The organism is Methylobacterium brachythecii (genome assembly GCF_014196345.1).
In the GTDB taxonomy this organism is placed as follows: Bacteria; Pseudomonadota; Alphaproteobacteria; order Rhizobiales; family Beijerinckiaceae; genus Methylobacterium; species Methylobacterium brachythecii.
Map to the genome: position 1 here is coordinate 279,842 of NZ_JACIDN010000003.1, position 115,343 is coordinate 395,184.

The following is a 115,343-nucleotide window of genomic DNA, read 5'->3' on the forward strand; positions in this document are numbered from 1 at the left end:
TCAACCGCGGGTCGCGGGCGACGATGTGCGTCAGCAGCGTGCGCACGACGAGGGAATCCTCGACGAGCATGACCCTGACTGGACCGCCGACTCCCGTACTCAAAGCAGCTGACCGACCGTTTCCAGAAGTTCGCGCTGATCGAACTTCTGCTTCGTGAGATAGGCGTCGGCCCCGAGTTCGAGTCCGCGGGCGACGTCTTCCGAAGCGCCCCGCGAGGTCATCAGGATGACCGGCAGCGTCGCGAAACCGGCTTCCGCGCGCAGCGCCTTGAGCAGTCCGAAGCCGTCGAGGCGCGGCATCTCTACGTCGGCCACGACGAGATCGACGGGCTCGATCTCCGCGCGCAGGCGATCGAGCGCGTCCTGTCCGTCGACACAGACGACCACGCGGTACCCGGCCGCTTCCAAGATGCTCTTCTCCAAAGTGCGCGTGGTGATGGAGTCGTCAACGACCAGAATCGTCGAACGTCGCCGCTCCGGCATCGTTCCGTGGTCGGCAACGTATGCTTTCATACCAGATACGCTTGGCCGCAACCCCGGCTGCTCGGCCCTGTCGATCAAGCCTTCGGGATTGAGGACGAGAACTGGCGTTTCGCTGCCGAGAACGACCGTCCCGACGATCAAACCGGGATCGGCGCCGATGGCCGGAGGCGGCAGGACGAGGAGTGTCCGCACGTCCTGGAGCGCGTCGACTTGCAGCAGGCAGCGCCGGCCGCCGCAGCGGAGCAGGATGACCTGTGCCGACGCCTGATGATCGTCCTGCGACGAGGCGGAGTTCATGAGATCGCCGAGGCTGGCGATCGGCAGCGTGAGCACGCTTGCCTTGCCGCCGTCTTCGACCCGGACGCGGCCGACCGGCCGTCCGGCGATGGTGTCGACGTCGCTGCTGCGATCCAGGCGGATCAAGCGCTCTGCCGACGCGCTCGGCAGGGCGTAGGTGGCGCCGCCACCCTCGACCAGCAAAAGCGGCCGGCGCGCGGCGGAAAGCGGCAGATTGACGACGAGCGACGCGCCGTAGGGATCGCGACCCGACAGCCGAACACCGCCGTGAAGTCGCCGCACGGCTTCTGCCACCACCGCGAGGCCGATCCCGCGGCCCGAGAGCGTGTCGACGCCCGGGGCCGTCGAGAAACCGGGCTCGAACACGAAGGCGAGCAGGCGCTCCGAATCGGCGGCCGCACCGGGTCCGAGCAGGCCGCGTTCGCGAGCACGCGCTTCGATCGCCGGCAGGTCGGGGCCGCGCCCGTCATCGTGCACGCCGATGACTAGCCGGCTGCCGCGCGCCTCGACCTCGAACAGGATCGACAGCGCGTCCGGCTTGCCCGCCGCGCGGCGCTGATGCGGTGCCTCGGCACCATGCCCAATGGCGTTCCGCAGGATATGCAGCACCGGGTCGCGCAGGGCCTGCAGCATGCCGCGATCCACGGGCAGGTCGAGACCACGTACAGTCACCTCGACCTCGCGGCCTTCCTCGCGGGCCATCTCGCGCAGAGACCGCGCGAAGCCGCCGAAGGCCGTCTCGGCCGGAACCAGGGCAAGCCGCTCCGTCTCTTCGCGGACGCGGGCCGAGGCCGCGTCGACCGCCGCGGCGCCCGATCGCTGCCGGCGAGCGAGGTCGGAGGCGTCGCGCATGATGGCGCTCAACGCCGATTCCAGCTCGCCGAGATCGGCGCGGCTGCGTTCGGGACTGGGCCCTGCCCCAGCCGAGCGCATCGCTTCGACGCGCTTGCGCAAGCCCGCGGCATTCGCCGCGAGGGCGGCGAGGCCTTCGCCGATGGCGGCCTGCCCGGACAGGGCATTGGCGAGCCCGTGCGTCGCCGCGGTCAACGCCTCGACGGCCGCCGACGGCACGCGCAACACCGTCTGGCGTCCGGGATCGGGATTGGGCTCGGGTGCGGCCTCGCTCGATGGGATGGGAGGGCGTGCGATCGCTTGACGCGGCACGTCAGGTGCGAGATCCGGCGAGGCCGACGCCAGACAGCGGTCGAGAGTTGCGAGCGCATCCGGCGGCATGGCCGAAGCGCCGTCCTTCATGCCGGCGACGAAGGCCTCGATGCGATCGAGCGCGAGATGGATCGCCGCAAGCGCATCGCGATCGAGGCCGCGCTCACCACCTTTGATCTGCTCGAACAGGGTTTCGAGACGATGCGCCACAGCCTCGACCGGCGGCAGGTCGACGGCGCGCGAGGCGCCCTTCAAGCTATGGGCGCGCCGGAAGATATCGTTCCAGTCGACCGGCCTGTCCTCGGCCGCGGCCGCGAGTCCCGAGCGGATCGCGTCGAGATGCTCGCGATGCTCGGCCTCGAAGGCGGCGAGAAGTTGCTGGCGAATGTCCATTCTTCGAATACGCGCCCGGTCTCAGAGCCGATACCGTTCGGCGAGGGTCATCAGACCCTGCGCGAGTTCGGTGAGGTTGGCCGAGGCCATCTCGACCTCGCGGGTCCCCGCGGCCGTCTGCTGGCTGGCCTGGCGGATGTTCTGGAGCGCGCCCATCACCTGCTCGATGCCGAGCTGCTGCTGGTTGGTCGAGGCCACGATCTGCTGGAAGGTCTGCACGCCCTCGTCCACGCGAGCCGCCATCTCCTCGATGGTGCGCACCGTAGCGTCGGTGCGGGTCTTGCCGGTGGCGGCGCGCTTGACCGCCTCTTCCGTCAGCATCACCGAGGAATTGATGCCGCGCTGGATCTCCGAGAGGATCGAGCGGACCTGCACGGTCGCCGCCTTGGCCTGGTCGGCCAGCAGCTTCATCTCGGCCGCGACGATCGCGAAGCTGCGCCCGCTCTCGCCGGCCGCCGCCGCCTCGATGGCGGCGTTGAGCGACAGGAGATGCGTGCGCTCCGAGATGTCGTTGACCGTGGTGATGATCTCGCCGATCGCCTGGGTCTTCTCGCTCAAGGCGACGATGTTGCCGGCGACCGCCTCGCCCTGCTCGCGGATCAGATCCATGGCCTTGGCCGTATCCGAGGCCGCGCGCAGGCCCGCCCTGGCGGTCTGCGCGGAGGCCTGGGCGGTGGCGATCACGTCGGTGGCGCGCTTGGAGATCTGCGCGCCGGAATGGGTGATCTCGTCGACGGTGGCGGCGGTCTCCTGCACGGCGGCGAACTGCTCCTCGACGCTCGCCGCCTGCTCCTGGGCGGAGGCCCGGATCTCGGCGGCGGCGGCGTTGAGGTCGGCGGTGGCCGAGCGGTTGGTCCGGGCGAGATCGGAAAGGCCACCGACCATCGCGTTCAGCGTCGTGCCGAGGCGGCCGATCTCGTCCTGGCCGGTGACCGCGATGCGCCCCGTCAGGTCTCCAGTTCCGACGCGTTCCACGAAGGCTGCCACCTCGTTGACGGGTCGCACCACGGCACGGCTGATCGCCCAGGTGACGATGACGCTCAACAGGACGCCCGCGGCGAGCGTCAGCAAGATCGAGAAGCGGCTGAACTCGTAGACCTCTGCAACTCCGCGCTGGCCGGCAACGACGCTGCCATCCAGCGCCGAGCGCGTCCGCTCAATCCCTGCGATCGTCGCCTCGTAGAGGCGACTGACCTCCTCGTTGCTCGCCTCGACCTTCTCGAAATCCTTGGCGACGACCGCCTTGAGCTGGGCGTCGCTGCTGTCACGGTAGGCGTTGTAGACCTGCAGCGTCTGCTTGAGCGTCGCGTTGAGCCGGTCCCACGCAGCCATCCGATCCACCGAGATCGCATCCTGCCGGAACTCGGCGCTCTCGCGTACTAGATCCGCGAAAAGGCCATCGGTCGCCGCGGCCATCCGGCTCCAAACGACGTAGCTGTCCTCGTCCGGAACGCTGCGCCCGTGTTCGCGCATGAGCACGGAGATGACGGCGTTGCGGCGCTGGACGCCGAGGTCACGTGCCTTATTCCCGAGATCGTCGAGTTGACGCATGACCATCAGATCGCGCGAGACGATCCGGTCAATCGTGTCGCGCACCGTGCCGATCTGTCCAGTCGCGTAGAGCCCGAGCGCGATGAGCACCGCTGTGACGACGGCGAAGCCGAGGAGGATGCGGTTGGCGATCGAGATCGACACGGGACGTCAGGCTCCGGGCGTCGCGCGCGAGCGCATCAGGGCAGGAAGGGACGCAAGAGGCGCGGAAGGTCGACGATGGCGAAGCCGCCGGCTACGCCATCATTCTCCGATCCGGCGGGTGCATAGCCGGAAACCGCTTCGGCGCCCAATCCGGGATGTGGACCGGCCGCCGGCGAGGCCGTGATCGCATCGGCCTCGATGCTGGCGAGGCGGATGACGCGGTCGACCGCGAGAGCCAGTGCAGGCCCGTCGGTGCGCAGCCGCAATAGATGGCCGGACTGGCCGGCGCCGCCGCCACGGGTACCACCGAGGGCGAGCCCGAGATCGATCACACTAACGATGATCCCGGCGTGAGAGATGATCCCGCGAAGCGCTGCCGGAGCGCCTGGCAGCACCGTGCATGGTCGCTCCGGCAGCACCGTCGCGATCGCGCCGAGCGCGATGCCGTAGCGCTCGGTACTGAGCGCGCAGACCAAGTAATCCCGATGCTCGGCAACCTCTCGCGCGACTCGCCCACGTGCTGCCAGCGCCGCGGAGCGCTCATCGAGCAGGGAGCGATAAAGCTCGGTCTCGTTCATGGCGCCCCCCGCCCGAGCTTGCCGAACGCGAGGCGCACCGTCGCCGTGAGCTCGCCCGCCGTCACGCCGTCTCCTTCGGGAAGGGCCTCATCAGGAGGCAGTCCTTGCGCGAGGCGCAGGGCGTTGTCGAGGGCGCGGATTGCGGGCGCACGGCGCCCCTGCTTCGACAGCAGCAGGCCGAGATGAAGATGGGCCATCGCGAAATCGCGGTCGAGAAACAGCGCGCCGCGGAACGCCCGCTCGGCCTCGGCTTCGCGTCCGAGATCGCGGGCGAGGAGTGCCTCGTAATAGCGAAGAGCGGCTACAGTCGGGTCGGCTTTCAGAGCTTCGACGAGCAGGCGCCAGGCTTCTCCTGTCTCGCCGGCATCGGCCAACGCGCGGATTTGCGGCAGCAGATCCACCGGTGAGGAGACCCGTGGCTTCGGAGTGATCTCCGGAATCGTGATGTGAGCGGCAGCCGCGATCGACGGTGGCGTCGTCTCGGCATCGGCGAGCGTCGGCACGGTCTGCACCTCGGTGAAGATGAAGGCGTCGTTCCAGGCCGGACGCCGTTGTGGATCATCGCCGAGGAGCGGCTCGTCCTTGCGGCGATAAGCGGCGGTACCAGGCAGCGCCATCGGCGTCAGCCACGCGTCGAAGGTCGGATTGGGCTCGGCATGGCCGATGAGCAGCCAGCCGCCCTGGCGCAGACGGTCCGCGAAGCCGCGCATCATGCCGATCACATGATCGGCGCTGAAATAAATCAGGACGTTGCGGCAGAGGATGAGGTCGAAGCCGGCGAAGGTCGCGGGTAGGCTGCCGTCGATGAGTCCCATCAGATTGCCGCGCTCGAACCGGACCATCTCGCGGAACTTGGCCCGCAGACGATAGCCGCCCTCGCGGGTCGCGCCGGATTTCGCGGCGATCGGCTGAAACCAACGGGTCCGGTCCTCGGCCGGCATGGTGCGCAAGGCCCAGCGCCCGAATTCACCAGCTCGGGCCGTGGCGAGGGCGGCCGCGCTGATATCGGTGCCAACGATGGCGATGTCCCAGTCGGCGAGATCGGCCCCGAGCAACTCGTGCAGCAGGATCGCAACGGAATAGGGCTCGGCGCCCGTCGAGCAGCCGGCACTCCAGATCCGCAGCGTGCGCCCGTCCCCGCGAGCCTCGATCAGGGCGGGCAAGATCCGCTCCCTGAGCGCCACGAACTGCTCCGCATAGCGGAAGAAGAAGGTCTCGCCGATGGTGATCTCGGCCTCGAGCGCGGTCCATTCCTCGCGTCCGCCGGCGCCGTCGAGGTGATCGAGATAGGCAGAGCAATCGGCGAGGTTCAGCGCTCTGAAGCGCTTCACGAGCCGATCAAAGAGCAGAGCATCCTTGTCGGCGTAGTAGTGGTGGCCGGTCCTGGCGATGACCCGCGCCTTCAGAGCCGGGAAAGCCGCGTCGCCCGCAAATCCGAAACCGCGCCTGCGGCGGCTGTCGAAAGGCATCCGCGGCGGCCTCAACCCATCGCGGCCGCGTCGAACGATCCGAGCCGCTCGGCGGCACGTCGGGCGAGGGCGGCGACCCGGTCCCTTTCCTCGGCTGTCAGGATGCGCTCCATCGACAGCACGTGCACGAGACGCCCGCCGAGCGCGATCTCGGCCTCGACGCAGCCGTTCAGCGTCTGCGTGTCGGCCACGGCGCTCGATTGGGCCTCCACGACATCCGTTACGCGGTCGACGAGAAGGGCGAGACTGCCGTCGGCGGCGAGCAGCACGTGCCGGTATGGATTGGGGGGTGCCGGGTAATCGCGCCGTCCGAGGAGCTGAGCCAGATCCAGCACCGGCAGCGGGGCGCCGCCGAGATTGAGGAAGCCCGCAAGCGGACCACCTGTCGCAGGGGGGGCGTGCAGGTGCGGCAGTGGCAGGATCTCGCGAACGGTTTCCCGGCGCAGGGCGCAGGGCGTGCCCGCAACGTCGAGGACGAGATGCGTCGTAGTCGAGGACGGCGCCACCGAGGCTCCTTGTGGCCGAAGCGTCCGATCGAGATAGGCCCGATGAAGCAGCGCTGCAATCTCGGCTTTCGAGAAGGCGCGCCGCGTCTGATCGAAGCCGTCCGACGCCGCGTATCCGCGATGCGGATGATCCCGTTGACGGGTCACAGGGCTTGGACTACACGGTCCGCTGGTTTCGAGGACGGTTCGAGCTTTTTAGACATGCGTGCGAATCTTATCGTAGCGGAAGCGCCACGGACGGGGCGGGCTTAAAGGAGCCCGCGGACCCGGTCGGTGGCGCATGCAGGGTCCCTCGGGGCCCTTTTTTGTTGCCGAATTCCAGGGTCGTCGCACGAACAGGGATGATGGAGGACACGATGAGCGGCGAGGTCATGACCGGGGCCCAGATGGTCATCAGGGCGTTTCAGGATCAGGGTGTCGACACCCTTTTCGGCTATCCCGGCGGCGCCGTACTCCCGATCTACGACGCGCTTTTCGGCGAGGAGAAGATCAAGCACGTTCTCGTCCGCCACGAGCAGGGCGCGGTCCATGCCGCCGAAGGCTATGCCCGATCCTCGGGCAAGGTCGGCGTCGTCCTCGTCACCTCCGGCCCCGGCGCGACCAACATCGTCACCGGCTTGACCGACGCGATGATGGATTCGATCCCGCTCGTCGCGATCACGGGACAGGTTCCGAGCCACCTGATCGGCTCGGACGCCTTCCAGGAATGCGACACGGTCGGCATCACGCGCCACTGCACCAAGCACAACTACCTGGTCCGCTCGATCGAAGACCTGCCGCGCATCCTGCACGAGGCGTTCTACATCGCCTCGCATGGACGCCCCGGCCCGGTCGTCGTCGACCTGCCCAAGGACATTCAGTTCGCGAGCGGGCTCTACCAGCGTCCGGCCGACAATGCCCACAAGACTTATCACCCGGCGGTCAAGGGTGATCAGGACCGTATCCGCGCGGCCGTCGAACTGATGGCGACGGCGCGCCGGCCGATCTTCTATACGGGCGGCGGCGTCATCAATTCGGGTCCCCAGGCCTCTGCGCTGCTGCGTCAACTCGTCGAGGCGACCGGCTTCCCGGTGACCTCGACCCTGATGGGCCTCGGTGCCTTCCCGGCCGCCGACGACAAGTTCCTCGGCATGCTCGGCATGCACGGGACTTACGAGGCCAACCTCGCGATGCACGATTGCGACGTGATGATCTGCGTCGGCGCGCGCTTCGACGATCGCATCACGGGCCGCCTCGACGCCTTTGCGCCGTATTCGAAGAAGATCCACATCGACGTCGACGCCTCCTCGATCAACAAGGTCGTGAAGGTCGATGTCGGTATCGTCGGCGATTGCGCCTCGGTGCTCGAGGACGTGCTCGCCCTTTGGCGTGCGCAGTCGACGAAGCCGTCGGCGAAGGATCTGGAGCCGTGGTTCGCCAAGATCGCCACCTGGCGAGCGCGCGACTGCCTCGCCTATTGGCCGTCGGGCACGATCATCAAGCCGCAATACGCAGTCCAGAGGCTCTACGAGGCCTGCAAGGACCGCAAGACCTTCGTCACGACGGAGGTTGGCCAGCATCAGATGTGGGCGGCCCAGTACTTCAAGTTCGAGGAGCCGAACCGCTGGATGACCTCCGGCGGCCTGGGCACCATGGGCTACGGCCTGCCCGCAGCGATCGGCGCGCAGCTCGCCAACCCGGACGGGCTCGTCATCGACATCGCCGGCGAGGCCTCGATCCTGATGAACATGCAGGAGATGTCGACGGCGGTTCAGTACCGGCTGCCGGTGAAGATCTTCATCCTGAACAACGAGTATATGGGCATGGTCCGACAGTGGCAGGAGTTGCTGCACGGCTCACGCTACTCGCAGAGCTACTCGGAGAGTCTGCCGGACTTCGTGAAGCTCGCCGAGGCCTACGGCGCCAAGGGAATCCGTTGCGAGAAGCCGGGTGAGCTCGACGCCGCGATCCAGGAGATGCTCGACTACGACGGTCCGGTGATCTTCGACTGCGTCGTCGACAAGACCGAGAACTGCTTCCCGATGATCCCCTCGGGCAAGGCGCATAACGAGATGCTGCTCTCCGACTATCTCGGCGAGACCGGCGTCGAGCTCGGCGACGTGATCTCCGAAGAAGGCAAGATGCTGGTCTGACCATGCGGACCGGCGATCTCGTCATGACGTGCAGGGAGATCGTGCCCGGGTCGGAAGGCTCGGGTGCGAGGAGAGGGGCAGCATGCGCTTTCTGAGCAAGCTCGGCCTTGCCCGGGTCGCGCCGCCACGTCGCTATGCCGAGGATCTGTCGAGCACGGCTCCGATGGACCGGTTCCTGGCTACGGCGCAGCATTTGCCCGCGAGCGCTCGCGTGGTCGAATTCGGCACTCGGCAGTCGAAGTCCGGGCACTCGACGCACATGCACCACGCGCTTCCGAACATCCCGCGCGCGAACTACCTGATGACCGATGTCCAGGACGGCGAGGATGTCGACGTCACCGCCGATCTGCACGCGCTGCCGCGCGATTGGGCCGGTCGGTTCGATGCCGTCATCGCGCTGGCCGTCTTCGAGCATCTGGAGCGCCCGTGGATCGCGGCGGCCGAGGTCTCGCGTATCCTGGCGCCGGGCGGCGTCGGCTACATTCAGACCCACCAGACGTTCCCACTTCACGGATACCCGTCCGACTTCTTCCGCTTTAGTCGCGAAGCGCTCTCGCTGATCTTCGCGGATGCCAAGCTGCGCGTGGTGGAGGCAGCCTATCTGCACCGCGCCGACATTGTACCGCCGACCGCCATCGTTCCGACGACGGATGTCCTCGCATGGAACGACCTGTTCCCCTCCTACCTGAGCGTCCACGTCTTCGTGGAGAAGGCCCCGGCGACGCCAGGAGACACCTAGGCCGGACCATCGACCGCCAGTGGCCGCAACTGGCTTCACGGCGCACGACGCCAGAGACGACGACCAACCCGAAGGCTTGCCCGCCATGAACGCCATGAACACCCACTACCCCGAGCCGGTGAAGTTCGAGCCGGTCAACCGGCACACGCTGGCCGTCATCGCAGACAACGAGCCGGGCGTTCTGGCGCGCATCTCCGGGATGTTCTCCGGCCGTGGCTACAACATCGAGAGCCTGACGGTGTCGGAGACCGAGGAGGCGCGTCACATCTCGCGCTTCACCATCGTGACCACAGGCACGAATGCGGTGATCGAGCAGATCAAGGCGCAGTTGAACCGCCTCGTCCCGGTTCACCGGGTCGTCGACTTGACGCTCCAGGGCAAGGCGCTTGAGCGCGAACTCTGCCTCGTCAAGGTCGTCGGCAAGGGCGAACACCGCAGTGAGGCCCTGCGCCTTGCCGCCGCCTTCGGTGCCGAGACACTCGACGCGACACTGAACTCCTTCGTGTTCGAACTCACCGGTGCCACCGAGGAGATCGATCGGTTCATTCGCCTGATGACGGTGATCGGCCTCGTCGAGATCTCGCGTACCGGGATCGCCGCGATGGAGCGGGGCGCCGAAGCCCTCTAACGATCGCCGGTCCGGCGCACGTGCGGCGCGACCTCGCGGGCGAAGCGCCGCATCTCGCGCTCGAACGGCTGGAACTGCAGCATGAACAGCTCGACGCCCGCATCGTGGAAGGCGCGGACGCGATCGGCGACCGTGTCGTAGCTGCCCACAAGGCCGGCCGCCGTGCCACCGTTGGTGCCGACGTGACGGGAAGCGGCGGCATCGGTCTTGGCGAACATCACGCTCGCGGTGTCCGTGCGGGCGCGGGTCTCGGCGCGCAACGCGTCGTCGCGACGGCTGAGTTCGAGAAGGCGGGCGTGCTCGTCCTCCGCTTCCGCGTCGGTCTCGCGAGCGATGACGAAGGCCGAGAGGCCGTAGCGCAGCCGGCCGTTTGCAGCCGGGCGACGCGCGACGTCGGCGATGAGCGCGGCAACGTCGTCATGAGGCTGACCGTTGATGAACCAGACGTCGCCGTGATCGGCGACGAGGGCGCGCGCCGGCTCGGACTCGCCGCCGACATAGATCGCGGGGCGCGGCCTGAACGTGCCGGCCGGCTTGAGTTGATAATCCTCGACCCGGAAATGCCGGCCTTCGAAGTCGACGCGCTCGCCGCGCATCAGCCGATCGACCAGACCGATCCATTCGCGGCCATAAGCGTAGCGCTCGTCATGGTCCGGAAAGGGCAGTCCCGCGCGCTCGAATTCCGCGCGGTTCCAGGCGTTGACGAGGTTGATGCCGAAGCGGCCCTCGCTGACATGCTCGATCTGCAGGGCCATCTTGGCCAACACCACCGGGTGGTAGAGCCCCGGCTTGACCGCCGTGATGATCTCGATGCGGCGGGTCAACGCTGCGAGCGCGGCCGACGCCGTCCAGGCCTCCAGTTGGTCGCGGCCCTCGTCATAGGGGTTCACGGTGTGCTGGGCGACGAGCACGGCGTCGAAGCCGAGCGCCTCGGCTTCCAGGACGAGGTCGCGGTTACGCCACCAGGTCGCGTCGTCGGGCTCGCCGGGATCATGATGGGCGGCGCGCGAGCCGTGGACGGCGGCCCAGATGCCGAAACGGAGGGGATGGACCACGGCGTCAGCCCCGTCCTGCCGCCGGCTGCCAAATCCGCACGTCGGTCGCATCGAGCCGGCGCGGGATCAGGCCGGCCTCGTGGAAGGTGTCGGCGATACTCTGCTGCTCGACGAGCGCGGCGCGGTCCACCGGCTTCACGGCGTAGCTGCGCCGCTGGTTGACGGTGGCGACGACCTCCGGCGGGAGGTCGCCCCAGATCGGGGCCAGCAGCGCCACGGCCTCCTTAGGATTTGCCTTCACCCACAGCCCAGCCTCGACCAGCGCGGCGTAAACGATCTCGACGATCTCGGGATGCGCCGCGGCGAAGCTGTCGTTGACCGTGTAGTAGCGGTTGTAGCTCGACAGGCCGCCGGCATCGGCGAGTACGCGTATCGGACGCTTGGCCTGCACGATGGCAAGGAACGGATCCCAGATCGCCCAGGCGTCGAGGCTGCCCTGCCCGAAGGCGGCGACGCCGTCCGGTGCCTCCAGATAGGCCGGCCTGATGTCCGAGAAGCTCAAGCCCGCTCGCTTCAGTGCGGCAGCGAGGATGAAATGGCAGCCCGAGCCCTTCGAGACGCCGACCGTGCGGCCCTTGAGGTCGGCGATCGAGCGGATCGGAGACTCTTCGGGCACGATGATTGCCTCAGCAGCGGGCGAGCCGGCCTCCAACGCGTAGAACGTCAGCGGCGCCTTGGCCGATTGCGTGAAGATCGGCACGGCGTCGGCGACGTCTGCATGCAGGTCGACGGCGCCAGTGTTCATCGGCTCCAGGACCTTGGTGAAGAGGTGCCAACTCACGCCGAACCCCTTGGCGGCGAGGCGTTTCTCCAGTGTGCCGTTGGTCTTGAGCACGGTGAGCAGAGTGGAGGATCGCTGATAGCTCAGGCGCACCGTCGCGTCGGCACGGGCCGGGGTCCTGCCCGCGAGCGCCAGCGAGGCACCGAGCGCGGCGCTGAAATGACGGCGTGTCAAGGACATGGCGCGGATCTCGGACCCTCGTGGAGTGATCAATGGAGCGCGCTGCCGGCGATGGTGATGCGGTGCATCAGCCGACGCTCGCCGTGATAGTCGTTGAGGGCAAGGTGCCAGGTCGCGCGATTGTCCCAGAAGGCAATCGACCCGGGCTGCCAGCGGAAGCGGAAGGCGAATTCCGGCTTGCGGGCGTGCTCGTACAGGTATCCGAGCAGCGCGGCCGATTCCGCCTCTGTCCAGCCCTCGATCCGCAGCGTGAAATTCGGGTTCACGTAAAGAGCCTTACGGCCGGAATCGGGATGTGTGATCACGACGGGATGCACCGCATCCTGTGTCGCCGCTTCCGGGTTGATGATGCGGCCCTTCAGGTCGTTGCTCGCGAGCGATCGGCTCTCGGAGCCGAACACGTGCCGGCTCGAGTGCAGGGACTTCAGCGGTGCCAGCGTCGCCTTGAGGCCGTCTGAGAGCGCGTCGTAGGCGGCGTACATGCTGGCGAACAGCGTATCGCCCCCGAGGCTCGGCACCTCTCGGGCGAGCAGAATGGAGCCCTTGGCCGGGTGCTGGTCGTAGCTGTGGTCGGTATGCCAGTTGCTGCCGATATTTGCCGCTTGATGCGCCTCCTTGCGCACCTCCGCGATCTGCGGATGGCCCTCGACCGGCCTGAAGAAGCGGTTGACATCGATCCGCCCGAAACGCTCGGCGAAGGCGATTTGCTCTTCCGGAGTCAGATGCTGATCGCGGAAGAAAACCACGCCATGCTCGGCCAGCGCCTCAGCGATGGCATCCCGGGTCGCATCGTCGAGCGGCCGCGCGAGGTCGATGCCGCCGATCTCGGCTCCAACGAAGCTACCGAGCCGCGTGATCGACAGAGAAGAGCCAGCCCGTCCCGCAACGGACGAAGGCTCCGTTCGGGGCGAGACGATCTGAAGGCGGCTCATCGTCGGGTCCTTGTCGGTGTCGGGGAACGTCCGCGGAGCGGCTCTGCCAAGTCCGAAACTGCAGCCGCGGCCCCTCGAATGGCGCCAGTGAGCTTATGGGCGCAGCCTCGACCAGCAAAGGGAACGATTTTTCGATTATAGATCCAATTTCAGAAACATCATTCGAGTAAATAAACCAAAACAGTATCAATTTCTAAACCGCTACAAAGAACAAACAAGTGATGCGATTGATCTTGAGCTTGCGAGGAGAATTACCGATGCGTTTCGCTGCAGATCCGTCGTCGTGCGGCGCTGCGGGACGAGTGTCGAACGGGATGATCGAGCGATGTCGCAGACGGATGCAGGGTGGGGTGCAGGCCCGAGCCGGCGCTACGAAGGGCTTGCCGATCGGTTCCGGCCGGTCTTCTCGGAGATCCGCGCCACCGCGGTCGCGCGCGATGCCGAGCGCGTGCTTCCTCGCGCCGAGATCGGCTGGCTCAAGGAAGCGGGCTTCACCGCGCTGCGTATCGATCCGGCAGACGGCGGGCATGGCGCGAGCCTGCCCGAACTGTTCAACCTGCTGATCGAGCTGTCGCAGGCCGATTCCAACGTCACCAATGCGTTGCGCGCGCATTTCGGATTCACGGAGGACGTGCTGTCGTCTCCTTCGCCGGATTGGCGCGCGCGCTGGATCGCCCGGGTCGGCGCGGGCGAGACCGTCGGCAGCGGCGTCTCCGAGACCGGCCCTGCCAAGGTCGGGCAATTCGATACCGTGGTCCGCCGCCGAGCCGGCGAGTGGGTAGTCGACGGCAAAAAGTTCTACACGACCGGCTCGCTTTTCGCAGACTGGATCCACCTCTCGGCGCAGGACGAGGATGGCACGCCGGTCATCGCCGCCGTCCCGACCCGCGCGCCCGGCGTCGAGATCGTCGACGACTGGGACGGGTTCGGGCAGGCGCTCACCGCGAGTGGCACGGCGCGGTTCACGAGCGTCGTGCTGGGTCCTGAACTGATCAAGCCGGAGACGGTACGGTTTCCCTATGCCATGGCCTTCTTCCAGCTAGTGCATCTCGCGACGCTGGCAGGGATCGGCCGTGCCGCCGCCGAGGACGCGGCACGGCTCGTCGCAGCCCGCACTCGCGTCTACAGCCACGGCAACGGTATCCGCACGGCGGACGATCCGCAGATCCAGGCGGTCGTCGGCCGCGTTCGCGGCAACGCCTACGCGTCGGGCGCGATCGTGCTGAAGGCCGCCGAGGCCGTGCAGCGCGCAGCCGATGCGCTTCAGGAGGTCGGGCGGGATGCCGCCGAGTCCGCAGCCGCGATCGCCGACGTCGAAGTCAACCAAGCGGTCACCGTGGTGACGAACCTGGTGCTGGACGCCACCACCATCCTGTTCGACGCCCTCGGCGCCTCGGCGGTGAAGGAGGAGCACGGCCTCGACCGGTACTGGCGCAACGCCCGCACCCTGGCCTCGCACAATCCGCGGATCTATCGCGAGCGCAGCGTCGGCGAATTTGCGGTCAACGGCACGCGCCCGCCGCGAGAGTACCGGGTCGGCACCGGGGCTCCGAGGTGATCGACTGAAACTTCTCTAACGGCGTCCGTGCGGCATCGCTTGAACTGACCGTCGTTTCCCACTAATACGAACCGTAACGTACGGTTCGCATTAGCAACACGATGATCCAGGCGGCGGAGCACGGCAGCGAGACCCCCTCGGCGCGACAGCAGGTCGTGCTCGACGCCGTGCTCGATCTCATCGTTGAGGGCGGCGATCAGCTGACCATGGATGCCGTCGCGCGCCGCGCCAGCTGCTCGAAGGAGACGCTGTACAAGTGGTATCGCGACCGTGACGGACTGTTGCGGGCGACCGTCCAGTGGCAAGCCTCGCGCGTCCGGGCCGGACGCTATGACGGCCAGCCGCTCGACGTCGCGACCTTGCGCGACAGCCTGAAGGGCTTCGCCGCGAACTGGCTGCAGGTCATCGTCGGCCCGACCTCGATCGCACTGAACCGCATCGCCATCGGCCATGCCGCCTCCGGCCGGAGCAATCTCGGCGGAATCGTGCTGGCCAATGGCCGCTTCACGATCGGCGAGCGTCTGAAGCCGTTGCTCGAAGCGGGACGCGCGGCTGGGCTGCTCGGTTTCGACGACAGCGAGACGGCGTTCCGCACCTTCTTCGGCCTCGTCGGCCGAGACATCCAGATCCGCCTCCTTCTCGGTGATGCGCTGGCACTCAGCGCCGCCGAGATCGACCACGACGCCGAAACGGCCGTCGACCAGTTCCTGGCCCTCTACGGCCAGGCTCGAAGCCACCCGAACAGCTAGAAGAGGACCAGAGACATGCGGGTTTATTACGATCGCGACGCCGACCTGAACCTGATCAAGGGCAAGAAGGTCGTCATCGTCGGCTACGGCAGTCAGGGCCATGCCCACGCGCTCAACCTGCGCGATTCCGGCGTGAAGGACATCGTCATCGCGCTCCGCGAAGGCTCCGCCACCGCCAAGAAGGCCGAGCACGAGGGCTTCAAGGTGATGAACGTCGCCGACGCCGCCAAGTGGGGCGACGTGGTCATGATGCTCACCCCCGACGAGCTGCAGGGCGACATTTACAAGGAGTCGCTCGAGGCCAACATGAAGGACGGCGCCGCCCTCTTGTTCGCCCACGGCCTCAACGTCCACTTCAACCTCATCGAGCCCCGCAAGGACCTCGACGTGCTCATGGTCGCCCCTAAGGGCCCCGGCCACACCGTGCGCGGCGAGTACCTCAAGGGCGGCGGCGTGCCGACGCTGATCGCGATCGCCCAGGACGCCTCGGGCAACGCCCATGACCTCGGCCTGTCCTACGCCTCGGCCAATGGCGGCGGCCGCGCCGGCATCATCGAGACGACCTTCAAGGAAGAGTGCGAGACCGATCTGTTCGGCGAGCAGGCCGTGCTGTGCGGCGGCCTCGTCGAGCTGATCAAGGCTGGCTTCGAGACGCTCGTCGAGGCGGGCTACGCCCCCGAGATGGCCTATTTCGAGTGCCTGCACGAGGTGAAGCTGATCGTCGACCTCATCTACGAGGGCGGCATCGCCAACATGAACTACTCGATCTCCAACACCGCCGAATACGGCGAGTACGTCACCGGCCCGCGCATCGTCACCAGCGAGACCAAGGCCGAGATGAAGCGCGTCCTCGACGACATCCAGTCGGGCATCTTCACCCGCAACTGGATGCTGGAGAACAAGGTCGGCCAGACCTCGTTCAAGGCGACCCGCGCCAAGCTCGCCCGTCACCCGATCGAGGAAGTCGGCGCCAAGCTCCGCGGCATGATGCCGTGGATCTCGGAGAAGGCTCTGGTGGACAAGAGCCGCAACTAACATTGCAAGGGAAGGCCGGGCGCAGCTCGGCCTTCCTACTACTCTCGAACGCGATCTCTAACGGCAGCCGTCACAGACACCGTTCTCGATCCGCTGGTCGCGCTGCTCGATCTTCTGAAGCTCGCGCCGTTCTTGCGGAGTTGCCGGCCCTTCCTCGACGCCCGGCGGCTTCGTCACGCCGAGGGCGTTCGTGTTCGGCGCGGTGATCGTCGAAGCAGGCCCACCACCGCTGCCGGTCCGATCGGGACCAGCCTCCGCGAAGGCTTCGGCCGGAACGAGAAGCGCAAAGGCAACCAACAACGAAGACGGATGGCAAAGCACGGACATCGTGTGAGTCCTCAAGGCTGCTCGACCGCCCTCGATCGACGATCCGGCGGCATTTTCGCGCTACCTACGAAACCGAAGCAAGGCCCTTCCGAACATCCACGTCCTCTGCCACGGTGCATTCCAAAAATCGGCACCGGGAGGATCGACGTTTGAGCACACTCTACAGCCTGGAGCACCGCGCGCTTCAGGACGAGTTCGGTACGCGCAAGCTCGCCGACTTTCTCGACAAGCACCATGTCCAACACGCCATCGGCGAACAGGAGCGCGGCTTCATCGAGAGCCGCGACATGTTCTTCCTCTCGACCGTCGATCCCGACGGAAACCCGACCGTCTCCTATAAGGGCGGCCCGACTGGCTTCGTGCGTGTGACAGGCCCGAACGCGTTCGCCTTCCCCGGCTACGACGGCAACGGGATGTTTCTGTCGATGGGCAACATCGCCGGCCAGGGGAAGGTCGGCATACTGTTTATCGATTTCGAGACGCCGCATCGCCTGCGCGTTCAGGGGACGGCCCGCGTCCTGCGTGACGACCCTCTGCTCGCCGAATTCGAGGAGGCGCAGTACATCGTGCGCGTCGACGTCGCCCAAGTCTGGGTGAACTGCCCGCGTTACATCCACCCCCACAAGAAGCTCGATCAGAGCCGCTACGTGCCGAAGGCCGAATGCGAGACCCCGCTCGCCCAGTGGAAGCGGCTCGACATGGTGCAGGAGGTCATCGCCGACGAGGACCGTGCGCGCGCCGAGAGAGAGGGCGTGCTTGACCTCGATCGATACGTTGAGAAGCTCGCACGCGGCGAGGCGTGAGCCTCACACTTCGAGCTGACGCGCGAGATCGGCGAGATCGGCGGCCGCGAAGGTGGCGGGTACGGACGGGGCCGTCTCGCCGCCGCCCGGCCCATATTCGCGCGGCCGGGCGATATGCGCGGTCGCAAGGCCATGGCTCGCGGCCGCCGCGAGATCGTTTGAATGGGCGGCGACCATCAGCGTCTCCTGCGGCGTGAAGCCGAGGGCCCTGACCGCATCGAGATAGAGCGCCGGCTTCGGCTTGTAATCGCGCGAGAACTCGGCGCCGAGGATGGCATCGAAGCGCAGGCGGTTGCGCCGTGCGAGGTCGATCATCAGGCGCACATGGCCGTTGGAGAGCGGGGCGAGCAGATGGTGCTTGCGCAGGCTGCGGACCGCCTCGCGGACTTCCGGCCACGCGTCGAGCTTATGCCAGCCCTGGACCAGCTTCGCCTTCGTCTCGTCCGAGACATCCTCGATGCCGAACTTGGTCAGAACGCCGTCGAGGCTCTCTCGCTGCAGCGTATCGAGATCGACCCAGGGCGTTTCGCCGGAACGGACTCTCTCCATCGACGGCTGATACTGATCGCGCCAGGCATCGGAGAAGGCGCCCCAATCGACGCCGGGCTTCCGCTTTTGCAGGCGCCGTTCGGCCTCGCGCGCGACGCCCGAGCGCCAGTCGACCAGCGTGCCGAAGACATTGAAGATGAGTGCGCGGATCGCCATCACACGGCCTTCAGCGCGGGCCCCCGTCGTACGAAGCCGACGATGTCCTTCACCGCATCGAGCGTCGGCGCGGCGATAGCCTCGGCCCGCTCCGAACCGTCGGCGAGGACAGCGTCGATATGGCTCGGATCTGCCATGAGCCGCTGCATCTCGGCGCCGATCGGCGCGAGCGTCGCCACCGCCAGGTCGACGAGCGCAGGCTTGAAGGTCGAGAACTGAGCGCCACCGAAATCGCGGAGCACCTCCTCGCGGCTGATCCCGCGAAGAGCTGCAAAAATGCCGACGAGGTTGTCCGCCTCCGGCCTGCTCTTCAGGCCTTCGACCTCGGAGGGCAGGGCATCGGGATCGGTCTTTGCGCGGCGCACCTTCTGCGCGATGGTGTCGACATCGTCCTTGAGGTTGATGCGCGAATTGTCCGAGGCATCCGACTTCGACATTTTCTTGGTGCCGTCGCGCAAGCTCATCACCCGCGCGGCCGGCCCGCCGATCAGCGGCTCGGTGATCGGAAAGAACCCCTCGCCGTGCCCGTGCGCGAGGATCGAGCCTGCGAAGTCGTTGTTGAACTTCTGGGCGATGTCGCGGGTCAGTTCGAGATGCTGCTTCTGGTCCTCGCCGACCGGTACGTGGGTCGCACGATAGGCCAGGATGTCGGCCGCCATCAGCACGGGATAATCGTAGAGCCCGATGGAGGCGTTCTCGCGATCCTTGCCGGCCTTGTCCTTGAACTGCGTCATACGGTTCAGCCAGCCGAGGCGGGCCACGCAGTTGAAGATCCAGGTCAGCTCCGCGTGCTGCGGGACCTGGCTCTGGTTGAAGACGATGGAGCGCTTCGGATCGATGCCGGCGGCGAGGAACGCGGCGGTGACCTCGCGGATCTGGCCCTTGAGCGCCTCGGGGTCCTGCCAAAGCGTGATTGCGTGCAGATCGACGACGCAATAGAGGCACTGCGCGTCCCGCTCCTGCATCTCGACGAAGCGCTTCACCGCGCCGAGATAGTTGCCGAGATGCAGGTTTCCCGTCGGCTGGACGCCGGAAAACACCAGTTCCGCGAACGCCGTCATCGGCGCGATCCTTCAAGCCATGGCCGGAGCGGCCCACCGCCCGAACGAAGGGCCGGGTTCTGGCACCGGGCCCGTCGCATGGTCAAGGATGCTGCCGGTCGAAGATGCTACTTGGGCAGCGCGTAGATGTTGATGTCGAGCTTCACGTCTGCGGCATCGCTCAGATCCGTGACGTATTCTTCGATGAATCGGTCCTGCACGGCGATGTCCTTGGCGTCGAAATAGGCGATCAAGGTGTCGTAGGTGCCGCTAATCTCGTCGTAGGTGCCGGCGTGACGGAAGCGCAGGGCCTTGCCGCTCGGGGTCGATCCGAAATGCAGGCCTTCGCCGGTTGTGGGTCCGGATGACGGTGCGGCTTCGATCGGGATCATCGCCTCGTACTGGAAGCCATTGTCCTCCGTCTTGGTGAAGACCGAGATCGGCCGTCCGGTGGGGCGGATGCCGGCCTTGGCCAGCTCGTCCTCGATGCGCGCGAAGGTGGCTCGCAGGCTGGCCACGGCCTCCTCCCAGGTCGCCTTGCCCGAGATGATCGCGGCGGGTTTGGCCGGCAACGTGACCTCCTCGACGTCGTTGGGCTCGGCCGGCGAGGGCACCAGCGTCTGGCGCGCGGGCGCAGCGGAGGATTGGCCCGGAGGGCCGCCAGGAGCGGAGGGCGGCGTCAGCGCCTTGTCGGGAAGCGGCATCGCCGTGCCCGGCGGCTTCGAGGAGGTGTCGGGCGCGGTCGTGGTCGAAAGCGGGTTGGTCTCGGCGGGCGAAGGCGTCTTCGAAGGCGGCGTCTCCTCGCCGGAGACGGGCGCGACGGCGACACCGAGCACGAGCATCGCGGCGAGGCCTGCGATCGCGGAACGAGGGCGGATCAAGGGGACGCTCCGGTGTCAGGCCCAGGCGAATCGTGAAGGGCGCAGCAATCTCGCCAAGCTAACGGTGAAGCGTGTCCTTCGCGAGAGGGTTGCACCGAGACCGATACGCGCGGCGCATGCCGGCTCGGCTCTCGCGTCGCGCGGCCCGGTTTGCCATATACGCGGTCATTCCCCGATCCCGACCCTGGCTCCCTCGCCCACACGTCTCCGGCCGCAGCAATCGCTCGACAGCTCCGTATGAACGCACTCGCCAACCACCGCTTTCTGAAGATGCACGGCGCCGGCAACGCCATCGTCGTTCTCGACCTGCGCGGCAGCCGGATCACCGTGAGCGGGCCGGAAGCCCGCGCCATCGCGGCGGATCCGCGCTCGCGGTTCGACCAGCTCATGGTGATTCATGACGCCGTCACGCCGGGGACCGATGCGCGTCTGCGCATCTACAACACGGACGGATCGCGCGCCGGTGCCTGCGGCAACGGTACGCGCTGCGTCGCCTTCGCCATGCTCGACGATCCCGCCATGGCACGGCCGGCCGATGGCGGATCGCTGACGCTCGAGACCGACGCAGGGCTCGTCGCAGTCCGGCGCGTGGCGGACCGTAGTTTCACCGTCGACATGGGCAAGCCACGGCTGAAGTGGGACGAGATCCCGCTGCGCGACCCATTTCCCGATACCCGGCGCATCGAGCTGCAGATCGGACCGATCGACGACCCCATCCTGCATTCGCCGGCCGCCGTCAGCATGGGCAATCCCCACGCGATCTTCTTCGTCGACCGTGACCCCGACGAATACGATCTCGCACGAATCGGTCCGATGCTCGAAGGCCACCCGATCTTCCCGGAGCGTGCCAACATCTCGCTGGCGCAGGTGCTCGGCCGAGACCTGATCAAGCTGCGCGTCTGGGAGCGTGGCGCCGGGTTGACGCTGGCCTGCGGCACGGCCGCCTGCGCGACGGTGGTGGCGGCCTCGCGGCTGCGCATGATCGGGCGGCAAGCCATGGTCGCGCTGCCTGGCGGTCAGCTCTCCATCGAATGGCGTGCCGACGATCACGTGCTGATGACCGGCCCGGTCTTCCTGGAAGGGGAGGGCACCTTCGCGCCCGAGATTTTCGCCGGGATCGACGGGTGAGCGTCGAGACGCTCACGTTCGGCTGCCGCCTCAACACGGTCGAGTCGGAAGTGATGCGCGGGCATGCGCTCGGGCACGCCGACGGGCGGGACCTCGTCCTGGTCAATACCTGCGCGGTGACGAGCGAGGCCGGACGACAGGCCCGCAAGGCGATCCGCAAGCTCGCCCGGGAGCGTCCCGGCGCCGAGATCGTCGTCACAGGTTGCGGGGCCGAGATCGAACGGACCGCCTACGCAGCGATGCCCGAAGTCGCGCGCCTCGTCGGCAACGCCGACAAGCTGCGCGCGGAAGCATGGAGCGGCAATAGGCAGGCCGGCGCCCGCGCCATTATGGACGAGCGCGAAGCGGTGCCGACGCGCATCTCCGCCGTTGCCGGGCATACGCGCGCCTTCGTGCCGGTCCAGAACGGCTGTGATCACCGCTGCACCTTCTGCGTGATCCCGTTCGGCCGGGGAAACTCGCGCTCCGTTCCCGTCGAGGACGCCGTGGCGCAGGTTCGCCGCATCGTCGCGCATGGCGGCCGCGAGGTCGTGCTCACCGGCGTCGACGTCACCGCCTATGGCCGCGACCTCGATCCCGATCTCGGCCTCGGGCGGCTGGTCAAGGCGCTGCTGGCGGCCGTGCCGGAGCTGGCTCGGCTGCGGCTCTCCTCCATCGACTCGGTGGAGGCGGATGACGATCTCCTCGACGCTTTCGCGAACGAGGAGCGGCTGATGCCGCATCTTCATCTGTCGCTGCAGGCCGGCGACGACATGATCCTCAAGCGGATGAAGCGCCGGCATACACGTGCGGATGCGATCCGTTTCTGCGAACAAATCCGGCGATTGCGGCCGGGCACGGTGTTCGGCGCTGACCTGATCGCGGGGTTTCCCACCGAGACGGAGGCGCAGTTCGCCCGCTCGCTCGATCTCGTCGAGGAATGCGGCCTGACGCATCTGCACGTGTTTCCGTACTCGCCCCGGCCCGGCACGCCGGCAGAGCGGATGCCGCAGGTTGCCGGCGACGTCGTGAAGAGCCGCGCGGCGCGTCTGCGGGAGGCTGGTGCAACGGCCCTGATCCGCCACCTCGATGGCGAAGTCGGCCGAAGCCGCCAGATTCTGGTCGAGCGCGGCGGAGTCGGACGGACGGTGGCATTTACGCCGGTGCGACTGGGTCCAGACGTCGCGGACCGCGCCGAGCCCGGTGATCTCGTCACCGTCGCGATCACGGATCATGACGGACAGAAGCTGTCGGCCTCCGCGATCGGCTGAGGCCGAACTGGCCCGATCCACCGCCCCCTGTCATCCCGGGGCCGCGCAGCGGAACCCGGGATCCAGCCGACACCCTGTGGCCAGTCGTGGATTCCGGGTTCTGCTTCGCAGCCTCGGAATGACGACTGTGGACGCGCGAGTTGCGAAGACTTCGTCTCTCCGGTAATGACTCGCCCGATTCTCCTGTCGGATTCATGAGTTGCGGGTCACCCCGCCTCCTGTCCGCCCGGAAATCGGCCCTCGACCATCGCTTCGAGCATGCGTCGGCCCTTTCTTGATCGAAGGGTGAGCCTGGACCGTCAGCGGTCTCCGGGCGGCGAGGAAGAGGGTCTTCCGCAACACGAGCCGCCGACGCCGGCCTCCGAGAGGGGCCATTCAGGAGAGAGAATGTCTGCAGGTCTGAACGCGCGCGATACCGCGCCGAGCCGTGACGATTTCGCCGCGCTGCTCGAAGAGAGCTTCCTCGAGCACGAGATCACCGAGGGCTCGGTCGTCAAGGGCACCGTCGTCGGCATCGAGAAGGATGTCGCCGTCATCGATATCGGCGCCAAGACGGAGGGCCGCGTCGCCCTCAAGGAATTCCAGGGCCCCGGCCGCGAAGGCGAGCTGAAGGTCGGCGATGTCGTCGAGGTCTATGTCGACCGCATCGAGAACGCGCTGGGCGAAGCCGTCATCTCGCGCGACAAGGCGCGCCGCGAGGAGAGCTGGGTCAAGCTCGAGAAGTCGTTCGAAGCCAACGAGCGCGTCACCGGCACGATCTTCAACCAGGTCAAGGGCGGCTACACCGTCGACCTCGACGGCGCCGTGGCCTTCCTGCCGCGCTCGCAGGTCGACATCCGCCCTGTGCGCGACGTGACCCCGCTGCTCGGCACGCCGCAGCCCTTCCAGATCCTCAAGATGGATCGCCGCCGCGGCAATATCGTCGTCTCGCGCCGGACCGTGCTCGAAGAGAGCCGCGCCGAGCAGCGTAGCGAGCTGGTGGCCAACCTCGAAGAGGGTCAGGTCATCGACGGCGTCGTCAAGAACATCACCGAGTACGGCGCCTTCGTCGATCTCGGCGGCATCGACGGCCTGCTGCACGTCACCGACATGGCGTGGCGCCGCGTGAACCACCCGTCCGAGGTCGTACAGATCGGCGCGACGGTGAAGGTCAAGATCATCAAGATCAACCACGAGACCCACCGCATCTCGCTCGGCATCAAGCAGCTGCTCGCCGATCCGTGGGAGGGCATCGCCCAGCGCTACCCGGTCGACGCCAAGCTCAAGGGCCGCGTGACCAACATCACCGACTACGGCGCCTTCGTGGAGCTGGAGCCGGGGATAGAGGGCCTGATCCACGTCTCCGAGATGAGCTGGACCAAGAAGAACGTCCACCCCGGCAAGATCGTCTCCACCTCGCAGGAAGTGGAAGTGCAGATCCTCGAGGTCGATCCGGTCAAGCGCCGCATCTCGCTCGGTCTCAAGCAGACCCTGCAGAACCCGTGGGAGGCTTTCTCCGAGAAGCACCCGGTCGGTTCCGAGGTCGAGGGCGAGGTCAAGAACAAGACCGAGTTCGGCTTGTTCATCGGCCTCGAGGGCGACGTCGACGGCATGGTCCACCTCTCGGACCTCGATTGGCAGCGTCCCGGCGAGCAGGTCATCGAGGAGTTCAAGAAGGGCGACATCGTCAAGGCGCAGGTTCTCGACGTCGACGTCGAGAAGGAGCGCATCTCGCTCGGCATCAAGCAGGTCGGCGGTGATCCGCTGGCCGAAGCCGGCGACCTCAAGAAGGGTCAGATCGTCACCTGCGAGGTTCTCGAGGTGAAGGATTCCGGCCTCGAGGTGAAGATCGCCGACTCCGAGCTGACCACCTTCATCCGCCGCGCCGAGCTCGCTCGCGACCGTGGCGACCAGCGCCCCGAGCGTTTCGCCGCCGGCGAGAAGTTCGATGCACGGGTGATCCAGTTCGACCGCAAGGCCCGCCGCGTCCAGGTCTCCATCAAGGCGCTCGAAGTCGCCGAGGAGAAGGAGGCGATGGCCCAGTTCGGCTCCGCCGATTCCGGTGCCTCGCTCGGCGACATCCTCGGCGCCGCCTTCAACAAGAAGAAGGGCGACGACGAGTAAAATCGTCTCGCTCTGAAAAGGCCCCGGGAGCGCTTCGCCGCTTCCGGGGCTTTTTTCGTTTCAGGGACCTGCTCGGCCGGCATGCCTTCCCTAGCGGCCCGCGCCCCATTCTCACGAAGACGTGCCGCCCCCCGGCAGCCCCTTGCTCACGCGGCGTCGCCAGGTCTAGAACACGGCGCAGTCGCGCGCCGACGGCCGTGAGCCCATGCCGATCAAGGACTTGCCCCTTGCGGCCGGTGTGAGCGTCCGGCACAAAAGACCGAGTGCAAAGCGCGGCTTCCCATGGAATCCTCGCGGTCGACGAGTCGATAATTCACCGGCTTCGGATGCTTGGCGGTCCGCCCCATTCGGCGGCGCGAGGACACGGAGCGAGAACCGGCCCGACGAGGCCGGCGGGCGAGGGAGTGAGCCGCCGCATGGCCGCAGATGCCGAAGTTCTCATTGACCGCCGGCGCCTGCGCCGCAAGCTGAGCCTCTGGCGCGTGCTCGGCATCGGCGGTTTGATCGTCGCCGTCGGTGCCATCGGCTACCGCGCACGGGCCGGCTCGGAGCTGTTCGGCCTCAGTGCCGCGCCGAGCCAGATCGCCCGCATCTCCATCGGCGGCTTCATCGCCGGCAGCGAATCCACGTCCAACCTGATCAAGCGCGTCGGCGAAGCGAGCGCGGTGAAGGGTGTCGTCGTCTCGATCTCGTCTCCCGGCGGCACCACCACCGGCTCGGAAGAGCTGTACCGGAACCTGCGCACGCTCGCAGAGAAGAAGCCGATCGTGGCCTTCGTGGACGGCACCGCGGCGTCGGGCGCCTACATCACCGCCATCGCCGCCGACCATATCGTCGCCCGCGAGACCTCGCTCGTCGGGTCGATCGGCGTACTGTTCCAGTATCCCGAGGTCTCGGGTTTGCTCGACAAGGTCGGCGTCAAGATGGAGTCGATCAAGTCGTCGCCGTTGAAGGCCGAGCCGTCCGGTTTCACGCCGACGTCGCCCGAGGCGAAGGCCGCGCTCGCGGCAGTGGTGTCCGACACCTACGGGTGGTTCAAGGAACTGGTCGCCGAGCGGCGGCATATGAGCGCCGACGAACTCGCCAAAGTTGCGGACGGACGAGTCTTCTCCGGGCGCCAGAGCGTGCCACTCAAGCTCGTGGACGAGCTCGGCGCCGAGCGGCAGGCGGTCGCCTGGCTCGAGAAGGAGAAGGGGGTCGCCAAGGATCTCCCCGTGAAGGACTGGAAGCCAACCTCGGCAAGCGGCTTCAAGCTGTGGTCCGCCCTCGGCTCCAGCGCCGCCCTGGTCGGCCTCGACGACCTCGCCGGACGGCTTCGTGCGATCGGCTCGGAGGCGGAGAGCTATGTCGGCGGAGGCCTGCTCGTCCTCTGGCGCCCGGCGCCCTGACCGCGACCTCCCGCTCCCATTCGGACTTCGGAAGACCGACGCATGATCAAATCGGAACTCGTGCTCAAGATCGCCGAGCAGAACCCGCATCTCTATCAGCGCGACGTCGAGACGCTCGTGAACGCGATCCTCGACACCATCGCCGACGCATTGGCCCGTGGTGACAGGGTCGAGCTGCGCGGCTTCGGCGCCTTCTCCGTAAAGCGCCGCGAAGCCCGGCGCGGACGCAACCCGCGCACCGGCGAGCCCGTTGCCGTGTCCGAGAAGGCGATCCCCGTGTTCAAGACGGGCAAGGAGATGCGCCTCCGCCTCAACCAGGCGGGGATCGGCGAGGAGACCGGAGCGGCAGCGGCCGGCTGATCCCGCCCCCGCCGAGACACTCCGCCGGAGACCCGAGATGATCCGCTTCCTGAAAGCCCTGGTTCTGCTGCCCGTCGCCATCGTCGTGGTGCTGCTCGCCGTCGCCAACCGCGAGAGCGTCACGCTGTCCTTCGACCCGTTCTCGCTGGAGCCGGCGTTCAGTCTCGTGCTGCCGCTCTACGCGATCGTCTTTGGTGCGGTGGCGCTCGGCATCATCGTCGGCGGGATCGGCTCCTGGCTCAGCCAAGGCAAGACCCGCGCGAGCGCCCGCCATCATCGCAGGGAGCGCGAGAAGCTGGAGCGCGAGACCGCGCAGCTCCGGACCTTCCCGCCGGAGACGGCCGGTCCCGCCTACGGCGGCGCCACCGCTCTGCCGGCCCCGCGCTGATCCGACTACAATGCCCTCGGTATCGGTCAAGATCTGCGGGCTGAGCACCGAGCCGACCCTCGACGGTGCCCTGGACGCCGGGGCCGATCTCGTCGGCTTCGTGCATTTCCCAAAGAGCCCGCGCCACGTCTCGCTCGATCGCGCAGGTGTCCTCTCGCGCCGAGCGAGCGGCCGGGCGCAGCGTGTCGTCCTGCTCGTCGATCCCGACGATACCCTCGTCACGGCGGCGGTCGAAGCGATCGCACCGGACCTGATCCAACTCCACGGCTACGAGAGCCCCGAGCGGGTCGCGGCGATCCGCAGGCTGGCTGGCCGGCCGGTGATGAAGGCCGTGGGCGTCGCAACCCGGGCGGATCTGGCTGCGGTGGCGGCCTATGTCGCGGTCGCCGACAGGATCCTGCTCGACGCCAAGCCGCCGAAGGATGCCGTGCTGCCGGGAGGAAACGGGCTCGTCTTCGACTGGGACCTGATCGCGCATGCCACGCTGCCGGCCGATTGGATGCTTTCAGGCGGCCTCACGCCGGCCAATGTCAGGGATGCCATCAGCCGGACCGGGGCACGTGCCGTCGACGTCTCCTCGGGTGTCGAAAGCACACCGGGTATCAAAGATCCGGCCGCCATCGCGGCCTTTATCGAGGCCGTCCGCGGGCGATGAATTCCGCGTGAGCGGACCATCTGGGCTCCCTTCCGATCCCATGAGCCGTGCTATGGGATTCTGAATACAATAAAGGGAGGTCGCCATGACGGATCGTCGGGATTTTCTCAAATTGGCAGGTGGGCTTGCGATGGCGACAGGAGCTGGGGCCGCGCAGGCGACCGAGACCGAGCCGGCGGCGCCCGCGCATTTCGCGATGCCGCGCAACCTGACACTACTGAACCTGCGCCGCGAGGGCGGCTACGGCCTCGGCGTGAAGACGCAAGAGGGCGTGCTCGACGTCACCGCGGCCGGGCGCGCCCTCGGGCTCCCCTATCCCGCGGACATGGACGACCTGCTGCAGAACGGGAAGGGCGAGGTGCTGTCGGCACTGGTCAAGGCGTCGGTGGAAAAAGCGCCCAAGGCGCATCTCCTCGACGACGCGAGTATCGCCTACGCGCCGCTCGTCACGCGGCCCGAGAAGATCATCATGATGGGCTTCAACTACAAGCACCATGCCGAGGAGACCGGCACGCCGATCCCGAAGAATCCGCCGCTCTTCAACAAGTACAACAACGCGCTGAACCATCACGGGGGCACGATCAAGCTGCCGACGGCCGCCGCGAAGGAGTTCGACTACGAGACCGAGCTCGTCATCCTGTTCGGCCGCGAATGCCGCGACGTCTCGGAGGCCGATGCCCTCGATTACGTGGCGGGCTATGCCACCGGCAACGACTTCTCGGCGCGCGACCTGCAGACGCTGACCTCGCAATTCATGATCGGCAAGACCTCGGACGGCTTCGCGCCGCTCGGCCCCTACCTCGTCACCGCAGACCTGGTGAAGGACCCGAACAACCTGAGGCTCGAGACCCGCGTCAACGGCGTCCAGCGGCAGGACTGGAACACCAACGACATGATCTTCAACTGCCGGCAGCTGATCAGCTTCGCCTCGAAGATCATGACCCTCAAGCCCGGCGACATCTTCTACACCGGCACCCCGCAGGGCGTGATCTTCGGCGAGAAGAAGCCGCGCAACGAGCGCCAATGGCTCAAGGCCGGCGACGAGATCGCCTGCAGCCTGGAAGGCTTGGGCGAGCTGAAGTTCAAGCTCGTTTGAACTCACAACACCAGCGTCATTCCGGGCCGCCGCAGGCAGACCCGGAATGACGAACCTGGGTCATCGCGACCTCAAAAGGCGGGTTGCAACGGCCACCCGCTTCGCCGCATGGTCCGCGCGACTTCGCCCGGCTCGCGAGAGGCCCGGGCCATCATGCGTTTCGAGATCGACAGAGACATCCCGTGACCGTCGCCCCTGAACCCAACAGCTTCCGCACCGGCCCGGACGAGCGGGGCCGCTTCGGCATCTTCGGTGGACGCTTCGTCGCCGAGACGCTGATGCCGCTGATCCTCGACCTGGAAAAGGCCTACGAGGCGGCGAAGGCCGATCCGTTCTTCAAGGCGGACATGGAGAGTTTCGGCACGCATTATATCGGCCGGCCGAGCCCGCTCTACTACGCCGAGCGCCTGACCGAGCACCTGCGCGCCGCAGCGCCGGCAGGGCAGGGGGCGAAGGTCTATTTCAAGCGCGAGGAGCTGAACCACACCGGCTCGCACAAGGTGAACAACGTGCTCGGGCAGATCCTGCTCGCACGCCGCATGGGCAAGCCTCGGGTCATCGCCGAAACCGGCGCCGGCCAACACGGCGTGGCGACGGCGACGCTCTGCGCGCGCTTCGGCCTGAAATGCGTGGTCTACATGGGCGCCGTCGACGTGGAGCGGCAGGCACCGAACGTCTTCCGCATGAAGATGCTCGGCGCCGAGGTGATCCCGGTCCAGTCCGGCACGCGGACGCTCAAGGACGCGATGAACGAGGCCCTGCGTGACTGGGTCACCAACGTCGCCGATACCTTCTACTGCATCGGCACCGTGGCCGGGCCGCACCCGTATCCCGCCATGGTCCGCGACTTCCAATCGGTGATCGGCCACGAGACCAAGCAGCAGATGCTCGCGCTGGAAGGGCGGCTGCCGAATTCGCTGATCGCCTGCATCGGTGGCGGCTCGAACGCCATGGGGCTGTTCCATCCGTTCCTCGACGACCGCGAGGTCGAGATTTTCGGGGTCGAGGCTGCGGGCTATGGCATCCCCAGCGGCCAGCATGCAGCCTCGCTCTCGGGCGGCAAGCCGGGGGTGCTTCACGGCAACCGCACCTACCTATTGATGAACGAGGACGGCCAGATCGCCGACGCGCACTCGATCTCCGCGGGTCTGGACTATCCCGGCATCGGCCCGGAACATGCCTTCCTGCACGAGGCCGGCCGCGTCACCTACCTCTCGGCGACCGATGCCGAGACGCTGGATGCGTTCAAGCTGTGTTCGTCGCTCGAAGGCATCATCCCGGCCCTGGAGCCGGCCCATGCCCTGGCGCGGGTCATCGAACTCGCCCCGCAACGGCCGGCGGATCACCTAATGGTGCTCAACCTCTCGGGTCGCGGGGACAAGGACATTCCGCAGGTGTCGGAGATCTTCGCGAGGACTGCGGGCGCATAGAGCTTACATCCTTTCGATAACGTGTCGAGCAAGCGGCTGGCACCGGCCGCGCTTGTCGTGCTGGGTGATGGCACCACGACGGTCCTGGGGAGGCGGAAACGAGCATCGAAGCAATAGACAGGCGAAGCACAAAAAAGCGGCGATATCTGCTTAAACTTCGAGCAAATATCTATTCTCATAGGTTAATGGCGACCACTTAGCGGAAATCCTTTCTTCACCGCCACAAGTCAACTTCGAGCAACTTCCGAAAGCTCAGGTTTACCCATGCCCGGCGGCCTTTTCTCGTCTTTGCGCAGCCGCATCGTTGCGGTCGCGCTGATACCGTGTCTCGCCTTCGCGACGGTCGCATTGCTGGCAGTGCTGGACCGGATGGCGCAAGGCCGCGAGATGAGCCGGCTCGAAAGTCTCGTGACCCTGTCTGGCACGATCAGCGCCTTCGTCCACGAAGCGCAGAAGGAGCGCGGCGCCTCCAGCCTCTTCCTCGGCTCCAAAGGTACCCAGTTCGCGCCGGAACTCGCCGCCCAGCGCAAGCTCCTCGACACCACGCGTGAACCGATGAGCCGCGGCCTCGACGCCGCCGACGCACAGCGCATCGGTGACGGCTTCGCGAGCAAGGTCGCGGCTTTGCGCGCATCGCTCAGCAAGATCGAACCGCACCGGAAGGCGGTCGATGGGCTCGGCCTGACCGCGCCGCAGAACAACGCGCTCTATACCGGGGTCATCACCGACGCACTGAACGTCGTGCGCGAGGTCTCGCGGGTCGCCTCCGAGCCGGCGATCGGCGCGCGGGTCTCCGCCTATTTCGCCTTCCTGTCGCTGAAGGAATTCGCAGGCCAGGAGCGCGCCGCTGCCTCCGCTATCTTCGCGGCCGGCTCGCTCGATCTCGCTGGACTGAAGCGGTTGAACGGGCTCGCCTCCAACCAAGCGACGTTCGAAAGTCTGTTCCGCATCGGAAGCCCCCCGGAGCACGGCGCCGCGCTCGATGCCGCCAACGCCGCCGAGGCGGCGGCAGAGGTTTTCCGCCTCCGGGCCGTCTTGCTCGATGCCACCCCCGGCCAGCCGCTTGCCTTCACCGATGCGAAGGGCTGGTTCAAACTGGCGACCCAACGCGTCGATGGTCTCAAGGTGATCGAGGATCGGTTGACCGGAGAACTCGCGAACGCCGTCGGATCGGTGCGAAGCAGGGCCGAGAATGCGGTCTGGATGTGGAGCGTGGCGGGTTTCGCGACCCTTGCGCTCTCCGCCCTCCTCGCGTTCGGGCTCGGTTCGGCAATTGCCCGGCCGCTCGCCCGTATGGCCGAGGTGCTGACGGCGATCGGCCGCGGCCAGACCGATGTCGAGATCGCAACGCACGGGGCGACCGAGGTGCGTGCCATCGCCGCCGCCGCATCGGAGTTTCGCGACAGCGTGATCGAGCGTCAGCGCAGCCGCGAGGCGCAGCAGCGCATGACCGCCGAACAGGCCGCTCGTCAGCGCGCGGCGATGATGGGCGTCGCCGATAGTTTCGAGGCGAGCGTCGGCGGTATCGTCGAAGCGGTCTCGGCCGCTTCGCACCAGCTCGAGGCCGCGGCCCGCGCCATGAGCACGAATGCCGGGGAGACCTCCCATCGCAGCACTGCCGTGGCCGAGGCCTCGGAGCAGGCCGCCCAGCACTCCGATACCGTGGCGGCCGCCACCGAGGAGCTTTCCGCCTCGATCCGCGAGATCGCGACGCAAGTCAGCGCTTCCGCGGACGCCGCCGGCATCGCCGAGCAGGACGCCGCGCGGATGTCGGCGGAGGTCGACCGCCTCGCCACCGCCGCCGGCAGCATCGGCCGTATCGTCGGATTGATCTCGGAGATTGCAGGTCAAACCAACCTCCTCGCCCTCAATGCCACCATCGAAGCGGCGCGGGCCGGCGAGGCCGGCCGCGGATTCTCGGTCGTGGCCGCCGAGGTGAAGAACCTTGCCAGCCAGACCGCCAAGGCCACCGAGGAGATCGCAGCCCGCGTCGGTGAGATCACGTCGTCGACCGAAGCGTCCGTGAGCGGCATTACCGGCATCACCATGAGGATCCAGAGCTTGTCGCGGATCTCCGCCGACATCGCCTCGGCCGTCGAAGAGCAGGGCGCAGCCACCGGCGAGATCGCACGCACGACGGCGGACACCTCGCGCGGCGCCCGCCTCGTGTCCGAGAATATCGCGGGACTGGCGCAGGCCGCAGATTCGACCAGCACAGGCTCCGAGCAGGTGCTCAGCGCCGCGAGCGACCTCGCTCGGCAGGCCCAGGCGCTCCGTTCCGAGATCGGAGGCTTCCTGGCAACGGTGCGGGCCGCTTAAGGCCCCATCATCTCAATGCGCTCCTCCCCCTTGCAGGGAAGGAGTTGCAGATAGGAGCGGTCAACAATTGACAGTCCGCTCGGTCCCGAGCCGCTCCATCTGATCAGGGGTGAGGGGACGCTCTGCGGAGCTGGTCGGACCAATCCGACGCTACTGGTCGAGACCCTCGGCCGCAGTGACGATTGAGCTCCTGCGCGGCCGCTTGGGCGCCGGCGGCGGCTCGAACGCGACGAAGCGGCCGGTCGGCCCGTAGACGGCGCCGAGCACTGCATCGAAATGGCGCCTGACGCTGTCATGGCATTCGCAGGCCGCCTTCTCAATCGCCGGCCGGGCGACGATGGTGATACGGCCGCGCCCGACCTCGATCAGGCCGTTCATCTGGAGCGTGCGCAGGATCCGGGTGAGGTAGGTGCGCTGAACGCCGAGCATCGCGGCGAGCACCTCCTGCGTCACCGGCAGGACGTCGGAGCCGAGCCGGTCCTGCAGCGTCATCAGCCAGCGCAGGCAGCGTGACTCGATCGGGTGAAGGGCGTTGCAGGCCACGGACTGCAGGACCTGCGCCAGCAGGCAGTCCGCATAGCGGCTGAACAGGTTGCGCACCGGCTCCGAAACACGCTTCGCCTCCTGGAGGCGGGTGGAGTCGATGCGCAGGGCCGGGCCGCCGAGCTGGGTAACAGCATGGGTCGAGGCCGGCAGGCCGCCGTTGCTGACGATGCCGCCGACGGCACCTTCCCGTCCGATCGTCGCTGTCTCGGCGCTGCGGCCGTCCAACATCGTGATGAGCAGGGTGACGACCGTCCGCTCGCAGGGAAAGGTGATGTAGGAAATATTGCCGCCTGCCGCGAAGACGGTGTCGCCGCGGTTGAACTCGGTCGGTTCGAAATACGGCTCGAGCAGAGCGCGGTCCGGCTTGCGCAGCGCCTTGAGCAGCAGGTTGCCTTCGATGAGCTCGGCCGTTGCAGACATTCGCCACACTATGTTCACGGTTCGTCTGCGCCGACACGTAGCGCATTCAAGCCGCGAGCGTCTGTACGGTAGTATACGTTGCGGCGGGTCGCGGGTTGGAGCTCGGACCGTCTGACGGGAAGAGTTGCCGGAAGGCTACGGCGCGATGGGCCGGCGATGCCGAGGCGTCGTCACTTGTCGGTACAGAGGCCCTGACGCGCCAACCGAGGATGCTCGCGCGGGTCGCAATCCGTCGAGAGGAACGAGGCCCACTCGGCCGGCGTCCCGTAAAAGGCATTGCGGTCGACGTTACCCTGAACGCCCGGGACGCGGCCGGTCGAGGTGAACTGCCAGAGCATCCACTTGCGGTTGGCGAAGCGCTGCTCGGGCTCGGCCGCCGTGGAGCGCAGCCAGTGCGGGTAATCGGGCAACTCGTCCTCGAGCACGTCCTTATGGAAGGTGATGTCGGTATAGATGATCGGCCGCTTGCCGGTGTATCGCTCCATCTCGGTGAGCATGTAGCGGATCATCGAGAGCGCCTCGGCTTTGGGCAGCTTCTTGGGGCAGCTCTGCGAATGGCCGTTCCACTCCACGTCGAGTACCGGGGGCAGGGCGGTCGGATCGTTCGGGACGTTGCGCTTGAACCAGGCCATCTGCTCCTCGGGGGAGCGGCACCAGTAGACGAAATGGTAGGCTCCGCGCGGCACGCCGGCCGAGCCGGCGCCGTCCCAATTCGTGCGGAAACGGTCGTCGACGTGGTCGCCGCCCTCGGTCGCCTTGATGAAGACGAACTGGGTGCCGGCGCCCTTGACCGAGGCCCAGTCTACCGGACCCTGCCACTTCGAGATGTCGATGCCCTGGATTGGGTGCTGCTTGGCCTTTGCCACGCCCGGATGAGGCTTCGCATCGCCCTTGGTCGGATAATAGTTGAAGGTGTCGCCGGCGCAGGCTGCGAGCCCCGTCAGGAGCGCCGCGGCGGCCGCACGACCGATCCAGCAGCGGAGCACGCCGTTGCGCGACGCAGACGCGAGGAAGGACCCGCATTCGAAAGACATCGACGCCCCCGCTCGACCTTGGCCGCGCAACCACTATGGGTAATCGATGCCCTAGACGCGGTTAACGGAGTTTTGACGGCAAGCATACGGTTTCTCGACATGGGTGGCAGAACAGCCACATACCGGCGGCATCACGCGGCGGCGGCACGATCAACATCTTGAGACATCTGACGTTTCGTTGAGGGCGGCATGGCCAAGATCCTGTTTACCATCGGCTACGAAGGCCTCGATCTCGAGAGGCTGACCGGTGCCCTGAAGGACGCAGGCGTCGCCCGGCTCGTGGACGTGCGAGCCGTCGCCAACTCGCGAAAACGGGGATTTTCCAAAGGTGCGCTGAAGACGGGGCTGGAGGAGGCCGGCCTCGGCTACGATCACCTGCGCAGCCTGGGCACGCCGAAAGCCGGGCGCCAGGCGGCCCGCGCGCACGACGCGGCGCTGATGCGCAAGATCTATTGCGAAGTGGTGCTCGACACCGCCGAGGGCGGCCTTGCCCTCGACGGGCTCTCGGAGCTGGCGCGGGCCGTGCCGATCTGCCTGCTTTGCTTCGAACGCGATCCCGCTCTCTGCCACCGCAGGGTGCTCGCCGAGCGGCTGGCGGCGAACGGCTTCACGACGGTGGACCTGCTCGGCTGAGCCAGTGTTGCCGGCTGCCTACCAGTAACCGCCGCATTGGCGGTCGGCGTCGCTGATCGCGACGCACTGCGCTCCGCAGGCCAGGGCGAGACCCAGCATCAGCAGACCAGCGAGGGCGGCAAGCGCGACCATGCCTCAATCTCGCAGATTCATGCTGAATGAAGAGTTAAGCGCCGCACCGGCCCGAGGCGTAGAGGAAAATCGGGAGGGGAGAAGCGGCGATTGCGAGCGTGTAAATTCTTTTTAACGAACGCCCACCGCGTAGAAGATCCAACCCATTGCAAGCGGTAACAGAAGAACATTTGCTCTGTTATAGTGTCGGCGAATGCTTTGCGGGGGCAAGAACTATATCGATAAATGCTGCGCCACACTCGAAATTGGCATCACTAGACTTGACAGCGTTCGTTTTATGGAACGACAAGTGGCCTCTCGGACGCCGATGGGCGCCGAACTGCTGTTGTAGATCCTGAGGCTGCCGATGCCGATTTCCGAAAACCGCCGACACACCCCGTTCCTCGGTTTGAAGGGATCGGCACTGATCGTTGCCGCCGCCGTCGCGATGAGCCTGGCGCCGGTCTCCTCGGTTCTCGCCCAGACCGAACTCCTCAATGTCTCGTACGATCCGACGCGCGAACTCTACAAAGACATCAACGCCGCCTTCGCCGAGCAGTGGAAGGCCAAGACCGGCGAGACTGTCACCGTACGCGCCTCTCATGGCGGTTCGGGCGCCCAGGCCCGCACGGTGATCGACGGCATCCCGGCCGACGTCGTGACACTCGGCATCCCCTCGGACATCGACTCGATCTCCAAGCTCACCAAGAAGATCGATCCCGACTGGCGCAACAAGCAGCCGAACGGCGCGCTGCCCTACACCTCGACCGTCGTGTTCCTGGTCCGCAAGGGCAACCCGAAGGGCATCAAGGACTGGGGCGACCTGGTGAAGCCCGACATCAAGGTCATCACGCCGAACCCCAAAACCTCGGCGGGCGGGCGCTGGAACTTCCTCGCCGCCTGGGGCTACGCCTACGAGCAGAACGCCAAGGATGCCGAGAAGGCCAACGCCTTCGTCGGTCAGGTCTACAAGAACGTGCCGGTGCTCGACACCGGCGCCCGCGGCTCGACCGTGACCTTCGCCCAGCGCGGCCTCGGCGACGTGCTGCCGACCTGGGAGAACGAGGCCTTCCTCGTGTTCGACGAGTTCGGGCGTGACAAGTTCGACGTCGTCGTCCCGCCGAGCTCGATTTATGCCGAGCCGCCGGTCGCCATCGTCGACGCCAATGTCGACAAGAAAGGCACCCGCAAGCAGGCCGAGGCCTATCTGCAGTTCCTCTACTCGGACAAGGCGCAGGCGATCTTCGCCAAGCACCATTACCGCCCGATCAAGCGGGAGGCCGCCAAGAAGGAGGACCTCGCGCTGCTGCCCGAGATCAAGCTCTTCAAGATCGAGGACTTCCAGGGCAGCTGGGACGACATCCAGAAGAAGAACTTCGACAATGGCGGCCTGTTCGACCAGCTCGGCAAGCAGGGTCACTGAGGCAGCCATGGCCGTCTCATCCCCTCGTCCGAGGCGGCGGTTTCGTCAGCCCAGCGTGATCCCGGGTTTCGGGCTCACGTTGGGCTACACCCTCACCGTGCTCTCTCTGATCGTCCTGCTACCACTCACGGCGCTGGTGGCACGGGCCTCCGGCCTCGGCTTCTCCGGTATCTGGGGCGTCGCCACCGATCCGCGCGTGTTCAGCGCGCTGCGCGTCAGCTTCGGCGTCTCGCTGCTCGCTGCGCTGACGGCCTCCGTCTTCGGCAGCGTCGTCGCCTGGGTGCTGACCCGCTACGACTTCCCCGGCCGCCGTGTCATCGACGCGGTCGTCGACCTGCCTTTCGCCCTGCCGACCGCCGTGGCCGGTATCGCGCTCGCCTCGCTCTACGCGCCGAACGGCCTGATCGGCGAGCAACTGGCGAAGGTCGGCATCGAGGCGGCCTACACGCCGGTCGGCATCTACATCGCGATGGTATTCATCGGCCTGCCCTTTGCCGTGCGCACCGTGCAGCCGCTGATCGCCGAGATCGACAAGGAGGTCGAGGAGGCCTCCGCCATCCTCGGCTCGACCCGGCTCGGCACCCTGACCAAGGTCGTGCTGCCGCCGCTGATCCCGGCCGTGCTGACCGGCTTCGCGCTCGCCTTCGCCCGCGGCGTCGGGGAGTACGGCTCGATCATCTTCATCGCCGGCAACCTGCCCTACGTCTCCGAGATCGCGCCGCTCCTGATCGTGATCAAGCTCTCGGAGTTCGACTATGCGGGCGCCTGCGCCATCGCGACCATCATGCTCGCGATCTCGTTCGCGGTCCTGCTTCTCATCAACCTGATCCAGGCCTGGAGCCGGCGGAGGTTCGGCTATGTCTGAGGCGATCACTCCGTCCGATTTCCCGGTTGCGGAATCCGGGCTGCGTCCTCCGGCGAGCGTCGTCACCGAGACGGGCTGGGTGCGCGCCCTCCTGATCGCGGTGGCCATCGCCTTCCTGGCGCTGTTTCTGGTCCTGCCGCTGGTGACGGTCTTCGTTCAGGCCTTCGCCAAGGGGTGGGACGCCTATCTCGCCGCGTTCAAGGAGACGGATGCGCACGCGGCGATCAAGCTGACCCTGATCACGGCGGCCATCGCGGTGCCGTTCAACGTGGTCTTCGGCGTCGCCGCGGCCTGGGCGATCGCGAAGTTCCAGTTCTGGGGCCGCGACCTGCTCGTCACCCTGATCGACCTGCCGTTCTCGGTCTCGCCGGTGGTCTCAGGCCTGATCTACGTACTGGTCTTCGGGTCACAGGGGCTCATCGGCCCCTGGCTGATCGAGCACGACGTGCAGATCATCTTCGCGGTGCCCGGAATCGTGCTCGCCACGATCTTCGTGACCTTCCCGTTCGTCGCCCGCCAGCTGATCCCGCTGATGCAGGAGCAGGGCACGGTGGAAGAGGAAGCGGCGCTGACGCTCGGCGCCTCGGGCTGGCACGCCTTCCGGACAGTGACGCTGCCCAACATCCGCTGGGGCCTGCTCTACGCGGTGCTGCTCTGTAACGCCCGCGCCATGGGCGAGTTCGGCGCCGTCTCCGTCGTTTCCGGCCATATCCGCGGCCTGACCAACACACTCCCGCTGCACGTGGAGATTCTCTACAATGAGTACAACTTCGTTGCCTCTTTCGCCGTCGCCTCCCTCCTTGCCGGCCTCGCTCTTGTCACCCTCGTCATCAAGTCTCTCCTCGAGTGGCGCTACGCCGACGACATCGCGGCGGGTGCACGGCGTCACTAGCGGCTCCACGGCGATCCGCGTCGAAGCGATCTCCAAGACCTTCGACACAGCCGCCGTCCTGCACGACCTCTCGCTCGACGTGAGGGGAGGGGAGCTGCTCGGCCTGCTCGGCCCCTCCGGCTCGGGCAAGACGACGCTGCTGCGCATCATCGCCGGTCTCGACCGGCCGGATACGGGACGCATCATCTTCGGCGGGGACGACGCCACGCGGCTGCCCGTGCAGGAGCGCGCGGTCGGCTTCGTGTTCCAGCACTACGCCCTGTTCAAGCACCTGACGGTGGCCGACAACATCGCCTACGGCCTCAACGCCCGGAAGCGCTCCGAGCGGCCGGCCAAGGCCGAAATCAAGAAGCGGGTCGGCGACCTGCTCGACCTGATCAAGCTGTCGAATTTCGGCGATCGCTACCCCTCGCAGCTCTCCGGCGGCCAGCGCCAGCGCATCGCGCTCGCCCGTGCCCTCGCCGTCGAGCCGCGGGTGCTGCTGCTCGACGAACCCTTCGGCGCCCTCGACGCCCAGGTCCGCAAGGACCTGCGCCGGTGGCTGCGCGAGATCCACGACCGCACCGGCCAGACCACCATCTTCGTGACGCACGACCAGGACGAGGCGTTGGAACTGTCCGACCGTGTCGCCGTGCTCGACAAGGGCCGCCTCGAGCAGATCGGCACACCCGACGAGGTGCAGGAGCACCCGGCCTCGCCGACCGTGCTAAAGTTCCTCGGCGACACCATCGAGGTCGAGGCGATCGCCCATAACGGGCGCGTCCTCGTCAACGGCCGCGAAACCCCCGTCTCTGCACCGGCCTCGGCCGTTGGCCCGGTCAAGCTCTACGTGCGGCCCTGGCAGCTCCAGTTCGCCGACGAGGAGCACGCGCATCTCAACGGCTTCGTCCGCTCGTCCTACCGAGCGCAGGGCCGCCAGCGCATCGAGATCGACCGCCCCGGCGGCAAGCTCCTTGTGGTGGAAGCCTCCGACAACGCCCGGCTCGATGCGGGCCGCCCCGTCGGGCTGAAGATCAACAGCGGCTACGTCTTCGCGGATTGATCAGCGCGAGGAGCCGGGTCGAGCCCGGCTCCTTGCCGACGATGACGCGCGAAAACAGGATGACGCGCGCAGTCCCAATCGCTAGGACATGCGCTGCTGGGCCTGTAGCTCAATGGTTAGAGCCGACCGCTCATAACGGTCTGGTTGTAGGTTCGAGTCCTACCGGGCCCACCACGCATCTACCTGCAACCAGAGCAGGGAAGAACGGGCTAGACGAGCTACTGTCGTGCGCGACGACTTGCTGAAGCTCTCGCAAGTAAACGGCACGCCTCTTGGTGACGTGAGAATCGTTGGCTCGTCGAGCTCGGCGGGGGAGATCTATTTTGGGAACCGCCATCGCATCGATGCAGCGGGCCGCCCATCCGCTTGCCCAGTCTTAAGGGTGAACTCGCCCTTCTGGATTTGCGGGTGTCCACGGCGAATGGCCTCGTGATTGATCTCGCATTCACGGATCGCCCAAACGCTTTTCCGCCGCTCGATACACCGAGAAGCCTGCGCGCGGAGCGCGACAACGACGCTTCGAGCGGACCACGTCGTGATCGGCCAACCGGGGCACTTGCTCGTTCGGTCTGTTTTTGCGCAATGTTTGGTATGGTCGGATTGATGCGCGAGTGACTGGCGATGGTCCGGGGTCGGCTCCTCACTGTAGCTGCAGCCGTCTGCGCTTTCGTCGGCGTGGTCGCCATCGGAGCCTTCGCGATCGTCAGCGTCGCGCCGCGGGAAAAGCCGATCGCCGTCGCGAAGGACGCGCTGCTCATGGAGAGCGCTCCCAGCCCGCGCAGAGACGAGCCGATTTCCGCTTACCCTCAGGCGCCCATCTCGGAGCCGGCGCCCTTGCCGCGCCTCGAAGAGGTCGATCGGGGCGCGGCGTCTCTTGAATCCGCCGGTCGCACGCAGGGCGCCCCTGAGAAGCCGGCCGGCATCCCTTCGGCGGCCGAGCCCGCGCCGCCGGCGCAGCGAAAACCAGCCCGCCAGACGCTCGCTGCCCTTCCGCCCAATACTACGCGCGTGCCCGACCTGGCCCCACCGCCGGTTCGCGTGCCCGCACCTCCGCAGGAACGTCGGATCGAGGGTGTCATGTCGGCGAGCGACATCCGCCGTCTGCGGCTGTCACTTCGCCTGACCCGGGAGCAGATGCCGTATTGGCCGCCCGTCGAGCAGGCGCTTCTCGAGATCGGCGTTCAACAGGCGGCGCTGGCTCGCGCTGGGCAGGATCCGAAGAATGCCTTCGGCTTCGGCTCCGCGATGCACATCTTTTCGGTGGCACGCCCGCTCCTCGACGTGCTGCGTGAAGACCAGAAGGCCATGATCCGCGAACGTGCGCGCACCATGGGTTTCGGTTCGATCGCTTCGTCGATCTGAGCCTTTACCGCCCGACCGATGCCGGCACGACGGGGGCGTCCGGCGTGGTGGAAGCGCCGACGGTGCGGACGTTGCGGTAGCGGTCGAGGCGCATGGAGATCATCGTCTCGAATTTTCCGCGAACCTCCGAGACGGAGAGGCTCTTGCCGCCGCCATAGAAGATCGGCTTGTTGGCCGCGGCCGGCTTCGGCAATAGGTTGGCGGCGACGGTGTCGGGCCTGCGCGACACCTCGGAAATCATGCGCTCGGCCCCATCCGGCCCGAGGAAGTGGACGAGATAGACCTCGCCACCCGTGAGGTTGCGACCGATCCTCGCCGCAATCCGCAAACTGTCGCGCTTCAGCATTTCGGCCGCGAAGACCGCGGACAGATAGGGGTCTCGACGCATGTCGAGGATGGCGGTGCGCTGCGCGCGTGTGGCGCCGCCGGCCAGCGTGGCCGCTTCTTGCGCCAGACCGTAGCGCGGACCGAAGTCGCGGACCACGCCGATCCAAGTCGATTCGATGAATTGGTAGAGTCCAGAGGCCGAAGAGGTCTGAGCCTGGACTTCCGTCTTGAAGCTCGATTCCTTGTCGGCGATCGCCATCAGGAGCACGGGATCGACGTTCGTGGCGCGCGATGCGCGAATGATCTTCTCGATCAGATAGCGGCGGATCTTCATCGGGCCGAAAATCAGCAGCTCGTCCGGGTTGCGTGGTCCCTTGCCTTCCAACTCCGTCGCCAGCGCCGAGTAGACGGCGAGTTCCGGGCGGTTCGCCGCATTGGCTTTGACCGCACTGATGTCGCCGTCGACCAATTGCTTGCCTACGCCCGCCGAGAGCTTCACGGACGGGGGTGCAGCCGGTTCGGGTCCAGGCAAAGAGCCAGGGGCGCCCCCTTTATCGGGTTTGCGCTCGACCCGAATGGAGGACGCCAACGGCGAATTCGGATCCGCATCCACATCCGTCACGTCGTAGAGTTGCGAAGCGACCTCGGGACTGACCAGGATCACCGGCCTTCCCTCGCCGAGGCTGAGGGTCGCCGTCGCCTGTGCGACCTCCTCGTCGGGCTCCGGCGGGCTCGGTACGAACAGCCAGCCGATCCCTGCGCCGGCGAGCATGAAGATCCCGATTCCGACGAGCCCGGCCGTCGATCGATGCCCGATCTGCGGCACGCTGACGAGGGAAGACAAGGTCTGCCAGAGGGTTTCGTGGCCGGAACCAGGTGGTGCAGGCAGGGACTCGGGACCCGGCTCAGCCCGGCGGCTCGCCACGAAGTCGGCAATCTCGGTGAACCATCGGGCCGAGATCGCCGGGTCGGTCGCCGCTTTCAGCCGCCTGATGCCGGCATCGAGTTCGGACGCCGTCGACCGGTCAACACCGAGACGTTTGCCCAGCGCACGGGGGCTCGCCTCGCCGCGCGACACGACGTCGATGGCCTGGAACCATTGAGACAACGGCGGTCTCGGCTTGGCGAAAGGCGTGTCCTGGCACGGAAACACTTTCATGCCGCAGGCCCGGCAGGAGAAGGCGCGATTGCGGCTCTCGCGCTGAAAGCCTTGTCGGCTGTCGCAGGCCTTGCAGGGAGCGTCGGCGAAGCGCAGCCGCATCACCAGATCGAGGCATTCCGCCTCGTCGAGCTCCGGGGCGGCGCGCGGCGCCACGACCTAGCCTCCGACCTTGAGGAAGCGCACGGCGACGCCGAACGGAGCATTCCGTGCCGCGGCCTGTTTCGCCAGCGCGGCGAAGACGGACTCGCTCGAACCCCGCGCTCCGGCCCCGAGGCCCGAAACGGGATCAGCGCTCGCGACGGCGACGAGGAGCTGAGGTTTCGATTTGCCGAGCGCGGGCTTCTCGAGCCGAACGGCGAAGCTCGATTTGCCGCCCGAGCGCTTCAGCGATGGTTCGAGATCGTGCACGGTGCCGTCGCCTTCGACGAGCAGCAATTTGAGATTGGAAGTCTGCGCCATGTCGACGCTGCCGCGCAGTTCTTCGCCGCTGCGGATCTGATCGGAATCGACGGTGAGCAGCGGAACGTTGGCCGGCTTGGCCTTCGCCTGGGCCGAAAGCAGGTCGACCACGGGGCATTGCCCGCTTTCGATCAGGCGAAGCTGGATATGTGCCTCGAATCCGAAGGCGTTGCGGAAAGCCTCGTCGAAAGCCTTGAAGGCCTGCTGATTGACGCCGAAGCCCTCGATGTCGGTTTCCTTGGCGCTCGATGTGGTCGGGTTGAGATAGAAGCACGAGCCCCCGCGATAGTCGCGCGTATAGGCGGCAACCCGCTCCATGCCGGTCACGGCCGGCGGCGGCTCGGTCTTCGCTGGCGGGTTGGACACGGGCGGAAGGGCCGCCAGCTGCGGATTGCGCTCCCTGGTCGTCTTACCCGGCTCCCTCTCCATCTTGCCGGTCTCTTCGGCAGGCGGAGCGAGCACGGCTTCGTTGTTGGTCGACGACGGCGGTGGTTCGATGGAGGCGGCTCCGGATTGCCGATTGTTCGGAGCGACGTCCGGCTCGCCGGCATCGTGAGCCGGCCCTTCCCGTACCGATTTCGGGATCGAGCGCTCAGTCAGGGAAGGGCCGGTATTCGGTATCGGCGCCTCCGGCTTGGGAGACAGCGCCAGCCATCCCGCCGCGGAGAGCGCGACGACGCCAGCAACGCCGCCAGCCGCGATGAGCAAGCGGTTCCGCTTAGCGGGAGCCCCGGTGCCGACGTCCTTGCGCTGGGGTGGTTGCCACGTCTCGATCGCAGCCATGCTTTCCGGCCGCCGCTCGGGATCCGGTTGCAGCATCGCCTGGATCAGCGGCAGAAGACGTCCGTCGAGGCCGCCCAAATCGGGCACGCTCGACCTGCGTGCGATGAACTCGGCGGGACTGTCTCCCATATCTACCGGACGCCCGCGGCTCGCTTGAGCGAGCACGAGACCGAGACTGTAGATGTCGGAACGCGGCGTCACGGCCCCGCCGTAGAGGCCAAGTTGCTCCGGCGAGACGTAGTTGTACTTACCGGCGAAGCCCTCACCGATGACCGTCGCGCCGGTCGGCGTGCGGGCGATTCCGAAATCGATGATCTTGGCCCGTGCCGGATCGCCCGCCGGCAAGATGATGTTGTCGGGCGAGACGTCCCGGTGAATGATGCCGGCCTCGTGAGCGGCCTGGAAGCCTCCGGCAAGCCTGCGCCGCAAGATCTCGACATCCCTGAAGTCAAGTGCGCCGGCCTGAAGCCGCTCGGCGAGCGACTGACCGGTGACGAACTCCATGGCGAGATAGGGAAGGTTCAGGCGGCGATCGATCGAGAAGACGTAGTAGCGCACCACCGCGCCGTGATGGACGTCGCGCAGCGCGGCAGCTTCCTTTCGGAAGAGGGCGAGTGCATGGGCTTGCTCGGCGAATTCAGGGCGGATCGTCTTGATCGCCACGGCATCGCCCGTCTCGATCACGTGACCGCGAAAGACCTCGCCCATCCCGCCGACGGCGAGCAGCTCGTCGATCTCGTAGAGATCGTTGAGCCGCGTTCCGGGTCCGGACCGCGTCGGGTTGCGGCCTCCGATGACGGTTCGCTCGTTCATCACGACCTCCCTTTCGCGGAGGGGCCGGGCTGCGCCACGGTCGCGTTCGTGACGTCGATATTCCGGTCCGGTCGGACGGGCGGCCTTGGCCTGCCGCCGGCTGCGGCCTGACCGCAACGGACGATCACGACGGTCACGTTATCCGGCGCTCCCCGATCGAGGGCGAGCGACAGCAGCGCGTCGCAGGCCCATTGGGGAGCGGAGGTGCCGGCAGCGAGAAGGATGTCCTCGTCCGACAGCGGACCCGTCAGCCCGTCCGAACAGATCACGAAGACGTCGCCGGCCTGCACCGCACCCTGTTCGAGTTCGACCTCGGGCAGTTCGCGCGCGCCGACGGCGCGCGTGATCACGTGGCGGCGCGGCCAGTTCACCGACTGCTCCTTGGTGAGCAGCCCCTGCTCGAAGAGATCGCGTCCCTCGGTGTGATCGCGCGTCAGTTGCACGATGGAACCGGCACGGACGCGATAGATCCGGCTGTCGCCGGACCAGACACAGGCATAGTCGGCCCCGAAGATCAGCAGGACCGCGACGGTCGACCCGACCGGAGTTCCGCGCTTCTCGCCGGCTGACCACAGCACCGAGTTTGCCCTGAGAATGCGGTCCTCGAGCCGCGCCATCAGGTCCGCGGCAGAGACGGCGGTCCCGATCGAGGCAAGCGCTTCGACCACGGTCTCGCTGGCGAAGGCGCCGTCGGCGTGGCCGCCCATGCCGTCTGCAACCGTGAAAACGCCGATTTCCGGAGCGGCGAAGCACCGGTCCTCGTTCTCGGTCCGCACTCGGCCCCGATGGCTGACGAACCCGGTCTCAAACCGGAAGACCGGGCCGCCTCCATCGAGAGCCGCGCCGTCGCCTGCTGGCGCTCCGGGGGCGTCAAGCGGCGAGGTCATCGAACCGCCCCGTCAGCAACCCCGTGAAGAAATCCGGCGGCGGCATTCTGCGGCAAGACGCGACACGCGGGGCGAACTCATCGCCACCAGCCGTCCACCAGTAGCTCATCCCGCCGTGGACGGACTCTGCGGAGTGCGCTCTCAAACGGTCGATCGCCGCCGCGAAGTCGCCCGATCCCGCCTCCGACACCAGAGCTCCGCTTTTCAGTTGTGTCACCCCATCTCGCGACGACGGAAGCCGCGACGGCATCGGCTCCGACAACCGAGCGAGAGAGCCCGTGATTCCATCGAAGTCCGCTCCTTCGTCGAGGGCGGACAGCAGCAGGTCTTCGGCGCCCTCGAACCATCCATCGAACGGTTCGAATTCGGGCGGTGGCAGCTCCGCTCCGGATGCGCCCTGCGCCACGAGCGTCAGCGGAAAATATCGTCCGACGCCGTCGATGGATGGCATGAGAGCGCCTACACTCGTGGTACCGGCGACGTCGGCGCCGAGCCAGAATCGCCAGATCGGCGCATGCAGGAAAGCCGCGGTCCAGTTTTCGCCCAAGGCGAGTCGACTCGCCGCGATGCCACCTTGAAGCCAGGGTTCCCAGGTCTTCAGAAAGCCGCCGGGGATCGCCATCGCGATGAAATCGCGTTTCGCCGGGAGCTTGCCGTAGAGTCCGCAGGGCATCTCAGATCCCCGTTGGACAGCGGAATTCGCGCAGGGCCGGCAGGACCAGGGGATTCTGCACGGTGCTGGTCGTGAAACGCAGGGAGAGCTGGCGCGAGCCCGCCGTGATCGTCGCGACGACGGCGTCGCCCTGTTTCAAGATGGATCCGCCGTCGAGGAGCCGGAAGAGGGACCAGGTTCCGGTTTTCTCCAGGAGCACGCTTCCCCCGCTCGACGTGCCGAAGAAGCTCGGGGTACCCTCGATCTGAAGCGCCGTCCTCGCGGGCGTCGCGGGCCCGGGCCATTGCACGGTCACCGGCGTGTTCACGCCGCCTTGGGCGACCACGGCCGTTCCATTCATGTCCAGGGTCGCCTTGCCGGCGTCGCCGTTCAGAGACATCGGCGTCACCGAGAACGCGACCGCAGGCATGTTCCCACCGGTCGAGAAGAACGTATCGCGGATTTCAGCGGCGCGCTGAAACTCACGCAAGGTTGCCGCCGAGAGTCCCCGGGCGACCTGGTCGTCGACCCGCCAGGTCCATTGCGGACGGGAACGATCGGCGTGGCTCGCGAGATGCTGCGTAAAGAACTTGTCGAAGACCCCGTTCGGCGCGAACAGCTTCGCGAAGTCGGCGAGGGGCACCTCACGGTCGCTGTTGCGGGCGAAGGGGTAGCGGTTCACTGCGATCTGCTGGCAATCGCGCAGAACCTCGTCGGCAAGCGCCTTGCCGAGCTGGCTCACGGCAGCCCCTGCGGCATTGCCCTCGAATTCGTTGGCGACCTGCCGGATCATCGCCTCGAAAGGCTGCGGAAAGCGCGACGCCAGCGAGCGTAGGGCGGCGGTCTGCGTGACCAGGGCGTTGTTGGCAGGCGCCGACTGGTTGGGGTTGGTGGCTTCGAGCGCCGCGTTCTTGATCTCGTTGAGATTATTCACGAGGGCGTCCGTCGCACGCCGGCCGGCATCGCCCTCCATCAGCACGTGGAACGGGCGGAACGTCGCCTCGATGGACGCGCCGGGGGCCTGGTTTGCCGGGAGAGCGAAGCGGTCCGGAGCGCCCGCGCCGCCACCCGGCCGTCCCTCCATCGCCACGCGGCCGAGGGAGGTCGCCGTATCCGCGATGTTCGAGGGCAGCACGGAGCTGAGCGCCTTCTCCGCTTCTTTTCCGGCAGCGGCACCGAGCACGGCCTTGGCCTTGCCCGCCCGCGGATCGGCCGATCCGCGGGACGCGTCGGGACGCGTGGGACGCTCGCGCGTCAATCGCGTCTCGTCGATGATCGACTCGATGACGAGTTTGAGCGGCGAGGTCGGTGCCGCGATCGCCTGCAACGCGAGATAGCGCGGCTTGTCGGCGGTCAGCGAGCGGATCTTGAGCTTCTTCAGGTTCTGCGCCCAAGTCTGCTGAAATTCTCGCGAATAGACCCTCAAGAGGTCTGTGAAGAGCGAGCCGTACTGCGCCTTGTAGGCCTGCTGCTCGCCGGCGGAACCGAGCACCCAGCGATCACGCTCGGCAATGTCGGCGGCCTCTCCAAAGCGGTCGATGAAGGCTTCGAAGAATCCGTCGTAGGTGAAGAAGAACGGCACACGCACGGTCTCGAGATCGCCGCCGCCGACGGCTTCGAAGACGAGGCCGGCATCCGCCCCGGCAGCGCGCTGGACCGTCCAATCCCGGGAGAGGGCGCCGCGGGCATCGGATTTCAGGAGTTCGTAGGTGCGCTCGGCGATGCTGAGCCGCGCGAGCGTGCGCTGGCTGTCTTCGATCAGCGCCTGATTGAGGGAAACGAGCGGCGCGCTGCCGTCGTCGAGTTCGAGCATCGCCTGAAGGTGGTCTTCGAGGAGCTGCCGCCCCCTGGCGAAGCCGGCGCCCGGATAGAGGTTCTCGGTCCAGTCCCGACGGAACCAGCTCACGACGAGACCCCGGTCGAGAGGTCCCTCGGCCCGGGCGCCGAGCATCAGATAGACCTTGAGAGCTTCATAGACGAAGCCGGGATTGTTGCGGTTGGCTTCGAGCTGCTCCTCGAGCCGGAAGATCAGCCTTGGCCGAAACAGACGCTCCAGGCCGGCGCGGTAGCTCGTCTCTGCGGCCGAGCGCAGTCGCGGCCGTTGGCTGAGTCCGAAGGTCGCAAGGATCGGTTCGCCCTCGTCTCGACCGGCATAACCTGCCGGCAGGTAACGCAAGGAGTTGAGGAGCGGCAGCACCTTGGAGAAGTTGCGGTCGGCGATGACCGGCTCGCGCAACGTCTCCGCCGCGTCCGCACGATACTTGTTCGTGAGGGAGTTGGTGAGCGCGACGAGCTGCCCGTTATGCAGGTAGCTCGTCCACCACAGCCCGACGAGAACGGCGGAGGCGAGCGCCAGGGCTCCGTAAGCCCCGAGGCGCACGAGGTTGGTGCGCCGCATCGCCGCGCGGTTCGTCGAGACCCATCCCGCTTCGCCGATCACGACCTTCCGCATCAGGTCGGTCAGGAAGTAGCTCTTGCCCCGGCCGGAATACGAGGCCGCGGCGATGTCCTGCGAGCCGAAACTGCGCGACAGCGCGCCGATGATCTGGTCGATCGGCGTGCCTTCCTGGGTGCCTGAGGTGAAATAGAAGCCGCGAAGCGTCGCGTTGACATGGAAGCGGCTCGGTTCGAATACGCGGCCGAGGAAGTCGACGATGCGGGCGCGAGCCGCCGCGACCTGACTCGGGAAGCCGAACAGCACCACGCGCGACGTTGGGGCAACCTCGTCCTGGAGCCTGTCGGGCATCCACTCGTTCAGCCGCTCGACCAGCGCGTCGAACTCCGCCGGGACCTCGCCGATCATGTTGCGGGTCTTCTCGGCTGTCTGGAACGTATGTCCCCAGACCATCTGCCGATCGGTTTCCGAAAGCTGCCCGAAGAACTCCGTGAAACCCGAAACGAGGTCCGCCTTCGTGAAAACGGCGTAGACCGGGAAATCCACCTTCAGCCGATCGTGCAGCTCGACCAAGCGCTTGCGGATCGCGGTGGCGTGCTGCTCGATTTCCGTTTCATTGCCGGTCAGCACGTCTTCGAGGCTGATGGCGATGAGAACGCCGTTGATCGGCTGCTTGGGCCGCGTCCGGTGGAGCAGATCCAGGAAGGACAGCCAACTCGCCCGGTCGCCCTTGGGATCGGAATCCTGGGTGGTGTAGCGACCGGCCGTATCGATCAGGACGGCCTCTTCCGTGAACCACCAGTCGCAGTAACGGGTACCGCCGAGCCCGGCGACGGCCTCCGGCGTACGGCCCTTGGCGAGAGGAAATTTCAGTCCCGAGCGCACGAGCGCGGTCGTCTTCCCCGCTCCGGGCGGACCGATGATGACATACCAGGGCAGATCGTAAAGCGGGCTGCCCTTGCCGCCATGCGACTTCTTCAGCGTGGCGAGGGCATCGGCCATGCGCTCCTTGAGGACGTCGGCGTCACCCGTCGCGTCGGCTTGGTCGCCGGCAAGCTCGGCCTGCAGCGCGCGCGTCGCCTTCCGGCGACGATAGATCTCCCATCCGATCGTGCCGGCTACGCCGAGCCAGATCAGCACGCAGATGAGGACACGGACCCAGATGGGTTCGAGTGGCCGCACGTCGGCGATCGCGACGAGCGGCCCAGCCCACCAGAACAGGGCCGACAGCGCGAGCGCGCCGAGCAGGAGCGCCGCGAGGCGCAGCCAGGCCCGTAACGTCATCGGGTCCGCCTCGCGATGCCCCTGGCCATTCCCGTCACCCTCAGCGTTCGCGCGGAACGACGATGTCGACGCGCCGGTTGCGGGCGCGTCCCTCGGCCGTCTTGTTCGGGGCGATCGGCACGTCCGCGCCCTTGCCCTCGATCGTGATGCGATCGGGTTTGGAGAGGCCCGCCTTCAGGATGGTGGCGACGGCCTGCGCACGCGCCTCCGACAGGACGAAATTCGACGGGAACAGCACCGTCTTGATCGGGAAGATGTCGGTGTGGCCGACGACCTTGATCGGGCCGCTGCTCTTGTCGAGCAGGCCGGCGAGGCGCTGCAGGAGAGCCGTGAAAGCCGGTTTGACGCGTGCATCGGCGGGCGGGAACAACGCGGCCGCGATCCGGATCACGAGCTGATTGCCGTTCTCGACGACGGCGATGGAGTTGTCAGCGATCTCGGCCTTCAGGGCGTCCTGGAACCGGCCTGCCTGGCTCTCCGGCGGCGGAGGAGGGGGAGGCGGCGGAGGCGCGTAGATCCGGCGCTGGAGGCCGATTTCCGTATTCGGATGAAGGGAGACCAGCTCCGTCGCGACAGCTTCGGTGTTGCCGGTCAGAAGCGTCCTCAGCAGCAGGAACAACCCCAGGAGGACGGCGCCAACCACGGCCGCCGTCGCCCAGAGGGGAACCTGGACCCGAAACGCCTCCGAGGCGATCGCCTGTCCCTGCCAGCGCGGGGAGACCTCGCGGCCCACTGCGCGTGTGCGGCGCAGCAACTCATAGAGGTTGCGCTGGATCTGCTGGAGCGCGGCCGCTCCGCCACCGCTGGTGCGGTGCATGCCCTGGAAGCCGACGCCGAGGCAGGCATGGATCAGTTCGAGGAGATGAAAGTTGCTGCTCGGATCGACCTTGGCCTTCTCCAACTCCTCGAAGAAACGCACGCCGCCGACCCGCTCTCCGAAGAAGCGGCTCAGCATGCTGTATTGGGTCCAGACGTGACGCTCGTCGGTGGGAATGTTTTGGACGATGTCGTCCGCGGTCGCACAGACGATGTACTTGGCCGAACGCACCTGCTCAGGCGTGGCACCGGAGCCGCGGGTATCTTTCTCGAAATCGTCGATGCTCGCCGCGACCTGCTCCATCAGGTTCGAGAACGAGGCCGTCGACAACTGAACGCGCAGGCGGCCGAGCAGGAGGAGGAGGGGAGTCGCCGCGCGCAGGAACGGGTTGCTGTTCGGCGCGGTGACCACGTCCCGCTTGAGCACCAGCGCGCGGCTGCGATCGCCGGCTTCGGCAGAGGGTGGCGCAGGACGGTTCCGCGCGGACAGATCAGACAGCGCCCAATCGTCCGAGTCGGCTTGCGGCGGGGTCGGCTGCGGCAGCGGCTGGCGTTGCGGCGGGGGTTGAACAGGCACCTGCTCGGCCGGCCGCCGTCGGCCGCCCGGATCCGGCCGGATGATCGTACGGTCGCCGCGGCCGAAGGGATCGCTCACGGCAAGCCCTCTCCGCGCCGGGGCAGCCAGAGGCAGGTCTCACGCAGCCCGCGCGTTCTCACCGCCGCCCCTCCAGCACGGCCCAGAGCTCGAGCTCGAGCTGCGGCCAGTCTCCGGAGAAATGCATGCCGATCGAGCTCGCCACCGAGAACTCGGGCCATAGGGGCGATTGCCGGTCGAGCAAGAAATACAGGTGATCGGTGATCGCTCTGATCTGGGGAGGAGGCGCCGGCAGATGAACAATCGGCACGCCCGGCAGATGGGCATGGACGATCTCGTTCATCTTCGTGTTGGGCCCGATCTTGAACAGATGCGGAAACTGGCTCTGGATCTCCGTCAGCGGACGCCGGGCGGAGACTTCGAGGATCAGGCTGGCGTTCCGGAACAAGTTCCGATCGCGAATCATCGAGACGAAGGCGTTCGGCGCGCGCTCGATGATCTCCAGTCTGATCGCGCGACGGCCGAGCTGTGCCGACAGGAAGTCTTGGATATCGCGCAGCAAAGGCGCGAAAACGTTCTCGAGGTCGTCCTGGTCGTAGGCTGGATAGTCGCGCGCTCGCCGCTCCGCCGTCGTGAACGTTGCAAGTTCTCCGGCGATACGAAGAAACTCTTCGTAGAGACGCTCGGGGTGGACGTAGCGCGACTGCTCGAAATGGCGCAGCACGGGGATGTGCCGGTTGAGGAGTTGCAGGATGAAGTAGTCCGCGCTCTGGAGACCACCCCCTGCCGTTGGATCAGCAGCGTAGCGCGCGAGTTCTTCGAGCTTGTTGTCGATCCAGCCGATGACGCGCTCGATCCAGCCATGCACGACGGGATGGCTGCCGCAGGTCAGGACCGGCGGCGCGAAGGTTTCGTCGAAGACGATCGCTCGGTCGCGGACTTCGACGACCCGCGCGATCGGCAGGCCGACATAACCCGGCTTGGAGGTCTTGCGCAGCTCGTAGGCGAGGCGGGGATGGGCGACCTCGATGTCTTCCTCGACACGCAGGGCCGAGGTCGTGTCGATCAGCCTCGTGTTCGCCGGAACGAAACGGCTCGCGCTGTCGGCCTCTGCGCCCTCGACTTCTCGCGTGTTGGGTGAACCAATGGGCAGCGTCAGCCAGAGCACCTGCCGTCCAGCCGTTTCCGGAACGTCGATTGGGGGTGGTGAGGGCGACTCGGCCGGGATGTCGAAGGGCGTGCCGTCCGGCATGACCCCCGTGGCACGCCTCAGGGCGAATTTGCTCTGCTGAGCGAGATCCCGGTCGATCTCAAGTGTCGAGAAGCCCCACGGATACGGCGTCACGTGCCGTGTGCGGCTTTCGACCAGCCCCTCGACGTAACGGTCACTCTGCTGGAGATGATGGGGCCGCAGGAAAAGCCCCTCGGACCACACGACCTTGCTCTTCCAAGACATTGCCGCGCGCTCTCCGGGCGCTGAGTGGAAGGGTTACCGCTGGCTGCTCCGCGACGTCTGTCGCGAGGCCGGCTGCAGCGCGGCCGTCACTGGATGCATACCGGCTTTTTTTGGTCTGTCCAATGGCGCGAGACGTTTCTCGATCGCTTGCGACGGTGCCCCCTGTGCAAACCGTCCGCTATCGGCCCCGATCGTAGCAATCGGCGAAGAACATCATGAAGGCGTCGACCATTCCGTCCTCGTGCGGCGAGGAGAGGGCGGCCCATCGAGTCGCGTAGATGTCCCAGAGCCGTGCCTTGCGAGAGCCAAGCAAAGCGCCCAATCCCTTGTCCTTCTCGTCGGACGCCTCGACGCCCTCGGGGCTCAACTCGTCCAGCAGAAGCCGCAGGGCGTTCTGCATGGCCGCATAGGTCTTGATCTGATGGGTCTTCAGATCGCGGAACCCAGTATCCATGGCGCGGCGCGCTTCGAGATAACCACTCGACGGCCGGCCGAGCATGATGCGCAGGGCATCGTCCACGGTCGGAGCGAACTTGAGCGGATTGTTTTCGAGAGCCTGAATCGTGGTCTGGTTCGCCGCCTTGGCCGTCCGCTTGGACTCCGCGCGCGCAGCCAGCAATTGCTTGAGGCTCTCAGCGCTCAGGCGCAGCAAGACGCCGGCCTCTTCAGCAAGATCTCCGGAATCCTGCCAAGATAGGATTTCAGGTGCGATGCCGAGACCCGCGGCGAAGCGACGAACGAATTCCCCGTCATCGTTCGAGGACGAGGAAGGCCGTGGGTCCGGCCGCTTTCGAGGGGCGGCGTCGTCGTCGCCGAACGGGGAGGCCTCCCTCACCGGCTGCAGAGGAGGAACCGGCCGCTCCGCGGCTGCGCGAACGGGAGCGTCTTCGAAATCTGCGCTCCGGTCGGGCGATGCTCGCGGAGCCGAGGGCAGATCGGCCGCCCAAACCGACTCCGCCGCGGGTTCGGAGGCGGGACGCCGGGGACTCGGCATCTGCGGCCGGGGGGGAGGCGGTGGCTCCGGCGTGGTCCGTGCCCAATCCATCGCGTCGTCGCGTGGCCTCGGATTCGATCTCGGCTCGGACGGCAGGTCGACGGCCCAGTCGACGAAATCGGGTCGCACCGGTCGCGACGACGCAGCGGACCTGAGTTGGCTGCTTGGGATCGGTGCGGCGACCTCTCCGGACGGCTCCCAGAAATCTCCCGGCGCGACTGGATCGGCGACCATCGGCGACGCCGCCGGCTGATCCTCGTCGTCGACTTTCACGCGAATGATGTACCGGCCGATCTCCAGCCGGTCGCCGTTTTTCAGCCGATGGTTCTCCTGAAGACGTTGACCGCTCTGGTTGAGGAAGGTCCCGTTGCTCGAGACGTCCCGGATCCAATATCCGCCATCGCGATAGCGGACCTCGGCATGCTTGCCCGAGATCTCGCGATCCGGATCGGGCAAGGTCCAATCGAGATATTGGTCACGACCGATATCGATCCCCCGTCGGCCGGAAAGATCGATGCTCAACGGGCCGCCATCGGGGAGAACATCGAAGTTCTCGATCGTGAGGGTCAGGGTCATCGGCGGCCCTCCGACACCGAAGGGTGACCCGCGGCCGATCGCTCGGTCTCGTGGTGCCTCATGACGTGCGTCCCTCACGCGGTCGCATCAGCGGGATGCCCAGATCGACGCTGGCCTGCAGCTTGCTCGATCGATCGTGTGCCGTCACCGTCGCGAGCGCCACGAGAATGCCGGTTCGCACCGCTTTTGGCGTCATTTCGGGCGTTGCCGGCACCACGGCATGATTGTTGGGGCCGACATTTCCGCCGGACCAGCCTGCGGCGAGGGCGACCCAAGGCGTCGCCAGTCGATGGTTGCCTCCCATGCCGAGGCGCAAGGCGTCACGGCGCTTCAGGTCGTCGGGATCGCGCACCCATGACTCCGCGGCCTGGAGCGGCGCGTCCTCCTGGCCCATCCCGATGCCGAGCATGAGCCGGACGCTTTGTGCGGCCCACCAGACCGCTTCACGCCGTCCCAACGCGTAGGCCAACAGGCTGACTGCGTCCTCAGGCGTATCGCCGCGACGCAGCCTCTCCAGGAAGACGAGAGGAGGCTCGTCGCTCGGCGGCGCGCTGATGTCGCGCTCTGCACTCGGGAAGGCGGCAAAGATGTCTCGTGCGCTGCTGAAGCGGGAGCCGGTCATGCACGAGCCCGTTAGTTGAGAGTGATGAGGGGCGCCTTCTCCTCGATCTGCGCCGTGCCTTGCACGCTGATCTTCCCCCCTTCGATCGTGATGGAAGCCGGATCCATGGTGATCTTGCTGGCTCCGACTTCGAGGACGATCTTCGTTCCCGCCTTGATATGCACTTCCTGGGCGACGTCGGCCTTCCAGTTGCCGGTCTCGACCTTGAGCTTCTCGTCGCCCTTCTTCAGCGTCGTCTCGCGGGAAGGCTTGCCGCTCGGCGTATCGAAGGCGACGCCGATCTCACGTGTTTCCGAATTGCGAACCACCGATTCCAAGTCCTTTTCCGCCCGCATGGCAATTTTTTCCGACGATTTCTTATCGTCGAAGGTCAGCTGGTTGAAGCCGCCATGGCCCTTGGTCGAGTCAGACTTCATGCCCGAGACCGTCTTCTGGTCCGGCAGCTTGTATGGGTACGCGTAATCTTTGTTGTAGACCGTGCCGACGACGAGCGGCTGATCGGGATCGCCTTCCAGGAACTGAACGACGACTTCCTGGCCGACGCGCGGTATCACCTGAAATCCCCAGGATTTGCCTGACCACATCTGCGCGACGCGCACCGGGCGCGAAATCTTGTCCTTGTCTCGGTTCCAGTGGAACTGGATGAAAATCCGCCCTTCGTCATCGACGTCGATTTCTTCGCTTTCCTTGCCCTTCCGGGTCGTCACGACCGCGGTCTGAGGCCCCTGAATGCGCGGGCGCGGCGTGATCTGAGGGGCACGGAACGGGCGATCGACCGGCATGATCTCGTAGCTGCCACCGTAGAGTTCGCCCAGAGCGGCACCCTCGCCACTGCGATAGGTCTCCGGCGCGATGACGTGCCGGGCCGCGACGACGAGATATTGGCCGTCATCGGTCGGATGCTGGCGGATCGTCACCAGACCTCCGGGAAAGAGGCTCGCCGCATCCCCGGAAACGCTCCTGCGATGATCGACGGCCTGCTCGGCCTCGAGCCGCACCTTCATGCGCTTGTTGCCGAGATCCCGCTCGGTATACCGGCCCGGATAGTCGTAGGCCTCGAGCTTCGACTTCTCGTACTGCTCGGAACCCTCCGCGTCGGCCTTCAGATTCGCCGTGGGCTTCATGTAGTCGTAGTCCAGGGTCGCGAACTTGCCGGTTCGAAAGCTGCGTCCCGAACGCCAGTTCGATAGGTGCTCGCGCTCGCGCCGATCCATGCCGTCGAGCGCGATGAAGGGAATGGATCCGCCGCCCGCCGCTACAGGCTCATGGCAAGATCGCGAGTCGGCCAGGATGAGCTGATGCTTGCTCTCGCTGTGCTCGTAGAAGGTATAGATTCCCCACTCTTCCATGAGCCGCGTCACGAACTGCAAATCCGTTTCACGGTATTGGACGCAATATTCGATCTGGTCGTAATCGCCCTTTTGGGCCTTGATATCGAAATCCTTGAAGCCGGCATCCTTGAACACGGCCTCGATGATGGTCAGGACGCACTTGTCCTTGAAGATCCGGCAATCCGCCCGGCGCCCGAGGAGCCAGAGCCAGGGACGCAGCGTCAGGCGATAAGCATTCGATGCCTGCCTGATACCAGTCCATTCCGTATCCACGACGATGCCGTTGAAAAACCGGTCGACGCCGTCATAGGAACGAAATCTTACATGTGCATTTTTACCGAGCACCTTGTCGAAATTGTAGTTCGGGTCATCGCAGAGGGCGTCGATCTTGTATTCGAATAGTCGGCTCAGTCCTTCTTCACCTTCGAAGTGCATCAACACGAACTTATCGCGCCCTGCCGCCGTCACCAGTTCGGCGACCCGCTCTTTCTGGGAGAAGTTGCTTGAAGTACCAACACTCACAGCCATATCCGCGCTAGATTTTTGGAAGTAGCAGCGTTAAATCGTTCCGAGCAGCACGCAAGGATAGCGTGAATGTGTCCTCTGATTCGGATCTGCGCAATGACGAATGAGATTCGATCTTCATCGAAGGTTTTACTGCTCGCAACTATTGGATTAGTTACCATGGGCGCGCCAGTGCGAGCCGATCCAGCCTATAAGGCTTCGGATATCGTGGCCCATTTTTCCCCAACGAAAGCGCTTGGCGGGTCGCGCTCACTCTGCATCGGAACCGAGACCGAGTGTGCCAAAGCCATACCAGAGCAGTCTAAGCCTGTCGACGGCTTCGACCTGAAGGTCAACTTCGATTATAATTCCGATCGGCTGACCTCGGCGGCACGTTCAAACCTCGATGAGTTCGCGCGCGCGCTGAAGGACCCCAACCTCTCCGCATCGCACTTCCTCGTCGAGGGCCATACGGACGGCATGGGCAGCGACGCCTTCAATCTCGACCTGTCGATGCGCCGAGCCGCCGCGGTCGTGAAGTATCTGACGGTGCACGGCGTCGGGGACGATCGCCTCGAGGCGAAGGGTTACGGGAAGCAGAAGCCGCTCGTCTCCGATCTGATGTCTAGCGAGAACCGGCGGGTCGAGACCCGCCTGCGCAACCAGTAGGCGCACGACGGAGGTGGCGCTCGAACTCGATTACACGAAGCTCGTCGAACCCTTATCGTCCGACGCACCATGCGGCGAGGATCTCGACGAAGTCGGCGACCTCGACTTCCTGAATCAGACCTCCCATGTCGAGAGCCTGCTCCCGGCAAGCTTCTTCACGAGAGACGACGAAGGGCGCCAGCAGCCCTTCGACCGTGCCAGCATCGACTTCAACCGGGAGAACAAGGCGCTTCTCGCCCTGCTCGACCGGACGCGCGACCTGCGGGTGCTGACCCTGCTTGCGCGACTGGCGATGCTCAATCGCGACCTCGCTGGCTTCGCCAAGGCCCTGGCGGCGATCGTCTCGCTGCTCGATGCGCACTGGGATGCCGTTCATCCGCGCGGTGAGGGCGGCGACTACGAGCTTCGCGGAGCAGTCCTGCAAGGGCTCGACGATACGGCGACCGTGATCCTGCCCCTGCAGCACGTCGTGCTGGCCCAAAGCCGGCGCCATGGTGCGATCAGTTTCCGCACCATGATGGTGGCGAATGGCGAGATCCCGCCACGTGAGGGTGAGCCGGCGCTCGATCGGAGCGCGATCGAGCACGCGATCGATGAGGGCGAGCCGGAATCGAGGCAAGCTCAGGCTGACGCGCTCCAGCGCATATCGGACGAGGTCGCCCGTTTGTCGGCGGTGACGATCGCGCGGGGCGGCTATGAAAGTGCCGTCAAGCTCGATCGTCTGGGCTCTCTCGTCGGGCGCATCTGGAGCCTCGTCGGCAAGACCGGCGGCCCAGCACCGGGAGAGGAGGCCGCGCCAGCGGGCGACGGCGAAGTGGCCGCGGTTGCAGACACCAAGCCCTCGGTTCCTCGCGCCTCCGGCAAGATCGCGACCGCGGCCGATGCCGCCGCCGCCTTGGCCGCGGCAGCGGGATATCTCCGGAGCAGAGAGCCTTCGAGCCCAGCCGAGATCCTGGTGCGGCAGGCGCAGATGCTCGTCGGCAAATCGTTCATCGAGGTGATGCGTATCCTGATGCCCAATCGCGCGGACGAGGCGGTCTTCGCGATCGGGAGCAATCGCGGATTGCGATTGACGTTCGATCAGCTCGCCTCCGTGCCCGATGATCCAGGCGGCTCTTCTGCGGATGCGTGGACCGAGACCGGCCAGGACGAGGGGGAAGACGCCACGGTGGCACCCGCCGTCTCATTCTCAGCCGGAAGCCGGGCCGAGGCCGTGGCGCTGCTGAAGGAAGCCGGCACCTATTTTCGCAGCAACGAGCCCGCCAGCCCGATCCCGCTCCTCATCGACAAGGCGATCGGCGTCGCCGACCGGGACTTCCTGGCCATTCTGCGCGACGTGCTCCCTGAAGAATAATGCCGATTCCGGTGACGCCGACATGGCGTCGGGAGCCTGGATTGGCCTGCATATGGACGCAACTTGGCTCTTGCGTCGGGCGCCAGAATCTGTTGGACTGTTTTTGGAATTCCGCGAGGACATTCTCCAGTCTAGAACAAGGTCTAGCTCGACCATCGATTGGCTTTGTCCCCTTTCTGCGGGCGGCCATCACTGGGAATATCTTGATGTCCGACAGCAGCCATAAGTTCATCAAGCGGAATCGTCCGCCGCGCGTTCACATCACGTACGAGGATCCATACGACGCGGAGCGGAAGATCGAGCTGCCCTTCGTCATGGGCGTCATGTCGGATCTTTCCGGCAATGCCTCGTCGGTCGAGAAGCCGGATGTCGCCGAGCGTAAGTTCGTCGATATCGACATGGACAACTTCGACCAGCGCATGGCCGCGATCGACCCCGGCGTTCGCTTCAACGTCGACGACCGTCTCTCCGAGAGCGGCTCCAAGATGTCGGTCGAGCTGCATTTCAAGACGATGAACGATTTCGGCCCCGCTGCGGTCGCACGTCAGGTGCCGTCGCTGAACAAGCTCCTGGAGGCTCGCGAGCAGCTTGCGAACCTGTTGCGCTACATGGATGGCAAGGTCGCCGCGAGTGACCAGATCAAGGCGCTTCTGAAGGATCCTGCCCTTATGCAGGCGCTGAAGGATCGTCTCGCCGCGCCGGAACAGCAGCCCGAGGCTCCGACGCCGCCGGCTTCCTGATCGTCCCCGATCGATCTTTTCCCCCTGAATGCTTTCATCTTCCGCGAGATGTCTAGATGGCTGCCGCTTCAACTGAGCTCGCCAAGGAATCCGTGTCGGCTGGTGTCGCGACCGGCGATACCAACGAATTCACGGATCTGCTCAAGCAGAGTTTCAAGCCACGCACCGAGCGCGCTGCGACCGAAGTCGAGAACGCCGTCGGCACCTTGATCCGAGAGGCGCTCGCCGACTCCACGCTCATCAAGGACGACGTTCTCGACACGATCGAGGAGATGATCGCCCGGATCGATCAGAAGCTGACCGCGCAGGTCAACGAGATCATCCACACCCCGGACTTTCAGAAAATCGAGAGCGCCTGGCGGGGCCTCAACTATCTCGTCTTCAATTCGGAGACGGACACGACCTTGAAGATCAAGGTCCTGAACGTTTCGAAGCAGGAGATTCACAAGAACCTCCGCCTCTTCCCGGGTGCACGCTGGGATCAGAGCCCGCTGTTCAAGCGGGTCTACGAAGCCGAATTCGGTCAGCTCGGCGGCGAGCCTTTCGGCTGTCTAGTCGCCGATTACTATTTCAGCCATCTCTCGCAGGACGTCCAATTGCTCCGCGAGTTGGCGAAGGTGGCGAGCGCGGCCCATGCGCCCTTCTTTGCGGCGGCCGATCCGACGCTGATGGGCATGGACAGCTTCACGGAGCTCGCCAATCCGCGCGATCTCTCGAAGATCTTCGACACGCCCGATTACGTCCAATGGAAGGGCCTGCGCGACTCTGCCGACGCCCGCTATGTCGGCCTCTGCATGCCCCGGGTCCTGGCCCGGGTGCCCTACGGCGCCAAGACCGAGCCGGTCGAGGAATTCGCCTTCGAGGAGCAGACCGACGGGCATGCCGGCGAGAAATACGCCTGGATGAACGCGGCCTACGCCATGGCCGTGAACATCAACCGTGCCTACAAGGATTGCGGCTGGACGGTTCGGATCCGCGGCGTTCAATCCGGCGGCGAAGTGGTCAACCTGCCGAGCCACACCTTCCCGACCGACGACGGCGGCATCGACCTGAAATGCCCGACGGAAATCGCGATCAGCGATCGTCGTGAAGCTGAGCTTGCGAAGTCCGGCTTGATCCCGCTGATCCACCGCAAGAACTCCGACAAGGCTGCCTTCATCGGAGCTCAGTCGGTCTACAAGCCGAAGCAGTTTTATGGCGAGAAGGGGGTCGAAGCGACGGCCTCCGACAACCTGTCCGCGCGGCTTCCCTACATGTTCGCCGTGTCGCGATTTGCGCATTACTTGAAGTGCATGGTGCGTGATAAGATCGGCTCGACTAAAGAGAAGGATCAGCTCACCCGCTGGCTTCAGGAATGGATCAACGAGTACGTCGACGGCGATCCGATCAACTCCAGTGAGCAGACCAAGGCTCGTAAGCCTCTCGCGGCCGCGCGTGTCGATATTTTCGAGAACGAAGAAAATCCCGGCTACTACTCGGCCAACTTCTATCTGCGTCCTCACTATCAACTCGAGGGCATGGATATCGGAATGAGTCTCGTCTCGCGACTCCCGGCACCCAAGCAGTAATCGGCACTCACCAAAATCACGGCAGACAACCCCCGAGCTTTGGTCGGGGGTTTTCTCGACGCGTATCCAACCATCTCCGATCGGCGCTCATGCTGCACGATCAAGGTCAATTGAGGGGAGTTCGCTATGGCAGTTGATATCTTTTTGAAGCTGGATGGGATCAAGGGTGAGGCCCAGGACGACAAGTACAAGGACGAGATCGACGTGCTTGCCTGGTCGTGGGGTGCGAGCCAGTCGGGCACGACCCATGGCGGATCGGGCTCGGGCTCGGGTAAGGTCAGCGTCCAGGATTTGAGCATCACCAAGCATCTCGACAAGTCGAGCCCAGTCCTTTTTCAGCATTGTGCCAATGGCAAACACATCGCGAAGGGCAAGCTCATCGTCCGGAAGGCCGGTGAGAAGCCGCTTGAATACCTCACCATCGAGCTCGAAGACATCATTGTGACGCACGTCTCGATGGGCGGTTCGGGCAGCGAGGATCGTCTCACAGAGAATATCACGCTCAACTTCGGCACCTACCACGTGAAGTATGCCGTTCAGAACAAGGACGGGTCGAAGGGCGCCGAAGTCGAGCACAAGTGGCACGTCTCCAAGAATATCGCCGGCTGAGATCGGTCTTCGTGGCGCCCTGAGGCGCGCACGCGCTCGGCCCGCACCACGTGGTCCGCTTCGAAGCGGGTCTTCAGACGAGCCGCCCGTTTTGCAGGGCGGCTTGTTCTTCGCAGATCTCCGGCGATGGCCTGAGGGAGCATCGGGAGGGAAGGCATGGCCGCGCGTGCCGACGCGAAGCGCATCCGCATTCCAGTCATGGAAGCCTTCCGCGCTGCCCATGCGCAGAAGGACGCCCGCCTTCACGTAGATGTCAGGGACGAGAGCGGCGAGCGCGTCCTGGCTGGACGACGCTCCGGTGCGCGTGCAGCCGTCACCGCGAACGACCTTCAGCGCAGCGTGGCGCGGGACCTGGAGCGGCTGATGAATGCCGTACAGTTCGCAGCCGATACCGACATCAGCGACTTTCCTCAGGTTCAACGCTCCATCCTCAATCACGGCTTCGTCGACATTTCACGACTGTCGATCGACGATATCGGCGTCGACGAGGTCGGGCGCGAGATCGTGTCCGCCCTGCGCATCTTCGAGCCGCGCCTCGCACCCGCATCGATCACCTCTCAGCGCGACAGCACGATCGATCCGGCGGAACTCAAGCTGCGTTTCGTGGTGCGTGCCGAGATTGAAGCCGACCCGCTCAACGTTCCCGTCGAGTTCGTTGCGGAGCTGGAGCGGGATACCGGCCGCATCAAGGTCGCCCAGCGATGAGCGCGCGAGTGCCGACGAGGCTCCGAACGAAGCGGGGGCTGCCGTGAACCGGGAGTTTCTTGACCTCTACAACCGCGAACTCGGCTTCCTGCGCGATCACGCTCGGGAGTTCGCGGAGGAGTATCCGGGTATCGCCGAGCGGCTCGGGGGCCTCGTCGAAGGCCAGAGCGACCCGATGGTGACCGGGCTGCTCGAAGGAGCGGCCTTCCTCGCCGCTCGGGTTCAGCTCAAACTCAAGCACGAGTTCCCCGAGTTCACGCAGAACCTTCTCGAGCAGCTCGTCCCCAACTATCTCGCTCCGACCCCGGCCGTCATTCTGGCACGTGTCGAGCCGACTTACGGCGATGCTGCCCTGAGGGATGGTCCGCGGATCGCGCCGGGGGCGCATCTCGAGGCCACTTACCGCGAACGCGACCGCCAGGTCGCCTGCCGCTTCCGAACCACGGCGCCCCTGCGGCTCTGGCCCTTCGATATCATGGCCGCCGAGTACTTTTCGCATCCGGGGCCCTTGCAGGCGCTCGGCATCGAGAGGCGCGATGCCGTCGCCGGGATGCGCCTGACCCTCCGCCACCGCGTGGCGGCTCGCCTCGAGGACGAAACCGCGGACAGGGGGGACGATCCGCAGACCTTGTTCGCCGGCTGCGCCATCGACAATCTCCCCATCCACCTCGTCGGACCCGAGGCCGATGCGGTCGCGATCTACGAGCAGCTCTTCGCGGACCGCACCGGCATTTTCCTTCGGTATCTCGACGCGTTCGGTGATCCGATCGTCGTGCCGCTCGATCGCGACTGCATCGAGCCCATGGGTTTCGATACCGACGAGTTGTTGTTCCCGAAGGACAATCGGATCTTCGACGGGTTCGATCTCCTGCGCGAATATTTCGCTTTCCCGCGCAAGTTTCTCGGCTTCCGCCTGACCCGGCTCGGAGGTCCGCTCAAGCAGGTCCGCAGCCGCCTGCTCGATGTGATCTTCACCTTCGACGAAGCGAGCCCCCGCCTTGGAACGACGATGCGGCCGGATGCATTTGCGCTCTACGCGGTGCCGGCCGTCAACCTGTTCGAGATGAGCCTCGATCGCGTGCCGGTCGAGGCGAGCCGGCACGAATATCACCTCGTCGCGGACCGCAGCCGGCCCCTCGACTTCGAGCCGCACCGGATCTTGCAGGTCTTCGCGCATCAGCCCGGCCGGCAAGGCAAGGTTCCCGTGCCTCCGCTCTATGCGCCAGGCAGCAGTGTCGCGGGCGGCTCCGCCGGCCTCAGCTATACCGTGCGCCGGATGCCTCGCAGACGCACCGGCAGGGAGCGGCTGCAGGGGGCGGCTTCCGACTACACCGGCACCGACATCTTCCTGTCCTTGGTCGAACCCGCGGGGATAGATGCAGAAACGAGCGTGGCGGAAGTCAGCGTGCGGGCGCTGTGCTCGAACCGGCACCTGCCGGAGCTGCTGCCGATCGGGGCCTCGGGCGCCGATTTCCGGTTCGCCGACGATGGTGCCCTGCGCGTGGTCTGTGCGGCGGGGCCGACGCGGCCGCGCGAACCGGTGGTGGCTCAGTTGCGGGGCAGGTCCGAGCACCTGTTCACCGGCGCCGTCTCCTGGCGCCTCATCAGCCTGCTCCGGTTGAACCCGCTTGGCCTAGTCGAACGAGGCGGCGGCCGGGGCGCCGAATCCCTGCGTGAAGCCCTGATGCTCTTCGCCGATCTGTCCGACAGCGCGGTCGAGCGGCGCATCCGCGGCGTCCGCAGCGTCGACAGCCGGCCCGTCGTGCGACGCCTTCGCCAGCGGATCGGTACCGGAACCGCTCGCGGCACCGAGGTCACGGTGACGCTCGACGACAAGGCTTTCGAGGGAACGGGGCCGTTCCTGCTTGGAGCGATCCTCGAGCGGTTCTTCGCGGAATACGCCTCGCTCAATCACTTCACCCAGACGGTGATCCGCACGGTCGAGCGCGGCGAGATCATGCGCTGGGCACCGCGCGTCGGCGGACGGAGGCTCCTATGAGCTTCCGCGAACGGCTCGAGGCCGCTCCCTGGGCGCATGATTTTTTTGCGACGTTGCGCCGGATCGAGCGCAGCTATCCCGATCGACCCCGCGTCGGCGACAGCGCGGCCCGCGACGCGGATGCCGTCACGCTCGGGCAAGACCCGTATCTGGACTTTCCGTCCTGCAACATCGCCTCCGCGACGCGCGACGAACAGGGCGACTTGCGTCTCATCGTGAAGTTTCTCGGCCTCCTCGGGCCTCAGGGGGCGCTCCCGCTCGGAACGACCGACGAGGTGTATGGCTGGCTGATCGAGCGCGACGACGCCTTTCCGCGCTTCCTCGATCTGTTCAACAACCGTTTTCTGCAACTCTTCTTCCGGGCCTGGGCCGACGCCCGGCCCATCGCCCAGGCGGACAGGCCGGAGGCCGACCGCTTCGAGGCCTATATCGGCGCGTCCGTCGGTCTCGGCCTGCCGAGCCTGCGCGATCGCGATGCGCTCTCCGATCGCAGCAAGATCGCCTTCGCCGGCCTGTTGGGACCGGCCACCCGCTCCGCCTCTCGCCTTCGCGGAGCGATTGCCGGCCTCCTCGGCGTCGCTGTCGAGGTGGACGAGTTCATGGGGGCTTTCCTCCAGTTCGACGCGACGGATCTGTCGCGCCTCGGCGGCCCGAACGGCCGCCTCGGTCACGATCTCGTTCTGGGCCGCAGCGTGTTCTCGATTGAGGACCGCATTCGCCTGCGCATCCATGCCGCGGACCTCAAGGAGTACGAGCGGTTCCTGCCGGGTGGCGCGAGCTGTGAGCCGCTGGCGGATCTCGTTTTCTTCTACCTGGGCGACGAGTTCGACTGGGATGTCGAACTGGCGCTTCCCGTCACCTGCGTGCAGCCGGTGCATCTCGGGATCAGCGGCAGGATCGGTTATACGAGCTGGATCGGGCAAACGACGTCGGCCGACGGATACCGACGTGATGCCCGCTTCCAGCCTGCCGAGCGCGTCGACCGCGCCGGCCAGCAGGGCGGGAAGTTTGCAGCATGAGCGAGATCAGCCTCGAAACCGTCACCGGTAAGCTCAACCGCGTCGGCTACGACGCCTTCATCCAGGCCCTGCGCCAGGCGCGCGGTGCCGGGAACCGCAACGTCGAGCTCGCCCATTGGATCGGGCGGCTGCACGAGGTTCAGGGCAGCGACCTTGCCGCCACGGCCGACCACTACAAGCTGGATCGCGGCCGTATCGCCGCCGACCTCGCCAAGGCGGTGGACAGCCTCAAGCGAAACGAGACCGAGATGCCGGGCATCGCCAACGGCATCGTCGACCTGCTCGATCGCGGATGGCACTACGCGACGCTGCTCTTCGGAGAGACGCAGATCCGCTCCGGGCATCTCCTGGTCGGCGCCCTGAAGTCGAACGACTTGCGGCGGGTGCTGCTCGGCCTGTCGCCGGAATTCGGCAAGATCCCGGTCGATACGCTGATCGGCGAACATCGCTCGGTCTGGGCGAAGACCGACGAAGAGAACCTTCGCCCCATGGATGGCGCCGGTCCCGTTGCCGCGGGAGCCACCGCCACGGCCCCGGGAGCGAAGGGTCAGACGGCCCTCGACCGCTTCTCGCAGGACCTCACCGCCAAAGCGGAGGCGGGCGAGATGGATCCGATCCGCGGCCGTGACGAAGAGATCCGCCAACTCATCGACGTCCTGATGCGGCGGCGGCAGAACAATCCGATCCTCACCGGCGAGGCGGGCGTCGGCAAGACTGCCGTGGTCGAAGGCTTCGCGCAGGCCATCGCCTCCGGTGACGTGCCGCCGCCCCTGCGCGAGGTGCGGCTTCACGTGCTCGATATCGGCCTGATGCAGGCCGGCGCCTCGATGAAAGGGGAATTCGAACAGCGGCTGCGCTCCGTCATCGACGAGGTCCAGTCCTCGCCGAAACCGATCATCCTGTTCATCGACGAGGCCCATACGCTGATCGGTGCCGGAGGGCAGGCCGGCACCGGCGACGCAGCCAATCTCCTGAAGCCGGCGCTCGCGCGCGGAACGCTGAAGACGATCGCAGCGACGACCTGGGCCGAATACAGGCAGTATTTCGAGAAGGACCCGGCTCTGACGCGCCGCTTCCAGCCGATCCAGGTCGGCGAACCCGGCGTGGCGCAGTGTTGCGACATGCTGCGCGGTCTGCTCGCTCCAATGGAGAAGCACCATCGCGTGCGCATCTCGGATGCGGCCATCGTCGCGGCGGTGCAGTTGTCCCATCGCTACATTCCAGCCCGGCAATTGCCCGACAAGGCTGTGAGCCTGCTCGACACAGCGAGCGCCCGCGTCTCGATCAGCCAGACCGCCGTGCCGGCCGCGATCGCAGACACCCGCGCGGCGATCCGGGCCAAGGACAGCGAGCGCGCAGCGCTCGTGGCGGACGGCGATCTCGGAATCGACGGTGAGGCGCGGATCACTGAGATCGATACCGAGACCGGCGCTCTGAAGGACAAGCTCTCCGGCCTCGAAGCTGCCTGGGAACAGGAGACGGCCCTCGTCGAAGAGATCCAGGCGCTTCGGGCCGCGCTCTCGGAAGCAGGCAGCAGTGCCGCAGCAGAGGAAGCCGCGGTCGAGGCGACCGGTCCGGTGGGAGCCAGCCTCGAGAGCGAGGAGCATCCCGTCGTGGAGGTGCCCGCAACGCCGGAAGATCGGCGAGCGGCGTTACGCGAGGCCGCAGGGCGACTGGAGGCGATCGAGCCCGAGTTAAGGATGATTTACGCCCACGTCGACGAGCAGGCGGTGGCCTCCGTGGTTGCGGACTGGACCGGCATTCCGGTCGGCCGGATGGTTCGCGACGAGATCGAGACCGTGCTGCGCCTGCCCGAGACCCTGAACCGGCGCGTCGTCGGTCAGTCCCACGGGATCGCGATGATCGCCAAGCGCATCGAGACCAACCGGGCCAAGCTGGACAACCCGAACAAGCCGATCGGCGTGTTCATGCTCTGCGGCCCCTCCGGCGTCGGCAAGACGGAGACCGCGCTCGCCCTCGCCGAGGCGCTCTACGGCGGCGAGCAGAACATGATCACCATCAACATGAGCGAGTTCCAGGAGGCGCATACGGTCTCGACGCTCAAGGGCGCACCTCCCGGCTACGTCGGCTACGGAGAAGGCGGCCGCCTGACGGAGGCGGTGCGCCGCCGACCGTACAGCGTGATCCTTCTCGACGAGGTCGAGAAGGCTCACCCGGACGTTCACGAGATCTTCTTCCAGGTCTTCGACAAGGGCGTGATGGAGGATGGGACGGGCCGGCGGATCGATTTCCGCAACACGCTCATCATCCTGACGTCGAATGTCGGCACCGACTTGATCATGCAGCTCTCGCGCGATCCGGGCTATCGCTCGGATGCGGAGGCGCTCGCCCAGGCCTTGCGGCCCGAACTGCTCAAGGCGTTTCCGCCGGCGCTACTCGGTCGCATCGTCACGATCCCCTACTTCCCGCTTTCGCCGGAGATGCTGTCGGGCATCGCGCGCCTGCAACTGGACAGGATCGGCAAGCGCGTACGCGAGAACCACGAGGTGGCTTTCACCTACGACGACACCGTGGTCGAGCACATCGTCTCCCGCTGCAACGATCCGGATTCGGGCGGCCGGATGATCGACAACATCATCACCAACACGCTGCTGCCGGAACTGTCGCGGGAATTCCTGAACCGGTCTCTCGAAGGAGAGACGCTCACAAGCGTTCGTGTGGGGATCGGGGACGGCCGTTTCGCCTACGAATTCGGCGACACGGCAAGGAAAACCGGAGGCCCGGAAGTGCCCGGTATTCGAGAGCCCATCGTTCCGAGCTCGCATGGGAGCACAGGCGAAGCCTCAGAGAACGCACTTGCCGCCGAGCCCTAGCGCGAAGCCGACACCAATGCGGCGGAACGTGAGTGTTGCCAGCGCGCAGACGCCCAAGAAACGCGCGTCATCTGGGCGCGCGTCCGAATTTCGTAACTGATCGATCGCCGCAGTCCCCGGAGACGCTGACATGTCCGTTATCAACGTCGTGATGGCCCCATCCGATCTCGTCACCTTCGTAGCCGACACGGGCTTGTGTGGCTGGTGGGGCGACCAGCCGATCAAGTTGAACCGCTATATGAGCGGCAATGCTGCCTATGGCGGTTCGGCGACTTCGAATGACCTCCTCGGTGCGATCTCCAAGATGAGAAGCACAGGCGGCCTCACGATTGGCACACGACCACAAGACAGCACGATCATGTGGGCGAATATCGGCAAGGGCCAAGCATATCCCAGCGATCTCATTCTGACCTGGGGCTGGTGCTACGATAACTTCGATCAAGTGCAGCCCATAAAGGTTCAACTGTTCAACTATGTGTCGAACGGTCACGGCGGCTCAAAGACCGTGAAGGATGGTCCGCCGGTGGAGATGGGTACGTTTCTGACAAGCAGAAGCCGCTTCGCTGAGGGAATGCAGGCTTTCATCGACAGAAAAGGGTTCGGCTGGGACTGCATCGGCTTCGTCCAGCAGTACCTCCTAGCGATCGAATTCTATACAGCCTATCCGGGATTGCTGCCCACGCAGTACATCGGCGGCCGCAGTGGTTTCACCGAGGTCACCCGCCTCGATCAGATCGGACCTCTTAACGTCATCGCCTATCCTTGGCACGTGCAGATCATCGACAGTGTTCAGTCAATCTCGTCCAATCAGGTGAAATGCACGATCTGTCAGAGCTCAGGATGGGCGGCTCGCAGCGGGCCGATGACGAACGACAATATCACCATTACTGGACCTATCGACATGAAGAAAGAAGACGAGACGGGAAAAGAAAAGACTGAGTACTATTTCAAAATCTCGGGCCCATCACCGGTCACGGGAATAGCAAGAATTGGCCGTTCCGCACGATTGAAACCGGCCTATGCGTTCGGCGCCTGACAATACGGGTACCGATTTTCCGCCTCGCGCGATCATCTGACTGGTCGATACAGTACCCGAGCCCGCCTGAGATGGAGAGATTGTCTTGTCCAAGAACCGTTTCGAGCAAGTAAGCGAGCCAGCCGACGATGCGATGACGCTCTGCCTCAAGCGTGACGGCGAGAAGAACTATGGCATTATCTCTTGCCCTCGGAGCGCCACGGAAGGGCGGTTACCGAAGGACTATACCTCCGACGAATTGCCGCTCAAGGAAGCGATCTCGTCAGCCATTAAGCTCGCCAACGACTTCAAGGCTCCGCTCGTCGTCATGGACCCGGACGGTCTCTGGCAGACGGAATGGGGCGAACTCTACCGCGACGATGAAAGCTGATCCAAGCGCGGATCGTCGAATTCTTACGAGTACTCGATAACACGCGTGCGGGCTCGCTTGTGGCCCAACCCAGTCCGAACACACCAATCTGCCAGCATCGTCCTAAAAAAACACGAACAACGGCGCTTGATATTTGGTCTATTAAAACAAGGAACGGAAGATGGCAGGCAATATGCTGATCCATGACAACAGATTGTCTGGGAAAATGCCGAGCGGTCTTGCGAACAACAATTATCAGGTTGGCGCAACCACCGACACGAGGCACATTTTCGATTGGGCAGCATACTATGCGTCGACGCAAAGCGGCCTCGATAATCTTTTCATCATGTGCCATGGCTACACCGCCCCTGCTTACGCAGAGCAAAAATCCCAATACGTTCTCGGCAATGGCCTACAGCTTGGAAAAGACAACCTGAGCTTCAACAACATTTCTGTGGTCAGCGCCCTGAGTAATCAAGTCAAAACTATCACGTTGTTTGCTTGCGGCCCAGCCAATACAACGAAAGGCCTTCAAAACACAGCCGTCGATGGCATGAGATTCTGCGGAGAGTTTGCCCTGTATAGCGGCGCGGCAGTTATTGCCGCCACAGCCTCTCAATCCTACCAATATAAGAAATGCGTCGCCAAAATCTGCTATCACAGCAATACGGATGCCACTGGCGAGATCGATTTCGGTCAGTGGGAGGGGCCGGTCTATCAATTCAGTCCCGTCGACGGATCGCCGTCTCGTATTTCCTGAGGACCGAGAAACGGTCATGCCCAAAGGTCCCGCCGCCCGCATTCTCGACCCGGTCGCCCATCCCCTGCCGCCCATTCTGCAGCCAGGACCCGGCAGTCCGAATGTTTTGATCGGAAGCCTGCCAGCCTGGCGCGGGGTTCCGGCCGCGGCGGCGGCTGCGATCCAAGCGGCAAAAGCGATCTCGGATGCCACGATCCAGGTTGCGGAAGCCGCGACGATCGCCGCCGCCGGCACTCCGGGCGCGCCGGCGGCGCTCGCGGCCGAGCAGACCGCCAAGTCGACGGCAGCCTCCACCATGGGCTCGATGATCTCCGGGGGAGCCGGCGGCGCCGACATCCATATCTGCGCGACTCCATTGCCGATCCCGCCTCACGGACCTGGCGTCGTGGTGAACGGCTCCCAGACCGTACTGATCAACGGCCTGCCCGCCTGCCGGCAGGGCGACACCATCGTGGAAGCCGTCGGGCCACCGAATACGATCGTCATGGGACTGCTGACCGTCGTCATCGGGGGGTGAGCGGACGTTCCGCTCGCCGAGCGTTCACGCCGTCCGCTGCAGTCCATCCGAACCGCGACGACCTGCGCAGGTTGATCTGGTCGCATCCTACCCTGCGCGAGATTCGTAGGGTGGCCGGATTGCACCGAATGGCTTCAGCACGGCGCAGATTCGTGTTGTCGGAGTGCGGTTCTGTTTCCTGATTTCTTGTGCAGACAGGCTGTCACCACCCGTCGCGACTCGGATCAGCAGGCAAGACGTTTCCGCAAAGCGATGAAGTCTCGCCAAGTCTTTCCGCTATCGATCGTGCACCTGCTCGGCTTCACCGAGCTTCGAGCGGACTACGGCCTCTTCGCCCGTCTGACATCATCTGGATAGCGTCAGCGAAATCACTTGTAGCCAAAATCATACACCGAGCCCCGAAAGGATGCAGCCATCCGCGATAATGGCAAAGCTTGATTGACGCCGCCAAGCGGACCGCGGAGAGTCCGAAACCGGACCAGGCTTGATTGCCGCTTAAACAGCGATGATTCGGCTTGTTTCGGTCGATGGTGGGGGGTCGCCATGCGCGCCGATAACGGCTCAGCCAGTCGCTGGGCATCGGAATGCTCGAAGATCGTCCCGCTGCCAGCGGACCGTTGCCGTGGCTTTCAAGATCACTCGAGCAGCCTCGTGGGCTTTCGCATGAACGTCGGTACGACCCGATCGAGGATGATACCGGCATGACGCCGCTTGTGCCTGCATTGAGGGCCAGCGCGGTGTCGCAGCGTCGCAGCATCGGCGCCGCCTGCCGTCTCTCGGGACTCGCCCTGGCTGCGTTGACCGCAATGGCGGGGCTGTCCCGGGTAGAGGCGCAAACCGCCAGCCAGGTCACGCCGCAGAGCTTTGCTCCGCCGGCCGTCCGACCGGGCGGAACGCTCGCCTTTTCGGGCCAAGCCGGACTCGCGGCTCCCGCTGGATCCGATCGGCTGAGCATCCGCGTTGGGACGATCGTCGTCGAGAACGCGCCGCCCGGCTTCGCCCCGGAAATTGCAGAGCTTCAGGCGAAGCTGGTGGGACGGCGCGTCCCGGTCAGCGAGATTTTCTCTGCTGCACAAGAACTCGAGGCGGTGCTGGTTCGTCGGGGATCGCTGCTGATCCGCGTCGTGCTGCCGGCTCAGAAGCTCAATGACGGCGGCCGCCTGCGCCTCGTCGTGGTCAACGGCTTCATCCAGAACGTCGAACTTCGGAACGTGCCCGAGCCGGCCCGCAGCCGCATCGCGGCCGTTCTCGACGGGCTCGTCGGCCGACGCGATCTTCAGACGTCGGAGATCGAACGTCGCCTACTTCTGGCCGGCGACACACCCGGCGTCTCGCTGCGCTCCACCCTGGTGCCGAGCACCTCCCAAGGCGGCGCGACCCTCGTCATCGACGGGACCTATCGGGCAGTCACCGGCTTCGTTGGCGGCGACAACACCGTCGGCAAGGCGCTTGGCGGCTACTCGATCGGCACCGGTCTCGACATAAACACGGCCTTCGGCCTGGGCGAAACGCTCTACGTGCGCGCCCTCGGCTATCCAGGGCGCAACGACGCGCTCGGCACTGGAAGCCCGTTCGGCGACGATCCGCGTCTTCGCACCCTGTCCGGCGGCCTCGTGATGCCGCTCGGAACGGACGGCATGACCTTCAACGTCGAGTATACGGACAGCCGCACGGCGCCGAAGGTCTCGAACGTCATCCAGACAACGAGCGACTACGAGCGCCTGTCGTTCCGCCTGCGCTATCCGTGGCTTCGCAGCCGCACCGCCAACTTCTTCAGCGAAGTCGCCTTCGACGCGACGCGCGAAGAGCTCGGCCTCGTCCTCCCGGCGATGACGGTGCCGCTCAGCCTCGATCGCCTGCGCATCGTGCGCCTGAGCGGCGAAGGCGACGTCAAACTCGACAGCGGCGGCATCATCTCGGGCCGGAGCACGCTCTCGCTCGGCATCGACGGGCTCGGGGCGCGCGGCATCGCCGATGCGACGCCGATCCTGCCGCTGTCGCGACTCGGCGCCAATGCCGAGTTCCAGAAGCTCGATACCTGGATCACGCTGACGCAGCCCCTACCGGAAGGCTTCGTCTTCGGCTTCTACGCCCGCGGCCAGACATCGTTCGGCCAGCCGCTCGTGCGCAGCGAGCAGATGGCGATCGCCTCGTTCCAGGAGCTCTCGACCTTCGATGCAGGAAGCCTCGGCGGCGATAGCGGCTGGCTGGTGCGAAGCGAGGTTGCCCATCCGTTCAGCGTGAACCTCGAAGGCCGACCGGCCACGGTCAGCCCCTACGTCTTCGGCGCGACCGGGCAGCTCTTCCTCGAGCGGCCGACGATCCTCGAAGCGTCCAAGCTGGACGTCTCCTCGGTCGGTCTCGGCTTGAGGCTGGCGGCGCTGCTCGATCCGACGAGCGCCACCGAGGCCAACCTGACGCTCGAGTTCGGCCGGCGCTTCCGCAGCGATGCGCTGCCGGACGCCAACCGTTTCACCGTGCTCGGCTCTATCCGGTTCTGAGGACGGCCCGCCATGACCAGCCAGCCCATCCTCATGCAGACTGCCGGTGAGACCCCGAACCGTCGGGTCGCGGGGCGATTTCTCCGCCGGTCGCTGTCTCTGCTGCTCGCAGGCACGGCGCTGAGCAGCCCCACGCTGCCAGGTGCAGCCGAGTTGCCGCGCGGCGGCAGCGTCACCTACGGCACCGTCGGCATCACGCAGCCTTCCGCCAATCAGCTTACGATCCAGCAATCGTCCCAGACGGCGATCGTGAACTGGCAGGGTTTCTCGATCGGGCAGGGCGCCCGGGTCGACATCAATCAGCCTTCGTCGAGTTCGGCCATCCTGAACCGGGTCACTGGATCGACGCCCTCGACCATTGCCGGCCAACTCAACGCGAACGGCCAAGTCTACCTCGTCAACCCGAACGGCATCGCCATCACCCCGACCGGCACCGTCCAGGCCGGCGCCTTCGTCGGTTCGAGCCTCGACATCGCCGACGAGGACTTCAAGGCGGGCCGCCGGGTCTTCCGCGGACACGGGCGCTCGGCCACCGTCTCGAATGCCGGCACGATCGACATCGCACGCGGGGGCTATGCTGCGCTGTTGGGCGGCCAAGTCGACAACAGCGGCACCATCAACGTGCCCCTCGGCCGTGTCGGGCTGGGTGCCGGTGAACAGGCGACGCTCGATCTATCTGGCGATGGCTTCCTGCAGGTCGCCATCCCGAGCCATGACGACGGGACCGGCAAGGCGCTTATCAACCATTCCGGCCGGATCAGCGCCGCGGGCGGCCGTGTCGTGATCCAGGCGGCGACGGCCCGCGATGCCGCTCGCAATGCGATCAACCTGTCCGGCGTCGTCGAGGCGCGGACGGTGAGCGGGCATTCCGGCGCGATCGTGCTGGGAGGCGGCGAGGGCGGCAAAGTCACCGTGACCGGGCGCCTCGACGCCTCTGCACGCGCCCCCCGAGCCCGGACCGCACGTGCGGCCCGAGGCGGACAGGGCGGCGACATCACGGTCACCGGACAGGACATCCGGCTCGCTGGCGCGCAGATCAAGGCCGATGGGACCACCGGGGGCGGCCGGATCCGCATCGGCGGCGACTACCAGGGCGGCGGGACGCTTCAGCGAGCCGCGACCACCACGGTCGACGCCGCGACCACGATCAGCGCCGATGCGGGTCGCACGGGCAATGGCGGCAACGTGGTCCTCTGGTCCGACCAGATGACGAGTTTCACCGGGCGCATTTCCGCGCGTGGCGGAACCGAGTCCGGCAATGGCGGCAACGCAGAGGTCTCGGGCAAGGCCCTGCTCGCCTATGACGGAACCGCCGACCTGACCGCGGCCAAAGGCAGCTTCGGCACCCTGCTGCTCGATCCGTACAACGTGACCATCTCGAACGGCGCCGATGCGAACCAGACCGGCTTCGCGGCGACCGGCAACGACTCCGTGATCAACGCGACGACGCTCTCCAACGCGCTCGCCACCGCCAACGTCACGGTGACCACCGGCGGAGCGGGCAGCGCGGGAACGCAGGCCGGCGACATCACCGTCGCCGCGCCGGTGGCCTGGAGCGCGCCGACCATCCTGACCTTGCAGGCCTTTCATTCGATCGCGGTCAATTCGGATCTGCAGGTCAACGGGGCCGGCGGCCTCGCCTTCGTCACGAACAACGGCGGAGCCGGCGGGACGCTCACCTTCGGCAACGGCGGACGCGCGACCTATGCCACGAGCGGCGGCGCAGGCATTACGGGTCAGTCCCTCTCGATCAACGGCCAAGCCTATGGGCTGATCTATTCGATGGCCGGCTTGCAGAACATGGCCGGCAATCTCGCCGGCAACTACGCCCTCGCCCAGAGCCTGAACGGGACCGGCACGGCCTTCACGCCCATTGGTGATACGACCACCGCGTTCACCGGACAATTCAACGGCCTCGGCCAGACCGTGACCAATCTGACCATCAACACGCCGGCACGGGACAGCACCGGCCTGTTCGGCGCGGCGACCGGGGCGACGATCGGCAACATCAACCTCGTTGCCGCCAACGTCACCGGGGGCGACAACACCGGCGCGCTCGTCGGCCTCGCCACCAACAGCGCGATCTATGGCACCACCGTCTCCGGCAGCGTCACGGGCGGCGACACGACCGGCGGCTTGGTCGGCGGCCTCGTCGGGACTTCAACCACGACCGTTGGCGGCAGCACGGTGATCGGCTCTTCGAGCGCGGCGACGGTGGTCGGAACGGTCAACACCGGCGGCTTGATCGGTGCTGTAGACGCTGCCTCCGTGACTGGCTCCTCCGCCACCGGAGCTGTGCGTGGTGGTGATTTCACGGGCGGCCTCATCGGCAATGCGCAAAGCACCAACATCAGCACCTCTTACGCCACAGGCGCGGTCTCTGGCGGTGATCTCGTCGGCGGCTTGATCGGCGGCCTCGGCGGGGAAGGTGTCAACGCGGCTCAGGCCACGACGCTTACGCTGTCCTACGCCAACGGGGCGGTCACCGGGCCGGGGCGTGTCGGCGGCCTCGTGGGTCTAGTCAGCAACAACTCCACCATCGCAAACACCTACGCCACCGGACTCACGCGCGGCGGCACGGCTGCGGGCGGCCTTATTGGCGAGATCAACAGTATACCGGGAACGTCCGCTGCGCCGATCGCCGTCGGCACGAGTTACGCGACCGGCTTGGTGACCGGCGGTGGCACGCTCGGCGGCCTCGTTGGAACCTCAGTCGTAGGGTCAGCGCAGACGGTGACCAATTCCTACTGGGACACTCAGACGACGGGCCAGACGACGAGCGCCTTCGGAACCGGGCAGACGACGGCGCAGCTCCAGGGAGCGCTTCCGGCGGGGTTCTCCGACGCGATTTGGGGCACGCAGGCCAATGCCTATGCCTTCCTGAACTGGCGCTTCCCGACGGGCGTGCTCGCCGTGTCCGGCTTCGCACGTGACGCCGCCGCCAATCCCATCGCGGGCGAGGCGGTTCGCGTGGCGACCGGCGGCAACATCTCCTACCAGACCAATGCCGGCGCCAACGGCTATTACTACGTTGCCCGCGACCCGCTCGCCGGCGCGCTTCCGCAGGGCGCCACCGCGTTCCTCGACGGCACCAATCGTGGGTCACGGACCGTCGATGCGCCGCTCGGCGCAGGCGCGCTGACCAATGTCGATGCGCGCATCGGGCGCGTCGTCGTCGCGACGGCACAGCCCACCGCGTCGGGCCTGGCGGCGGTGCTCGCCTCGGCCGGCGACAGCGCGCTGTCGGCCAACATCCCCTACACCGTGACTGCGACCGGCGGCGTCCCGACCTTCGCCAGCGGATTGCCGACCTTCATCGAGGCGCTCGGAACCGCCGGCTTCACGGTCGATCGCTCGCTGATCTCAAACGGCTCGCTCCAGCTTGCCGGAGCCGGATCCGGCGCGGGCACGACGACATCGGCAGGTCCCGTGGCCATCTCGGCGGGCCAGACCGTCCAGAGCCAGACCGGCGACGTCGTCATCGCGACCTCGCAATTCACGAACAACGCCGGTGCGACCGGAGTCCAGGCCGGCGGACGCTACCTCATTTACAGCCAGGACTACGCCAACGATCAGCGCGGCGGCCTGGCAGGCGGGAACCTGTACAACCGCAGCTTCGCAGCGAACGGCCCCGGCACCGTCACCCAAACCGGAAGCCAGTTCGTCTATACCCGCCAGCCGATCCTGACCGTGACTGCAACGGACGCGACGCGCACCTACGGGCCGACGGCACTCGGCTTTACGCGCTCCGTCACCGGCCTCGTCAACGGCGACACCGCCGCCCAGGCCTTCACCGGCCAATCGGCCGTCGCGGACACGACGAGCCCCCTGTCGGGCGTCGGGACGTATGCCAACGGTGCCCAGGTGACCCAGGGCACGCTCGCCTCGTCGATCGGCTACGCCTTCGCCTTCGTCAACGCGCCGGTCACCATCACTCCGGCGGCGCTCACGATCCAGGCCAACAACGCGTTCAAGCCCGTTGGGACGACGCTGACCTTCGCTGGAACCGAGTTCACCACGACCGGCCTCGTCAACGGCGACACCGTGACCGGCGTCACTCTGACGAGCACCGGCGCTCCGGCGGCGGCCGCACCCGGCATCTACGCGATCCTCGCGAGCAACGCACAGGGCACTGGCGTGGCGGCGAACTATGCGATCACCTACCTCCCCGGCACCCTGGCCGTTCAGAACACGACGATCGACCCGCTGACCGTGGCGGTCGCGCTCCCGACCCTCGACAGGCAGTACCCGCCGCCGTTCTCACCCGTCGTGGACACACCCGACGTCATCGTGGTTGCCGGCGAAAGCGAGGTCTTCACCGGTCACGACGTCAGCGTCGGGAGCGGGATCGGCCGGACGAGCACGACCCAGCCGCTCTCTCTCGGCGGCGGCCAGCCCCTGCAGCCTCGCCAGGAGGCTTCGGTCGACGATCTCGACGCCCTCGGCCGCGAACTCGATGCAGCCGTGGCCGCATGCGAGCAGCGTGATCCGCGCCGCGTGAAGGTCTATACCGACTGCGTCGCGCGCGCGCTGGAAACCTACGCCGATGCTCTCGAAGCCAGGATCGCGCAGCTGCCGCCGGCGTTCCGTAACATCCCGGCTGCGGTCCGCATCCCGGCGATCCTGCGAGATACGGGCGCGCGCTCGGCGCCGCTCCGTAGCGTCCCGGACGTCATCCGGGCCGCGGCGCGGAAGGTTCGGGCGTCGCGTACGGTGGCTCAGGCTCGCAGCGTCGTCCGCGCTGCGGTGACGGTGGTCCGCAAGGCGATCGGCCTGATCCGCGCCGACGAGCCCGCGGTGGCGGCCCGACAGGTGAGGCAGGGCAATGCAGTTGCCGGTGCTCTTCAGATGGTTGAGAACCGACTCGCCAAGGCGACGGGGCTCTGAACCCTCGACGGGTCTGAGGGGCGAACGGGCGGCTCCCAGCGGGTCGCCTCGTTCGCGCATTCGCGACCTTCGTCAGATGCGATCGGCCGCATCGGTGGCGTTTTTCGCCATGCTGATCGCGGTGTCGTTTGCGGGATCCGTGCGCGCGGAGACGCGGATCGCCCTCGTCATCGGCAATACCGCCTACCGCGGCCTCACGGCGCTGATCAACCCGAGTAACGACGCCCACGACATCGCGGCCGCACTGAAGGCGCGCGACTTCGAGGTCGTGGAAGGCACCGACCTCGACAAGGAGGGTATGAACCGGCTGATCTCGGCCTTCGCAGCGAAGGCGCGCACTGCCGACGTGTCGCTCTTCTATTATGCGGGACACGGATTTCAGGTCGACTATCAGAACTATCTGGTCCCGGTCGACGCCGTGATCCGCTCTCGCGACGACGTCGAGAGCCAGACCATCCGCCTTCAGACCATCACGGCCGGCCTACAGGGCGGACGCGGCAACCACCTGATCTTTCTCGATGCCTGCCGCAACAATCCGCTCCGGGGCAAGAGCGGCGCCACGGCGGAATCCGAGGCCGTCCTGCGCGACGGCCTCGCCAAGGTCGAAGACACGGCAGGCTTTCTCTTCGCCTTCGCGACGCGCCAGGATCAGGTTGCCTTCGACGGCGGCGGCCGCAACAGCCCCTTCGCGCAGGCCTTCCTGAGCCATGTGGCCACCCGTGGACAGGATCTCGGCACCATGATGATCGCCGTGCGCAAGGACGTGATCGCAGCGACCGGTGGATTCCAGGTTCCCCTCGAAGTCTCCTCGCTCACCCAGCAGATCTTTCTCGTCCCGGGGCGCCCGGAGACGATTTCCCCGGAGACCCAGCTCTGGCAGCTCGCCGCCTCCAGCCGCGATCCCGCGTTGCTGCGGGCCTATCTCTCTCGCTTCGGCGAAGGTGCTCATGCCGGCGAGGTGAAGGGCATGCTGAAAGTCGCGTCCAACGACACGTCGATCGGCGTGCCCCGCAGCACTCCGGACGAGCGGCTGAGCGACGATCGGCTCTGGGATTTCGCGCTGCGCTCGCGCTTGAGGCCGCTGGTGGAGTTCTACATCGCCCGGCGCCCGGACGGGCGCCACGTCGACGAGGCGCAGACGCTGCTGCAGAGCCTGCCCACCGCCGACGACAGGGAGGCCAAGCCCGAGCTGGTTTGCGAGCGATCGACCACCCATCCCCGCGATGCGACGGCAAGCATGCCGGGCGTCCCCCTGGCGGAATTGGCCGCCAATGCCGAGCCTGCGATCCAGGCCTGCCGCCAGGCGCGCGCGGCCCATCCGGAGATGCCGCACTTCACCGCTCTCCTGGCACGAGCTCTCGCGGCTGGTGGCCATCGCGAAGAGGCGGTGTCGCTGTATCGAGAGGCCGCCGAGCGCGGCAACCTGCGCGCGCAAGTGAGCCTCGGCCTTCTTCTCGACACCGGCGACGGCGTGCGCCGTGATCCCAAGGCAGCGGTCGCGCTTTATGAGAAGGCCGCCGATGGCGGAAGCCCCGACGGCGCCATCAACCTCGCCGTCGCTCTCATGGAAGGGACCGGCGCACCGAAGGACCCCAGGCGCGCGGTCAAGCTCCTGAAGCAGGCGGCCGAGGCGGGCTCAGCCATCGCGACCTACAATCTGGGTGTGCTCTCGCAGGATGGGACGATCCCAGAGGCCGGACAGGCGCTCGGCTATTTCGAGAAGGCGACCGAACTCGGTGACCCCCGAGGCTTCGTACCGGCCGCCATCCTGCTCGACGAGGGCCGCGGCATCCAGAAGGACCCGGTGCGCGCGGCGGAGATGCTGCTGCGCGGCGTCGCATCCGATTCCGGCGATGCCGCGAATCAGATCGTGACGCGCGCCTCGGCCTGGTCGAAGACCACGATCAAGGCGGTGCAGGAGCGTCTCAAGACCGTCGGCTATTACCGCGGTCCGATCGACGGGATCGGGGGAGCCAAGATGAAGGCGCCCCTGCAGGAATGGCGTCGCATCGGCAGCGTCGATTTGCATTGAACGGCTTTCGGCGGATGGCCGCGACGAGGCCGCCTTTGACTGGGCAGGGTGGCGATGGCGGAAGAGACAGAACTGACCCTCGACGAAGCGCTCGAGGTGGCCGTGCGCGCGCACCGCGCCGGCGATGACGCGGTCGCCGAGGCGCTGTACCAGCGCATCCTCGCGGTTGCGCCCGATCACGGCAGCGCCTTGACCCTCTACGGGCTCTTTCAACACGGCCGCGGCCGGCACCGCGAAGCTTTGGGCCTGATGCGGCGCGCCGTGGAGATCGAGCCCGAAGATTCCGGATTGCACTTGAATATCGGGAACGTCCTGTTCGAGATCGACCGGCCCGACCTCGCTGTCCAGGCCTACGAGGAGGCCATCCGCCTCGATCCCCGCTCCGTCGCCGCACGCAACAATCTCGGCGTCACCCTGCGCGCCGTGAAGCTGCCCGATGCTGCCGAGGCCGAATATCGGGAAGCGATCGCTATCGACCCCGCCTACCGGGACACCTGGGACAACCTCGGCCGGCTTCTGGCGAGCCGCGGTCGCATCACCGAGGCGATCGCCTGCCATGCGAAGGCGTTGGAACTCGAGCCCGCCAATGCCGGCACGCGTCGGGTCCTGGTGGCCGCCTACGCTGCCACGGGCGAGAAGACGAAGGCCATCGCGATCTTGAGGGATTGGCTGCGCGACGAGCCTGCAAGCCCGGCCGCCAGGCATCTGATGGCGGCGATGTCGGGCGACAACGTTCCCGACCGCGCGAGCGACCAATACGTCGCGAGCCTGTTCGACGGATTCGCCGGATCGTTCGACCACAAGCTGGCGCGCCTCGACTATCGGGCGCCCGCACTCATCGCCGAGGCCGTCGCCGCCTCCCATCCGCCTCAGGCCAAGGATCTCGACATATTGGACATCGGATGCGGCACCGGACTGTGCGGCCCCGCATTGCGCCCTTATGCGAGGCATCTCGTCGGCATAGACCTGTCGCCCAAGATGCTGGAGCGCGCGGCTCAGCGCAGCTGCTACGACCATTTGGAAACGGCCGAACTCACGGCGTTTCTCCAGCGTCAGGCGCAGGCCTTCGACCTCGTCGTGTCCGCAGATACGCTGTGTTATTTCGGCCGCCTCGACGCCGTCTTCTCAGCAGCAGCGGCAGCCCTGCGGCCCGGTGGCCGCTTCATCTTCAGCGTCGAGAAGTCGGCCGACCTCGACGATTTCACGCTGCATGGCCACGGTCGCTACAGCCACAAGCAGGCCTACGTCGTGCGCGCCTTGGAAGAAGCGGGCCTGCGAACGGACACGCTGCACGACGCAGCCCTTCGGATGGAACGTGGCGCTCCGGTCGAAGGCCTCATCATCGAAGCGGCCCTGAGCGGAGGTGCGAGGAAATCCTCCTCTACCGGTTGAGCATCAGTCGACCGCCTCCCTCGAGAGACGGCCGGAAAACGGGCGTCTGCGCGGGCCGCGCAAACCGTCCCGCCCGATCGCCTCAGGCTCGATCCAACCGACCAGATGGCGGGGCCGTGACCGCGAGGCAGAGTGGCATCACTCCGCCAGCATCGCGATGCAGGAGAAGGCGCCGGCGATGAGCAGGTTGCCGGCAACGAGGAACGTGATCAAAGTCATCATGACCTCCGAGATAAAGCCAAGCTAAGCTCGACAGTAAACGCCTGCCTTCGACGTTGGTTGCGATCCCACCCGGCTTGGACGTCTCAGCCGTCGTAAACGACAGATCCGTCTGCTATTCGGGCTCGCTCCACCGCGACATGGCTAGGCCTGGGCGCCTGACGGGACCGTGAATGCCGCAGATAGACGGCCGTTCATCTTCGCAAGACCTTGCCGACCTGTTCGGGTCGCACGAAGGAGACCTTGCGATCGGCGGCATTCCGCTCACGAATCTCGCCGAGCAATTCGGCACGCCTCTCTACGTCTACGACGCGGAGCGGATTCGCGGTGCTTACCGGCACCTCAGTGAGACCGTCGCCGGCTTGGCCGGCATCTATTATTCCATCAAGGCGAACCCGAACCCGGCCATCGCGCATGTCCTGGTGGAGGAGGGGGCCGGGCTCGAGATCGCCTCGGCGGCAGAATACATCGCCGCCCGCGCGGCCGGCGCACAGCCCAAGCGGATTCTGTTTGCCGGCCCTGGCAAGCGCCCAGACGAACTCGCCTACGTGATCGAGCGCGGGATCGGCGAGATCCATCTGGAGAGCCACGAAGAAATCGCGCGCGTCGCCGCGATCGGGCAGGGGCTCGGCGTCGAGGTGCCGGTCGCTTTGCGGATCAACCCTTCAGCCACGGCCCAGGGCGGCGCGATGCGGATGGGGGGCAAGCCCTCGCCCTTCGGCTTCGACGAGGAGGGGTTGGAGGCGGTCATCGACGTGGTCTCGGCACATCCGTCCCTGCGCCTCGCCGGCATCCATCTCTTCGTAGGAACCCAGATCCTCGATGCAGACGTGCTCGCCGGCCAGTGGGCGCATGGCCTGCGGCTCGCGGTTCGGGCCGCGCAGCATCTCGGGCGGCCGCTGGACACGATCGATCTCGGCGGCGGCCTCGGCATTCCGTATTTCCAGGGCGAGACCGCTCTCGACCTCCAGCGGCTCGGAGAGCGCATCCAGGATCTCCGAACCTTCGTCCGCAACCAGCCGCTGATCCGTGACGCCGCCGTGGTCATCGAGCCGGGCCGCTTTCTCGTCGGCCCCGCGGGGCTCTATGCGGGGCAGGTGCTGGCCTCGAAGATCTCACGCGGCACGCGCTTCCTCGTCATCGACGGCGGCATGCACCATCACCTCGCCGCCTCAGGCAATCTCGGGCAGGTGATCAAGCGGGATTATCCGGTCGTCGCCGCCACGTCGCGTGGCCGCGAGACTTCGCCTTGCATCGTGGTCGGGCCGCTCTGCACGCCTCTCGACACCCTGGCCCGCCAAGCGATGCTGCCGGACCTGCGCGCGGGTGAACTCGTCGCGATCCTGCAATCCGGCGCTTATGGCCTCACCGCCAGCCCGATCGGCTTTCTCAGCCATCCGAGCCCAGCGGAGGTGCTGGTGGATGGGGGCCGCATCTCGCTCATCCGGGCGCGCGGGAGTTTCGAGGCGCCGATCACGCTGCCGGGCGGTGGCGGCCAGGGCAGTCACGTGGGTTGAAGCCGAGGTTTGGTACCATCAGCCCAAGGGATTCAAGGCGCCTCGTCGTCAGCGGAAGAGGTTCGGGGGTACCGCCGGGCTCGCATTGAGCAGAGTGATCGCCACCCGTCGGTTCGGCGCGATGTAGGGATTGTCGGGGAAAGCCGGATTGGTGTCGGCGCGTCCCACCACGGAATCGAAGTTGTCGCTGGGAACCCCGGCACCCGACAGGATCTGGCGCACGGCGAGCGCACGCCCGGCGGTGAGGTTCCAGGGTTCGACGGCCGGCGCTGAGCCGGGACGGGCAGCGGCCGTATGGCCGGTGATGGACAGGCGGTTGGGCAGCCGGCGCAGGGTCGGCGCGAGCGCCTCCAGCACGCGACGGGTGCGGTCGTAGGGGTCGACGGAGCCCTCTCGGAACATGGAGCGGCCGTCCTGATCCACGAGGGAGACGTTCACACCCTCCTTGGTCGGCTCGATCACGATGTTGCGCGACAGCTCGGCATAGTCAGGCATCTTCTGGAGCGCCTGCCGGAGGCTGGCTGCGGCGCTCTCGTTGGCCTGCTCGCTGGCAGCCGGGCGATTTGCATCGAGATCGCTGGCGCGGCCCGGGCTGGTCGTCGGGCGCGCTCTGTCCTTCTGCTCAGCAGAGCCCGTCTCTGGGTCGCGGGGCGTCGCCGACTTGTTGCCTACGCTGTCCAGGGCGGTGCCGTGCAGCATTCCGCCAGCGCCACTGGTCGTAGGGCTCAAAGACGCCGGCGCGAAGTATTCCGCCAAACCGATCTTCTGCTCCTGCGTCGTCATGCTGATCAGCCACATCAGCAGAAAGAACGCCATCATGGCGGTCACGAAGTCCGCATAGGCGATCTTCCAGGCCCCGCCATGGTGGGCATGACCGTGCTTTTTGACCTTCTTGACGATGATCGGCTGGATGGCCACGGCCGTCGAGTCCCTGCTGGAGATCGGATCGGATCTCGCGCGCTTTCCGCCGAAGCGGTTACCGGTTCGGCGATCAGAAAGCGCGCAACATCAAAAGTTTGGAGCGTTTTCGGTGATCCGGGGATCACCGAAAACGCTCTAGGCGGCCAGAGCGGCGGTTGCGGCTTCGACTTCGTTGAAGGTCGGACGGACGTCGCTCATCAGAGTCTTGCGGGCAAATTCCACCGCCATCACCGGCGGCTGGCCGCCGATATGGGCGAGGAGACCCGCCTTGAGTGAGATGTAGTATTTGGATTCGGCCTCGAAGAGGCTCTTGAGCGACTGCGCCATGGGCCCGAAGAAGCCATAGGCGACGAAGACGCCGAAGAAGGTGCCGACGAGCGCGCCGCCAATCAGATGGCCCAGCACCTCCGGCGGCTCTTTGATCGCGCCCATCGTCTTGATCACACCGAGCACGGCGGCGACGATGCCGAGCGCCGGTGTTCCGTCGGCGAGCGACTGCATGGCCGACACGACACGCTCCCGCTCCTGGTGGTGCGTCTCGAGTTCCTCATCCATGAGAGCCTCGATCTCGTAGGCGTTGTTGACGCCAAGCGTCACCATACGCATGTAGTCGCAGACGAACTCGACCGCGTGATGGTTCGCTGCAAACGTCGGGAAGGCTTCGAACAGCGTCGACTCGCTCGGATTTTCAATGTGCGGCTCGAGCGCCATCAAACCTTTCTGCTTCACAAGTTTGTACAGCGAATACTGCATCCCCAGCAGTTCGACATAGCATTGCTGCGTGTATTTGGGGCCCTTTACCAGCGTGCCCAGCATTGCAGGCACGGCCTTGAGCACTGGCCCGATGTTGCCGATGACGAAGGCACCGATCGCCGCGCCGAGGATGATGACGAACTCGTACGGCTGCCAAAGGACTTCCAGGTGGCCGCCCATCTGCGCGTAGCTGCCGAAGACGCAGCCGAAGACGATCAGTGTGCCGACGATCAGCCGCATAGTTTGCCATCCTTGCGTGGCAGCAGGTACAGCCCGCACGCAGCTACCAATGATCTGACAAATCGCTGGTCATGGTTAAGGTCGAGTTTAGAGCCGTGGAGAGAGCGCTGCGGCGATGATGATGCTCATCAGGAGCGCAGCCACGCCGTGATCCCATATTCTCCCTCATTCCGAGGTGAGTGGGTGGGATCCGAACGACCGGATGCGTGGGAATTCGGTGGGACGGCTGTGGCGAAAGCGCTAGATCACGCTGCGTTTTGACGGAATCTGTCAAAACGCAGAAAGCGTGATCAATTCAATAGTTTAGAGCATGCTTTCCGCGAAAAACCGTTGCCACTTTTTCACAGCATGCTCTATGAGCGCGCCGACACGACAGGCGGAGCAGGCAGCGAGTCATGATCCTCGAAATCGCACAGATCGACGTGAAGGCCGGGTCCGAATCCCAGTTCGAGGCGGGGATCGAGAAGGCGGCTGCGATCTTCAAGGCCGCGAAAGGATGCCGCAGCTTCCAGGTACGGCGCTCTGTGGAGAAGCCGCAGCGCTACCGCCTGCTGATCGAGTGGGACACGCTGGAGGCGCACACCAAGGACTTCACCGGCTCGCAGCCGTGGCAGGACTATCGCGCAATGGTCTCGACGTATTTCGAGAGCCCGCCCCAGGTCGAGCATACCGAGCTGACGCTTCAGGCGTTCTGAGTGCGCAACCGCGGGGGTGGGCGTGACACTCCGAGGCCGCCTCGGCTACGACGGTTGCCATGAGCCTGTCACGCCCCCTCCGAATCGGCACCCGCGGCAGCCCGATGGCGCTCGCCCAGACCGGCATGGTCCGCGACCGGATCGTGGCCGCCAATCCGGGGATCGAGACCGAGATCGTCGTGGTCTCCACCGTCGCGGACCGCATCCTCGACCGGCCGCTCTCCGAGATCGGCGGCAAGGGGCTCTTCACGAAGGAGCTGGAGCAGGCGCTGTTCGCCGAGGAGGTCGACGTCGCCGTGCACTCGATGAAGGACGTCGAGACCTGGCTGCCGCACGGCCTCGTGATCGCCTGCATCCTGGAGCGTGACGATCCACGCGACGCCTTCCTCTCCGCCAACGGCGCCAATGGATTTTCGGACCTGCCTGCGGGCGCCAGGGTCGGCACTTCGTCGCTCAGGCGCGGTGCGCAGGTCCTGATGAAGCGGCCGGATCTGAAGATCGTGCCGCTACGCGGGAACGCCAATACCCGGATGCGCAAGCTCGAATCGGGCGAGTGCGACGCCACGCTCCTCGCCTTGGCCGGCCTGCAGCGGCTGGGCATGGAAAACGTCGCCCGCAGCGTGCTCTCCGTCGAGGAGATGCTGCCCGCGGTGGCGCAGGGAGCGCTCGGCATCGAGACGCGCGCCGGCGACGACGCCATCCGGGCGCTGCTCCAACCTATCGCCTGCGCGAGAACCACCACCGCGCTCGATGCGGAACGAGGGTTGCTAGCCGAGCTCGACGGCTCCTGCCGTACGCCGATCGCGGCGCTCGCCCGGATCGAGGGCGACCGCCTCAGCCTCGATGGCCTGCTTTTCCTGCCCGACGGCAGCCGGCACTGGGCGGTGACCCGAGAGGGTTCCGTCAGCGATGCCGCCGCGATCGGCCGTGATGCTGGGGCCGAGCTGAAGCGCGCAGCGGGCGACACCTACGCACGGCACCTGCAGTAAAGGAGCGGCGAGGGCCTCAAGCCACGCTGCGCTCGATCTCCTCCTCGTCGCAGATCACGCCCGAGACACCGGCGAATTCGGCCTTCGTGGCATAGCTCGCGGCAACGGCGGATGCCCCGGCGCGGTCGGGCGCGAAAGCGCCGAGAAACGAGCGCATGACGTGGCCGACGCCGGCATCGGTGATGGTGCGCAGGTCGTCGTTGAAATAGCGCCCGGCCGGGCCACTACCTGTGATGATCTCGTAGGACGGAAAGTAGACCGTGGCCGGATCGGAGCCGTCGCAGACTTCGCCGGCCGCAGCCCGCAGCACCGCCTTCGAGTAACCGTTCGATTCGAGCACGTGCCGGTCCCGATAGGTCGCGATCATCGGCACGGGCGAGACCGTGACGATGACCCGCGAGACCGGATTGACGGAACGCAGCCGGGCCAGGAATCCTCTCAGGTCCCCGGCGATTTCACCCGCGCCCGCGGTGACGCAGGCATATGCGGCGGGATCGAAGATGCCACCCGCGACGCCTGGCGCGATCGGCAGGGCAGCGCCGTCGGAGAGGTAGCGCCACCCCTCGTTGAGGCCGAGCGTGAGAACGAAGACGTCGAGGGTTTCGAACAGGGCGCGAACCTGTGCGAGATGCGCATCGCGCGCCGCAAGCACGTCTGCCTCGCTCGCGAAGCCTGCAGGCTCGATGGTCGGGCGGAACGGATCGACCCAGCGGCCGTCCTGCCTCTGCCAAGCCGTCAGCTCGGGCTGGAAGGTGCCGTAAGCCCTGTCGAAGAGCTGAACGAGTTGGCGGGTATAGTAGATGTTGCCGTAGCGGGCCGAATAGGTGCCGAACTGGCGTGACTCGGCCTCGGCGTTCGGCGTGCCCTCGGGCGCAGTCTCGGTGACGTAGTAATTGAAGCCCGCATCGCGCAGGGCCTCGGCGACGCGCTGGGCGAAGCAGGACCCAGCGGTCGCGACCCGATCCTCGCGCCGGATCGCGAAGGCCGCCCTCGGCCGCGGATCGACCGCGAAGGGCGGCACGCCAGCCACGGCCTTGCGCCAGAATCGCTCGGCCGGTAGATCGCTGTAAGGGTTCGTCGCCACGATCGACCCGTCTCCATCATCCGGAACGCCGGCAGTCTCGCCCGTGACCGGACCAGCCCGGCGCGTTCACCGCCCTGACCTTCTCGATACCATCCTGGGCAACACCGTGGCGCTCACCTGCACCTGCGCCCGAACGGCGCGGGCCGAAGATCGCCGTCATCGGTAATTGCCAGGCGGAGGGCGTCGCGCAGGTGCTGCAGCTTCTGATGCCCGATGCGCAGGTCGAGCTCCAGCTCATCGCCCATTTGCAGCGGCGCTTCGGCGATCACGACGGGCTGGCGCAGCACCTGCGCGATAGCGACTTCGTCTTCTCGCACTTTTTTTGGCTCGCCTCGTTTCCCGGCGGCAATACGATCGATCTGCAACGCAAGCTTCCGCGCCTGCGGATGTTTCCCGTCGTGGTCTTCCCGGCTTTCCACCCGGACATGATCTATGTCGGCGACATCGCCAGCCTGAGGCTGTCGGCGCTGGTCCATGGCCCGCTCGGGCCGTCGCACTCGGCGATCGCGCTATTCGGCTTCCTCGAAGGCCTCAGCGTCGAGGCGACGCTCGGCCTCTATACCGGCGCCGTCTTCGAGCGCCTCGGCTACCATCGCGCCTGGGACGAGGGGGCGGCGCATCTACTCGGTGCCGCGCGGGAGGTCGGGTTCGGTCTGGAGGCGGAGTTCGTGCGCTGGCAGCGCCGCGGCTGCTTCATGCACGACAGCAACCATCCGAAGCTGCACGTGCTCGCTGACATCGCAACCCGGCTCGCCGTGGAGGCTGGCCTCCAGCCGCTCGATCTGGCCGCGGAGGAGTATCTGCCCGACTTGCTCGTCGAGGAGGCTTTGTGGCCGGTCTATCCCGCCATCGCGAGCCATTACGGCGTGAGCGCGCAGGACATGTTCCGGGCGAAGACCGCGAAGGGCCGACCGCCGAGGCTCTATGATCTGAAGAGTTTCGTCGCCGAGAGCTTCGCGCGTTACGCGCAAGTGCCGCGTGAGCAGTTGAGAGCGGACCGCATCGAGGCCTGGCGTGGGGATCCCGGGATCCGGGCGCTGTTCCGTTCAGCCGGTGGCGCTTAGCAGCGAGTCCTCGCCGGAGGCCTGCACCATCATCCGGGCCAGCGAGATGATCTCGCGCACTTGGAAGGGCTTGTGAACGAAGATGCTCCCCGGGACCGTACGCCGCGCGATATGAGGGGCGGTCGACGCGTAGATCACCGGACGCCGGGGATGCCGCTCGCGATAGGCCGCCGCGACCTCCCAGCCATCGATGATGCCCGGCAGCGAGATGTCGGTGAACAGCCAGTCGATCTCGGAGGCGCGCTGCCGCAGCATCGTCAGCGCGTCCTCTCCGCTGGATGTGGCGAAGACGCGGATGCCCTGCTGCTCGCAGAGGCTCGTGAGCATCTCGAGCAGGAGATAGTTGTCTTCGACGATGAGGACGCTGGCGGACTGCGTCATGGCTCTCGACCCGGTCTCGGAACAGGCGCGGCCAAGCCGTGCCATGCTCTCGGTTCAATCTTGGTTCCGAGACACGCGCTGACCGAGGAGTCGCATCATGCTCTCATCATTCAAGAAGCATCCGAAATGGTTAATCTCCGATAAACGCTCTCCGGATAACCTAGCGAAATCAGGAGAACTGACAGAATGATGAACCCTGCTGGTGGGCCATCCGGCGACGTCGATCCGGCCATCTGCGATCCGGAGACGCTGGCCGACCTCGCGGACCTGTTCGGGAAAGAGCGCCTTGCGCATCTGCTCGCCGGTCTCGACGAGGAGATCGCCCGGCGCCTGGGTCAGGCCACCACGACGAGCACCGATCTCGGCGCCAATGCCCACGCCCTGGTCTCGGTCAGCGGCACGCTCGGCTTCATGAGCCTGTCGCAGGCCTGCATGGCGCTCGAGCAGGCCTGTCTCGACGGCGCGAGCCTCGATGCCTCCCTCCAGGCCGTGCAGGCCGAGGCGGCGCGGGCAAGGCCGGAGATCGCGAAGCTGCGCGGCAGCCTCTGACCCGGCTGTTGTCTCGGCGCCACAGACGCCCGCCATCTCGCACCGCAACCCATCGCGCCGCCGCGACGCCGCAATCGGGGCGCGAAGAAAGCTGCGCCGTTCCGGTGGATCGGCCGAGGCGAGAGCACCAGACGACGCGTGCGATCACGCACCGCATCAGGGATTAAACCAGCACACGGAAAGCTCTCGTCAAGGTTGATCGAACCTTCGCTTAACCGCATGGGCCTACAAGGGCCTGGACGAAGCATTCACGGCGCGGCCCAACACGAATTCAGGCCGCGCGAGGAGACCAGACCATGTTCACATCCGCTCGCTTCCGCGTGCTCCCCCTGGCCGTCGCGCTCTGCGCCGCGCTCAGCGTCGGCGCCTGCTCCAACGACAAGGACCTCGCGGACGCCTCGGCCTTCGGCGCCGGAGCGGCCACGCCGGGCAGCGCGCAGGACTTCGTGGTCAATGTTGGCGACCGCGTGTTCTTCGAATCCGACTCGACGGATCTGACCCCCACCGCCACCGCCACCCTCGACAAGCAGGCCTCCTGGCTGCAGCGCTACCCGCGCTACACCTTCCTGATCGAGGGCCATGCCGACGAGCGTGGCACCCGCGAGTACAACTTCTCCCTCGGCGCCCGCCGCGCCCAGGCGGTGCAGGACTACCTCTCTTCGCGCGGCATCGCAGGCTCGCGCATGCGCACCGTCTCCTACGGCAAGGAGCGCCCGGTGGCCGTGTGCAACGACATCTCCTGCTGGTCGCAGAACCGCCGCGCCGTCAGCGTTCTCGACGGCGGCCGCGCCGGTTCCTGATCACGTCCGAGTTCACCCGTGCCCAGCGGTCCTCATTTTGCCGCGAGCCGGGCCTTCTGATACGGCGCGCAGGCGGTTGACCCGCGCGCACGTCTCTCGACCGGTGCCTTAAGCCATGCTCCGTCGCCTGCTTCTCGCCTCGTCCTTCGCCGGCAGCCTCGTCTTCTTCGGAAGCCCGCAGGCGTTGGCGCAGGATGCCGCCGACGTAATCGTCCGTCTCAACCGGGTCGAGAACGTCACGCGCCAGCTCTCCGGCCAGATTGAAACCCTCCAGTACGAGAACCGCCAGCTCAAGGAGCAGCTGCGCAAGTTCCAGGAGGATGTCGAGTTCCGCCTGCAGGAGGGCTCCAAAGGCGGAGGAGGCGCGCCCAAGCGCACTCCGTCGGCCAGTCCGCCCTCGGGCACCAATCCCGGCGAAGGCCGGCCCGGCAAGCGCGGTGACGCCTTCGATCCCGAGCAGCATCCCGGCGCTCCTGGTGCTCCGCGTCAGATCGGCACGGCGACGCCGTCGGCGCCCGTCGCCAACCCGCCGGTCACGCCACGCGAGGCCCAGGGCTCGCACCGGATTCCTGCTGCGATCGATTACGAGAGTGCGGACGACGACCAGGATAACGGCCCCAGCGGTCCGGTGGACCTGTCGCCGCCGCCCTCCGTGCCGACCACGGGTGCCATCGAGCCGACGCCGTCGACTAGTGTCGCGGCCACCGGCACCGGCGACGCGAAATCCGATTTCGAGGCTGCCTATGCCCTCGTTCAGGGCCGCCAATACGAGCAGGCCGAGATGAGCCTGCGGCAGTTCATCCAGTCGCATCCGCGCGACAAGCTGGTGCCGAAGGCGACGTACTGGCTCGGCGAGAGCTACCTGCAGCGCAATCGCTCCCGTGAAGCGGCCGAGCAGTTCCTCAAGGTCTCGACGGACTATGCCGGATCGCCCGTCGCCCCCGAGGCGATGCTCAAGCTCGGCACGTCGCTCAACGCACTCGGCGCCAAGGCCCAAGCTTGCGCGACGCTGGCCGAGATCGAGCGCAAGTATCCGAGCGCGACGAATACCGTCCGGCAAGGCGTCGAGCGCGAGCAGAAGCGCGCGCGCTGCGCCGCGTGACCGGCGGGCAGGGCACCGACCAACTGGCGCGCGCCCTCGCTCCGTACCTCTTCGTAGACTCTGCGCCGCGCCTCGTTCTGCTCGCCGTCTCCGGCGGCCCGGACTCGACGGCGCTCATGTATGCCGCAGCGAGCGGCGCGCCCGAACGATCGCTCGCAGTCGCCACAGTCGATCACGCCCTCAGGCCGGACTCGACGCGCGAGGCCGAGAATGTCGGGCAGCTCGCGAGGAGGCTAGGTCTCCGCCACGCCATCCTTACCTGGGACACGCGACCGCGCGGCGGCATCCAGGCTGGGGCCCGCGCAGCGCGTTATCGTTTGCTCGCCAGCCATGCCGCCGAGATCGGCGCGAGCCTCGTGCTGACCGCCCATACCGCCGACGATCAAGCCGAAACCGTGCTGATGCGACTGATGGCGGGAAGCGGCCCGGCGGGGCTTGCCGGCATGGCCCGCGAGCGTGTTCTCGGCGCCGGCATCCGGCTGGCGAGACCGTTCCTCGACATTCCGAAGGCCGAGCTCGTCGATTATTGCAGGGCGAACGCTCTGTCCTTCGTGCACGATCCGTCCAATGCCGATGATCGTTTCACGCGCGCCCGGCTGCGCACCCTGATGCCGTCGCTCGCCGCCGAAGGTCTGACTCGAGAGCGGCTGATGCGATTGGCCGATCGCCTTGCCCGCGATGAGGCCGCGCTCTCGCGAGGAGCGCGCGACTTGCTCGAGGCGGCACGGCGTCCTGCGGTGCCCAGCGCGTTCGCCCTCGACGGAGCGGCGCTGCTCGCCGCGTCCGAGGCGATCACGCTGCGGGCGCTCGATCGCGCCATCGAATCCGTTCAGCCCGATCCACGACGCGCGACGCCGCGCCGGCTGGAGCGACTCGAACGGCTCGTCTTCGATGGCCTGCTGCCCGCTCTCTCTCAGGGCACTCGCCTGCGCCGGACTCTGCGGGGGACGCTAGTCGAGGTGGCGCCTGCAGGCCTCGTCACGATCGCCCTCGCTCCGCCTCGGCGGTCGGCTCGAAACGACGACACGGACAGCCGCGCCGCAGCGCCTTCCGATTTACTTGGCAAGGCAGGGGGTGGCGCCTACATTGGCGAGGCGTGTCCGGAGTGACCCTCCTTCACCGAACGTTGCCGTTATCCACGTCTCCCTGGGGAGAAGTGTGAAACGGGGAGCGTACGGGTAAGGCTCACTCAGCGAGGCATGAGTGGACGGCTCGCAGCGCTCGTCCTGGAATGATTGGTCGATGAACCCGAATTTTCGCAACTTTGCCCTTTGGGTGGTCATCTTCCTGCTCGTCCTGGCCCTCGTGACCCTGTTCCAGGGGCAGGGTCACCGGGGCGGCGGCAGCGAGATCTCCTACAGCCAGCTCCTGAACGATGCCGACGCGGGCAAGATTCAGTCCGTGGTGATCGCCGGCCAGGACATCAGCGGGACCTATGTCGGCGGCGGTAATTTCTCGACCTTCGCGCCGAACGACCCGAATCTTGTGACGAAGCTGTCCGGCAAGGGCGTGCAGATCAACGCGCGGCCGCCCTCCGACAACACGCCCTGGTTCATCCAGCTTCTGGTGAGCTGGTTGCCGATTCTCGTTTTCATCGGCGCCTGGATCTTTCTCTCGCGCCAGATGCAGTCCGGAGCGGGCAGGGCGATGGGCTTCGGCAAATCGAAGGCCAAGCTGCTCACGGAGGCCTCGGGGCGTGTCTCGTTCGACGACGTCGCCGGCGTCGAGGAGGCCAAGGAGGATCTGCAGGAGATCGTCGAGTTCCTGCGCGACCCCCAGAAGTTCCAGCGGCTCGGTGGCCGTATCCCGCGCGGCGTGCTGCTCGTCGGCCCTCCCGGCACGGGTAAGACGCTCATCGCACGCGCGGTCGCGGGTGAGGCGAACGTGCCATTCTTCACGATCTCGGGCTCGGACTTCGTCGAGATGTTCGTCGGTGTCGGCGCGAGCCGCGTGCGCGACATGTTCGAGCAGGCGAAGAAGAACGCGCCCTGCATCATCTTCATCGACGAGATCGACGCCGTCGGTCGTCACCGTGGCGCGGGCCTCGGCGGCGGCAACGACGAGCGCGAGCAGACCCTGAACCAGCTCCTCGTCGAGATGGACGGCTTCGAGGCGAACGAGGGCGTCATCATCATCGCGGCGACGAACCGCCCTGACGTGCTCGACCCCGCCCTGCTGCGTCCCGGCCGCTTCGACCGCCAGATCATGGTGCCGAACCCGGACGTCACCGGCCGCGAGCGCATCCTGCGCGTCCATGTCCGCAAGGTGCCGCTTGCGCCGGACGTCGATCTCAAGGTGATCGCGCGCGGCACGCCCGGCTTCTCGGGTGCCGACCTGATGAACCTCGTCAACGAGTCGGCGCTGCTCGCAGCCCGGCGCGGCAAGCGCATCGTCACGATGCACGAGTTCGAGGACGCCAAGGACAAGGTCATGATGGGCGCCGAGCGGCGCACCCTGGTCATGACCGAGGACGAGAAGCGGCTCACCGCGTATCATGAAGGGGGCCACGCCATCGTCGCCTTCAACGTGCCGGCGACCGACCCAGTCCATAAGGCGACGATCATCCCTCGCGGTCGAGCGCTCGGCATGGTCATGCAGCTCCCTGAGCGCGACAAGCTCTCGATGAGCTTCGAGCAGATGACCTCGCGGCTCGCCATCATGATGGGCGGCCGCATCGCCGAGGAGATGATCTTCGGCAAGGATAAGGTCACGTCCGGCGCCCAGTCCGACATCGAGCAGGCCACGCGGCTCGCCAAGATGATGGTGACGCGCTGGGGCTTTTCCCCCGAGCTCGGCACCGTCGCCTATGGCGACAACAACGACGAGGTCTTCCTCGGTATGTCGATGGGCCGCCAGCAAACGGTGTCCGAATCGACGGCTCAGAAGATCGACGCTGAGGTGCGCCGCCTGGTCGAGACCGGTCTCGAGGATGCGCGCCGCATCCTCGGAGAGAAGAAAGACGATCTGGAGGCGCTGGCGCAGGGGCTGCTCGAATACGAGACGCTCTCGGGCGACGAGATCCGCAAGCTGCTCCAGGGCGAACCCCCGGTGCGCGATTCCGGCGATCTCCCTTCGACGCCCTCGCGTGGTTCGTCCGTACCTTCCGCAGGCCGGGGTCGGCCGCGTGGGAGCGACGGGGGGTTGGAGCCTTCGCCGCAGCCCCAGGGCTGAGCCTCCGCAAGCGAATGCTGTTTAACGAAGAGCCCGCCCCTCGGCGGGCTCTTCTTGTCTCGCTGGTGTGGCTGGCGGCTCGAAAGTAAATGGTAACGACGCCTCGCGATTGCCGGTTTTGAGCACCAGACCGCAAGAGCCACTTCAGATTATGCGACGAAGATCTCGGTGCGATACTGAGGCTGACTGCCGCACAGCTCACGTCTGACCGACGACACCTGCGCGGCGCCGGAAATTGGGGTTACGACGGCGATGTCGCGAAAGTATTTTGGGACCGACGGTGTCCGCGGTCGCGCCAACAGCGTGATCACGCCAGAGCTGGCGCTCAAGGTCGGCCAGGCTGCAGGCATCGTCTTCCAACGCGGCGATCACCGGCATCGCGTCGTGATTGGCAAGGATACGCGGCTCTCCGGCTACATGATCGAGACGGCCCTCGTCGCGGGCTTCACCTCGGTTGGCATGGACGTGATGCTGCTCGGCCCGATGCCGACGCCCGCAGTCGCCATGCTGACGCGCTCGATGCGTGCCGATCTCGGTGTGATGATCTCCGCTTCACACAACCCCTTCGAAGACAACGGCATCAAGCTGTTTGGCCCCGACGGATTCAAGCTTTCCGACGAAGTCGAGCATGAGATCGAGGCCCTGATCGACGGCGAGATGAAAAAGAATCTCGCCACCTCGCGCGAGCTCGGCCGCGCCAAGCGTATCGAAAGCGTGCATGCCCGCTACATCGAGTTCGCCAAGCGCACGCTGCCGCGGCACGTCACACTGGAAGGACTGCGCGTGGTGGTTGATTGCGCCAACGGCGCCGGCTACCGCGTCGCCCCCGAGACCCTCTGGGAACTCGGGGCGGAGGTCATTTCCATCGGCGTGGACCCGGATGGCTTCAACATCAATGCCGATGTCGGCTCGACCGCGCCGGACGCCCTTATCAATAAGGTGCGCGAACTGCGTGCCGATGTCGGCATCGCCCTCGACGGCGACGCCGACAGGGTCCTGATCGTCGACGAGAAGGGCCAGAAGGTCGATGGCGACCAACTCATGGCGGTCGTCGCGCGCTCCTGGCAAGAGGACGAGCGGCTGACGCAGCCGGGCCTCGTCGCCACCATCATGTCGAATCTCGGCCTGGAACGTTTCCTCGGTGGTCTCGGGCTCAACCTCGCCCGCACGGCCGTCGGCGATCGCTACGTGCTCGAGCATATGCGCGAGCACGGTTACAACCTCGGCGGCGAGCAGTCCGGCCACATCATCATGTCGGACTACGCCACGACCGGCGACGGCCTCGTCGCGGCCCTGCAACTCCTGAGCGTCGTCAAGCGCATGGAACGGCCGGTCAGCGAGGTCTGCCATTGCTTCGACCCGCTGCCGCAGATCCTGAAGAACGTGCGCTACCGATCCGGCGAGCCGCTGCGCCAGGATTCGGTGGTCACGGCCATCGCCCACGCCACGGCACGGCTCGGAGATGCCGGCCGCCTCGTCATCCGGCCTTCGGGAACGGAACCCGTGATCCGCGTGATGGCCGAGGGCGACGACCGCGACCTCGTGAACGAAGTCGTCGACGAGGTCGTGGACGCCGTTACCCGCGCGGCCGCTTGAGCTTTCGACGAGGCACGGTCCATGCGATCCGGCCGCCGGATCGCTGCATCCCAGGGCAGGCCTAAGGTCTGCCCCTATTCACGCGATGACTTGATCAGGCTGGTGTCATGCCGAAATCAACACTTCGGCAAGCCTAATTTTTTACGTTAAGTACGATTTAACCAGCCTCGTCCATGATGCCCTTCGTTCTCCCTGCCGGCCGCATGCGGCTTCCGGCACGTATCGAAGAGTGAAGGAAATCCCATGGGCCGCTCCAAGCTTCACGCATTGGCGCGCTCCCTCACGCTCATGGCGAGCGTCGGAGCGCCCTGCCTCGCACATGCCGCGGATCTCCTTCCGCCGCCTCCGCCCCCGCCGATGCCTGCGCCCGTCGATGTCGGCGGCGGCTGGTATCTGCGTGGCGACGTCGGCGTCGGCGCTGCCGAGTTCGACAAGGTCAGCACCAATCTCGGCGTCACCGGCGCCGTGCTGCCGGCCGGCTACACGGTCACCGATCGTCAACAGGACGACCAGTTCTTCGCTGGCGCCGGTGTCGGCTACCAGTTCAACAGCTTCCTGCGCGGCGACATCACCGGTGAATACCGCGGCGGCGGCAGCCTCCACTACGTGGAGCGCTTCCCCCTGAACGGCGGCACCGGCATCGACACCAATAGCGGCAAGTTCCGCTCGATCGTCACGATGGCGAACGGCTACATCGACCTCGGCACCTGGTGGTGCCTGACCCCCTATATCGGCGGTGGCGTCGGCGCGGCCTTCAACCAGATCAGCAGCTACCAGGACATCGGTGCCGGCACCGCTGCGGGCGGCTTCGGCACGGCCCCGTCGAAGAACACCACCAGCCTCGCCTGGGCCGCTCAGGCCGGTGTGACCTACGACGTGACGCCGAACTTCAAGGTCGACGTCGGCTACCGCTACCTGAACATGGGCCATGCCAAGACCGGCGCCGTGACCTGCGTCAACGACCCGACCTGCTCGCTCGCGACCTACAAGGTCAGCGACCTCACCTCGCACGACGTGAAGATCGGCCTGCGCTACCTGATCGGTTCCGCCGGTCCCGCGCCGATGCCGATGCTGGCGCCCGCCTACGAGCCCGCTCCGCTCGTTCGCAAGTACTGATCGATACATCGGAACCAAAACATTGAAACGGCGCGGATCACATCCGCGCCGTTTCTGTTTTGAATCATCATTTTCAGAAATTCTATTAGGCTTAATCGGATCATAACCTGCACTGAGCAGAATGACATCGAGACGCTGGCCCGATGGCACGGCACATGCCGATCTCGGACCTCAGCGGGAGATGTCACCGAAATGCGTTCATCGGATTGCCTCCGCACCGCCATTGCCGGGCTCGGGGTCGCCGTGGCTCTGTCGACCGGCCCCGCTTCCGCCGCCGATCTGTTGCGCTACGCCCGGTCGCCCGAGGCGATCGTGGCAGCCGAGCCCGTCGAGAGCGGCTGGTACCTTCGCGCCGACGCGACGGCGAGCGACTTCGGAAAGCCGAGTGACGCGACGCCGCCCGATCCCAGCCTGCCCCCCTATGTCGGCCTGCGGCTGTCGAGTGAGGCCGGCTATGGCGGTGGCGTCGGCTACCGGGTCAACCAATGGCTCCGGGTCGACGCGACGATCGACCAGCGCATGCCGTCGCGATTCCGGACCTATTCTTCCGGATCGCATTTCGCGACCGGCTACAATATCGAGACTGGCGATCTCTCCGCGCTCACCGGCTTTCTCAACGCCTATGCCGATCTCGGAACGTGGTGGGGCCTAACGCCTTACGTCGGAGGCGGCATCGGCTTCGCTGAAAACAGTTTCCACGGCAACTATACGCAGACGACCTGCACCGTTGCCGGCTGCGACGGGAATTCGGGGACGGGCACCCGAGTGGCCGTGACGCGCCCCGATCATGGGCTTTCCTCCTTCGCCTGGAACCTGACCGCGGGTGCCTCCTATCAGCTCGGCCAGGGTCTGAGCCTCGATGCGGCATACCGTTACGTCGATCTCGGGGGCGCCAAGAGCGGCGTCGACTCGTTCGGCGCCAGTACGCGGCTCAAGGATCTTCATGCCAACGAGGTGCGCGTCGGCCTGCGCTACCAGTTCGCGGGCGGCTTGCTGCCGATGATCTCGCAGAACCCCTACGGCAACTGACACAGCTCTTTCGAAAAGAATGCCGGCCTGCCGTTCCGAACGGCAGGCCGAATGCGTTCGTGCGAAAGCTTCGCAACGGCGAAGGACCGTTTCGGATCAAGACGAAGATCCGCAAAGCAACCGACCATTAAGGTTACTCAAGTAAGACCAGTCCATGGGGCAAGCCGCGCCGAAGCGTCGTGCCGCCCGAAGGACGATGACGATGCGTAAACTCACCATCGGTTTCCTGGCTTTGACCGCGCTCGGCAGCATGTCCACCGCGCGCGCCGCCGATTTCGCCGACGATTACCTGCGCGGCCCCGAATACGAGCCGGTCACGACGCAGGTGATCGACTGGAGCGGATTCTATATCGGCGGCCATGGCGGCTACAGTTCCTCTGCTTTCGGGTTCACGAATTCCTTCCAGCCGATCGTCGCCAACGCGCTCCGCAGCACGACGATCGAGAGCGAAATGAATGCGTCGAGCCTCCTGAGCGCGCACGCCGTGCGGAAGGACGGCGTGAGCTACGGCGCCTTCGCCGGCTACAACATGCAGTTCGACGACACCGTCATCGGTGTCGAATTCGATTATTCCCGCTTCGACATCACCGGCACCACTGCCGACGCGATCTCTCGGACGAGACTTCTTTCGGACGGATATCTGAGCACTGCGAACCTCGCAGGCATCGCCCGCACCAAGCTCGAGGATCTCGGCACCATCCGAGCCCGAGTGGGATATGCCATCGGCGACTTCCTGCCGTTCGTGACTGGTGGTTTCGCAATCGGCAGAGCCAGTATCTCGGATAAGGTCGGCATCCAGACTTATAGCTATGACCGGACAACCTATCTGTCCAACGTGGCGAGCGGGCAGACGGCCTATGTTGGGCGGTTCGGCTACAGCTCGTTCGATCAGGCTAACCCTGGTGCGGGCATCCCCTTCGCACCGAGTATCTATGGAACCAGCAAGACTAAAGTCGTTGGAGGATTTACTCTAGGTGGCGGCGTTGAATACGCCATTACATCAAACATATTGCTGCGCGGCGAGTATCAATACGTGCTTCTCAATGATTTCGATGGCCACAAAGTCAATGTGAATTCCGTTCGCGGCGGCGCAGCCTACAAATTTTGATCTTTTTCCTTACGTTTGACCGAAGGGCCGATCCTATGGCGCTCAACACAGTTGCTCGAATCGCGCTCGGCAGCCTAGCGGTCCTTCTCATCGCAGCACCGGTTTATGCGGAGGCACCGCGTCACGAGCGCAGAGAACTGAACCGCCAATCGGTTCGACGGCTGCCGCTTGATGTCCGTTACCGCGATCCGCGCTACGTGCCGCCGCGCCGTCGCGCTCCGCAGTTCGGCACCCCGGACTTCCTGATCCATGCCTATCTGCCGCGGACCACCGAGACGCCGATCTACAACGAGCCGCCGAGCCGGTTTCCTCGCTGAATTCGGTAGCTAGGCCTTCGCCCGCAGACGCTGGCGCGTGGCGCTGTAGTCGGGCGCGCTGCGGAATGCTGCGTGCATCGCGTCCCACATCGGCTTTCGCCGATATTCCGCATCGAACGGGAGCGCCCGCTGGGGCAGGCCGTCGGGCCGTTTCCGCGCGGGGTAGACACTCAGCCACGTATCGGGGTCGTAGAGGTCCCAAGTCAGCACGTTGAGCACGGCTGCTTCGTCGAGCGCAGTGTCGAGAAAGCGCCGCGTGAGATCGGCGACGCCCCGGTCGCGAGCCGCCACGTCGGGCGGAAAGGCGCGGTCGTCGATGTCGAGTTCGGTGATTTCGATGGCGAGGCCCATCCCGGCGATCTCGCGCAGGAACAGCCGCAGCTTCGTCTCGTCGAAGGGGAGGGTGCTCGTGAGGTGAGCCTGCATGCCGAACCGGCTGATCGGCACGCCCCGCTTCAGCATGCCCTCCAGCAGCCGAAGGATCGCGCTGCGGCGCTCGTCGATCCAGTCCGCCTTTTGCTCGCAATCGTTCTCGTTATAGACCGCCGCTGCGCCCGGATCCTCGTCCTTGAGCATCTGGAACGCGAGATCGACGTAGCCGGGGCCGAGCGCCGCGAGCCACGGCGTGGCGCGCAATCCGCCGGGCCGGTGGTCAGCCGGGACGACGATCTCGTTGACGACGTCCCAGGCTTCGATCGCGCCGCGATAGCGACGGGCCATGGCACCGATCCATTGCCGCATCAGTGCTTCGGCCCGCGAGGCGTTGCCGCTCGCCAGGATCGTCTCGGCCCAAGGCGGAAGGCCCTCGTGCCAGACCAAGCAATGCCCGCGCATGCGCTGGCCGTTGCTGCGGGCGAAGCGCAGCGTCTCGTCGGCGGCGGCGGTCTCGAAGACGCCCTCCCGCGGGACGACGCCCGAGAGCTTCATGGCGTTCTCGCAGACCAGCACCCCGCATTCCCGCTCGGCGAGCGATCGCCAGCGCCGATCCTGACGGAAGCGCGTGATCGGTACGGCCGTGCCGAAGGCCAAGCCCTTGGCGGCGGCGGCTGCCTGGAGGCCGTCGGCGGACCAGGACGGCTTGCCGAGGGGGCCGAAGGGGGAGGGCGCGGCCTCCGCCGACCCTGCAAGCGCGAACGCTGCCGCGCCGCCCCCCAGGATGGTGCGGCGGCTCGGCCGGTGCGCGGTCATCTCTGGGTCGCGGTCTCGGCCACGGTGCCCTCGGCGCGGCTCGCGAACAGACGCAGCCCGCCGCCGAGCAGGGCGCGCCGGGCCGGCTCCTCGACATAGAGATGCACGAGAGCGGCCAAGGCGAGAGAGAGGGCCGTCGCCAAGGCAACCCCCAACCATGGAGACGGGCCGGTGATCGCTCCGTGCAAGGCGCGGTCGAGCGAGTTGATTGCGGCGTAGGCCGGCAGGTGCAGCAGGTAGAGTGCGAAGGAGATGCGTCCGAGGAAGACCAGCGGCGCACTGGCGAGGATGCCTCCGCGCAGCTCCGCGCCCGCCAGGATCAGGGGCGCCCAGGCCAGTGCACTTAGGCCGTTGTGCATCAACGGCCCCGGCACGTAGGGATCGATCAGGACCAGGACGATGGCGGCCAGCGCGGCGGCGCCCAGGAACGGCTTGGCGAGGGAGCCGCGCCGGTCCGACGCATCGGGTGGTGCGGCGGGACGCATCCGTTGCCACCAGGCGAAGAGCACAAGCCCGGCGATGAACTCGGGCAGCCGCAGGAGCGGATCGTACTTGATGCCCTGGGCGAGCAGCATCGCCGTAGCGCCGGCAGGCTCCGGCTCGATCAACGATACGCCGGGCGCGTAGCGGTTCCAGAGCAAGGTGCCGAAGGCCCCGAACACCGCCCACAGCCCGAGGGCGGCGAGCGCATACTCGACCGGCCTGCGCAGCACCAGCGGCAACAGCAGAGGAAACAACAGGTAGAAGAACGCCTCCACCGAGATCGACCAGCTCGCGCAGTTCAGCGAGCAGGCCGCGCCCGGCACCCAGGCATGCAGACCGAGGGGGGCGAGAACCGCTCCCGAGGCCATCAGCCATTTGAGCGGCGGCTCGCTCTTCAGCACCCAGGCGGCGAACCACGGCAGGCTGATCGCGAGGGAGAGCAGGAAGGCCGGATAGATCCTGGCGAAGCGCGCCAACAGGTAGCGCCGGCGCACGATCCGGTCTCCGAAATCGACCGCATGGTAGGTGTAGGCCAGGATGAAGCCCGACAGGACGAAGAAGAACGTCACGCCGGTATGGCCGAGCAGGATCGCCGTGTTGCGTGGCCCATCGGGGAAGAAGAAGCGGTCGTAGTGGAAGACCAGCACGTAGAAGGCGGCGAAGAAGCGTAGCGACGTCAGCGCCGGCAACGGCGTCGTCGGCGCATGCGCGCGTGCCGCGGCGTCGTCGGGCCGTCCGCCGCCGTCGTCGTTCCGAAACGCTCGTTGGAAGCCCATCGTCTCGCCCAAACTCTGCCGCTGCCCACCGCGCCGTTCCCGCCGCCCACGCCGCGCCGGGTTAGGCAGCCCATCCGCTCGAAGTCTCGCGGAGCTGCCGCTCAGCCGGGCACCGTCCGATAGGAGGCGCGGTAGCGCAGCCCGAAGATGGCGAGCATGAACATGCAGCAGATCGAGGAGCTCGGCGTGAACAGCACGGATTCGAACGAGCCGCCGGTCAGCGCCAGCAGCCAGAGCCGAACGAAGTAGAGGGTCATCGGGTCGATCCGCCCCGCGGGCGCGATCCGCTGCAGGTCACGCAGCGGTGCCACCACGAAGGCGGCCAACACCATCAGCAGGCCGGGCACGCCGATCAGCAGGCAGGCGTCGAGATAGGTGTTGTGGGCCTGGGAGGTCTTCGTGACCCAGTTGAACGGATCGGAGGTACCGAACTTCGTCCGCTCGGTCCCCCAGAACGCGCCGAAGCCCCAGCCGAACAACGGCCGCTCGAGGATGTGGCTGGCCGCGAATTCCCAGATCTCCGTTCGCCCGGTGAAAGAGGTGTCGGGCAGGATGCCGGCAAGGCCGTCACGGATCGAAGGAAGGAACACCGAGCCGAGGGAGAACAGCGAGACCGCCGTCGTCGGGCCGATCAGGATGGCCGCCCTTAGCCAACGGTTCCGAACGAAGCTGCACAGGCTCGGCGCCAGCACGATGAAAGGCAGAAGCGCGGTGACCGATTTGGAATTCGTCGCCGCCAGGAACACCGCCGCCAGCAACACGATGGTGATGCCCCAGACCCGGCTCAGCGCGGAGGCCACGAACAGGCCCGTGAGGATCATCAGCGCCATGGCGCCGCCGGCCTCGTTCTTGTGCGCGAAGATCCCGCGCCAGAGGCCCTCGTGCTCAGGCTCGTTCAGGAGATCGAAATCCGCCGAATGGATCGCGAGTTGGGGCAAGAACACGACCGCGAGATAGGATGCGACGATGATGATCATCGCGGTCACGGCAAGCGTCAGGGCGAACTGGCGAACCGTGCGCATCACCACCGGGATGCCGGCAGCGATCATGGTGACGATCACGAAAAGCAGGATCCGGCGGATCGAGAGCAGCGGATCGACCGAGGTGAGCAGCGTCAGCCCCATCCAGCCGGACAACGTCATCAGCGGCCAGGTCAGCAGCGGCCGCAGCTTCTCGATGCCGAGCTGACGCAGGGCCGCCGCCATGGCGAAGCCGAGCACCAGGAAGATGACCTGCGTCTGCCAACTGCCGGCAGTGGATGTCTCCAGGATGCTCTTGTCGCTGAGATCCGCCAGCGGCGCGTGGTTCCAGAAAGCGAGGATGCAGGCTCCGCCGAGCGCCATGCGCAGCGCATCCGGCATGTCGCCACGTGCCTTGACGAAGGACGGGCGGTCGGCGGGCGCTCGCCCCTTCGCAGGCACTTCAATCGCCGACGCCACGCTGCGGCCTCTTCGAGCGACCAGCCGGCGCATCGGCGCGCGGCGGTCCGGAAACGAGGCAAGACTAGCGCAGAACGCGCTCTGGTTGGGTGCGGCGAAGACTTTGTGCCCAGCTAACCGTTCGTAAGGTTGATGCGGCGCCCCGCGAGGACTGCTCAGGGCAAGCGCTGCGACTTCGCCGTCAAGATTTCCTCGCCCGCTGCGAGATGAGCCACACGAGCCTGCCACAGGCAGAGCAGCGGCGTCACACCGAGCTCGAAAGCGAGAGCGCCGAGCATCACGAGGGATGGCACGCCGGTGAGAAAGAGACCGAGCAGCCGTGACAGGCCGCCGAGCACCACGACCAGAGTGAGGAAGCGAAACAGCCCCGTCTTGTGTTCGATCCCCGGAACGCAGGTCAGGAATAGAATGCCGATCCCGGTGAGCAGGCCCGACAGGTAGCGGAAGTGGCTGTCGGCGGAGACGTTGACGATCCTCTGGGTGCCGATGCCGTCAATTCCAAACAGCACGCCATAGAGGCCGGCGACGATCGGCAGCAGCGCGGCCACCGCGACGACCCGCTGCAATAAACGGCGCTCTCGCTGCATGGTGGACGCTCACGATGCCTTCAGGCGCTTGACGCATCTGCTGTAGAATTGCGGCCAGGTCGGCCCCTTGGCGGTCTTGTCGGCGGCCGAGAGGCCCCGCCATTCAGTACCACACCGCTTCTGCCGCTCTCGCGCCGGCGACAATGCGGGCTCCTTCTCGCGGACGGCGACCGTCGACTTTGTTGCCTCGCGGGCCAGCGCCGGAACCCCGACGGAGAGCCCCGCGGCGAGCAAGGCGACGACACGGAGCGACATTCCGGCAACCTCGTGCATGAAAACATCCCGCCGCCTCGTGCGAGGATCGGCAGACACAGCCGCAACCTCATGGAAAGGGCAAGATCGAAAACGACTTACCCGCAGCCGAGTTGCACCGCACGCGCCGATCCCCATCGTGACAGCCGAGCCTGTTCACGCCGGAGCGAATGCAGTCTACTCCCCGCGATCGGGAAGCCGGCCGAAGTGAGTGGCACGGCGGATCGCGGAGACGACCATGGCGCAGACGACGGCCGGTGCGATCGACGTTCACACGTGGAGCACGCCGAACGGCTGGAAGATCCCGATCATGCTGGAGGAATGCGGGCTGCCCTACAGGGTCGTGCCCGTGAACATCGGCAAGGGCGAGCAGATGGCCCCCGACTTCCTGGCGATCTCGCCCAACAACAAGATCCCGGCCATCGTCGATCCCGACGGGCCGGGCGGCGCGCCGATCTCGGTCTTCGAGTCCGGCGCCATCCTGCAATATCTCGGGCGCAAGACCGGATGCCTTTACCCGTCCGACGAGCGTGCCCGCGTCGCGGTGGACGAGTGGCTGTTCTGGCAGGTCGGCGGCTTCGGGCCGATGCTGGGCCAGGCGCACCATTTCCGGATCTACGCAAAGGAGAAGATCCCCTACGCGGTGGAGCGCTACACCGAGGAGACCAAACGCCTCTACGGCGTGCTCGACCGCCGGCTGCAGGGCCGCGACTACCTGGCCGACGACTATTCCATCGCCGACGTCGCCACGCTGACCTGGGCGAAGTTCCACGACAAGCAGGGCGTCGACGTGGCGACTTACGCGAATGTCGCCCGCTGGCTGGAGACGGTTCTGGCCCGGCCGGCGGTCCAGAGAGGTCTGGCGGCCGTCTGACGACCTTGTCCACGCAGTTATCCCCATCCGCGCCGACCGCTAAACTGCGATCGGCCTCACGGACATGCCGTTAACGCTCCGCCGATAGCCTGCACGTCAGCAGGAGGTAGAGCCATGAGGACGGTCGCCGTCACTTTGTCGGTCGTGATGCTCGCGGGCAGTGCCGTGGACGCGCAAGCCCGTGGATTGCGGCTGCGCGGCTCCAACTTTTCGGCGGCGGCATCGAGCGCAAAGACTCGCGGCATTCCCACCGTGGCAGCCGTCGGCGCGATCGGATCAGTCGATCCGGCACTCGCAGGCGCCAAGCCGCGCGGCGTGATGACGGCTCAGGCCGGGGACGCCGACGAGAACGCGCCGATCCCCCCGATGCCGCCGGCTCCGGAGGCCGTCCCGGCGGCCGAGAAGGCCGCCAAGCCTTGGTGCCCGAGCGGCAAGACCGCGGGCGTGGGCAAGGGCTTCTGCCTGATCAACTGATCGTCTGCATGAACCCGGCGAGGCGCATCAGGCCCTCGGGCCAGGGGCCGTGCCCGCTGGCGACGTTGATGTGCCCGGTTTCGCCCGCATCCACGACCTCCGCGCCCCAGGCGGCCGCGAACTCTTCCGCGCGAGCATAGCTGCAATACGGGTCGGTGCGGCTCGCCACCACCAGGGCGGGGAATGACAGGCGATCGCGCGGTACCGGCGCGAAGGCGCAGACGCTTGCCGGCAGGTTCTGACAAGTCTCGATGTCGGGAAAGGCGACCAGCATGGCGCCGCGCACGACGCCTGCAGGGAAGCCCGGAGCCGCCTCCACCGCCGCGACCACGCCGAGGCTGTGGGCAATGAGCACGACGGGGCGGGTCGCCTCTTCGACCGCCGCGACGATCCGCGAGCGCCAGGCTTCCGGATCGGGCTGATGCCAATCCGCCTGCTCGACAACCCGCCCGGTCCGCAGCCGCCCGGCCCAGCGCGCCTGCCAATGCTCCTCCTCCGAGCCAGCATAGCCCGGCAGGATCAGGATATCGCAATCGCCCGTCTTCATGTGGCCTCCCTAACGTCGAGGCCGCGGCGCAATCAAGCAGCCGCGCCGACGGGCGAGGCGGAGATCCATGCCGCCAGAGCGGTCGAGGCAAGGTTTTTGCCCTTGGCCTCGATCTCGAAATCGCTCCAGGCGAGGTGACGTGCCACCAGCGCGTTGATCCCTTCGTTCCACATCAGGTGGGAATGCGCGGCGAGGTCGCGCCGCGAATGGCCGGCCTCGGCCAGCGCCGCGAAGTCCGGCCTCACGGCCGGATCATGTCCGTCGAGCAGGTCCTCGCGGGAGACGCTAATATGGCTCAGCGGACGGACCCCGCGCCAGGACTCGCGGATGCGCGCAATGCGGCGATCATCCGGCTCGATATATTCGCCGCCGCTCTCGACCCAGTGATGATGCAGGTCGAGCACCACGGCGACGTCGTCGGCGAGCCGTAGCACGGCATCGAGCCCGTGGCAGGTCTCGTCGTTCTCGGCCGTGAGGAGGTTGCGCGCGGTCTGCGAAATCAGCTGCAGGCCGGCGCGAAAACCGTCGATGCCGGGCTCTCGGCCGCCGATATGGATGTTGATGTGGGCGCCGTGCGGATGCCAACCGTCGCCATAGCCCAGCATCGCCATAGCCTCAGCATGGTATTCGAGTTCGGCAATGCCGTTCTCCTGCGCCGACGGGTTGCGCGAGGCGATGATGCAGAACTGGCCGGGATGCATGCTGAGGCGGATGCCGGCGGCCCGCGCCCGCTCGCCGATCCGCGCAAGGCCGGTCTCGATCAGCCGGCGCAAGCCCGGCTCAGCATAGAGATCCATTGCGATCGGATGCGTGAATCCGGGAAGCAGGGAGCTGGCTATGCGTAGCAGCCGCTCCATCGGCGGACGCTGCGCGACCCAATCGATCTGGCGCCCCAGAGCCCCAAGATTGTGCCGGGCGATCGCTTCGAGCTTCGCCCGCCGGGCGGCCGGCGTCAGCCCCCCGAGAAAGGTCATGGTCGTAGTGGTCAGGTTCATCGCCTGGGCGGCTTCGCGCTCGGCCTTCCGCGTGGGATAGCCGCCGGGCGGGGCGTCGGGGATGAAGGTGCAGCAGAAGCCGAGGCGGGAAGGCGAACGCATCATGGCCCGACAACGCGGAGCGCGGGGCTCAGGTCCGCAGCGTCAGCCGATAGCTGTACATGTCGCCACGAAACAGGCCCTCGACATACTCGATCATCACCCGGGTATCGGTGAAGCTGTGCCGCTTGATCAGCAGGCAGGGGCTCGGCTCGTCGAAATCGAAGATCCGGCACTCCTCGGCCGTGGGCAACGTGGCCTCGATGGTCTGGTCGCAGCTCACGAGCCTGGCGCCCGTTTGTTCGGCCAGGAACGCGTAGACCGACCCGGTGAGGTCGCCCTCGGCGAGTTCCGGCACGGCCTTCAGATTGTACCACGCGACCTCGCGCGACATCGCGACTTCGTCGCCATACCGGATGCGGGTGAGCTTCAGGAGTGGCGCCGTCGAGGGCAGGCCGAAGATCGACGAGATCGAGCGATCCTCGACCAGAGCCCGCTCGACAATGCGCGAGGACGGCACCTTGCCGAGTTCGCGCATTTCCTCCGTGAAGCCCTTCAGGCGATCCATGCCCGGATGGACCTGATGGGGCCGCGCACGAACCAGGAACCCCTTTCGCCCCTGCGAGGCAAGCAGGTTGCGCTGGCGGAGGGCAGCATAGGCACGCTGGATGGTCACGCGACTGACGCCGAGATTCTCGGCGAGTTGTCGCTCCGCCGGCAAAACCGAACCCATCGGTAGCGCACCGGACAGGATGAGCGCATGGATCTGCTCATCGATCTGCTGGTAGAGCGGCATGGCGGTGTCGTTCCGCAAACGCAGGAGCGACATCAGCGACGGGCGGTCGAGGGGACGCAGCGAGACGACAGTGGAATCGTCGGTCGAGACTTGCCGGAACGGACCGGCTGATTTTCTATTCGCCAACTGCTGCTACCGGGACATCGTCAGGTGCGGATCTTCGTCATAGGCAGCTTCGTGGTCGCCTGCTCCGTCAAGGTAGCACGCCTTCCGCGCGCCGGTGAGTCCCTCAATGCTGACGCATTCGTCGCAGAGCCGGGGGGGAAGGGGTTCAACCTCGCGCTCGCCGCGCATCGGCTCGGGGCGACGATCGACGGTGTCTTCCGGATCGGTAACGATCCATTCGCCGCCGTCGCCGTGTCCGCCTTCGAGGGAGCCGGACTTGCGACGGACATGCTGCTCACACGCACCGGCTCGACAGGCGCCGGCATCGGCTTTGTGGACCAGGCGGGGGAGAACTGCCTCGCCGTCAGTCTCGGCGCGAACCGGCAGCTCGCAGCCGAAGATGTCGAGCCGGCGAGGGTCGGAGACTGCGACCTCGTGATGGCGACGTTTGAGTCTCCGGACGCTCCGATCGCGGCCGCCTTCGCCGCTGCCCGCGCGCGCGGTGTCCGCACCCTGCTCAACCCGTCGCCGAGCCGGCCGATCGCCCCCCGGGTCCTCGCCGACACCTCGATCCTCATCGTCAACCGCGTCGAAGCCGTCGATCTCGGCATCGACATCGCCGACGAGAGCACGGTGCATCGATTGATGCGGGCGGGTCCGGAGATCGTCGTGGTCACGCTCGGGGAGGACGGCGCGCTGGCGTTCAGCCGTTCCGAACCGCCCCGCCGGCAGGCAGCCGTCCCAGTGACGGCGGTCGACACGATCGGAGCCGGAGACGCCTTCTCGGCCGGCTTCGCCGTCAGTCTGCTGCAGGGACGGCCGATCACGGAATCCCTGGCGCGGGCCGCAGCCTGTGGTGCGGTAACCGCCGCCCGTTTCGGCGCCTTCGATGCCTTCCCGACGGCGGCCGACCTCGAATGCTTCTTCAAGGCTTCGGAGGTGTGAGCCGGGTCATTCGAGCACGGAATGCAACTCGTCCGGGCCGGGCACCGAGACCTCGATGGCTTCCGTGGCCGTCCCAACGACCAGGATCGCGAAGAACAGGACCACGACGACCAGCGTCAGCACCACGCCGACGCGCTCTGGATCGAACCGACGCGTGTTGATCACGGCGCAGCCGGCCGTGAAGACGAGCGCTTCGGCCAGCGGGAGAGCGTACGGCAACGCCATCTCCGAAAAACCCCTCTCGATCCGCTCGCCGGCCGGCGCGTGACGCCTTCGGTCCTGCGATCTCAGCCATCCCGCGTTCGGCACGCCCATCCAAGGTGCGGAAGGAGCGAGGCCGCCCGATTCGAAGTTGGATCTTTGGACTGTTTTTGGACTCAATCCGCGTGTTCACAAAGCACGGAATTGTTTCTGGGGGACGGATCGAGCGCCTTCAGTCCTCGCCACCCAAAGCATCGACCGCATCGCCCGCGAGATTAGCGACGCGGAGGCGGTCGGCCGCGTCGAGGATCGGTGCGAGGAGGGTCGGCAATGCGGCGATCTCGGCAGCGCGCTGGCGGGCGAGGCGAACCGCTTCCTCGAGCGAAACGCTCACGAACCTGACGGCATCGCCCGGCCGTCTCTGTGCCAGATGCCGAAGGTCGGCTGAGGCGACCGTGGCGATCTTCGGATACCCGCCGGTGGTCTGGCGGTCGGCGAGCAGGACGATCGGCCGGCCACTGCCCGGCACCTGGATGGAGCCGGCCACGGTCCCGTCCGAGACGATGTCGAAGCCGGTTTCGCCATGCTCGATCCGTGGACCGTCGAGTTGGTAGCCCATGCGGTCGGCCTGGTTGGAAACGGTGAAGCCCGAGTCCAGCAGAGTCTCGATGCCGCGTGTGGTGAAGCGATCTTGCTGAGGCCCGAGGACGACACGGATCGGCTGATCGCGATCGATCGCCACGGGTTCGACTGCGCGGTCGGCCTCGCCACCAATTGATGACGGCGCCAGGCCGAGCCGGTCGCCCTCGCGCAAAGGGCGCCCGTCGAGGCCACCGAGAATCGCCCGCCGGTGCAACGAGACGCTGCCCATTGCCGGCGCCAAGGTCACGACGCCCGCCAGCGCGAGCGTGGCAAAGACGCCTGCGCGTGGACGCTCGATGCGCAGCTCAGCGCCCTCACGCAGCACGAAGGAGCGGTGATGGGCGATCGGATCGCCATCCAGGGTCACCGGGCACGGGGCGCCGGCGAGGGCGAGACGCAGCGGTCCGCCCTCGACCCGGAAGCGGCCGCCGCCCAGGCCGAACTCGATGGCCGGAGCGTCGATCGGATTCCCGACGAGAGCGTTGGCGGCGGCATGGGCGAGGCGATCGATCGGACCGGAGCCGGACAAACCGAAGCGCAGGTAGCCGGGGCGTCCTCCGTCCTGCACGGTCGTCGAAGTCCCGCAGGCGAGGACGACGAGGGTGACGCTCATGCGTCCGCCCGTTCGGCAATGAGCTCGCCTGCCGCAGCGGCCCGGTCGAGAGCGTCCCACCGATCGGGATCGGTCGGCTCGAAGCGCACGCCGTCGCCGGGTTGTAGCAGGAAGATCGGCTCCCGGCTGGGCATGAAGACCCGGACGGGCGTTCGGCCGAGGAGGTGCCAGCCGCTCGGAGCGGCGATGCTGGCGACCAGGGCCTGGACGCCGCCGATCGAGATCGTTCCGGCCGGAGTCATCGGCCGCGGGGCCGGCCGTCGCGAGAGCGTGAGCTCGGGATCGAGACCGCTGAGATAAGCATAGCCCGGCAGGAAGCCGAGCATCGCCACCCGGTAGTCGCGGCCGGAATGACGCGCGATCACCTCGTTCGGGGAGAGGCCATGACGCTCCGCCACGGCACCGAGATCGATACCGAACTCGCCACCATAGACGACCGGAATGCGCCAAACCCTACCCGGTTTCGGAGGCGTCAGTTCTGATCGGGCCAGCGCCAGGACCCGCCGTCCGAGTTCTGCGGGGTCGATCGCCACCGGGTCGCAGTGAACCGTGAGCGATCGATAGGTCGGCACGGTCTCGACGAGGCCGGGCAGCAGGGTTTCGGCCAGTCTGGCGTCGAGCGCGAGAACCGCAGCGTTGAACTCGGCGTCGATGGCGTCGCCGAACTCGATAGTGAAGGCGGTGTCGCCGCAGGCCAGCAGGCGCGGATACCGGATGGTCATCGCCCCCCGTAGCCTCGTCGGGGTCCGAGGGCAAAGCGCCTCTGCGTCAGAGCCGATGCGCCGTCCGATCCGAGCCCTCGTAAGTGTCGTCGTCCGTTGTGCCGGCGCGGCGTACCGCAGCGTCGAGCGTGTCGGTGTCGAGGGCGGCCTCGACGTATTCGCGGCCGCGCTGGGTCATCTCACGCGCGTAGCGCAAGCCCTGGTCGCGCGCCTCGTCCGCCCATGGGCCGAGGGCTTCGTCCTCGCGCCGCGTACGAGGCAGAAGTGCCCCGAGCAGCAACCCTGCCGCGAGGCCGACCACACCGACCAACAGCGGATTGTCGGACACGAAAGCCTCGGTCGCATTACGGCCGTCGCGCAGGCGAACGTAGCCTCGGTCGGCGAGGTCGGCGGCACGGCGGCCGTGCCGGTCGATGCGATCGTTCGCCCAGGAGCGCACGTCGTCATAGGCGTCGGCAGCATGCCCCCGCACCCGGTCGACGGTGTCTTCGACACGCTCGCGAGCCGATTGCGCGGCATCCGAGACCCGGTCGCGAACGTCCGAGGCAGCATTGGCAGCGTCCCGTGCCGTGGTTTCGGCTGCCGCTCCGGCCCGGTCGCCCGTGTCGCGCGCCGAGGCGATGGCATCCTTGGCGTCCTGCGACACGCGATCGCCGATGTCGTGCAGCGAATGTTCGACGTCCTCCTGCCGCGGCAACCCAGCCTTAGCGGTGATATCGTCCGGCAGCGACCGGACAGCGTCACCGGTCATCTTGTTGTCGCTCATCACACCGCTCCGCATATCACTCGATGATGGGCGCTCGCGCGCCGCGAAAACTGCATTCGAAGTCCTGACGGGGCAACGCTCCACGAGCGAGAAGCCGCCGACGGAAGTCGCGTCAACCGTTTGACGAACTGGGCTTCCGAGTCCCGCCTCAGGCCTTCGCATCGTCCTCCAGAACCCGCGCCGGACGGCCACCCGGCTGGTCCGGATCGTAGCCACGCTCGGCGCCTGCGCTCGGTGCCGGATCGATCCGGCCGGTCAGGGGCCGCCGGACTACCGGCGCACGCGGGCCTTGCGCGAGCTTCTTCACGAGCATTCCCACACCCGCCGCGATCAGCAGCACCGGCAAAGGATTGCGCCGCACGACCGCGAGCGCGTCGTCGTAGATGCCGTTGAGCGGGGTCTGACGCGCAGAGCCGAGCATCTCGTCGACCAGATTGACTGGCGAAAGCCGATCCTGGATGCGATCGATGGTCTGGTCGAGCCGCGCGCGGCTCGCCTCGATGTCCTTCTCGAGATCCGACAACGACTCACTCATCCCGAGACCCTCTCAGACAAGGCGCGCGCGTCCTGTCGGACCTGCCGCGTGGTGCGCGTGGGCGCGAGGTTGGATAGCGACATCGCCCTGGCGCCGATGAAGCCGAGCAGAAGAGCGACGACGAGGAAGCTGCCGCCGACGATCAGCGCCGCGAGCCACTCGGAGTGAACGAGCGTCGCAACGTATTTGACGAGAGCGTCGATCAGCACGAGCAGCGACACGACCGCGAAGACGGCTGCGGCGACGATCAGGGCGAGGCCGATGAAAAGCGTGCGGACGTTGCTCACCATCTCCTGACGGAACAGGGCGATCTCCTTGCGTGCGAGATCGCTGGTCTCGCGAAGGGCATCGCCGATGAGGCTCTGGATGTTGCCGGGGGGAGGGGTCGACATCTCCGGCCTCCTCACTCGCGCCCACGACCGTGATCGGCATCGATCTGGCGCTCGCCGGAGGATTTCACGAAACGGGCGAGCAGCAGACCGGCAGCGAAGGTCGCGACCGCCACGGCGACGGGCGAGCGCCGCGCGAAGGCCTCCGCGTCCTCGTATAATTCGTTGAAGGAGCGGGATTCAATCGAGCCGGCGAGGTCGTCGAGCCCCTCCGCCGCGCTGTCGAAAAAAGCCTTCACGTTTGGCCGGTCGTCGAACGTCTTGCCGTTGTCGCGAAGCGTGTCGGCGATGTCCGACACCGAGCGTGCAGCCTCGCCCTTACGGCTCTCGGCAAAATTCAGCGCGTGGGAGCGCGCCGCGGCCGCGAAGCCCCTGCCGCGTTCCACCGCGACGTCCACCGTCTCCTCGACGTCCCGCCGGAGATCCTTCAAATCGCCGGGATCGCTTGCCTGACCGGGATGGGGGGAAGCGGTCATGCGGCAAGACTCCTCGGGATACGGTCGATCGGATGGGCCGAGGCGGCGACTGACACGTCCCGGCGATGTTCGGCTGAGTAACATCGGCAGCGTCAGGGGGTTCCGCCACAGGGACGCAGGCGGTGTCCTCGATCGAAGGCGTCGACGTCCTCGTCACAGCGCGTTCAGGTTTTGGCTGTACGTTAAAACGGTGCCGGCTGCCTCGGCTTTGGCCATTGGGGTCGAAAATCGTGGCGGAACCGGAAAGCCCGGTTTAAGGTTGCAGCGCCGAACGGGGCAGGGGGGTCAGGGAACGCCGGATGCCGCCGAGTCGAACCATGACGTTCGTTCTCGCCCGTCAAAAAAGCGACGGATCATGCGCCTTCGCCGCGCGTTCCATCCCCACACTGTCTCTTCGATCCGAGCGGGATGCCGCCCGGGCGAGCCGTTAAGGTCCGGAGTCCGAGTTCGTGGCACGCCTCGTCATCGTATCGAACCGCGTCGCGATACCGGCGGAGGGCAAAGCCTCGGTCTCCGCAGGCGGCCTCGCCGTCGCGGTGAACGAAGCCTTCTCCGCCTATGAAGGGCTCTGGTTCGGCTGGAGCGGCGAGATTACCGAAAACCCCGATCCCGAGCCCAAGCTGATCGAGCGCGGGCGGGTACAGTATGCGGTGCTCGACCTCTCACCGCAGGACTACAAAGAGTACTACGCCGGTTTCGCCAACCGGGCGCTTTGGCCGATCATGCATTACCGCGTGGGCCTCGGCAGCTATTCGCGCTCCGATTACTCGGGCTATCAGCGCGTCAACCGGACCTTCGCCCGCGCCCTCGCTAAGCTGCTGGAGCCGGATGACCTCGTCTGGGTGCACGACTATCACCTGATCCCGCTGGCGAGCGAGCTGCGCGGCCAGGGCGTCGACAACCCGATCGGCTACTTCCACCACATCCCCTGGCCAGGCGCGGACGTCTTCAACACGCTGCCCGCAAGCAACGACCTGCTGCGCGCCATTGCCGATTACGACCTGATCGGCCTGCAGACCGAGCCCGACGTTCAGAACCTGTCGCGCAACCTGATCGACGATATGCGAGCCATCCCGTTGGGCGGCGGCTCGTTGATGGTCGACGGCCGGCGTACCAAGATCCGCAGCTTCCCCATCGGCATCGATGTTGCGGGCTTCAAGGATGCAGCCGAAAAGGCCGGCTCCAACAAGATGGTCCGCGAGACGATGGCCGGCCTGCGCACGCGTAAGCTGCTGATCGGCGTCGACCGGCTCGATTACTCGAAGGGCGTGCCCGAGCGGATGGAGGCGGTCGACCGCTTCTTCGCCTCGAACCCAGACCAGCGCGGCAACGTCGTCTACATCCAGATCACCCCGAAATCGCGCAGCGAGGTGCCGGAATACGAGCAGCTCTCCCGCGAGGTGAACGAGAAGGTCGGCGACATCAACGGCATGCTCGGCGAGCCGGCCTGGACGCCGATCCAATACGTCACGAAGGCCTATCCGCGTCCGGTCCTTGCCGGGCTTTATCGTGCCGCCCGCGTCGGGCTCGTCACGCCGATGCGTGACGGCATGAACCTCGTCGCCAAGGAATACGTCGTCGCGCAGAGCGAGGAGGATCCCGGCGTCCTCGTGCTCTCGAAATTCGCGGGCGCGGCTCGGCAGATG

The 115,343-nt window shown here is 66.3% G+C and carries 102 protein-coding genes and 1 tRNA gene (2 of these 103 running past the window's edge); 59 read left to right on the plus strand and 44 right to left on the minus strand.

The genetic code is table 11. The annotated features are described in order from the left end of the window. The 6 genes in view from cheB to GGR33_RS09005 are tightly spaced (at most 35 nt apart) and all read right to left on the minus strand, a layout consistent with a single transcriptional unit that may run on beyond the window. Nucleotides 1-70 carry the beginning of a chemotaxis-specific protein-glutamate methyltransferase CheB gene (gene cheB, locus GGR33_RS08980; protein WP_183505028.1) on the minus strand. 983 nt of this gene lie to the left of the window's left edge, so only the first 70 of its 1,053 coding nucleotides appear in the window; its start codon is at nt 68-70; its stop codon lies beyond the left edge, outside the window. Nucleotides 71-99: 29 nt separating this feature from the next. Next, on the minus strand, nt 100-2,337 hold the full coding sequence (locus GGR33_RS08985; RefSeq protein ID WP_183504147.1) for a hybrid sensor histidine kinase/response regulator: 2,238 nt from the start codon (nt 2,335-2,337) through the stop codon (nt 100-102). Nucleotides 2,338-2,358: 21 nt separating this feature from the next. After that, a complete protein-coding gene (locus GGR33_RS08990; RefSeq protein WP_183504149.1) occupies nt 2,359-4,032 on the minus strand; it encodes a methyl-accepting chemotaxis protein in 1,674 nt (557 codons plus the stop codon). A gap of 35 nt (nt 4,033-4,067) precedes the next feature. Continuing rightward, a complete protein-coding gene (locus tag GGR33_RS08995; protein WP_183504151.1) occupies nt 4,068-4,610 on the minus strand; it encodes a chemotaxis protein CheW in 543 nt (180 codons plus the stop codon). Further along, on the minus strand, nt 4,607-6,079 hold the full coding sequence (locus GGR33_RS09000) for a CheR family methyltransferase (protein ID WP_183504153.1): 1,473 nt from the start codon (nt 6,077-6,079) through the stop codon (nt 4,607-4,609). Before GGR33_RS09000 ends, GGR33_RS08995 begins: the two co-directional genes overlap by 4 nt. Before the next feature lie 11 nt (nt 6,080-6,090). Beyond that, nucleotides 6,091-6,585, minus strand: coding sequence for a chemotaxis protein CheW (locus tag GGR33_RS09005; protein ID WP_183504155.1), 495 nt, complete (start codon nt 6,583-6,585; stop codon nt 6,091-6,093). 356 nt (nt 6,586-6,941) lie between these two features. On the opposite strand from GGR33_RS09005, the gene GGR33_RS09010 reads away from it, so the two are divergent. The 3 genes from GGR33_RS09010 to ilvN all read left to right on the plus strand — a co-directional run bounded on the left by GGR33_RS09010 (nt 6,942) and on the right by ilvN (nt 10,084). Further along, nucleotides 6,942-8,717 (plus strand): acetolactate synthase 3 large subunit, encoded by a 1,776-nt coding sequence (locus GGR33_RS09010; RefSeq protein WP_183504157.1) that lies wholly within the window; start codon nt 6,942-6,944, stop codon nt 8,715-8,717. Nucleotides 8,718-8,799: 82 nt separating this feature from the next. Continuing rightward, a complete protein-coding gene (locus GGR33_RS09015) occupies nt 8,800-9,456 on the plus strand; it encodes a methyltransferase domain-containing protein (RefSeq protein ID WP_183504159.1) in 657 nt (218 codons plus the stop codon). Nucleotides 9,457-9,541: 85 nt separating this feature from the next. Beyond that, nucleotides 9,542-10,084 carry an acetolactate synthase small subunit gene (gene ilvN, locus GGR33_RS09020; protein WP_183504167.1) on the plus strand — a complete coding sequence of 181 codons (543 nt, stop codon included), beginning with the start codon at nt 9,542-9,544 and terminating at the stop codon, nt 10,082-10,084. Here ilvN and GGR33_RS09025 read toward each other — a convergent pair. The 3 genes from GGR33_RS09025 to GGR33_RS09035 are packed head-to-tail and all read right to left on the minus strand — an operon-like array spanning nt 10,081 to nt 13,032. After that, entirely contained in the window at nt 10,081-11,139 is a 1,059-nt protein-coding gene (locus GGR33_RS09025) for an LLM class flavin-dependent oxidoreductase (RefSeq protein ID WP_284210717.1), read from the minus strand. The two genes, ilvN and GGR33_RS09025, sit on opposite strands and share 4 nt — an antisense overlap. Nucleotides 11,140-11,143: 4 nt before the next feature. Continuing rightward, nucleotides 11,144-12,100 (minus strand): aliphatic sulfonate ABC transporter substrate-binding protein, encoded by a 957-nt coding sequence (locus tag GGR33_RS09030; RefSeq protein WP_183504171.1) that lies wholly within the window; start codon nt 12,098-12,100, stop codon nt 11,144-11,146. A gap of 29 nt (nt 12,101-12,129) precedes the next feature. Next, complete coding sequence (locus GGR33_RS09035) at nt 12,130-13,032, minus strand: TauD/TfdA dioxygenase family protein (RefSeq protein WP_183504173.1); 903 nt, start codon at nt 13,030-13,032, stop codon at nt 12,130-12,132. A gap of 325 nt (nt 13,033-13,357) precedes the next feature. Between GGR33_RS09035 and GGR33_RS09040 the strand changes: the two genes are divergently transcribed. The 3 genes from GGR33_RS09040 to ilvC all read left to right on the plus strand — a co-directional run bounded on the left by GGR33_RS09040 (nt 13,358) and on the right by ilvC (nt 16,374). Then, nucleotides 13,358-14,590 carry an acyl-CoA dehydrogenase family protein gene (locus GGR33_RS09040; protein WP_183504176.1) on the plus strand — a complete coding sequence of 411 codons (1,233 nt, stop codon included), beginning with the start codon at nt 13,358-13,360 and terminating at the stop codon, nt 14,588-14,590. Nucleotides 14,591-14,679: 89 nt separating this feature from the next. After that, complete coding sequence (locus GGR33_RS09045) at nt 14,680-15,339, plus strand: TetR/AcrR family transcriptional regulator (protein ID WP_425488769.1); 660 nt, start codon at nt 14,680-14,682, stop codon at nt 15,337-15,339. A gap of 15 nt (nt 15,340-15,354) precedes the next feature. Then, nucleotides 15,355-16,374, plus strand: a complete 1,020-nt coding sequence (ilvC, locus tag GGR33_RS09050; RefSeq protein WP_183504180.1) for a ketol-acid reductoisomerase — start codon at nt 15,355-15,357, stop codon at nt 16,372-16,374. Nucleotides 16,375-16,431: 57 nt separating this feature from the next. On the opposite strand, the gene GGR33_RS09055 is transcribed toward ilvC, so the two are convergent. After that, nucleotides 16,432-16,701: a hypothetical protein gene (locus tag GGR33_RS09055; protein WP_183504182.1), complete on the minus strand. Its 270-nt coding sequence runs from the start codon at nt 16,699-16,701 to the stop codon at nt 16,432-16,434. Between the two features lie 149 nt (nt 16,702-16,850). Here GGR33_RS09055 and GGR33_RS09060 point away from each other — a divergent pair, with 149 nt between their 5' ends. Next, nucleotides 16,851-17,504, plus strand: coding sequence for a pyridoxamine 5'-phosphate oxidase family protein (locus GGR33_RS09060; protein WP_183504184.1), 654 nt, complete (start codon nt 16,851-16,853; stop codon nt 17,502-17,504). A gap of 3 nt (nt 17,505-17,507) precedes the next feature. Here the strand turns inward: GGR33_RS09060 and GGR33_RS09065 are convergent, their stop codons facing one another. The 3 genes from GGR33_RS09065 to GGR33_RS09075 form a co-directional block, all read right to left on the minus strand. Continuing rightward, nucleotides 17,508-18,209, minus strand: a complete 702-nt coding sequence (locus GGR33_RS09065) for a haloacid dehalogenase type II (protein ID WP_183504186.1) — start codon at nt 18,207-18,209, stop codon at nt 17,508-17,510. Next, nucleotides 18,209-19,270: a tryptophan--tRNA ligase gene (gene trpS / locus GGR33_RS09070; protein ID WP_183504188.1), complete on the minus strand. Its 1,062-nt coding sequence runs from the start codon at nt 19,268-19,270 to the stop codon at nt 18,209-18,211. Before trpS ends, GGR33_RS09065 begins: the two co-directional genes overlap by 1 nt. Before the next feature lie 107 nt (nt 19,271-19,377). After that, entirely contained in the window at nt 19,378-20,130 is a 753-nt protein-coding gene (locus GGR33_RS09075; RefSeq protein WP_246412927.1) for a GyrI-like domain-containing protein, read from the minus strand. A gap of 237 nt (nt 20,131-20,367) precedes the next feature. Between GGR33_RS09075 and dapF the strand changes: the two genes are divergently transcribed. From dapF to GGR33_RS09125, 10 genes are all read left to right on the plus strand, one after another. Beyond that, the gene (gene dapF, locus GGR33_RS09080) at nt 20,368-21,258 is read left to right on the plus strand and encodes a diaminopimelate epimerase (RefSeq protein WP_183504190.1); all 891 of its coding nucleotides are present in this window, start codon (nt 20,368-20,370) and stop codon (nt 21,256-21,258) included. Beyond that, complete coding sequence (mtaB, locus tag GGR33_RS09085; RefSeq protein ID WP_183504192.1) at nt 21,255-22,508, plus strand: tRNA (N(6)-L-threonylcarbamoyladenosine(37)-C(2))-methylthiotransferase MtaB; 1,254 nt, start codon at nt 21,255-21,257, stop codon at nt 22,506-22,508. Before dapF ends, mtaB begins: the two co-directional genes overlap by 4 nt. A gap of 387 nt (nt 22,509-22,895) precedes the next feature. Beyond that, complete coding sequence (rpsA, locus tag GGR33_RS09090; RefSeq protein WP_183504194.1) at nt 22,896-24,611, plus strand: 30S ribosomal protein S1; 1,716 nt, start codon at nt 22,896-22,898, stop codon at nt 24,609-24,611. A gap of 416 nt (nt 24,612-25,027) precedes the next feature. Continuing rightward, entirely contained in the window at nt 25,028-25,999 is a 972-nt protein-coding gene (gene sppA, locus GGR33_RS09095; RefSeq protein WP_183504196.1) for a signal peptide peptidase SppA, read from the plus strand. A gap of 42 nt (nt 26,000-26,041) precedes the next feature. Continuing rightward, the gene (locus GGR33_RS09100) at nt 26,042-26,359 is read left to right on the plus strand and encodes an integration host factor subunit beta (protein WP_183504198.1); all 318 of its coding nucleotides are present in this window, start codon (nt 26,042-26,044) and stop codon (nt 26,357-26,359) included. A gap of 37 nt (nt 26,360-26,396) precedes the next feature. After that, on the plus strand, nt 26,397-26,747 hold the full coding sequence (locus tag GGR33_RS09105) for a lipopolysaccharide assembly protein LapA domain-containing protein (RefSeq protein ID WP_183504200.1): 351 nt from the start codon (nt 26,397-26,399) through the stop codon (nt 26,745-26,747). Between the two features lie 10 nt (nt 26,748-26,757). Further along, nucleotides 26,758-27,402, plus strand: coding sequence for a phosphoribosylanthranilate isomerase (locus GGR33_RS09110; protein WP_183504202.1), 645 nt, complete (start codon nt 26,758-26,760; stop codon nt 27,400-27,402). Nucleotides 27,403-27,487: 85 nt separating this feature from the next. Next, a complete protein-coding gene (locus GGR33_RS09115; protein ID WP_183504204.1) occupies nt 27,488-28,498 on the plus strand; it encodes a fumarylacetoacetate hydrolase family protein in 1,011 nt (336 codons plus the stop codon). Between the two features lie 182 nt (nt 28,499-28,680). Beyond that, a complete protein-coding gene (trpB, locus tag GGR33_RS09120; protein ID WP_183504206.1) occupies nt 28,681-29,928 on the plus strand; it encodes a tryptophan synthase subunit beta in 1,248 nt (415 codons plus the stop codon). A 264-nt stretch (nt 29,929-30,192) separates the two neighbouring features. Continuing rightward, nucleotides 30,193-32,247 carry a methyl-accepting chemotaxis protein gene (locus GGR33_RS09125; RefSeq protein ID WP_183504209.1) on the plus strand — a complete coding sequence of 685 codons (2,055 nt, stop codon included), beginning with the start codon at nt 30,193-30,195 and terminating at the stop codon, nt 32,245-32,247. A 150-nt stretch (nt 32,248-32,397) separates the two neighbouring features. Here the strand turns inward: GGR33_RS09125 and GGR33_RS09130 are convergent, their stop codons facing one another. Both GGR33_RS09130 and GGR33_RS09135 read right to left on the minus strand, forming a co-directional pair. Beyond that, complete coding sequence (locus GGR33_RS09130; protein ID WP_183504211.1) at nt 32,398-33,213, minus strand: Crp/Fnr family transcriptional regulator; 816 nt, start codon at nt 33,211-33,213, stop codon at nt 32,398-32,400. A 170-nt stretch (nt 33,214-33,383) separates the two neighbouring features. Then, a complete protein-coding gene (locus tag GGR33_RS09135) occupies nt 33,384-34,247 on the minus strand; it encodes a glycoside hydrolase family 25 protein (RefSeq protein WP_183504213.1) in 864 nt (287 codons plus the stop codon). Nucleotides 34,248-34,436: 189 nt separating this feature from the next. On the opposite strand from GGR33_RS09135, the gene GGR33_RS09140 reads away from it, so the two are divergent. The 7 genes from GGR33_RS09140 to GGR33_RS09170 all read left to right on the plus strand — a co-directional run bounded on the left by GGR33_RS09140 (nt 34,437) and on the right by GGR33_RS09170 (nt 40,575). After that, nucleotides 34,437-34,880 (plus strand): DUF488 domain-containing protein, encoded by a 444-nt coding sequence (locus tag GGR33_RS09140; RefSeq protein ID WP_183504215.1) that lies wholly within the window; start codon nt 34,437-34,439, stop codon nt 34,878-34,880. Nucleotides 34,881-35,439: 559 nt separating this feature from the next. Beyond that, the gene (locus GGR33_RS09145; RefSeq protein ID WP_246412977.1) at nt 35,440-36,414 is read left to right on the plus strand and encodes a sulfate ABC transporter substrate-binding protein; all 975 of its coding nucleotides are present in this window, start codon (nt 35,440-35,442) and stop codon (nt 36,412-36,414) included. A 7-nt stretch (nt 36,415-36,421) separates the two neighbouring features. Next, the gene (gene cysT / locus GGR33_RS09150; RefSeq protein WP_183504220.1) at nt 36,422-37,279 is read left to right on the plus strand and encodes a sulfate ABC transporter permease subunit CysT; all 858 of its coding nucleotides are present in this window, start codon (nt 36,422-36,424) and stop codon (nt 37,277-37,279) included. Further along, nucleotides 37,272-38,171 (plus strand): sulfate ABC transporter permease subunit CysW, encoded by a 900-nt coding sequence (cysW, locus tag GGR33_RS09155; RefSeq protein WP_183504222.1) that lies wholly within the window; start codon nt 37,272-37,274, stop codon nt 38,169-38,171. Before cysT ends, cysW begins: the two co-directional genes overlap by 8 nt. Next, the gene (locus GGR33_RS09160; RefSeq protein ID WP_183504224.1) at nt 38,155-39,213 is read left to right on the plus strand and encodes a sulfate/molybdate ABC transporter ATP-binding protein; all 1,059 of its coding nucleotides are present in this window, start codon (nt 38,155-38,157) and stop codon (nt 39,211-39,213) included. The genes cysW and GGR33_RS09160 overlap by 17 nt, the downstream gene beginning before the upstream one ends. A 98-nt stretch (nt 39,214-39,311) precedes the next feature. Beyond that, nucleotides 39,312-39,387 (plus strand) — tRNA-Ile (locus GGR33_RS09165). Nucleotides 39,388-39,834: 447 nt separating this feature from the next. Further along, the gene (locus tag GGR33_RS09170) at nt 39,835-40,575 is read left to right on the plus strand and encodes a hypothetical protein (RefSeq protein ID WP_183504227.1); all 741 of its coding nucleotides are present in this window, start codon (nt 39,835-39,837) and stop codon (nt 40,573-40,575) included. Nucleotides 40,576-40,579: 4 nt separating this feature from the next. Here GGR33_RS09170 and GGR33_RS26525 read toward each other — a convergent pair whose 3' ends face one another. The 10 genes from GGR33_RS26525 to GGR33_RS09220 all read right to left on the minus strand — a co-directional run bounded on the left by GGR33_RS26525 (nt 40,580) and on the right by GGR33_RS09220 (nt 56,255). Continuing rightward, on the minus strand, nt 40,580-42,217 hold the full coding sequence (locus GGR33_RS26525) for a transglycosylase SLT domain-containing protein (protein ID WP_425488759.1): 1,638 nt from the start codon (nt 42,215-42,217) through the stop codon (nt 40,580-40,582). Nucleotides 42,218-42,220: 3 nt separating this feature from the next. Continuing rightward, the gene (locus tag GGR33_RS09180) at nt 42,221-44,119 is read right to left on the minus strand and encodes a serine/threonine-protein kinase (RefSeq protein WP_183504229.1); all 1,899 of its coding nucleotides are present in this window, start codon (nt 44,117-44,119) and stop codon (nt 42,221-42,223) included. Next, entirely contained in the window at nt 44,119-45,006 is an 888-nt protein-coding gene (locus tag GGR33_RS09185) for a PP2C family protein-serine/threonine phosphatase (RefSeq protein WP_183504231.1), read from the minus strand. The genes GGR33_RS09180 and GGR33_RS09185 overlap by 1 nt, the downstream gene beginning before the upstream one ends. Beyond that, nucleotides 44,990-45,679, minus strand: coding sequence for a type VI secretion system-associated protein TagF (gene tagF / locus GGR33_RS09190; protein WP_183504233.1), 690 nt, complete (start codon nt 45,677-45,679; stop codon nt 44,990-44,992). The genes GGR33_RS09185 and tagF overlap by 17 nt, the downstream gene beginning before the upstream one ends. Before the next feature lies 1 nt (nt 45,680). Continuing rightward, nucleotides 45,681-49,337 carry a type VI secretion system membrane subunit TssM gene (gene tssM / locus GGR33_RS09195; RefSeq protein ID WP_183504236.1) on the minus strand — a complete coding sequence of 1,219 codons (3,657 nt, stop codon included), beginning with the start codon at nt 49,335-49,337 and terminating at the stop codon, nt 45,681-45,683. A gap of 40 nt (nt 49,338-49,377) precedes the next feature. After that, complete coding sequence (gene icmH / locus GGR33_RS09200; protein ID WP_183504238.1) at nt 49,378-50,808, minus strand: type IVB secretion system protein IcmH/DotU; 1,431 nt, start codon at nt 50,806-50,808, stop codon at nt 49,378-49,380. Nucleotides 50,809-50,866: 58 nt separating this feature from the next. Beyond that, a complete protein-coding gene (tssK, locus tag GGR33_RS09205) occupies nt 50,867-52,204 on the minus strand; it encodes a type VI secretion system baseplate subunit TssK (protein ID WP_183504246.1) in 1,338 nt (445 codons plus the stop codon). Between the two features lie 178 nt (nt 52,205-52,382). Further along, nucleotides 52,383-53,774, minus strand: coding sequence for a type VI secretion system-associated FHA domain protein TagH (tagH, locus tag GGR33_RS09210; protein ID WP_183504248.1), 1,392 nt, complete (start codon nt 53,772-53,774; stop codon nt 52,383-52,385). A 58-nt stretch (nt 53,775-53,832) separates the two neighbouring features. Further along, the gene (locus GGR33_RS09215) at nt 53,833-54,396 is read right to left on the minus strand and encodes a DUF6931 family protein (protein WP_183504250.1); all 564 of its coding nucleotides are present in this window, start codon (nt 54,394-54,396) and stop codon (nt 53,833-53,835) included. Between the two features lie 11 nt (nt 54,397-54,407). Continuing rightward, nucleotides 54,408-56,255 carry a type VI secretion system Vgr family protein gene (locus GGR33_RS09220; RefSeq protein WP_183504252.1) on the minus strand — a complete coding sequence of 616 codons (1,848 nt, stop codon included), beginning with the start codon at nt 56,253-56,255 and terminating at the stop codon, nt 54,408-54,410. A 93-nt stretch (nt 56,256-56,348) separates the two neighbouring features. On the opposite strand from GGR33_RS09220, the gene GGR33_RS09225 reads away from it, so the two are divergent. From GGR33_RS09225 to GGR33_RS09310, 18 genes are all read left to right on the plus strand, one after another. Further along, entirely contained in the window at nt 56,349-56,900 is a 552-nt protein-coding gene (locus GGR33_RS09225) for an OmpA family protein (RefSeq protein WP_183504254.1), read from the plus strand. Between the two features lie 13 nt (nt 56,901-56,913). After that, a complete protein-coding gene (locus GGR33_RS09230; protein WP_183504256.1) occupies nt 56,914-58,254 on the plus strand; it encodes a type VI secretion system protein TssA in 1,341 nt (446 codons plus the stop codon). 206 nt (nt 58,255-58,460) lie between these two features. Continuing rightward, complete coding sequence (gene tssB / locus GGR33_RS09235) at nt 58,461-58,994, plus strand: type VI secretion system contractile sheath small subunit (protein ID WP_183505040.1); 534 nt, start codon at nt 58,461-58,463, stop codon at nt 58,992-58,994. Nucleotides 58,995-59,050: 56 nt separating this feature from the next. After that, nucleotides 59,051-60,562 (plus strand): type VI secretion system contractile sheath large subunit, encoded by a 1,512-nt coding sequence (gene tssC, locus GGR33_RS09240; RefSeq protein WP_183504258.1) that lies wholly within the window; start codon nt 59,051-59,053, stop codon nt 60,560-60,562. A 126-nt stretch (nt 60,563-60,688) separates the two neighbouring features. Next, entirely contained in the window at nt 60,689-61,171 is a 483-nt protein-coding gene (locus GGR33_RS09245) for an Hcp family type VI secretion system effector (protein ID WP_183504261.1), read from the plus strand. A gap of 156 nt (nt 61,172-61,327) precedes the next feature. Further along, nucleotides 61,328-61,876, plus strand: coding sequence for a type VI secretion system baseplate subunit TssE (tssE, locus tag GGR33_RS09250; RefSeq protein WP_183504263.1), 549 nt, complete (start codon nt 61,328-61,330; stop codon nt 61,874-61,876). Nucleotides 61,877-61,919: 43 nt separating this feature from the next. Then, the gene (tssF, locus tag GGR33_RS09255) at nt 61,920-63,875 is read left to right on the plus strand and encodes a type VI secretion system baseplate subunit TssF (RefSeq protein WP_183504265.1); all 1,956 of its coding nucleotides are present in this window, start codon (nt 61,920-61,922) and stop codon (nt 63,873-63,875) included. Further along, the gene (gene tssG / locus GGR33_RS09260; RefSeq protein ID WP_183504267.1) at nt 63,872-64,894 is read left to right on the plus strand and encodes a type VI secretion system baseplate subunit TssG; all 1,023 of its coding nucleotides are present in this window, start codon (nt 63,872-63,874) and stop codon (nt 64,892-64,894) included. Before tssF ends, tssG begins: the two co-directional genes overlap by 4 nt. Beyond that, entirely contained in the window at nt 64,891-67,728 is a 2,838-nt protein-coding gene (tssH, locus tag GGR33_RS09265) for a type VI secretion system ATPase TssH (protein WP_183504269.1), read from the plus strand. Before tssG ends, tssH begins: the two co-directional genes overlap by 4 nt. A 130-nt stretch (nt 67,729-67,858) precedes the next feature. After that, nucleotides 67,859-68,764: a hypothetical protein gene (locus GGR33_RS09270; RefSeq protein ID WP_183504271.1), complete on the plus strand. Its 906-nt coding sequence runs from the start codon at nt 67,859-67,861 to the stop codon at nt 68,762-68,764. Between the two features lie 85 nt (nt 68,765-68,849). After that, complete coding sequence (locus tag GGR33_RS09275) at nt 68,850-69,134, plus strand: hypothetical protein (RefSeq protein WP_183504273.1); 285 nt, start codon at nt 68,850-68,852, stop codon at nt 69,132-69,134. 160 nt (nt 69,135-69,294) lie between these two features. Further along, nucleotides 69,295-69,873, plus strand: a complete 579-nt coding sequence (locus tag GGR33_RS09280; protein ID WP_183504274.1) for a hypothetical protein — start codon at nt 69,295-69,297, stop codon at nt 69,871-69,873. Nucleotides 69,874-69,889: 16 nt separating this feature from the next. Continuing rightward, complete coding sequence (locus tag GGR33_RS09285; RefSeq protein WP_183504276.1) at nt 69,890-70,390, plus strand: PAAR domain-containing protein; 501 nt, start codon at nt 69,890-69,892, stop codon at nt 70,388-70,390. Nucleotides 70,391-71,127: 737 nt separating this feature from the next. Next, nucleotides 71,128-72,891 carry a ShlB/FhaC/HecB family hemolysin secretion/activation protein gene (locus tag GGR33_RS09290; RefSeq protein ID WP_183504278.1) on the plus strand — a complete coding sequence of 588 codons (1,764 nt, stop codon included), beginning with the start codon at nt 71,128-71,130 and terminating at the stop codon, nt 72,889-72,891. Between the two features lie 12 nt (nt 72,892-72,903). Continuing rightward, complete coding sequence (locus GGR33_RS09295; protein WP_183504280.1) at nt 72,904-77,778, plus strand: beta strand repeat-containing protein; 4,875 nt, start codon at nt 72,904-72,906, stop codon at nt 77,776-77,778. 76 nt (nt 77,779-77,854) lie between these two features. Then, nucleotides 77,855-79,810 carry a caspase family protein gene (locus GGR33_RS09300; protein ID WP_210301929.1) on the plus strand — a complete coding sequence of 652 codons (1,956 nt, stop codon included), beginning with the start codon at nt 77,855-77,857 and terminating at the stop codon, nt 79,808-79,810. A 54-nt stretch (nt 79,811-79,864) separates the two neighbouring features. Then, on the plus strand, nt 79,865-81,202 hold the full coding sequence (locus tag GGR33_RS09305) for a tetratricopeptide repeat protein (RefSeq protein WP_183504284.1): 1,338 nt from the start codon (nt 79,865-79,867) through the stop codon (nt 81,200-81,202). Nucleotides 81,203-81,594: 392 nt separating this feature from the next. After that, complete coding sequence (locus GGR33_RS09310; RefSeq protein WP_183504286.1) at nt 81,595-82,938, plus strand: type III PLP-dependent enzyme; 1,344 nt, start codon at nt 81,595-81,597, stop codon at nt 82,936-82,938. A gap of 48 nt (nt 82,939-82,986) precedes the next feature. Here the strand turns inward: GGR33_RS09310 and GGR33_RS26400 are convergent, their stop codons facing one another. Continuing rightward, the gene (locus tag GGR33_RS26400) at nt 82,987-83,850 is read right to left on the minus strand and encodes a flagellar motor protein MotB (RefSeq protein WP_183505042.1); all 864 of its coding nucleotides are present in this window, start codon (nt 83,848-83,850) and stop codon (nt 82,987-82,989) included. A 144-nt stretch (nt 83,851-83,994) separates the two neighbouring features. Continuing rightward, nucleotides 83,995-84,852: a flagellar motor stator protein MotA gene (gene motA, locus GGR33_RS09320; RefSeq protein ID WP_183504288.1), complete on the minus strand. Its 858-nt coding sequence runs from the start codon at nt 84,850-84,852 to the stop codon at nt 83,995-83,997. Nucleotides 84,853-85,247: 395 nt separating this feature from the next. Between motA and GGR33_RS09325 the strand changes: the two genes are divergently transcribed. Both GGR33_RS09325 and hemC read left to right on the plus strand, forming a co-directional pair. After that, on the plus strand, nt 85,248-85,547 hold the full coding sequence (locus GGR33_RS09325) for an antibiotic biosynthesis monooxygenase family protein (RefSeq protein ID WP_183504291.1): 300 nt from the start codon (nt 85,248-85,250) through the stop codon (nt 85,545-85,547). Between the two features lie 59 nt (nt 85,548-85,606). Then, nucleotides 85,607-86,536, plus strand: a complete 930-nt coding sequence (gene hemC, locus GGR33_RS09330) for a hydroxymethylbilane synthase (protein ID WP_183504293.1) — start codon at nt 85,607-85,609, stop codon at nt 86,534-86,536. Between the two features lie 16 nt (nt 86,537-86,552). Here the strand turns inward: hemC and GGR33_RS09335 are convergent, their stop codons facing one another. Beyond that, a complete protein-coding gene (locus GGR33_RS09335; protein WP_183504295.1) occupies nt 86,553-87,620 on the minus strand; it encodes a GSCFA domain-containing protein in 1,068 nt (355 codons plus the stop codon). Between the two features lie 86 nt (nt 87,621-87,706). Between GGR33_RS09335 and GGR33_RS09340 the strand changes: the two genes are divergently transcribed. Beyond that, nucleotides 87,707-88,684: a WcbI family polysaccharide biosynthesis putative acetyltransferase gene (locus tag GGR33_RS09340; protein ID WP_425488770.1), complete on the plus strand. Its 978-nt coding sequence runs from the start codon at nt 87,707-87,709 to the stop codon at nt 88,682-88,684. Here GGR33_RS09340 and GGR33_RS09345 read toward each other — a convergent pair. After that, a complete protein-coding gene (locus GGR33_RS09345; protein ID WP_183504297.1) occupies nt 88,667-89,065 on the minus strand; it encodes a response regulator in 399 nt (132 codons plus the stop codon). The two genes, GGR33_RS09340 and GGR33_RS09345, sit on opposite strands and share 18 nt — an antisense overlap. A 186-nt stretch (nt 89,066-89,251) precedes the next feature. On the opposite strand from GGR33_RS09345, the gene GGR33_RS09350 reads away from it, so the two are divergent. From GGR33_RS09350 to GGR33_RS09395, 10 genes are all read left to right on the plus strand, one after another. Further along, complete coding sequence (locus GGR33_RS09350) at nt 89,252-89,614, plus strand: Hpt domain-containing protein (protein ID WP_246412931.1); 363 nt, start codon at nt 89,252-89,254, stop codon at nt 89,612-89,614. Nucleotides 89,615-89,910: 296 nt separating this feature from the next. After that, on the plus strand, nt 89,911-90,414 hold the full coding sequence (pal, locus tag GGR33_RS09355; RefSeq protein WP_183504299.1) for a peptidoglycan-associated lipoprotein Pal: 504 nt from the start codon (nt 89,911-89,913) through the stop codon (nt 90,412-90,414). A 115-nt stretch (nt 90,415-90,529) separates the two neighbouring features. Then, entirely contained in the window at nt 90,530-91,516 is a 987-nt protein-coding gene (gene ybgF, locus GGR33_RS09360; protein WP_183504301.1) for a tol-pal system protein YbgF, read from the plus strand. Then, entirely contained in the window at nt 91,513-92,625 is a 1,113-nt protein-coding gene (gene tilS, locus GGR33_RS09365) for a tRNA lysidine(34) synthetase TilS (RefSeq protein ID WP_183504303.1), read from the plus strand. The genes ybgF and tilS overlap by 4 nt, the downstream gene beginning before the upstream one ends. Before the next feature lie 133 nt (nt 92,626-92,758). Beyond that, a complete protein-coding gene (ftsH, locus tag GGR33_RS09370) occupies nt 92,759-94,687 on the plus strand; it encodes an ATP-dependent zinc metalloprotease FtsH (RefSeq protein ID WP_183504305.1) in 1,929 nt (642 codons plus the stop codon). Nucleotides 94,688-94,939: 252 nt separating this feature from the next. Next, nucleotides 94,940-96,283: a phosphoglucosamine mutase gene (gene glmM / locus GGR33_RS09375; protein ID WP_183504307.1), complete on the plus strand. Its 1,344-nt coding sequence runs from the start codon at nt 94,940-94,942 to the stop codon at nt 96,281-96,283. Between the two features lie 243 nt (nt 96,284-96,526). Further along, nucleotides 96,527-97,399: an outer membrane protein gene (locus GGR33_RS09380; RefSeq protein WP_183504309.1), complete on the plus strand. Its 873-nt coding sequence runs from the start codon at nt 96,527-96,529 to the stop codon at nt 97,397-97,399. A 192-nt stretch (nt 97,400-97,591) separates the two neighbouring features. Then, the gene (locus tag GGR33_RS09385) at nt 97,592-98,428 is read left to right on the plus strand and encodes an outer membrane protein (protein WP_183504311.1); all 837 of its coding nucleotides are present in this window, start codon (nt 97,592-97,594) and stop codon (nt 98,426-98,428) included. A 202-nt stretch (nt 98,429-98,630) separates the two neighbouring features. Beyond that, complete coding sequence (locus tag GGR33_RS09390; protein ID WP_183504313.1) at nt 98,631-99,536, plus strand: outer membrane protein; 906 nt, start codon at nt 98,631-98,633, stop codon at nt 99,534-99,536. 35 nt (nt 99,537-99,571) lie between these two features. Next, nucleotides 99,572-99,853 (plus strand): hypothetical protein, encoded by a 282-nt coding sequence (locus GGR33_RS09395; RefSeq protein ID WP_183504315.1) that lies wholly within the window; start codon nt 99,572-99,574, stop codon nt 99,851-99,853. 9 nt (nt 99,854-99,862) lie between these two features. On the opposite strand, the gene GGR33_RS09400 is transcribed toward GGR33_RS09395, so the two are convergent. The 5 genes from GGR33_RS09400 to GGR33_RS09420 form a co-directional block, all read right to left on the minus strand. Next, on the minus strand, nt 99,863-101,041 hold the full coding sequence (locus tag GGR33_RS09400; protein ID WP_183504317.1) for an endo-1,4-beta-xylanase: 1,179 nt from the start codon (nt 101,039-101,041) through the stop codon (nt 99,863-99,865). Then, nucleotides 101,038-102,300: an acyltransferase family protein gene (locus GGR33_RS09405; RefSeq protein WP_183504319.1), complete on the minus strand. Its 1,263-nt coding sequence runs from the start codon at nt 102,298-102,300 to the stop codon at nt 101,038-101,040. The genes GGR33_RS09400 and GGR33_RS09405 overlap by 4 nt, the downstream gene beginning before the upstream one ends. Before the next feature lie 101 nt (nt 102,301-102,401). Continuing rightward, nucleotides 102,402-103,739, minus strand: a complete 1,338-nt coding sequence (locus tag GGR33_RS09410; protein WP_284210741.1) for an O-antigen ligase family protein — start codon at nt 103,737-103,739, stop codon at nt 102,402-102,404. Nucleotides 103,740-103,894: 155 nt separating this feature from the next. Continuing rightward, nucleotides 103,895-104,326, minus strand: coding sequence for a DUF4345 domain-containing protein (locus GGR33_RS09415; protein WP_183504323.1), 432 nt, complete (start codon nt 104,324-104,326; stop codon nt 103,895-103,897). Between the two features lie 9 nt (nt 104,327-104,335). Further along, entirely contained in the window at nt 104,336-104,599 is a 264-nt protein-coding gene (locus tag GGR33_RS09420; RefSeq protein ID WP_425488760.1) for a hypothetical protein, read from the minus strand. Between the two features lie 217 nt (nt 104,600-104,816). On the opposite strand from GGR33_RS09420, the gene GGR33_RS09425 reads away from it, so the two are divergent. Next, a complete protein-coding gene (locus GGR33_RS09425) occupies nt 104,817-105,452 on the plus strand; it encodes a glutathione S-transferase N-terminal domain-containing protein (protein ID WP_183504325.1) in 636 nt (211 codons plus the stop codon). Nucleotides 105,453-105,566: 114 nt separating this feature from the next. Next, complete coding sequence (locus tag GGR33_RS09430) at nt 105,567-105,926, plus strand: hypothetical protein (protein WP_183504327.1); 360 nt, start codon at nt 105,567-105,569, stop codon at nt 105,924-105,926. Here GGR33_RS09430 and GGR33_RS09435 read toward each other — a convergent pair. The 3 genes from GGR33_RS09435 to GGR33_RS09445 are packed head-to-tail and all read right to left on the minus strand — an operon-like array spanning nt 105,919 to nt 108,336. Then, entirely contained in the window at nt 105,919-106,473 is a 555-nt protein-coding gene (locus tag GGR33_RS09435; RefSeq protein ID WP_183504329.1) for an RBBP9/YdeN family alpha/beta hydrolase, read from the minus strand. The genes GGR33_RS09430 and GGR33_RS09435 overlap by 8 nt on opposite strands. Nucleotides 106,474-106,505: 32 nt before the next feature. Continuing rightward, entirely contained in the window at nt 106,506-107,570 is a 1,065-nt protein-coding gene (locus GGR33_RS09440) for an apurinic/apyrimidinic endonuclease family protein (protein ID WP_183505050.1), read from the minus strand. A gap of 28 nt (nt 107,571-107,598) precedes the next feature. Continuing rightward, nucleotides 107,599-108,336, minus strand: a complete 738-nt coding sequence (locus GGR33_RS09445) for a GntR family transcriptional regulator (protein WP_246412932.1) — start codon at nt 108,334-108,336, stop codon at nt 107,599-107,601. Nucleotides 108,337-108,453: 117 nt separating this feature from the next. Between GGR33_RS09445 and GGR33_RS09450 the strand changes: the two genes are divergently transcribed. Next, nucleotides 108,454-109,353 (plus strand): PfkB family carbohydrate kinase, encoded by a 900-nt coding sequence (locus GGR33_RS09450; protein WP_183504331.1) that lies wholly within the window; start codon nt 108,454-108,456, stop codon nt 109,351-109,353. Nucleotides 109,354-109,359: 6 nt separating this feature from the next. Here GGR33_RS09450 and GGR33_RS09455 read toward each other — a convergent pair whose 3' ends face one another. The 7 genes from GGR33_RS09455 to GGR33_RS09485 form a co-directional block, all read right to left on the minus strand. Further along, the gene (locus GGR33_RS09455) at nt 109,360-109,572 is read right to left on the minus strand and encodes a hypothetical protein (protein ID WP_183504333.1); all 213 of its coding nucleotides are present in this window, start codon (nt 109,570-109,572) and stop codon (nt 109,360-109,362) included. A gap of 214 nt (nt 109,573-109,786) precedes the next feature. Beyond that, entirely contained in the window at nt 109,787-110,809 is a 1,023-nt protein-coding gene (locus GGR33_RS09460; protein ID WP_183504334.1) for a 5-oxoprolinase subunit C family protein, read from the minus strand. Further along, complete coding sequence (pxpB, locus tag GGR33_RS09465; protein ID WP_183504336.1) at nt 110,806-111,531, minus strand: 5-oxoprolinase subunit PxpB; 726 nt, start codon at nt 111,529-111,531, stop codon at nt 110,806-110,808. Before pxpB ends, GGR33_RS09460 begins: the two co-directional genes overlap by 4 nt. Nucleotides 111,532-111,577: 46 nt before the next feature. Then, nucleotides 111,578-112,297 (minus strand): hypothetical protein, encoded by a 720-nt coding sequence (locus GGR33_RS09470; RefSeq protein WP_183504338.1) that lies wholly within the window; start codon nt 112,295-112,297, stop codon nt 111,578-111,580. Nucleotides 112,298-112,445: 148 nt separating this feature from the next. Then, nucleotides 112,446-112,832 (minus strand): DUF3618 domain-containing protein, encoded by a 387-nt coding sequence (locus tag GGR33_RS09475; protein WP_183504340.1) that lies wholly within the window; start codon nt 112,830-112,832, stop codon nt 112,446-112,448. Then, nucleotides 112,829-113,224, minus strand: coding sequence for a phage holin family protein (locus GGR33_RS09480; protein ID WP_183504342.1), 396 nt, complete (start codon nt 113,222-113,224; stop codon nt 112,829-112,831). The genes GGR33_RS09475 and GGR33_RS09480 overlap by 4 nt, the downstream gene beginning before the upstream one ends. Before the next feature lie 11 nt (nt 113,225-113,235). Then, complete coding sequence (locus GGR33_RS09485) at nt 113,236-113,697, minus strand: hypothetical protein (protein ID WP_183504344.1); 462 nt, start codon at nt 113,695-113,697, stop codon at nt 113,236-113,238. A 449-nt stretch (nt 113,698-114,146) separates the two neighbouring features. Between GGR33_RS09485 and GGR33_RS09490 the strand changes: the two genes are divergently transcribed. After that, on the plus strand, nt 114,147-115,343 hold the 5' portion of the coding sequence (locus GGR33_RS09490) for an alpha,alpha-trehalose-phosphate synthase (UDP-forming) (protein ID WP_183504346.1). Its footprint extends 225 nt past the window's final position; 1,197 of the gene's 1,422 nt are visible here — the first part of the coding sequence; its start codon is at nt 114,147-114,149; its stop codon lies off the right edge, out of view.

What these genes read in the sequence shown, in the direction of transcription:
- GGR33_RS08985 (WP_183504147.1), bottom strand. Translation starts at nt 2,337, where the DNA reads ATGGACATTCGCCAGCAACTTCTCGCCGCCTTCGAGGCCGAGCATCGC.
- GGR33_RS08995 (WP_183504151.1), bottom strand. Translation starts at nt 4,610, where the DNA reads ATGAACGAGACCGAGCTTTATCGCTCCCTGCTCGATGAGCGCTCCGCG.
- GGR33_RS09000 (WP_183504153.1), bottom strand. Translation starts at nt 6,079, where the DNA reads ATGCCTTTCGACAGCCGCCGCAGGCGCGGTTTCGGATTTGCGGGCGAC.
- GGR33_RS09010 (WP_183504157.1), top strand. Translation starts at nt 6,942, where the DNA reads ATGAGCGGCGAGGTCATGACCGGGGCCCAGATGGTCATCAGGGCGTTT.
- GGR33_RS09015 (WP_183504159.1), top strand. Translation starts at nt 8,800, where the DNA reads ATGCGCTTTCTGAGCAAGCTCGGCCTTGCCCGGGTCGCGCCGCCACGT.
- ilvN (WP_183504167.1), top strand. Translation starts at nt 9,542, where the DNA reads ATGAACGCCATGAACACCCACTACCCCGAGCCGGTGAAGTTCGAGCCG.
- GGR33_RS09030 (WP_183504171.1), bottom strand. Translation starts at nt 12,100, where the DNA reads ATGTCCTTGACACGCCGTCATTTCAGCGCCGCGCTCGGTGCCTCGCTG.
- GGR33_RS09035 (WP_183504173.1), bottom strand. Translation starts at nt 13,032, where the DNA reads ATGAGCCGCCTTCAGATCGTCTCGCCCCGAACGGAGCCTTCGTCCGTT.
- GGR33_RS09040 (WP_183504176.1), top strand. Translation starts at nt 13,358, where the DNA reads ATGTCGCAGACGGATGCAGGGTGGGGTGCAGGCCCGAGCCGGCGCTAC.
- ilvC (WP_183504180.1), top strand. Translation starts at nt 15,355, where the DNA reads ATGCGGGTTTATTACGATCGCGACGCCGACCTGAACCTGATCAAGGGC.
- GGR33_RS09055 (WP_183504182.1), bottom strand. Translation starts at nt 16,701, where the DNA reads ATGTCCGTGCTTTGCCATCCGTCTTCGTTGTTGGTTGCCTTTGCGCTT.
- GGR33_RS09065 (WP_183504186.1), bottom strand. Translation starts at nt 18,209, where the DNA reads ATGGCGATCCGCGCACTCATCTTCAATGTCTTCGGCACGCTGGTCGAC.
- trpS (WP_183504188.1), bottom strand. Translation starts at nt 19,270, where the DNA reads ATGACGGCGTTCGCGGAACTGGTGTTTTCCGGCGTCCAGCCGACGGGA.
- dapF (WP_183504190.1), top strand. Translation starts at nt 20,368, where the DNA reads ATGAACGCACTCGCCAACCACCGCTTTCTGAAGATGCACGGCGCCGGC.
- rpsA (WP_183504194.1), top strand. Translation starts at nt 22,896, where the DNA reads ATGTCTGCAGGTCTGAACGCGCGCGATACCGCGCCGAGCCGTGACGAT.
- sppA (WP_183504196.1), top strand. Translation starts at nt 25,028, where the DNA reads ATGGCCGCAGATGCCGAAGTTCTCATTGACCGCCGGCGCCTGCGCCGC.
- GGR33_RS09100 (WP_183504198.1), top strand. Translation starts at nt 26,042, where the DNA reads ATGATCAAATCGGAACTCGTGCTCAAGATCGCCGAGCAGAACCCGCAT.
- GGR33_RS09105 (WP_183504200.1), top strand. Translation starts at nt 26,397, where the DNA reads ATGATCCGCTTCCTGAAAGCCCTGGTTCTGCTGCCCGTCGCCATCGTC.
- GGR33_RS09110 (WP_183504202.1), top strand. Translation starts at nt 26,758, where the DNA reads ATGCCCTCGGTATCGGTCAAGATCTGCGGGCTGAGCACCGAGCCGACC.
- GGR33_RS09115 (WP_183504204.1), top strand. Translation starts at nt 27,488, where the DNA reads ATGACGGATCGTCGGGATTTTCTCAAATTGGCAGGTGGGCTTGCGATG.
- GGR33_RS09125 (WP_183504209.1), top strand. Translation starts at nt 30,193, where the DNA reads ATGCCCGGCGGCCTTTTCTCGTCTTTGCGCAGCCGCATCGTTGCGGTC.
- GGR33_RS09130 (WP_183504211.1), bottom strand. Translation starts at nt 33,213, where the DNA reads ATGTCTGCAACGGCCGAGCTCATCGAAGGCAACCTGCTGCTCAAGGCG.
- GGR33_RS09135 (WP_183504213.1), bottom strand. Translation starts at nt 34,247, where the DNA reads ATGTCTTTCGAATGCGGGTCCTTCCTCGCGTCTGCGTCGCGCAACGGC.
- GGR33_RS09140 (WP_183504215.1), top strand. Translation starts at nt 34,437, where the DNA reads ATGGCCAAGATCCTGTTTACCATCGGCTACGAAGGCCTCGATCTCGAG.
- GGR33_RS09145 (WP_246412977.1), top strand. Translation starts at nt 35,440, where the DNA reads ATGAGCCTGGCGCCGGTCTCCTCGGTTCTCGCCCAGACCGAACTCCTC.
- cysT (WP_183504220.1), top strand. Translation starts at nt 36,422, where the DNA reads ATGGCCGTCTCATCCCCTCGTCCGAGGCGGCGGTTTCGTCAGCCCAGC.
- cysW (WP_183504222.1), top strand. Translation starts at nt 37,272, where the DNA reads ATGTCTGAGGCGATCACTCCGTCCGATTTCCCGGTTGCGGAATCCGGG.
- GGR33_RS09170 (WP_183504227.1), top strand. Translation starts at nt 39,835, where the DNA reads ATGGTCCGGGGTCGGCTCCTCACTGTAGCTGCAGCCGTCTGCGCTTTC.
- GGR33_RS09180 (WP_183504229.1), bottom strand. Translation starts at nt 44,119, where the DNA reads ATGAACGAGCGAACCGTCATCGGAGGCCGCAACCCGACGCGGTCCGGA.
- GGR33_RS09185 (WP_183504231.1), bottom strand. Translation starts at nt 45,006, where the DNA reads ATGACCTCGCCGCTTGACGCCCCCGGAGCGCCAGCAGGCGACGGCGCG.
- tagF (WP_183504233.1), bottom strand. Translation starts at nt 45,679, where the DNA reads ATGCCCTGCGGACTCTACGGCAAGCTCCCGGCGAAACGCGATTTCATC.
- tssM (WP_183504236.1), bottom strand. Translation starts at nt 49,337, where the DNA reads ATGACGTTACGGGCCTGGCTGCGCCTCGCGGCGCTCCTGCTCGGCGCG.
- tssK (WP_183504246.1), bottom strand. Translation starts at nt 52,204, where the DNA reads ATGTCTTGGAAGAGCAAGGTCGTGTGGTCCGAGGGGCTTTTCCTGCGG.
- tagH (WP_183504248.1), bottom strand. Translation starts at nt 53,774, where the DNA reads ATGACCCTGACCCTCACGATCGAGAACTTCGATGTTCTCCCCGATGGC.
- GGR33_RS09215 (WP_183504250.1), bottom strand. Translation starts at nt 54,396, where the DNA reads ATGACCGGCTCCCGCTTCAGCAGCGCACGAGACATCTTTGCCGCCTTC.
- GGR33_RS09220 (WP_183504252.1), bottom strand. Translation starts at nt 56,255, where the DNA reads ATGGCTGTGAGTGTTGGTACTTCAAGCAACTTCTCCCAGAAAGAGCGG.
- GGR33_RS09225 (WP_183504254.1), top strand. Translation starts at nt 56,349, where the DNA reads ATGACGAATGAGATTCGATCTTCATCGAAGGTTTTACTGCTCGCAACT.
- tssB (WP_183505040.1), top strand. Translation starts at nt 58,461, where the DNA reads ATGTCCGACAGCAGCCATAAGTTCATCAAGCGGAATCGTCCGCCGCGC.
- tssC (WP_183504258.1), top strand. Translation starts at nt 59,051, where the DNA reads ATGGCTGCCGCTTCAACTGAGCTCGCCAAGGAATCCGTGTCGGCTGGT.
- GGR33_RS09245 (WP_183504261.1), top strand. Translation starts at nt 60,689, where the DNA reads ATGGCAGTTGATATCTTTTTGAAGCTGGATGGGATCAAGGGTGAGGCC.
- tssE (WP_183504263.1), top strand. Translation starts at nt 61,328, where the DNA reads ATGGCCGCGCGTGCCGACGCGAAGCGCATCCGCATTCCAGTCATGGAA.
- tssG (WP_183504267.1), top strand. Translation starts at nt 63,872, where the DNA reads ATGAGCTTCCGCGAACGGCTCGAGGCCGCTCCCTGGGCGCATGATTTT.
- tssH (WP_183504269.1), top strand. Translation starts at nt 64,891, where the DNA reads ATGAGCGAGATCAGCCTCGAAACCGTCACCGGTAAGCTCAACCGCGTC.
- GGR33_RS09270 (WP_183504271.1), top strand. Translation starts at nt 67,859, where the DNA reads ATGTCCGTTATCAACGTCGTGATGGCCCCATCCGATCTCGTCACCTTC.
- GGR33_RS09280 (WP_183504274.1), top strand. Translation starts at nt 69,295, where the DNA reads ATGGCAGGCAATATGCTGATCCATGACAACAGATTGTCTGGGAAAATG.
- GGR33_RS09285 (WP_183504276.1), top strand. Translation starts at nt 69,890, where the DNA reads ATGCCCAAAGGTCCCGCCGCCCGCATTCTCGACCCGGTCGCCCATCCC.
- GGR33_RS09295 (WP_183504280.1), top strand. Translation starts at nt 72,904, where the DNA reads ATGACCAGCCAGCCCATCCTCATGCAGACTGCCGGTGAGACCCCGAAC.
- GGR33_RS09300 (WP_210301929.1), top strand. Translation starts at nt 77,855, where the DNA reads ATGCGATCGGCCGCATCGGTGGCGTTTTTCGCCATGCTGATCGCGGTG.
- GGR33_RS09305 (WP_183504284.1), top strand. Translation starts at nt 79,865, where the DNA reads ATGGCGGAAGAGACAGAACTGACCCTCGACGAAGCGCTCGAGGTGGCC.
- GGR33_RS09310 (WP_183504286.1), top strand. Translation starts at nt 81,595, where the DNA reads ATGCCGCAGATAGACGGCCGTTCATCTTCGCAAGACCTTGCCGACCTG.
- motA (WP_183504288.1), bottom strand. Translation starts at nt 84,852, where the DNA reads ATGCGGCTGATCGTCGGCACACTGATCGTCTTCGGCTGCGTCTTCGGC.
- GGR33_RS09325 (WP_183504291.1), top strand. Translation starts at nt 85,248, where the DNA reads ATGATCCTCGAAATCGCACAGATCGACGTGAAGGCCGGGTCCGAATCC.
- hemC (WP_183504293.1), top strand. Translation starts at nt 85,607, where the DNA reads ATGAGCCTGTCACGCCCCCTCCGAATCGGCACCCGCGGCAGCCCGATG.
- GGR33_RS09345 (WP_183504297.1), bottom strand. Translation starts at nt 89,065, where the DNA reads ATGACGCAGTCCGCCAGCGTCCTCATCGTCGAAGACAACTATCTCCTG.
- GGR33_RS09350 (WP_246412931.1), top strand. Translation starts at nt 89,252, where the DNA reads ATGATGAACCCTGCTGGTGGGCCATCCGGCGACGTCGATCCGGCCATC.
- pal (WP_183504299.1), top strand. Translation starts at nt 89,911, where the DNA reads ATGTTCACATCCGCTCGCTTCCGCGTGCTCCCCCTGGCCGTCGCGCTC.
- ybgF (WP_183504301.1), top strand. Translation starts at nt 90,530, where the DNA reads ATGCTCCGTCGCCTGCTTCTCGCCTCGTCCTTCGCCGGCAGCCTCGTC.
- ftsH (WP_183504305.1), top strand. Translation starts at nt 92,759, where the DNA reads ATGAACCCGAATTTTCGCAACTTTGCCCTTTGGGTGGTCATCTTCCTG.
- glmM (WP_183504307.1), top strand. Translation starts at nt 94,940, where the DNA reads ATGTCGCGAAAGTATTTTGGGACCGACGGTGTCCGCGGTCGCGCCAAC.
- GGR33_RS09380 (WP_183504309.1), top strand. Translation starts at nt 96,527, where the DNA reads ATGGGCCGCTCCAAGCTTCACGCATTGGCGCGCTCCCTCACGCTCATG.
- GGR33_RS09385 (WP_183504311.1), top strand. Translation starts at nt 97,592, where the DNA reads ATGCGTTCATCGGATTGCCTCCGCACCGCCATTGCCGGGCTCGGGGTC.
- GGR33_RS09390 (WP_183504313.1), top strand. Translation starts at nt 98,631, where the DNA reads ATGCGTAAACTCACCATCGGTTTCCTGGCTTTGACCGCGCTCGGCAGC.
- GGR33_RS09395 (WP_183504315.1), top strand. Translation starts at nt 99,572, where the DNA reads ATGGCGCTCAACACAGTTGCTCGAATCGCGCTCGGCAGCCTAGCGGTC.
- GGR33_RS09400 (WP_183504317.1), bottom strand. Translation starts at nt 101,041, where the DNA reads ATGACCGCGCACCGGCCGAGCCGCCGCACCATCCTGGGGGGCGGCGCG.
- GGR33_RS09405 (WP_183504319.1), bottom strand. Translation starts at nt 102,300, where the DNA reads ATGGGCTTCCAACGAGCGTTTCGGAACGACGACGGCGGCGGACGGCCC.
- GGR33_RS09415 (WP_183504323.1), bottom strand. Translation starts at nt 104,326, where the DNA reads ATGCAGCGAGAGCGCCGTTTATTGCAGCGGGTCGTCGCGGTGGCCGCG.
- GGR33_RS09420 (WP_425488760.1), bottom strand. Translation starts at nt 104,599, where the DNA reads ATGCACGAGGTTGCCGGAATGTCGCTCCGTGTCGTCGCCTTGCTCGCC.
- GGR33_RS09425 (WP_183504325.1), top strand. Translation starts at nt 104,817, where the DNA reads ATGGCGCAGACGACGGCCGGTGCGATCGACGTTCACACGTGGAGCACG.
- GGR33_RS09430 (WP_183504327.1), top strand. Translation starts at nt 105,567, where the DNA reads ATGAGGACGGTCGCCGTCACTTTGTCGGTCGTGATGCTCGCGGGCAGT.
- GGR33_RS09435 (WP_183504329.1), bottom strand. Translation starts at nt 106,473, where the DNA reads ATGAAGACGGGCGATTGCGATATCCTGATCCTGCCGGGCTATGCTGGC.
- GGR33_RS09440 (WP_183505050.1), bottom strand. Translation starts at nt 107,570, where the DNA reads ATGCGTTCGCCTTCCCGCCTCGGCTTCTGCTGCACCTTCATCCCCGAC.
- GGR33_RS09445 (WP_246412932.1), bottom strand. Translation starts at nt 108,336, where the DNA reads ATGTCGCTCCTGCGTTTGCGGAACGACACCGCCATGCCGCTCTACCAG.
- GGR33_RS09460 (WP_183504334.1), bottom strand. Translation starts at nt 110,809, where the DNA reads ATGAGCGTCACCCTCGTCGTCCTCGCCTGCGGGACTTCGACGACCGTG.
- pxpB (WP_183504336.1), bottom strand. Translation starts at nt 111,531, where the DNA reads ATGACCATCCGGTATCCGCGCCTGCTGGCCTGCGGCGACACCGCCTTC.
- GGR33_RS09470 (WP_183504338.1), bottom strand. Translation starts at nt 112,297, where the DNA reads ATGAGCGACAACAAGATGACCGGTGACGCTGTCCGGTCGCTGCCGGAC.
- GGR33_RS09475 (WP_183504340.1), bottom strand. Translation starts at nt 112,832, where the DNA reads ATGAGTGAGTCGTTGTCGGATCTCGAGAAGGACATCGAGGCGAGCCGC.
- GGR33_RS09480 (WP_183504342.1), bottom strand. Translation starts at nt 113,224, where the DNA reads ATGTCGACCCCTCCCCCCGGCAACATCCAGAGCCTCATCGGCGATGCC.
- GGR33_RS09485 (WP_183504344.1), bottom strand. Translation starts at nt 113,697, where the DNA reads ATGACCGCTTCCCCCCATCCCGGTCAGGCAAGCGATCCCGGCGATTTG.